General features: G+C 38.8%; 111 protein-coding genes (1 of these 111 running past the window's edge). 53 read left to right on the forward strand and 58 right to left on the reverse strand.

What is annotated here, in order from left to right; all coding sequences use genetic code 11:
* Positions 1 to 287 precede the first annotated feature (287 nt).
* Together KIM67_RS01630 and KIM67_RS01635 are read right to left on the reverse strand one after the other, a co-directional pair.
* Positions 288 to 2,768, reverse strand: a complete 2,481-nt coding sequence (locus tag KIM67_RS01630) for a ribonucleoside-diphosphate reductase subunit alpha (protein ID WP_213829633.1) — start codon at positions 2,766 to 2,768, stop codon at positions 288 to 290.
* Between the two features lie 138 nt (positions 2,769 to 2,906).
* A complete protein-coding gene (locus tag KIM67_RS01635) occupies positions 2,907 to 3,893 on the reverse strand; it encodes a ribonucleotide-diphosphate reductase subunit beta (RefSeq protein WP_213829634.1) in 987 nt (328 codons plus the stop codon).
* A gap of 921 nt (positions 3,894 to 4,814) precedes the next feature.
* On the opposite strand from KIM67_RS01635, the gene KIM67_RS01640 reads away from it, so the two are divergent.
* Together KIM67_RS01640 and KIM67_RS01645 are read left to right on the forward strand one after the other, a co-directional pair.
* Positions 4,815 to 5,549, forward strand: coding sequence for a LytTR family DNA-binding domain-containing protein (locus KIM67_RS01640; RefSeq protein ID WP_213829635.1), 735 nt, complete (start codon positions 4,815 to 4,817; stop codon positions 5,547 to 5,549).
* Positions 5,550 to 5,564: 15 nt separating this feature from the next.
* Entirely contained in the window at positions 5,565 to 7,523 is a 1,959-nt protein-coding gene (locus KIM67_RS01645; RefSeq protein ID WP_298866761.1) for a tetratricopeptide repeat protein, read from the forward strand.
* On the opposite strand, the gene KIM67_RS01650 is transcribed toward KIM67_RS01645, so the two are convergent.
* Complete coding sequence (locus tag KIM67_RS01650) at positions 7,513 to 8,085, reverse strand: DUF3109 family protein (protein WP_213829636.1); 573 nt, start codon at positions 8,083 to 8,085, stop codon at positions 7,513 to 7,515. The two genes, KIM67_RS01645 and KIM67_RS01650, sit on opposite strands and share 11 nt — an antisense overlap.
* Before the next feature lie 120 nt (positions 8,086 to 8,205).
* Between KIM67_RS01650 and KIM67_RS01655 the strand changes: the two genes are divergently transcribed.
* Both KIM67_RS01655 and KIM67_RS01660 read left to right on the forward strand, forming a co-directional pair.
* A complete protein-coding gene (locus KIM67_RS01655; protein WP_213829637.1) occupies positions 8,206 to 8,784 on the forward strand; it encodes a MarC family protein in 579 nt (192 codons plus the stop codon).
* 16 nt (positions 8,785 to 8,800) lie between these two features.
* Positions 8,801 to 9,010, forward strand: coding sequence for a hypothetical protein (locus KIM67_RS01660; RefSeq protein WP_213829638.1), 210 nt, complete (start codon positions 8,801 to 8,803; stop codon positions 9,008 to 9,010).
* Here the strand turns inward: KIM67_RS01660 and KIM67_RS01665 are convergent.
* The 4 genes from KIM67_RS01665 to KIM67_RS01680 form a co-directional block, all read right to left on the reverse strand.
* Complete coding sequence (locus KIM67_RS01665) at positions 9,001 to 10,629, reverse strand: S41 family peptidase (RefSeq protein ID WP_213829639.1); 1,629 nt, start codon at positions 10,627 to 10,629, stop codon at positions 9,001 to 9,003. The two genes, KIM67_RS01660 and KIM67_RS01665, sit on opposite strands and share 10 nt — an antisense overlap.
* A 14-nt stretch (positions 10,630 to 10,643) precedes the next feature.
* Entirely contained in the window at positions 10,644 to 11,081 is a 438-nt protein-coding gene (locus KIM67_RS01670) for a dCMP deaminase family protein (protein ID WP_213829640.1), read from the reverse strand.
* An 84-nt stretch (positions 11,082 to 11,165) separates the two neighbouring features.
* Positions 11,166 to 11,750, reverse strand: coding sequence for a HupE/UreJ family protein (locus KIM67_RS01675; RefSeq protein ID WP_213829641.1), 585 nt, complete (start codon positions 11,748 to 11,750; stop codon positions 11,166 to 11,168).
* Positions 11,751 to 12,050: 300 nt separating this feature from the next.
* Positions 12,051 to 12,788: a TerB family tellurite resistance protein gene (locus KIM67_RS01680; protein WP_213829642.1), complete on the reverse strand. Its 738-nt coding sequence runs from the start codon at positions 12,786 to 12,788 to the stop codon at positions 12,051 to 12,053.
* Between the two features lie 124 nt (positions 12,789 to 12,912).
* Between KIM67_RS01680 and KIM67_RS01685 the strand changes: the two genes are divergently transcribed.
* The 3 genes from KIM67_RS01685 to KIM67_RS01695 all read left to right on the forward strand — a co-directional run bounded on the left by KIM67_RS01685 (position 12,913) and on the right by KIM67_RS01695 (position 14,878).
* Complete coding sequence (locus KIM67_RS01685) at positions 12,913 to 13,323, forward strand: BrxA/BrxB family bacilliredoxin (protein WP_213829643.1); 411 nt, start codon at positions 12,913 to 12,915, stop codon at positions 13,321 to 13,323.
* Positions 13,324 to 13,463: 140 nt separating this feature from the next.
* Positions 13,464 to 14,201, forward strand: a complete 738-nt coding sequence (locus KIM67_RS01690) for a 1-acyl-sn-glycerol-3-phosphate acyltransferase (protein ID WP_213829644.1) — start codon at positions 13,464 to 13,466, stop codon at positions 14,199 to 14,201.
* On the forward strand, positions 14,198 to 14,878 hold the full coding sequence (locus KIM67_RS01695) for an HD domain-containing protein (RefSeq protein WP_213829645.1): 681 nt from the start codon (positions 14,198 to 14,200) through the stop codon (positions 14,876 to 14,878). Before KIM67_RS01690 ends, KIM67_RS01695 begins: the two co-directional genes overlap by 4 nt.
* Before the next feature lie 40 nt (positions 14,879 to 14,918).
* Here KIM67_RS01695 and KIM67_RS01700 read toward each other — a convergent pair whose 3' ends face one another.
* Positions 14,919 to 16,334: a glycosyltransferase family 2 protein gene (locus KIM67_RS01700; RefSeq protein ID WP_213829646.1), complete on the reverse strand. Its 1,416-nt coding sequence runs from the start codon at positions 16,332 to 16,334 to the stop codon at positions 14,919 to 14,921.
* Positions 16,335 to 16,569: 235 nt separating this feature from the next.
* Between KIM67_RS01700 and KIM67_RS01705 the strand changes: the two genes are divergently transcribed.
* Both KIM67_RS01705 and KIM67_RS01710 read left to right on the forward strand, forming a co-directional pair.
* The gene (locus KIM67_RS01705) at positions 16,570 to 17,994 is read left to right on the forward strand and encodes a Gfo/Idh/MocA family protein (RefSeq protein WP_213829647.1); all 1,425 of its coding nucleotides are present in this window, start codon (positions 16,570 to 16,572) and stop codon (positions 17,992 to 17,994) included.
* A gap of 81 nt (positions 17,995 to 18,075) precedes the next feature.
* Positions 18,076 to 18,534, forward strand: a complete 459-nt coding sequence (locus tag KIM67_RS01710; RefSeq protein ID WP_213829648.1) for a GNAT family N-acetyltransferase — start codon at positions 18,076 to 18,078, stop codon at positions 18,532 to 18,534.
* Positions 18,535 to 18,536: 2 nt separating this feature from the next.
* Here the strand turns inward: KIM67_RS01710 and KIM67_RS01715 are convergent, their stop codons facing one another.
* The 10 genes from KIM67_RS01715 to KIM67_RS01760 all read right to left on the reverse strand — a co-directional run bounded on the left by KIM67_RS01715 (position 18,537) and on the right by KIM67_RS01760 (position 33,437).
* Entirely contained in the window at positions 18,537 to 19,781 is a 1,245-nt protein-coding gene (locus KIM67_RS01715) for an RNA polymerase sigma factor (protein WP_213829649.1), read from the reverse strand.
* 40 nt (positions 19,782 to 19,821) lie between these two features.
* Positions 19,822 to 20,175 carry a YciI family protein gene (locus tag KIM67_RS01720; RefSeq protein ID WP_213829650.1) on the reverse strand — a complete coding sequence of 118 codons (354 nt, stop codon included), beginning with the start codon at positions 20,173 to 20,175 and terminating at the stop codon, positions 19,822 to 19,824.
* A gap of 102 nt (positions 20,176 to 20,277) precedes the next feature.
* Positions 20,278 to 21,351 carry a PA0069 family radical SAM protein gene (locus KIM67_RS01725; protein ID WP_213829651.1) on the reverse strand — a complete coding sequence of 358 codons (1,074 nt, stop codon included), beginning with the start codon at positions 21,349 to 21,351 and terminating at the stop codon, positions 20,278 to 20,280.
* A 129-nt stretch (positions 21,352 to 21,480) separates the two neighbouring features.
* Positions 21,481 to 22,110, reverse strand: a complete 630-nt coding sequence (locus KIM67_RS01730; protein ID WP_213829652.1) for a hypothetical protein — start codon at positions 22,108 to 22,110, stop codon at positions 21,481 to 21,483.
* 309 nt (positions 22,111 to 22,419) lie between these two features.
* On the reverse strand, positions 22,420 to 23,970 hold the full coding sequence (locus tag KIM67_RS01735) for a hypothetical protein (protein WP_213829653.1): 1,551 nt from the start codon (positions 23,968 to 23,970) through the stop codon (positions 22,420 to 22,422).
* 27 nt (positions 23,971 to 23,997) lie between these two features.
* On the reverse strand, positions 23,998 to 24,780 hold the full coding sequence (locus KIM67_RS01740; RefSeq protein ID WP_213829654.1) for an enoyl-CoA hydratase/isomerase family protein: 783 nt from the start codon (positions 24,778 to 24,780) through the stop codon (positions 23,998 to 24,000).
* A gap of 81 nt (positions 24,781 to 24,861) precedes the next feature.
* Positions 24,862 to 26,268: an ATP-binding protein gene (locus KIM67_RS01745; protein WP_213829933.1), complete on the reverse strand. Its 1,407-nt coding sequence runs from the start codon at positions 26,266 to 26,268 to the stop codon at positions 24,862 to 24,864.
* A gap of 273 nt (positions 26,269 to 26,541) precedes the next feature.
* Complete coding sequence (locus KIM67_RS01750; protein WP_213829655.1) at positions 26,542 to 27,090, reverse strand: CopD family protein; 549 nt, start codon at positions 27,088 to 27,090, stop codon at positions 26,542 to 26,544.
* Between the two features lie 84 nt (positions 27,091 to 27,174).
* The gene (locus KIM67_RS01755) at positions 27,175 to 30,291 is read right to left on the reverse strand and encodes a glycosyl hydrolase (RefSeq protein ID WP_213829656.1); all 3,117 of its coding nucleotides are present in this window, start codon (positions 30,289 to 30,291) and stop codon (positions 27,175 to 27,177) included.
* An 8-nt stretch (positions 30,292 to 30,299) separates the two neighbouring features.
* Entirely contained in the window at positions 30,300 to 33,437 is a 3,138-nt protein-coding gene (locus KIM67_RS01760; protein ID WP_213829657.1) for a glycosyl hydrolase, read from the reverse strand.
* A gap of 213 nt (positions 33,438 to 33,650) precedes the next feature.
* Here KIM67_RS01760 and KIM67_RS01765 point away from each other — a divergent pair, with 213 nt between their 5' ends.
* The gene (locus KIM67_RS01765; protein ID WP_213829658.1) at positions 33,651 to 34,883 is read left to right on the forward strand and encodes an FAD-dependent oxidoreductase; all 1,233 of its coding nucleotides are present in this window, start codon (positions 33,651 to 33,653) and stop codon (positions 34,881 to 34,883) included.
* On the opposite strand, the gene KIM67_RS01770 is transcribed toward KIM67_RS01765, so the two are convergent.
* Positions 34,876 to 35,241, reverse strand: a complete 366-nt coding sequence (locus tag KIM67_RS01770; RefSeq protein WP_213829659.1) for a DUF2237 family protein — start codon at positions 35,239 to 35,241, stop codon at positions 34,876 to 34,878. The two genes, KIM67_RS01765 and KIM67_RS01770, sit on opposite strands and share 8 nt — an antisense overlap.
* 178 nt (positions 35,242 to 35,419) lie before the next feature.
* Here KIM67_RS01770 and KIM67_RS01775 point away from each other — a divergent pair, with 178 nt between their 5' ends.
* Genes KIM67_RS01775 through KIM67_RS01785 form a run of 3 tightly spaced genes read left to right on the forward strand, consistent with a single transcriptional unit; the run spans position 35,420 to position 38,214 of the window.
* Positions 35,420 to 36,559, forward strand: coding sequence for an SPFH domain-containing protein (locus KIM67_RS01775; protein ID WP_213829934.1), 1,140 nt, complete (start codon positions 35,420 to 35,422; stop codon positions 36,557 to 36,559).
* 36 nt (positions 36,560 to 36,595) lie between these two features.
* Positions 36,596 to 37,687, forward strand: coding sequence for a DNA helicase PriA (locus KIM67_RS01780; RefSeq protein ID WP_213829660.1), 1,092 nt, complete (start codon positions 36,596 to 36,598; stop codon positions 37,685 to 37,687).
* Between the two features lie 20 nt (positions 37,688 to 37,707).
* A complete protein-coding gene (locus KIM67_RS01785) occupies positions 37,708 to 38,214 on the forward strand; it encodes a hypothetical protein (RefSeq protein ID WP_213829661.1) in 507 nt (168 codons plus the stop codon).
* Between the two features lie 14 nt (positions 38,215 to 38,228).
* Here KIM67_RS01785 and KIM67_RS01790 read toward each other — a convergent pair whose 3' ends face one another.
* Positions 38,229 to 39,326 (reverse strand): lactonase family protein, encoded by a 1,098-nt coding sequence (locus KIM67_RS01790; RefSeq protein ID WP_213829662.1) that lies wholly within the window; start codon positions 39,324 to 39,326, stop codon positions 38,229 to 38,231.
* A 90-nt stretch (positions 39,327 to 39,416) separates the two neighbouring features.
* Between KIM67_RS01790 and KIM67_RS18745 the strand changes: the two genes are divergently transcribed.
* The 4 genes from KIM67_RS18745 to KIM67_RS01810 all read left to right on the forward strand — a co-directional run bounded on the left by KIM67_RS18745 (position 39,417) and on the right by KIM67_RS01810 (position 42,820).
* On the forward strand, positions 39,417 to 40,427 hold the full coding sequence (locus KIM67_RS18745; protein WP_213829663.1) for a helix-turn-helix domain-containing protein: 1,011 nt from the start codon (positions 39,417 to 39,419) through the stop codon (positions 40,425 to 40,427).
* Positions 40,428 to 40,664: 237 nt separating this feature from the next.
* The gene (locus KIM67_RS01800; RefSeq protein WP_213829664.1) at positions 40,665 to 41,843 is read left to right on the forward strand and encodes a PQQ-dependent sugar dehydrogenase; all 1,179 of its coding nucleotides are present in this window, start codon (positions 40,665 to 40,667) and stop codon (positions 41,841 to 41,843) included.
* The gene (locus tag KIM67_RS01805; RefSeq protein WP_213829665.1) at positions 41,844 to 42,386 is read left to right on the forward strand and encodes an NUDIX hydrolase; all 543 of its coding nucleotides are present in this window, start codon (positions 41,844 to 41,846) and stop codon (positions 42,384 to 42,386) included.
* A gap of 11 nt (positions 42,387 to 42,397) precedes the next feature.
* Positions 42,398 to 42,820 carry a nuclear transport factor 2 family protein gene (locus KIM67_RS01810; protein WP_213829666.1) on the forward strand — a complete coding sequence of 141 codons (423 nt, stop codon included), beginning with the start codon at positions 42,398 to 42,400 and terminating at the stop codon, positions 42,818 to 42,820.
* Between the two features lie 17 nt (positions 42,821 to 42,837).
* Here the strand turns inward: KIM67_RS01810 and KIM67_RS01815 are convergent, their stop codons facing one another.
* Entirely contained in the window at positions 42,838 to 44,217 is a 1,380-nt protein-coding gene (locus KIM67_RS01815; RefSeq protein ID WP_213829667.1) for an MATE family efflux transporter, read from the reverse strand.
* A gap of 84 nt (positions 44,218 to 44,301) precedes the next feature.
* Positions 44,302 to 45,333 carry a ferrochelatase gene (gene hemH, locus KIM67_RS01820; protein ID WP_213829668.1) on the reverse strand — a complete coding sequence of 344 codons (1,032 nt, stop codon included), beginning with the start codon at positions 45,331 to 45,333 and terminating at the stop codon, positions 44,302 to 44,304.
* Between the two features lie 122 nt (positions 45,334 to 45,455).
* On the opposite strand from hemH, the gene KIM67_RS01825 reads away from it, so the two are divergent.
* Positions 45,456 to 46,304: an N-acetylmuramoyl-L-alanine amidase-like domain-containing protein gene (locus tag KIM67_RS01825; protein ID WP_213829669.1), complete on the forward strand. Its 849-nt coding sequence runs from the start codon at positions 45,456 to 45,458 to the stop codon at positions 46,302 to 46,304.
* Here the strand turns inward: KIM67_RS01825 and KIM67_RS01830 are convergent.
* Positions 46,290 to 47,045, reverse strand: coding sequence for a ThuA domain-containing protein (locus KIM67_RS01830; RefSeq protein WP_213829670.1), 756 nt, complete (start codon positions 47,043 to 47,045; stop codon positions 46,290 to 46,292). The genes KIM67_RS01825 and KIM67_RS01830 overlap by 15 nt on opposite strands.
* Before the next feature lie 10 nt (positions 47,046 to 47,055).
* Complete coding sequence (locus tag KIM67_RS01835) at positions 47,056 to 47,934, reverse strand: AraC family transcriptional regulator (RefSeq protein ID WP_213829671.1); 879 nt, start codon at positions 47,932 to 47,934, stop codon at positions 47,056 to 47,058.
* 208 nt (positions 47,935 to 48,142) lie between these two features.
* Between KIM67_RS01835 and hemA the strand changes: the two genes are divergently transcribed.
* The 12 genes from hemA to KIM67_RS01895 all read left to right on the forward strand — a co-directional run bounded on the left by hemA (position 48,143) and on the right by KIM67_RS01895 (position 58,366).
* Positions 48,143 to 49,399, forward strand: a complete 1,257-nt coding sequence (hemA, locus tag KIM67_RS01840) for a glutamyl-tRNA reductase (protein WP_213829672.1) — start codon at positions 48,143 to 48,145, stop codon at positions 49,397 to 49,399.
* Positions 49,396 to 50,322, forward strand: a complete 927-nt coding sequence (gene hemC, locus KIM67_RS01845) for a hydroxymethylbilane synthase (protein WP_213829673.1) — start codon at positions 49,396 to 49,398, stop codon at positions 50,320 to 50,322. Before hemA ends, hemC begins: the two co-directional genes overlap by 4 nt.
* Positions 50,300 to 50,965, forward strand: coding sequence for a uroporphyrinogen-III synthase (locus KIM67_RS01850; protein WP_213829674.1), 666 nt, complete (start codon positions 50,300 to 50,302; stop codon positions 50,963 to 50,965). Before hemC ends, KIM67_RS01850 begins: the two co-directional genes overlap by 23 nt.
* Positions 50,958 to 51,983, forward strand: a complete 1,026-nt coding sequence (gene hemE, locus KIM67_RS01855) for a uroporphyrinogen decarboxylase (RefSeq protein ID WP_213829675.1) — start codon at positions 50,958 to 50,960, stop codon at positions 51,981 to 51,983. Before KIM67_RS01850 ends, hemE begins: the two co-directional genes overlap by 8 nt.
* Positions 51,984 to 51,992: 9 nt before the next feature.
* Positions 51,993 to 52,541 (forward strand): GNAT family N-acetyltransferase, encoded by a 549-nt coding sequence (locus KIM67_RS01860; RefSeq protein WP_213829676.1) that lies wholly within the window; start codon positions 51,993 to 51,995, stop codon positions 52,539 to 52,541.
* A gap of 3 nt (positions 52,542 to 52,544) precedes the next feature.
* Complete coding sequence (locus tag KIM67_RS01865; protein WP_213829677.1) at positions 52,545 to 53,039, forward strand: hypothetical protein; 495 nt, start codon at positions 52,545 to 52,547, stop codon at positions 53,037 to 53,039.
* On the forward strand, positions 53,036 to 53,938 hold the full coding sequence (gene hemF, locus KIM67_RS01870) for an oxygen-dependent coproporphyrinogen oxidase (RefSeq protein ID WP_213829678.1): 903 nt from the start codon (positions 53,036 to 53,038) through the stop codon (positions 53,936 to 53,938). Before KIM67_RS01865 ends, hemF begins: the two co-directional genes overlap by 4 nt.
* 36 nt (positions 53,939 to 53,974) lie before the next feature.
* The gene (locus tag KIM67_RS01875; RefSeq protein ID WP_213829679.1) at positions 53,975 to 54,334 is read left to right on the forward strand and encodes a four helix bundle protein; all 360 of its coding nucleotides are present in this window, start codon (positions 53,975 to 53,977) and stop codon (positions 54,332 to 54,334) included.
* Between the two features lie 81 nt (positions 54,335 to 54,415).
* A complete protein-coding gene (hemB, locus tag KIM67_RS01880; RefSeq protein WP_213829680.1) occupies positions 54,416 to 55,405 on the forward strand; it encodes a porphobilinogen synthase in 990 nt (329 codons plus the stop codon).
* A gap of 24 nt (positions 55,406 to 55,429) precedes the next feature.
* On the forward strand, positions 55,430 to 56,737 hold the full coding sequence (locus tag KIM67_RS01885; RefSeq protein WP_213829681.1) for a serine hydrolase: 1,308 nt from the start codon (positions 55,430 to 55,432) through the stop codon (positions 56,735 to 56,737).
* Between the two features lie 37 nt (positions 56,738 to 56,774).
* Positions 56,775 to 57,896: a CNNM domain-containing protein gene (locus KIM67_RS01890; RefSeq protein ID WP_213829682.1), complete on the forward strand. Its 1,122-nt coding sequence runs from the start codon at positions 56,775 to 56,777 to the stop codon at positions 57,894 to 57,896.
* On the forward strand, positions 57,896 to 58,366 hold the full coding sequence (locus KIM67_RS01895; protein WP_213829683.1) for a methylated-DNA--[protein]-cysteine S-methyltransferase: 471 nt from the start codon (positions 57,896 to 57,898) through the stop codon (positions 58,364 to 58,366). Before KIM67_RS01890 ends, KIM67_RS01895 begins: the two co-directional genes overlap by 1 nt.
* 10 nt (positions 58,367 to 58,376) lie before the next feature.
* On the opposite strand, the gene KIM67_RS01900 is transcribed toward KIM67_RS01895, so the two are convergent.
* Positions 58,377 to 59,186: a hypothetical protein gene (locus KIM67_RS01900; RefSeq protein WP_213829684.1), complete on the reverse strand. Its 810-nt coding sequence runs from the start codon at positions 59,184 to 59,186 to the stop codon at positions 58,377 to 58,379.
* A gap of 134 nt (positions 59,187 to 59,320) precedes the next feature.
* Here KIM67_RS01900 and KIM67_RS01905 point away from each other — a divergent pair, with 134 nt between their 5' ends.
* On the forward strand, positions 59,321 to 60,034 hold the full coding sequence (locus KIM67_RS01905; protein WP_213829685.1) for a 3'-5' exonuclease: 714 nt from the start codon (positions 59,321 to 59,323) through the stop codon (positions 60,032 to 60,034).
* 96 nt (positions 60,035 to 60,130) lie between these two features.
* Here KIM67_RS01905 and KIM67_RS01910 read toward each other — a convergent pair whose 3' ends face one another.
* The 3 genes from KIM67_RS01910 to KIM67_RS01920 all read right to left on the reverse strand — a co-directional run bounded on the left by KIM67_RS01910 (position 60,131) and on the right by KIM67_RS01920 (position 64,273).
* The gene (locus KIM67_RS01910) at positions 60,131 to 62,329 is read right to left on the reverse strand and encodes a S8 family serine peptidase (protein WP_213829686.1); all 2,199 of its coding nucleotides are present in this window, start codon (positions 62,327 to 62,329) and stop codon (positions 60,131 to 60,133) included.
* 158 nt (positions 62,330 to 62,487) lie between these two features.
* Positions 62,488 to 63,444, reverse strand: coding sequence for an endonuclease (locus KIM67_RS01915; RefSeq protein WP_213829687.1), 957 nt, complete (start codon positions 63,442 to 63,444; stop codon positions 62,488 to 62,490).
* A gap of 64 nt (positions 63,445 to 63,508) precedes the next feature.
* Positions 63,509 to 64,273: a TMEM175 family protein gene (locus KIM67_RS01920; RefSeq protein ID WP_213829688.1), complete on the reverse strand. Its 765-nt coding sequence runs from the start codon at positions 64,271 to 64,273 to the stop codon at positions 63,509 to 63,511.
* Positions 64,274 to 64,363: 90 nt separating this feature from the next.
* Here KIM67_RS01920 and hflX point away from each other — a divergent pair, with 90 nt between their 5' ends.
* The gene (gene hflX / locus KIM67_RS01925) at positions 64,364 to 65,578 is read left to right on the forward strand and encodes a GTPase HflX (protein WP_213829689.1); all 1,215 of its coding nucleotides are present in this window, start codon (positions 64,364 to 64,366) and stop codon (positions 65,576 to 65,578) included.
* A 350-nt stretch (positions 65,579 to 65,928) separates the two neighbouring features.
* Here hflX and KIM67_RS01930 read toward each other — a convergent pair whose 3' ends face one another.
* On the reverse strand, positions 65,929 to 66,861 hold the full coding sequence (locus KIM67_RS01930; RefSeq protein ID WP_213829690.1) for a DUF3078 domain-containing protein: 933 nt from the start codon (positions 66,859 to 66,861) through the stop codon (positions 65,929 to 65,931).
* A 370-nt stretch (positions 66,862 to 67,231) separates the two neighbouring features.
* On the opposite strand from KIM67_RS01930, the gene KIM67_RS01935 reads away from it, so the two are divergent.
* Positions 67,232 to 68,686 (forward strand): BspA family leucine-rich repeat surface protein, encoded by a 1,455-nt coding sequence (locus KIM67_RS01935; protein ID WP_213829691.1) that lies wholly within the window; start codon positions 67,232 to 67,234, stop codon positions 68,684 to 68,686.
* 172 nt (positions 68,687 to 68,858) lie between these two features.
* On the opposite strand, the gene KIM67_RS01940 is transcribed toward KIM67_RS01935, so the two are convergent.
* The 10 genes from KIM67_RS01940 to KIM67_RS01985 form a co-directional block, all read right to left on the reverse strand.
* Complete coding sequence (locus KIM67_RS01940; protein ID WP_213829692.1) at positions 68,859 to 69,365, reverse strand: DUF2480 family protein; 507 nt, start codon at positions 69,363 to 69,365, stop codon at positions 68,859 to 68,861.
* A gap of 58 nt (positions 69,366 to 69,423) precedes the next feature.
* The gene (locus KIM67_RS01945) at positions 69,424 to 69,756 is read right to left on the reverse strand and encodes an iron-sulfur cluster assembly protein (RefSeq protein WP_163417023.1); all 333 of its coding nucleotides are present in this window, start codon (positions 69,754 to 69,756) and stop codon (positions 69,424 to 69,426) included.
* Positions 69,757 to 69,763: 7 nt separating this feature from the next.
* Positions 69,764 to 70,186 (reverse strand): SufE family protein, encoded by a 423-nt coding sequence (locus KIM67_RS01950; RefSeq protein WP_163417024.1) that lies wholly within the window; start codon positions 70,184 to 70,186, stop codon positions 69,764 to 69,766.
* A gap of 72 nt (positions 70,187 to 70,258) precedes the next feature.
* Positions 70,259 to 71,473 carry an aminotransferase class V-fold PLP-dependent enzyme gene (locus KIM67_RS01955; RefSeq protein ID WP_213829693.1) on the reverse strand — a complete coding sequence of 405 codons (1,215 nt, stop codon included), beginning with the start codon at positions 71,471 to 71,473 and terminating at the stop codon, positions 70,259 to 70,261.
* A 90-nt stretch (positions 71,474 to 71,563) separates the two neighbouring features.
* Complete coding sequence (locus KIM67_RS01960; protein WP_213829694.1) at positions 71,564 to 72,154, reverse strand: outer membrane beta-barrel protein; 591 nt, start codon at positions 72,152 to 72,154, stop codon at positions 71,564 to 71,566.
* Positions 72,155 to 72,280: 126 nt separating this feature from the next.
* The gene (gene sufD, locus KIM67_RS01965) at positions 72,281 to 73,597 is read right to left on the reverse strand and encodes a Fe-S cluster assembly protein SufD (RefSeq protein WP_213829695.1); all 1,317 of its coding nucleotides are present in this window, start codon (positions 73,595 to 73,597) and stop codon (positions 72,281 to 72,283) included.
* A gap of 41 nt (positions 73,598 to 73,638) precedes the next feature.
* A complete protein-coding gene (locus tag KIM67_RS01970) occupies positions 73,639 to 74,046 on the reverse strand; it encodes a four helix bundle protein (protein ID WP_213829696.1) in 408 nt (135 codons plus the stop codon).
* Positions 74,047 to 74,083: 37 nt separating this feature from the next.
* Entirely contained in the window at positions 74,084 to 74,836 is a 753-nt protein-coding gene (sufC, locus tag KIM67_RS01975) for a Fe-S cluster assembly ATPase SufC (RefSeq protein ID WP_213829697.1), read from the reverse strand.
* Positions 74,837 to 74,923: 87 nt separating this feature from the next.
* Complete coding sequence (gene sufB / locus KIM67_RS01980; RefSeq protein WP_213829698.1) at positions 74,924 to 76,369, reverse strand: Fe-S cluster assembly protein SufB; 1,446 nt, start codon at positions 76,367 to 76,369, stop codon at positions 74,924 to 74,926.
* A 58-nt stretch (positions 76,370 to 76,427) separates the two neighbouring features.
* Positions 76,428 to 76,757 carry an iron-sulfur cluster assembly accessory protein gene (locus KIM67_RS01985; RefSeq protein ID WP_213829699.1) on the reverse strand — a complete coding sequence of 110 codons (330 nt, stop codon included), beginning with the start codon at positions 76,755 to 76,757 and terminating at the stop codon, positions 76,428 to 76,430.
* A 235-nt stretch (positions 76,758 to 76,992) separates the two neighbouring features.
* Here KIM67_RS01985 and thiL point away from each other — a divergent pair, with 235 nt between their 5' ends.
* Entirely contained in the window at positions 76,993 to 78,039 is a 1,047-nt protein-coding gene (gene thiL, locus KIM67_RS01990; protein ID WP_213829700.1) for a thiamine-phosphate kinase, read from the forward strand.
* A 288-nt stretch (positions 78,040 to 78,327) separates the two neighbouring features.
* Here thiL and KIM67_RS01995 read toward each other — a convergent pair whose 3' ends face one another.
* Positions 78,328 to 78,585 (reverse strand): hypothetical protein, encoded by a 258-nt coding sequence (locus KIM67_RS01995; protein WP_213829701.1) that lies wholly within the window; start codon positions 78,583 to 78,585, stop codon positions 78,328 to 78,330.
* Positions 78,586 to 78,857: 272 nt separating this feature from the next.
* Here KIM67_RS01995 and brnQ point away from each other — a divergent pair, with 272 nt between their 5' ends.
* On the forward strand, positions 78,858 to 80,138 hold the full coding sequence (brnQ, locus tag KIM67_RS02000) for a branched-chain amino acid transport system II carrier protein (protein WP_213829702.1): 1,281 nt from the start codon (positions 78,858 to 78,860) through the stop codon (positions 80,136 to 80,138).
* 24 nt (positions 80,139 to 80,162) lie between these two features.
* Here the strand turns inward: brnQ and KIM67_RS02005 are convergent, their stop codons facing one another.
* From KIM67_RS02005 to KIM67_RS02025, 5 genes are all read right to left on the reverse strand, one after another.
* Complete coding sequence (locus KIM67_RS02005; RefSeq protein WP_213829703.1) at positions 80,163 to 81,026, reverse strand: DUF5694 domain-containing protein; 864 nt, start codon at positions 81,024 to 81,026, stop codon at positions 80,163 to 80,165.
* Positions 81,027 to 81,126: 100 nt separating this feature from the next.
* Positions 81,127 to 82,086: an L-threonylcarbamoyladenylate synthase gene (locus KIM67_RS02010; RefSeq protein WP_213829704.1), complete on the reverse strand. Its 960-nt coding sequence runs from the start codon at positions 82,084 to 82,086 to the stop codon at positions 81,127 to 81,129.
* On the reverse strand, positions 82,083 to 82,289 hold the full coding sequence (locus KIM67_RS02015) for a hypothetical protein (RefSeq protein WP_213829705.1): 207 nt from the start codon (positions 82,287 to 82,289) through the stop codon (positions 82,083 to 82,085). Before KIM67_RS02015 ends, KIM67_RS02010 begins: the two co-directional genes overlap by 4 nt.
* Before the next feature lie 108 nt (positions 82,290 to 82,397).
* Positions 82,398 to 82,574, reverse strand: coding sequence for a hypothetical protein (locus tag KIM67_RS02020; RefSeq protein WP_213829706.1), 177 nt, complete (start codon positions 82,572 to 82,574; stop codon positions 82,398 to 82,400).
* A 124-nt stretch (positions 82,575 to 82,698) separates the two neighbouring features.
* On the reverse strand, positions 82,699 to 83,991 hold the full coding sequence (locus KIM67_RS02025; RefSeq protein ID WP_213829935.1) for an aminopeptidase P family protein: 1,293 nt from the start codon (positions 83,989 to 83,991) through the stop codon (positions 82,699 to 82,701).
* Between the two features lie 88 nt (positions 83,992 to 84,079).
* Between KIM67_RS02025 and KIM67_RS02030 the strand changes: the two genes are divergently transcribed.
* The 4 genes from KIM67_RS02030 (at position 84,080) to KIM67_RS02045 (ending at position 88,456) form a co-directional block, all read left to right on the forward strand.
* Positions 84,080 to 86,923, forward strand: coding sequence for a glycoside hydrolase (locus KIM67_RS02030; protein WP_213829707.1), 2,844 nt, complete (start codon positions 84,080 to 84,082; stop codon positions 86,921 to 86,923).
* A 3-nt stretch (positions 86,924 to 86,926) separates the two neighbouring features.
* Entirely contained in the window at positions 86,927 to 87,445 is a 519-nt protein-coding gene (locus KIM67_RS02035; protein ID WP_213829708.1) for an N-acetyltransferase, read from the forward strand.
* Positions 87,445 to 87,834 carry a DUF2721 domain-containing protein gene (locus KIM67_RS02040; RefSeq protein WP_213829709.1) on the forward strand — a complete coding sequence of 130 codons (390 nt, stop codon included), beginning with the start codon at positions 87,445 to 87,447 and terminating at the stop codon, positions 87,832 to 87,834. Before KIM67_RS02035 ends, KIM67_RS02040 begins: the two co-directional genes overlap by 1 nt.
* 163 nt (positions 87,835 to 87,997) lie before the next feature.
* A complete protein-coding gene (locus KIM67_RS02045) occupies positions 87,998 to 88,456 on the forward strand; it encodes a hypothetical protein (protein WP_213829710.1) in 459 nt (152 codons plus the stop codon).
* Here KIM67_RS02045 and KIM67_RS02050 read toward each other — a convergent pair.
* The 4 genes from KIM67_RS02050 to KIM67_RS02065 all read right to left on the reverse strand — a co-directional run bounded on the left by KIM67_RS02050 (position 88,424) and on the right by KIM67_RS02065 (position 92,655).
* Positions 88,424 to 89,389, reverse strand: a complete 966-nt coding sequence (locus tag KIM67_RS02050; protein WP_213829711.1) for a succinylglutamate desuccinylase/aspartoacylase family protein — start codon at positions 89,387 to 89,389, stop codon at positions 88,424 to 88,426. The two genes, KIM67_RS02045 and KIM67_RS02050, sit on opposite strands and share 33 nt — an antisense overlap.
* Entirely contained in the window at positions 89,367 to 90,257 is an 891-nt protein-coding gene (locus KIM67_RS02055) for a RimK family alpha-L-glutamate ligase (protein WP_213829712.1), read from the reverse strand. Before KIM67_RS02055 ends, KIM67_RS02050 begins: the two co-directional genes overlap by 23 nt.
* Positions 90,258 to 90,365: 108 nt before the next feature.
* Positions 90,366 to 91,907 carry a histidine kinase gene (locus KIM67_RS02060; RefSeq protein ID WP_213829713.1) on the reverse strand — a complete coding sequence of 514 codons (1,542 nt, stop codon included), beginning with the start codon at positions 91,905 to 91,907 and terminating at the stop codon, positions 90,366 to 90,368.
* A 7-nt stretch (positions 91,908 to 91,914) separates the two neighbouring features.
* Complete coding sequence (locus KIM67_RS02065; RefSeq protein ID WP_213829714.1) at positions 91,915 to 92,655, reverse strand: LytTR family DNA-binding domain-containing protein; 741 nt, start codon at positions 92,653 to 92,655, stop codon at positions 91,915 to 91,917.
* Between the two features lie 250 nt (positions 92,656 to 92,905).
* Between KIM67_RS02065 and KIM67_RS02070 the strand changes: the two genes are divergently transcribed.
* The 9 genes from KIM67_RS02070 to KIM67_RS02110 all read left to right on the forward strand — a co-directional run bounded on the left by KIM67_RS02070 (position 92,906) and on the right by KIM67_RS02110 (position 102,654).
* On the forward strand, positions 92,906 to 93,520 hold the full coding sequence (locus KIM67_RS02070; RefSeq protein ID WP_213829715.1) for a hypothetical protein: 615 nt from the start codon (positions 92,906 to 92,908) through the stop codon (positions 93,518 to 93,520).
* Between the two features lie 80 nt (positions 93,521 to 93,600).
* Entirely contained in the window at positions 93,601 to 94,215 is a 615-nt protein-coding gene (locus KIM67_RS02075) for an SIMPL domain-containing protein (protein ID WP_213829716.1), read from the forward strand.
* Positions 94,216 to 94,468: 253 nt separating this feature from the next.
* The gene (locus KIM67_RS02080) at positions 94,469 to 95,137 is read left to right on the forward strand and encodes a succinate dehydrogenase cytochrome b subunit (protein WP_213829717.1); all 669 of its coding nucleotides are present in this window, start codon (positions 94,469 to 94,471) and stop codon (positions 95,135 to 95,137) included.
* Positions 95,138 to 95,139: 2 nt separating this feature from the next.
* A complete protein-coding gene (locus tag KIM67_RS02085; protein ID WP_213829718.1) occupies positions 95,140 to 97,143 on the forward strand; it encodes a fumarate reductase/succinate dehydrogenase flavoprotein subunit in 2,004 nt (667 codons plus the stop codon).
* 8 nt (positions 97,144 to 97,151) lie between these two features.
* Complete coding sequence (locus KIM67_RS02090) at positions 97,152 to 97,898, forward strand: succinate dehydrogenase/fumarate reductase iron-sulfur subunit (protein WP_213829719.1); 747 nt, start codon at positions 97,152 to 97,154, stop codon at positions 97,896 to 97,898.
* A gap of 201 nt (positions 97,899 to 98,099) precedes the next feature.
* Complete coding sequence (locus KIM67_RS02095; protein WP_213829720.1) at positions 98,100 to 99,218, forward strand: FIST signal transduction protein; 1,119 nt, start codon at positions 98,100 to 98,102, stop codon at positions 99,216 to 99,218.
* Positions 99,215 to 100,975 (forward strand): ATP-binding protein, encoded by a 1,761-nt coding sequence (locus KIM67_RS02100; protein WP_213829721.1) that lies wholly within the window; start codon positions 99,215 to 99,217, stop codon positions 100,973 to 100,975. The genes KIM67_RS02095 and KIM67_RS02100 overlap by 4 nt, the downstream gene beginning before the upstream one ends.
* 37 nt (positions 100,976 to 101,012) lie before the next feature.
* The gene (locus tag KIM67_RS02105) at positions 101,013 to 101,519 is read left to right on the forward strand and encodes a very short patch repair endonuclease (protein WP_250149117.1); all 507 of its coding nucleotides are present in this window, start codon (positions 101,013 to 101,015) and stop codon (positions 101,517 to 101,519) included.
* Positions 101,509 to 102,654 (forward strand): methionine aminotransferase, encoded by a 1,146-nt coding sequence (locus tag KIM67_RS02110; protein ID WP_371815652.1) that lies wholly within the window; start codon positions 101,509 to 101,511, stop codon positions 102,652 to 102,654. Before KIM67_RS02105 ends, KIM67_RS02110 begins: the two co-directional genes overlap by 11 nt.
* Before the next feature lie 18 nt (positions 102,655 to 102,672).
* On the opposite strand, the gene KIM67_RS02115 is transcribed toward KIM67_RS02110, so the two are convergent.
* The gene (locus KIM67_RS02115; protein ID WP_313788419.1) at positions 102,673 to 103,413 is read right to left on the reverse strand and encodes a helix-turn-helix transcriptional regulator; all 741 of its coding nucleotides are present in this window, start codon (positions 103,411 to 103,413) and stop codon (positions 102,673 to 102,675) included.
* Positions 103,414 to 103,534: 121 nt separating this feature from the next.
* On the opposite strand from KIM67_RS02115, the gene KIM67_RS02120 reads away from it, so the two are divergent.
* Complete coding sequence (locus KIM67_RS02120; RefSeq protein WP_213829724.1) at positions 103,535 to 103,846, forward strand: hypothetical protein; 312 nt, start codon at positions 103,535 to 103,537, stop codon at positions 103,844 to 103,846.
* Here KIM67_RS02120 and KIM67_RS02125 read toward each other — a convergent pair.
* The 8 genes from KIM67_RS02125 to KIM67_RS02160 all read right to left on the reverse strand — a co-directional run bounded on the left by KIM67_RS02125 (position 103,835) and on the right by KIM67_RS02160 (position 111,637).
* A complete protein-coding gene (locus KIM67_RS02125; protein ID WP_213829725.1) occupies positions 103,835 to 104,350 on the reverse strand; it encodes a GNAT family N-acetyltransferase in 516 nt (171 codons plus the stop codon). The two genes, KIM67_RS02120 and KIM67_RS02125, sit on opposite strands and share 12 nt — an antisense overlap.
* A 315-nt stretch (positions 104,351 to 104,665) precedes the next feature.
* A complete protein-coding gene (locus KIM67_RS02130; RefSeq protein WP_213829726.1) occupies positions 104,666 to 105,319 on the reverse strand; it encodes a 3-oxoacid CoA-transferase subunit B in 654 nt (217 codons plus the stop codon).
* A 36-nt stretch (positions 105,320 to 105,355) separates the two neighbouring features.
* Positions 105,356 to 105,688 carry a four helix bundle protein gene (locus KIM67_RS02135; RefSeq protein WP_298867256.1) on the reverse strand — a complete coding sequence of 111 codons (333 nt, stop codon included), beginning with the start codon at positions 105,686 to 105,688 and terminating at the stop codon, positions 105,356 to 105,358.
* 52 nt (positions 105,689 to 105,740) lie between these two features.
* Positions 105,741 to 106,442, reverse strand: a complete 702-nt coding sequence (locus tag KIM67_RS02140; protein ID WP_213829728.1) for a CoA transferase subunit A — start codon at positions 106,440 to 106,442, stop codon at positions 105,741 to 105,743.
* A 99-nt stretch (positions 106,443 to 106,541) separates the two neighbouring features.
* A complete protein-coding gene (locus tag KIM67_RS02145) occupies positions 106,542 to 108,866 on the reverse strand; it encodes a transglycosylase domain-containing protein (RefSeq protein ID WP_213829729.1) in 2,325 nt (774 codons plus the stop codon).
* Between the two features lie 3 nt (positions 108,867 to 108,869).
* On the reverse strand, positions 108,870 to 109,358 hold the full coding sequence (locus tag KIM67_RS02150) for a gliding motility lipoprotein GldH (protein WP_213829730.1): 489 nt from the start codon (positions 109,356 to 109,358) through the stop codon (positions 108,870 to 108,872).
* The gene (locus KIM67_RS02155) at positions 109,348 to 110,505 is read right to left on the reverse strand and encodes a regulatory iron-sulfur-containing complex subunit RicT (protein ID WP_213829731.1); all 1,158 of its coding nucleotides are present in this window, start codon (positions 110,503 to 110,505) and stop codon (positions 109,348 to 109,350) included. Before KIM67_RS02155 ends, KIM67_RS02150 begins: the two co-directional genes overlap by 11 nt.
* Before the next feature lie 100 nt (positions 110,506 to 110,605).
* Positions 110,606 to 111,637, reverse strand: coding sequence for a rhodanese-related sulfurtransferase (locus tag KIM67_RS02160; protein ID WP_213829732.1), 1,032 nt, complete (start codon positions 111,635 to 111,637; stop codon positions 110,606 to 110,608).
* A 291-nt stretch (positions 111,638 to 111,928) separates the two neighbouring features.
* Between KIM67_RS02160 and recA the strand changes: the two genes are divergently transcribed.
* From recA to KIM67_RS02180, 4 genes are all read left to right on the forward strand, one after another.
* On the forward strand, positions 111,929 to 112,936 hold the full coding sequence (gene recA, locus KIM67_RS02165) for a recombinase RecA (protein ID WP_163417061.1): 1,008 nt from the start codon (positions 111,929 to 111,931) through the stop codon (positions 112,934 to 112,936).
* A 96-nt stretch (positions 112,937 to 113,032) separates the two neighbouring features.
* Entirely contained in the window at positions 113,033 to 113,470 is a 438-nt protein-coding gene (locus KIM67_RS02170) for a hypothetical protein (protein ID WP_233759253.1), read from the forward strand.
* A gap of 28 nt (positions 113,471 to 113,498) precedes the next feature.
* A complete protein-coding gene (locus KIM67_RS02175) occupies positions 113,499 to 114,029 on the forward strand; it encodes an RNA polymerase sigma factor (RefSeq protein ID WP_163417062.1) in 531 nt (176 codons plus the stop codon).
* 11 nt (positions 114,030 to 114,040) lie between these two features.
* Positions 114,041 to 115,343: the 5' portion of an outer membrane beta-barrel protein gene (locus KIM67_RS02180; RefSeq protein ID WP_213829733.1), read on the forward strand. The gene runs 263 nt beyond the window's last position; the window shows 1,303 of its 1,566 coding nt (coding positions 1–1,303); it begins with the start codon at positions 114,041 to 114,043; the stop codon falls past the right edge of the window.

Consider the following 115,343-nt stretch of genomic DNA (forward strand, 5'->3'; position numbering starts at 1 on the left):
TTAGGTGTTAGGTGTTAGGTGTTAGGTGTTAGGTGTTAGGTGTTAGGTGTTAGGTGTTAGGTGTTAGGTGTTAGGTGAAAAGTACGAAATGTGATTTTATGGATGTACAGTTCTGAATTAAAATAATATACGTTTTTGAACAACTAATAAACTATTAGCCTTCTTTCTTTAATCTATTTTCTGAGTTCTGGAAACAAAAACACCCCAAGAAAGGTTCATTTTATAATAAACTTTCCCGAGGCGTTTATTTAATAAACACTATCACATACTGATAAGTTCAGTATAAACTATGATCCACACATTAAGCAATCATCGTCCGCTTGGCCTTCTTTGGCCCGTGCAATCATTTCTTTCATCTCTTCTGCCGTCATTGGCTGTATGTCCACTTCTTGTTGACTTACCGGAGTAGTCTCAATTTTAAGCTCTTCAGTGGTAGCATTGGGGGTAGTGGCGACTACTTCAGCTTCAGCTGCAACGCTAACTGGAATTTCTTTCTTTTTGGTGTTGTCCAATGTAAACTTGATAGCGTCCACAGCTGCTTTGGTTCTTAGATAGTACATGCCCGTTTTGAGGCCGCTCTTCCATGCATAAAAATGCATAGAGGTCAATTTTGGGTAATTCGCATTTTCCATGAAAAGGTTCAGGGATTGGCTCTGATCAATAAAATAGCCTCGCTGCCTGCTCATATCTATAATATCCTTCATGCTAAGCTCCCATACCGTTTGGTATAGTTCTTTTATATCTTCTGGAATACCATCAATATGCTGTATGGAACCATTGGCACGCATTAATTCTTGTTTTAGGTTCTCGTTCCAAAGTCCCAGTTTCACTAAGTCCTCTAAAAGATGTTTATTGACCACGATAAACTCTCCGGAAAGTACTCTTCTTGTATAAATGTTGGAAGTATAAGGTTCAAAACATTCATTATTACCTAAAATTTGTGAAGTTGAGGCCGTGGGCATGGGAGCGACCAATAGCGAGTTGCGTATACCATGTTTCTTGACTTCTTTTCTCAATTTGTTCCAATCCCATCTACCAGATAGTTCTTCGTCCTCAATTCCCCAAAGGTTATGTTGAAACTCTCCTTTCGACATTGGGGATTCTTTATAACTTGAGTAAGCTCCATCTTCTTTTGCTTCCTCCATCGAAGCTGTAACCGCTGCGAAATAAAGTGTTTCAAAAATTTCTTGGTTCAACTTTTTAGCTTCGTCACTTGTAAAGGGCAATCGTAACATGATAAAAGCATCTGCAAGTCCTTGCACTCCCAATCCGATTGGCCTATGCCTCATGTTGGAGTTTTCAGCTTCTTTTACAGGATAGTAATTGCGGTCTATTACTCGGTTTAAATTTTTAGTGACTCTCTTTGTAACCTTAAAAAGTTCTTTATGGTCAAATGCTCCATTCTTAATAAACATGGGTAATGCAATCGATGCAAGATTACATACAGCGACCTCATCTGGTGAGGTATATTCCAAAATTTCAGTACAAAGGTTAGAAGAACGGATAGTTCCCAGATTTTTCTGGTTGCTCTTTCGGTTTGCTGCATCTTTGTAAAGCATATACGGGGTTCCCGTTTCTATTTGGGACTCCAAAATTTTCTCCCAAAGTTCTCTGGCTCTTATGGTTTTACGCCCTTTTCCCTCTGCTTCATATTTGGTGTACAGTGCTTCAAACTCTTCACTGTGGGTACTGAAAAGGTTTGGACATTCGTTTGGACACATCAATGTCCATTCCCCATCGGCTTCTACTCGTTTCATGAACAAATCGGGAATCCACATCGCGTAAAAAAGGTCACGGGCACGCATTTCTTCTTTTCCATGGTTCTTTTTCAAATCCAAAAAGTCAAAAATATCCGCATGCCATGGTTCTACATAAATAGCAAAGCTTCCTTTTCGCTTGCCTCCACCTTGATCCACGTAACGGGCCGTGTCATTAAAAACACGAAGCATTGGAACAATTCCGTTGGATGTTCCATTGGTGCCCGCAATGTAGGATCCGGTTGCTCTAACATTATGTATAGAAAGTCCTATTCCACCTGCTGACTGGGAAATCTTGGCAGTTTGTTTTAGGGTGTCGTAAATGCCATCTATACTATCATCCTTCATTGCTAGAAGGAAACAAGAGGACATTTGTGGTTTTGGTGTTCCAGAGTTAAAAAGGGTAGGTGTAGCGTGCGTAAAATATTTTTTCGACATGAGCTCATAGGTCTCTACTACCGAGTCCAAATCGTTCAAATGAATCCCAACTGCAACCCTCATGAGCATATGTTGTGGACGTTCTGCTATCTTACCATTGATCTTGAGCAAATACGAACGTTCCAATGTCTTAAAACCGAAATAGTCGTAGCCAAAATCTCGATTATAAATAATCGTTGAATCTAATTTATCGGCATTTTCAGAAATTACCTTATATACTTCGTCCGATAACAGCGGCGCTTTTTTACCAGTTCTTGGATTCACGTATTCGTACAGATCCTTCATGGTTTCAGAGAAGGACTTTTTACTGTTCTTGTGCAGATTTGAAACGGAAATACGAGCAGCCAGTTTTGCGTAATCTGGATGGGTAGTCGTCATCGTCGCCGCAATTTCCGCAGCAAGATTATCAAGTTCTGAAGTAGTTACTCCATCATACAAACCTTCAATGACCCGCATAGCCACTTTCACAGGGTCGACCAAACCATTGAGGCCATAACAAAGCTTTCTTACTCTGGCCGTGATTTTATCGAACATCATCGGCTCTTTTCTTCCATCTCTTTTTACTACAAACATATGCTACAAATATTTTTAATATGGCATGACAAGTCAAACCATTGTTACATTTTGGTATGTATTACGGATATCGTAATACAGATTTGGTCAAGAATGATAAAGAACAGTTGGGGTAGATTTTTTTAGGCTGTGGTCTATTTAAAAATCAGCGTCAAAACTGATTTTTTGGGCATCAGCATCTTTTTCTTTGTTCAAAACACCTGCTTTTTGATATTCTGACACTCTTTTTTCAAAGAAATTGGTCTTTCCCTGTAATGAAATCATATCCATGAAATCAAAAGGATTGGTGGAGTTGTATACTTTTTCACATTCCAGTTCCACCAAAAGCCTATCGGTTACAAACTCTAGGTACTGTGTCATTAATTTAGAGTTCATTCCAATAAGACTCACAGGGAGTGACTCGGTGATAAACTCTCTTTCTATATTAAGAGCATCCACTATTATCGAAGTAATACGTTCTTTGGGCACTTTATTTATCAAGTGCTTATTGTGCAAATGCACCGCATAGTCACAATGCATTCCTTCGTCTCTAGATATTAGTTCATTGGAAAAGGTCAATCCCGGCATAAGTCCTCTTTTCTTCAGCCAAAAAATAGAACAGAACGCTCCCGAGAAGAAAATACCCTCTACTGCTGCAAAAGCAATTAATCGTTCCGCAAAACTTGGAGAATCTATCCATTTCAACGCCCAGTCCGCCTTCTTTTTAATTGCGGGAAAGTTTTCTATGGCCTTAAAAAGGACATTCTTTTCCTTTTCGTCTTTTACGTATGTATCTATTAACAAAGAATATGTTTCAGAATGGATATTTTCCATCATAATCTGAAACCCGTAAAAGAACTTGGCTTCGGAATACTGTACTTCGTTTACAAAGTTTTCGGCCAAATTTTCATTGACAATGCCATCGGAAGCAGCAAAAAAGGCCAAAATATGCTTCACAAAATAGCGTTCATCTTCACTTAATTTGTTGTTCCAATCTGTTAAGTCTTGGTGCAAATCGATTTCTTCCGCAGTCCAAAAACAAGCTTCACATTTTTTGTACCATTCCCATAAATCATGATGTTGAATAGGGAAAATCACAAATCTGTCTTCATTCTCTTCTAAAATCGGTTCTACTGCTTCGGACATCTTTATTTGTTAAAAGGTTATACTCTGGAAGAAATATTTTAGCTACAAGCTAAACAAAGATTTAAAAATGCATCCAGATTATAAACTTTGTTTTATCAAATTGAAAACAAAGTTTTTAACACAACATGTTGAAATCTAGGCTCGCAAGTGATGTTCGCTAGACTTTTTAAAATATGGTGTTTGAGTATATTTTTTGGTAAGATTCAACAATAATAAAAAAGACCAAAAAGTATATTTATAAATACTTTTTGGTCTAAATCTACTATACTATAACAAGGTTCATGGAGCGATATGACATCACCAAAATTGTACGGCCAACTTAGTTTGTATTTTAGAATTATTTTGGCTTTAGGTAGTTCCCCCGAAACCCAAAGTCAACTTTCTTTCTAAAACGCAACCAAGGGTTATACGTTGCAAGCAGTTTCTATAATCAAGAGTTTGGTTGCCCTGGCCGTACGTTTATTGGTAATGTTAATGTTTAAGAACTTTTATGATTGGAAGCCATTAATCTTTTACAACTATCTCTTCCCAATCTGGCTGCATTTTCAATTCTTTGTTCTCTAAAATAGCAGCGAAAATTAGAGCAAATATCAAAATTGCGAATAATACAACACATTTTCTCATTTGAGTTTGGTTTTGGTTGTCTACTAATTTTTGACATTGTGAATGTATAAAACAAACAGGTCGCAAATGACACGGTATGTATAAACGGTTATTTTTTGTGTATAGTTGGTTTTTAGTCTTTTAGCATGAATGTAATGCGATAGAAAAAAGAAATCGGCTTTTAAGAAAAATTTTACAATATGTACATCGCCTCGGTTTTTTTACCAGTTATAAGCCCAAAATGTCCATTAGCACATATTTTTGAATACCCTGAGTAGAATAATCTTAAATTTGATAGTATAGCATATAAACTAAGGAATGTTAGAAGCAGTTATAGTTGATGATGAGGTAAAAGCTTTGCAAAGCTTGAGTTGGGAATTAACCAATTTGAGTGATGAGGTGGATATAATAGCTTCTTTTACAGATGCGCAAGAAGCATTGGACTATCTTGAAAAAAATACTCCAGACTGCCTTTTTTTGGATATAGAAATGCCGACCATGGATGGTTTTCAATTTATAAAGAACCTAAAAAACAAAGATTTTCCTGTCGTTATTACAACGGCTTATAACCAGTATGCTCTGCAGGCTTTAAAAAACGAAGCTATTGATTATTTGTTGAAGCCCATAGATACAGATGATCTTCGCGAGACAATTACTAAAATCAAAAAATATAATGCAAAAAATCTGACGATTGAAAAGTTGGAAAAAATTCTGCTTAACTTCAATGCAGAATCCCAAAGTAAAAAAATAACCATAAATACGGATGGTAAATTGTTGTTCCTGAATAGTGATGACATATTATATGCAGAGTCGGATGGAAACTATAGTACCATCTTTCTTAGTGATGGGCAAAAAATATTACTCACCAAAAAACTTAAGGAGGTGAACAACCTATTGCCGGACAATAGCTTCTTTAGAATACACAATTCATACATCATCAATCTCAATAAGATAAAAGAGTTTTTAAAAACGGACGGTTATGTAGTTTTAGAATCAAATCATAAAATTCCCGTCTCCCGGCAAAAGAAATCCGATTTTTTGGATATGCTGTAACTTCCCAAACCGCCTGTGCTTAAAAAACTATTGATAACGACCGAAAACCTGCGATCACAAAAAAAAACTACACTTCTTTTTTTTCTGGCTTTTTATACCGTAACAGCTCAAGAAATTCCAGATTCATTTAAAGAAAAAGCAGAAAAGCTAGTATCCATGAGGCCTAAAACCTACCTTACGCTGGATACCGAATTACAAATTGAAAAAAGGGATACTACACTATTACGCTATTTTGCCAATTTGTGCAAAGAAGAAAAGTATTTGGAAGGAGAATCGTATGCTCTAGACCAAATTGGTGCCAAGTATAGGAACATATCACAATTTAAAAAGGCCGCAGACCTTCATCAAGAAGCATTACGTATTGCAGAGGAAGCCAATAATACAGAACTAAAGGTAAGAGCTCTCAATATGCTGGGGGTGGTCTATAGAAGAACAGATGCCATTAAGACCGCCTTGGACTATAACCAAAAGGCACTAGAACTGGCAGAGGATGTTGTAAACCCGTCCCATCATATAAAAAGAAGTATCAATGTCTCCTTAAACTGTATTGGAAATCTTTATAAAGCACTGGAACAATATGATTTAGCTATCATACAGTTTAAAAGAGCGCTTAAGTTTGAAGAAGAACTAGACAATAAATTAGGTTTAGCCATCAACCATCAAAACATAGGGGGATGTCTTGAACAAAAGGGCGATTTAGAAGGAGCACTAGAAAACTATAGAAAATCATTGGCGTACAATGAAGAAATTGATTCTGATTTTGGCCGAATCTATTGCAAGAATAGTATAGCGCAAATCTATTTGAAGCAAAATATGCCATATGCTGCCCTAGTCCTTTTAGAACCGCTCTATGAACAGACCAGAAATGTTGGTGATTTTTATGTTACCTCCTCAGTTTTCATCAATACCGGATGGGCACATACGGAATTAGGAAATTTTGATAAAGCGGAGAAATTTATAAACGATGGTCTGGATATGGCAAGAACTCATAATATGCCGGGCAACGTGCTCTATGGGTATCAAAAGCTTTCAGATTTTGAGTTAAGAAGTGGTAATTATCAGAAAGCATATGAATATTACAAAAGGGCAGATGAATATGACGAAGAAATTTCCAGTGCAACCAATTTTAGGTATATGAACGATGTTATCGTTCGTTATGAAGCTGATAAAAAAAACAACCAAATCTCTGTTCTTGCCAAGGAAAATGAGATTGTTCGGTTAAGGCTTAGAAAAAACCAGACTACATTGCTCGTTAGTACGCTCATAGTAGGCCTAATCGCTTCCATTCTCTATATTCTTTACAGACAATACCAAAGCAAAAATGAAAAAAGAGTATTAAGCTTGGAACAAAATCTATTGCGCAGCCAGATGAACCCTCATTTTCTGTTCAACTCATTAAATTCCATAAAACTTTATATCATTAACAATGAGCAAAAAAATGCTGTCCATTATCTGAACAAATTTTCCAAATTGGTGCGCAAGATATTGGAAGCGTCTTCATTAAAGGAGATTACCCTTGCAGAGGAATTAGAAACCGTAGAACTCTACATGAATATTGAAAACATACGATTCTCAAATGAAATAGATTTTAGGATTACCGTAGATGATACCGTTAATACCGAAAACATAAAGGTCCCCTCTTTGGCATTACAGCCATTTTTAGAGAACTCCCTATGGCATGGTCTATCTCCTAAAGAAGGGGAAAAGAAAATCCATGTAAACATCAAAAAGAAAAACGAAAGCCATATCTCTATAGAAATTACGGACAATGGTGTAGGAAGAGGCGCAGCACAGACCAACAAAGAAAATAGGGTATTAAAAAGGAAGTCTGTGGGCATTCGTATTACCAAAGAACGGTTGGCAAACTTTTCCAAAGACTACCAAAACAAATTTGAAGTTGATATTATAGATCTGTTCAATGAAAACGGAAATCCCAAAGGGACAAAAGTTATCTTGGATATTCCTACGATTTAGAATTTTCCGCTGCCACAGTTTCCAGTTCTGAGTACCATGCCTTCCCAAATTTTTTGATCAGTGCATCTTTTACAAACTTGTAGACAGGGACTTTTAGTTCTTCGCCCAAACTACAGGCAGGATCACAAATTTCCCATTTATGATAGTTTACTGCTGTAAACTCGCTGTATTCTCTGGTCCGTATGGGGTATAAATGACAAGAGACGGGTTTTTTCCAAGTCGTGGCTCCATCGTTATAAGCCGCTTCCAAACCGCACTTTGCAACTCCTTTTTCAGAAAAAATAACATAGGCACACTCACTCTTGTTCACCAAAGGTGTTTCCCATTCACCATCCTCTCCCTTAACAAAGGCACCTTGTTCCATAATGGCATCTACTCCCTCTGGTCTTAAATATGGTTTTACAGCTTCAAAAACATTCACCAGTATTTCTGTTTCATAATCTTCCAAGGGAGCGCCATATTCGCCATCCACACAGCAAGCACCTTTACATGCACTTAAATTACATACAAAATCATTTTCAATAATCTCCTCAGAAACAATAGTTTTTCCTATTTGGAACATGGTTGTATCAACTTTTGCGGTAAAGGTAGTCCAAAACGTAAAATTTGATGTTTTCTATATCTTTTTATATCATCTTAAAGGAATTTTTAAGCGTAAATTTGCACCCTTAAAAATTTGACGATGCATTTTAATTTTAAGCAAATTGTTACGGCCAGCATGATTCTTTTTGCGGTAATCGATATTTTGGGCAGTATCCCTATCATCATCTCTTTACGGAATAAAGTGGGCCATATTCAATCTGAAAAAGCATCTATAGTAGCTGCCTTTATTATGACCGCTTTTCTTTTTGTAGGTGATAGTATTCTTGGATTGATCGGAATCGATGTTAATTCCTTCGCGGTTGCCGGTGCTTTCGTAATTTTTTTCCTTGCTATTGAAATGGTATTGGGGGTTACGCTCTTTAGGGATGACATGCCAGAAACCGCTTCCATAGTTCCTATTGCCTTTCCTCTTATAGCGGGTGCAGGGACATTGACCTCCATTTTAACATTGAGAGCCGAATATCATGTTGAAAACATTATCGTAGCGATTGTTGTAAATATTATCTTTGTATATCTGGTGTTAAAGTCCAGTTCTAAAATAGAACGGGTTTTGGGCAAAAACGGACTTAGCGTTATTCGCAAGGTTTTTGGGGTTATTCTATTGGCAATTGCGGTCAAGCTCTTTGCCACTAATGTTAACCAGATGTTTTCAACATAACATCAAATTAACAGCTATGAAAAAAACACTTTTTATTGTCTTGATTATTTTGGCTTTGGCATTGATTGCCTATAACGTTACCTTACTGGATTTCAATAATCCTTTACAAGGTGACAGTAGTATCGCCTTAATAGGTATTTTAGCTTCATTATGTGCTGTGATGTTGCTTCTTATTTTTATGGTATCTAAAAAAATAGATAAAAAAATAAAAGGGCATCAATCCTGAAGTTTTAACGCTCCAACTTCTGGTTGTTCAAAGATTGAAGAATCCAATTTCTTGACTCTTTCCAGCATAGCGTCGTAGTTCCCTTTTATCTGGGCAGATAGATTTGGGGAAAACAGTTGTTCTGCAATATTCGCTTTGAGATATGCCTTTATTCGCTCCTCCTGCGCATAAAAATCTAGTTTTATTTTTCTGTTGAGCGTAAAATCTATGAATTCGTCAAAAAGGATATCATCCACCTTATATTCTTCCAAAAACTGATTTTTTGAGAGACTGGAGTATTGTAGCCTGTCTTTTTCCAAGTGTTCAAAAATAAAGCGTGAAAAGAATTCGTACGTATCGTCCATACTATCTATGGCTTCTTCTTCATTGCTTCCTATGGGTACAAACACATCAGGAATAATGCCACCACCACCGTATACAACTTTCCCCTTTGGTGTCTTAAAGGTTAACGAGTCGGCCACTTTTATACTATCCACGGAAATGAGCTCTCCACTACGATAACGGTCCAAGAATGTTTGGTAATAGTCCTTATGGCCTTTTTTGTATGATTTTTGAATAGATCTTCCTGTTGGGGTATAATATCTTGAAACTGTTAGACGTACTGCTGAGCCATCTCCTAAATCCATTTCGCGCTGTACAAGACCTTTACCAAAAGACCTTCTTCCAACGATAGTACCAATATCATTATCCTGAAGAGCACCGGCAATAATCTCGCTCGCTGATGCCGAGCGCTCATTAATCAGAACATACACAGGTTTATTTTCAAAATCACCTTTTCTTGTAGCAAAAGCTTTTTTAATTCTCCCCTTTTTATTCTTGGTAAAAAGAATGAGTTTGTCGTCGGTCAAAAATTCATCGGCCAACTTCTCTGCAATGCCCAAATAACCCCCTGGATTGTCTCTTAAATCCAATACTAATTTTTCGGCGCCACGAAGCTTTAGTTTTCGTAATGCATCTTTAAATTCACCATAGGTAGATTCCGCAAAACGATTGATTTTTATATAGCCCATGTCCCTTGTAAGCATATAGTACGCATCTACACTCTTAATGGGCACTCTATCCCGCACCACAGTAATATCCAGAATTTTGTTTTTAGACTTTCGGTATACCTTTAAATCTACTTTTGTTCCTATTTTTCCTTTTAGAGTAGAAACAACAGTTTTATTTGGTATTCGCTTTCCAAAAAGTGTATCGTTATCTGCAACCAATATTCTATCACCAGGCTTAATACCGCTCATATAGCTTGGGCCGTTTTTTATAGTTCGTATCACTGTGATGGTATCTTTGTACATATAAAAACTGACTCCTATACCCACAAAATCTCCTTTCATACTTTCAGAGACCTGCTCCATTTCACTATTGGGTATGTAAACCGAATGTGGATCTAACTTACCCAATATATTGTTCACGGTAACGTCCACGATACTGTCCGTATCTATTTCATCAACGTATTCATGGTCAATGTAATCTATTAGCCTGTTCAGCTTATCTTTTTTGGAATTGGTAGAGAATAATTTTTCTGGGGTATCACCAAAATGAAGCTTTCCTCCTATAAAAATTCCAATAGCCACCGCAAAAGCGAGCAGTGTAGGCCATAAATAATTGTTCTTCTTCTCCATAACATCAATGGCAATTATACCATTTCTTCTAAAATAGGCAGATGATGGGTCGTTACCCCCGCACGTTCCAAAAACTGTAATCCAGAATCATCTTTATATGCAGTTTGGTACACTACACGTTTTATGCCAGATTGATGAATGAGCTTACTACATTCCCTACAAGGTGATAATGTTATGTAGAGAGTTGCTCCTTCGCATGATTGTGTAGAAGAGGCTACTTTTGAGATAGCATTTGCTTCTGCATGTAGGACATACCACTTTGTATATCCTTCCTCATCTTCGCATATATTCTCGAAACCGGTAGGTGTTCCATTATATCCATCGGATATGATCATTCTATCTTTTACGATGATGGCACCCACCTGTTTTCGTTCACAATAGGAAAGTTTTCCCCATTCTTTGGCCATACGCAGATAGGCTTTGTCGTACTTCTCTTGTTTACCCTCCTTCATACATTGGAAATAGCCAATTTTTAAATAAATATACCTGCTTTAACAGACCCTTACAACCTTATTCGATTAAATTTAACGAAGGCTCTACTTGGGAAACGTGGCAATCAGTAAGGGTATTGTAATGCATATGACTAAAATAGATGCACCAGCAATAAAATGGATTTTTTTTATCCTCACTAAGTCTTGAACCATGAATGCAACACCAAGTATCGATAAAATGATAGCTACTTGCGAAAATTCGATACCCGTAGCAAAACCTAATAAGGGCGTGACCTTGTTTTCTTCTTCGGCCATTAGCATTTTAAAATAATTGGAAAATCCAAATCCATGTATAAGTCCAAAGAAAGCGGTTACCAATGTGTGTAAAAACATTCCAACATCTTTGGTGCCCCTAGTCATATAAATTAAATTGAAGAGTGCTGTCAGCAGAATGGTTATCGGAATAAAAAATTCTACCAATCCTACATCTACAGTAAATATATCGAAAGCAGACAGTGCCAATGAGATACAATGTGCTACGGTAAAAACAGTTGCCAAAACAACCACCCTTCTCCAGCTTTTAAAAGTAAAAGGAATAGCCAATGCCGATAAAAACAAAATATGGTCATAGGCACCAAAATCCAGTACGTGGTTCAGTCCCAATTTTACATAAAACCAAAATTCTTGCATTTATTTCGTTGTTCGTTGTTCGTTGTTCGTTGTTCGTTGTTCGTTGTTCGTTGTTCGTTGTTCGTTGTTCGTTGTTCAAAAGTGTGCTTTTCTGAATAGGAAGCCAACTTTCTACGAACACCTTTTACCTCTCACCCCATTAATCTCTTACCCAATACCTTCATTCAACAAAGAAAGCTTCAATCATTCACAAACTATCAACATCATGGACTATAGTTCAAACTGTATATCTCGTACTTTGCGACTTAAGCATCGCTAAACTAACCACTAACCACTAACCACTAACCACTAACCACTAAATTAAACAAATCCCCGCTCCTTTTGAATGGTATCGTATGCCTTTTGTACTTCCTTGAACTTTTCTTCAGCACCTTTTTTAATAGCCTCGTTTTCAGTAACCACTTTATCAGGATGATATTTCTTTGCCATTGTTCTATACGCTTTTTTCACTTCGTCATCAGAGGCTGACTTTTCTATTTCAAGAATCTTATATGCATTGTCAGCAGATTTTATGAACATGGCCATTATGCTCTCAAAATCATGGTGACCCACTTTTAGATAGCCTGCCAGTTCTTTCAACTTGTCCAGCTCGGCCTTACTTAGCTGACCATCGGCTTGCGCTATTCCAAATAAAAAATGTATTAATTGTAACCGTATTTCGTACCGGGTTCGCTGAACTAAATATGTACAGATGCGCTGAGCAGAAATCTCTCTCTTTTTGACCACATCGTTAAATGTTCGGAAAATGGCATTTGCCTTCTCCTTACCGTAAGTACTCAAAAAATATTGTCGCACATAGTCCAACTCCCTTTGACTCACTTGCCCATCTGCTTTGATTACTATAGAGCATAGAGACAACAAATTCAATTCAAAATCTGCAGGAGATACATTTTGCTGGGTAAAATCTCTAAAAACAGTTCTTCCGCCCGCACCGGAACCTCCCAGATTATCCAAAAGACTACCAACAATAAATCCCAACACAGCTCCTGGAAACCGAAATATAAAATAGCCTAAAAAGGCGGCTACCCACTTAATCATGATTATGTCTATTAAACCTCAAAGATAGGACTTTGCAAGGGAAAGAAACCGCTATGCAATGGTAAGACCTCTGAAAAAAATTCGACAAAAACCGTATCTTTGACAGTGAATTAAAAATAAGACTATGTATCCTGAAGAATTGGTAAAACCTATGAGAGCGGACCTAGCTTCTGCCGGGTTTGAAGAATTATATACAAGTGAAGCAGTTGAAAATGCACTAAAACAAGAAGGGACCACATTGGTAGTGGTCAATTCTGTTTGTGGATGTGCAGCTGCAAATGCAAGACCTGCCGCTAAGCTGAGTCTTCAAAATGACAAAAAACCTGCTAATTTGGTGACTGTTTTTGCAGGTGTGGACACAGATGCTGTTGACACGGCAAGAAATCGTATGGTACCATTCCCTCCGTCATCTCCGAGTATGGCCTTGTTCAAAGATGGTGAATTGGTGCACATGATAGAAAGGCATCATATTGAAGGCAGACCTGCAGAATTAATTGCAGAAAACTTAATGGAGGCCTATAATGAATTCTGTTAGGTAAAGATTCAAACACAATGAAAAAACCATCTCATTTTGAGGTGGTTTTTTATTTTTACTTGTTTTTTGTAACAAAGATACTATTTCATCTGTATAATTGTTGAGATTTTGCCAAATTGGCTTTTAAAAAGAACGTAGTAATGCAAAAATTGCTTTCTTATCCTTTGACTATACTCTTTTTCATTTTTTTTGGATTGGCATTGGTCATATTTCATCCCATACAATGGTTTTGCCTAAAGGTTTTTGGGTATAACGCACATAGGGAAAGTGTAGCAGTATTAAATTGGTTTTTAATGCGGTGCACAAATGTTTTGGGCACACGCTATAGATTTGAAAACGCACACAAGATTCCGACAGACAGACCACTCATAATTGTATCGAACCATCAAAGTATGTACGACATTCCCCCCATCATATGGCATATGCGAAAACACCATCCAAAATTCGTAAGCAAGATTGAGTTGGGTAGGGGCATACCTAGTGTATCGTTCAATTTGAGGCATGGTGGATCCGCACTTATCGATAGAAAAGATTCCAAGCAATCCATTCAAGAATTGAGAAAGCTAGGCGCTTACATAGAAAAACATAATAGGAGTGCCGTTATATTTCCTGAAGGTACTCGTAGCCGAACGGGAGTTCCTAAAAGGTTTCATGCTACGGGCTTAAAGATACTTATGAAGAATGCACCATCTGCCTTAATTGTACCAATAAGCATTAATAATTCTTGGAAGTTACTTCGTTTTGGTAAGTTTCCAATGGGACTAGGTTCTTATCTATGGTTTAAAGTCCATGAACCCTTTGAAAACAATGGGGATTTTGATGAACTCATAGCAAAAGCCGAGCATCAGATTACAGCAGGTGTACTAGTAAAGAAATGAAGAATTCCAAACTTATAGAAGCAACCATCGATTTTGTGAAACAAACACTAAATGGTGCTGAAGGAGGTCATGATTGGTTTCACACTGAACGTGTTTTCAAGACAGCTAAATTGATTTCAAACTCAGAAAAAGTAGATACATTGGTAGTGCGATTGGCAGCATTATTACATGATATTGCGGACCCAAAATTTCATAATGGCGATGAATCAGTTGGGCCTAAAATAGCTAAGGAATTTTTAGAATCAAGAGAAGTAGGTACCTACATAATCGAACATGTTGTCAATATCATAAAACACATGTCGTTCAAAAATAGTTTGGAAAAAAAGCAGAGTATATTTACTTCAAAAGAATTGCATGTAGTACAGGATGCTGACCGTTTAGATGCTATTGGAGCTATTGGTATCGCTAGAGCTTTTAATTACGGGGGGTTCAAGAACAGGGAACTTTACAACCCAAATGTTTCTCCCAACTTGAATATGACCAAAGAGGAGTATAAAAAATCCAATACGCCGACAATCAATCACTTTTATGAAAAGCTACTATTGCTAAAGGATAAGATGAATACCGAAACAGGTAAAAAACTTGCGGAAAAGCGACATCAATATATGTTGGGGTTTTTAGAGCAGTTTTATAGCGAATGGAGTCCTTCAAAAATTAGCCAGCTACGAAAAACATAATTTTTTACAACTGGCTAACTAATATAGTTTTAACTCCAATCTATTTTTTTTCGGGTAAACCTCTGGTCAACCAACCTCTTCTATTGGCCGTGGCAATGGCATAAGGAGTAATCCAAAACAATCCGAAGGTATATAAAATACTATACGAATACGCCCAGAATGATTCTGATAGTTCATATCGCTTTGCATAGAATATGACCGGAAATGTGGATAAAACCAAAATGCTAAAAAGTGTTGAGCTCACAAAAAGTAATGGGTGTGTAACAATGAAAAATAACATAAATAGCAAAAATGGATAGCTCATGATTATCTTTAGCGACTGGCTAATGAACAATAATCGCGCCCCAACTTTAGAATCTTTTCTAAAATTTTTAAATACATATTTTGACATCTCTATATTCTCCCGCACATTACTTCTGCCCCATCTGATGAACATTTTGTACAATCCACGATACTGCTCGGGCACATTGGTATAGGCATAGGCATTTCTTTGGAACAAAACGTGGTATCCCTGCTTTAATATCATGTTGGTCATTGCACGATCTTCACCAATGTCCGAAGGTTGTCCCATAAAAGTTTGATTAATCCAATCGGGAAGACAAGCAAAAACTGCTTTGCTTCGGTAAGCCGCTAAAGCTCCCGGTGTACAGAGCACTGAATTAAGGCTGCTTTCCGCAGAACGAACGAACTCAAAGCTTAAAACAAAGCTCACATCCAACATTTTAGGAAGCAATGCTCTTTCATTATTTAAAACGCGAATATTTCCAGCTACAGCGCCACACTGTTCGTTTGTAATGAACGGACTTACGAGATTCCGTAAAGTATCTTCATCTACAACAGAATCGCTATCCACAGTAACAAAAATTTCCCCTGTTCCTTCATTAAATCCGCGGTACAATGCATGACGTTTCCCTTTATTTTTGGGCTGCTTGTAAATGGCCAAACAATCGCCCAACTCTTTTTTCGCTTCTTGAATCCAATGCCATGTGTCATCCTGACTTCCATCATCGATTGCGAGTAACTGTAACTTTTCTTTTGGGAAATCACTCTTCGCTAAACTCATTAAAGTATCCCAAACTTGCTTTCCTTCATTATAGGCAGGCACAATTACAGTACAAGTAGGCAATTCTTCATCTGTCACTGATGTAATTGGTTTGTATCTAAAATAGCGGTATAGCGTATAAAGGAAGAAGCTGGCCTTGAACAAGAAGAGTCCTCCAGCTGTAATCATAAAAGTAGCTCCTAGCGTACTGGTCATTCGTTCTAGGTTAAACTGGGTAAAGTCATTCTGTAAAATATAGACAAGGTAGGCCGCACCAAGCATCAATACAAATGTGCTTCCCATAACAAAAACACCCCATGCATTGGCTGTTTCGAAAAAAGTTTTGATTTTATATATAAACCCAGGAGCCTTTTTCTCTTGAGGGATAGTATACGTAGTATTTTTAATTTTCATATAGTTCCAATTGAGGTGTCATAGTGTTATACGGAGTTACCTCCTTTTTAGACGCCCTTTCAAAAATTTTTAACGTTAAAAGCAACTGCTACTAACATTTTTTGACTCGCTTTCCCATTTTAATGGTTAAAACTTGGTGTTCGGCAGGTTTCAAATCCGTTGATTTAAAACATTTTAAACCGTAAAGCGATTATCACTTTTTTGTATCTTCAAGGCAACAACTAAATCATCAAAAATGCAAAGAAGAAAGTTCCTTAAAAATGCAGCGGCAGCTTCGGCTGCTTTTTCCATTGTTCCAAGCCATGTTCTGGGTAAGACCCATGTTCCACCCAGTGATACCCTTTACTTAAGTGCTTTTGGTGTAGGTGGCAGGGGCAATGGCGTAATACAAGGTTTGGCCAATACGGGAAAAGTAAAGTTTGTTTCTTTTTGCGATGTGGACGAAAAACGCGCGCAAAAGACTTATGAACTCTTTCCTGATGTAAAACGCTTTAAGGACTTTAGAAAAGTTTACGATGCACATTTAAAGGATATAGATGCAGTAATGGTCGCCACCCCTGATCATACGCATGCTTCCATTGCACTTCCTTTTATGCGCGAAAAAAAACATGCCTATGTTGAAAAACCGTTGACCCATAATATACATGAAGCAAGATTGATGACCAAAGTTGCAGCTGAAAACGGAATTGTTACCCAAATGGGAAATCAAGGAGCTTCTACCGATGGCAGTAGGATTGCCCGTGAATGGGTGGACCTTGGGTTATTGGGCAAGATCCATACTATTGATTGTTGGACAAACCGTCCTGTGTGGCCGCAAGGTGTTCCATTGCCTTCAAAAAAGCAACGAGTGCCTAAGGAATTGGACTGGGACTTATGGTTAGGGCCCGCTGCCATGCGAGACTACAATGCTGCTTATTTGCCCTTTAAATGGCGTGGCTGGTGGGATTTTGGAACGGGAGCCTTGGGAGACATGGGCTGCCACATTATGGAAACCCCTTTTAGTGTTTTGGGCCTAGGTTATCCTACCGAGGCCGAGGCTAGTTGTACAACGGTTTGGGTTGGAGATTTTGTTGAGGCCGATTATAGCCCCTCTTGCCCTCCCTCATCTAAAATACACTTAAAGTTTGAACATGAACATCATGGCGATATAGCGTTGAACTGGTACGATGGTGGTATTAAACCGGACCTTCCGGATGAACTTAAAGATGATGAAACTATTGGTGATGGCGGTGGCGGCACTATAATGTATGGCGAAAAAGGAATTTTGATATGTGATACTTATTCTAAAAACCCACGTTTACTGCCATCAGAGATGACAGGTCTTATAAATTCCCCAGAACCAAAATATCCCAGAATTGCGGGTGGAGCTGATGGCCATATTGCCAATTTTGTCGATGGATGCATGAATGGAAAAGCTACTTCTTCAAACTTTGCCAAAGCAGGTCCACTTACGGAAACAGTCCTTATGGGAAACCTTGCCGTAAAAGCATATCAATATAAAGTATTGCAAGAAGGTAAAAAAGTAGGTGATTGGGCACCTTATGACTACCCTGGCAGGAAAAAATTACTTTGGGATGGTGAGAATATGAAAATCACCAATTACGACAAGGCCAATGAATGGGTTACCCGTCAATATCGCAAGGGTTGGGAATTGAGCTAGTATTTTTTGGTTAATGAGAAGTACCGGAAAAATGCAGTTCACAACAAAAGACACAACACCTGGTTATTTTAAGGCTATGGCATGAAAGAAAAGATACAAACCATTAGGTTATCGAAAATAGACCTATTTCTTTTTAAAAAGCTAGTTACGCTACTGAATGAAGTTTTTGAGGAAAACAGTACAGTCGCATCAGATGCCCATTTGCAAAAACTAATTGCCAAGCCCGAATTTTATGCTGTTGTTGCCATCTCCAATGATTTGATTATAGGAGGACTCACCGCCTATGAACTACAAAACTATTATACTGATAAAAGCGAACTATATATCTACGACATTGCCGTAAAGAGTGAATTTCAAAATAAAGGGATCGGTAAACAACTAATTAAACACCTAAAAGAACTGGGTTCTAAAAATAACATATCGACCATTTTCGTTGATGCACATTCCGGAGATAAACAAGCAGTTACATTTTATGAATCGGTATTTGGAGCGCGTGAAAAAGTAGATCATTTTAATTTTGAGATTAAATCAAGTTCATAAAATCACTTTTTCAATTTTTTTCTAAGATGTTCTTTCATCAATTCATTTTCTGATAGGTCAATGGCTTTTTCAAGGGTAGGCGTATAATTCTCAAGATCGTTGGTTTCAAACATTAATTCAGCCTTAATTGCAAAATATAGGGCAGTACTGCTAAAGTCATTTTTATCAGCAGTTCTTCTCAATTCTGTAACCCCTTTATCCGCACCATGGACTTTGGCGAATGGAACTATGCGATTTAATGCTAACATGGGTGTGTATTGCATTCGTAACTGTACATCGTATAAATACAAAATACTTTTCCAGTCTGTTTTTTGAAAAGTCTCTGCACTACAATGATAATACGACCGGGCGGCCTCTAAATGATACGTTGAAGGGTTTTTGTCAGATGTTCCAGCGTTTTCCAAATGATGAATCCCTATTTCTATAAGTTCCCCATTGTATTTGGACCTGTCTTGATGTTCCAAAGTAACCAAATCACCTTTTTCATCCAACCGGGCATCAAACCGGGAAGCATGAAAACACATTAAAGCAATCAATGCTTCCAAGTTAGGGTGTCTACAATACTTATTTTCCTTGAGCAATAATGCCAAGCGCAACGCTTCGTAACAAATGTCCCTTTTTAAAACTTGTGAGCCCGTGGTAGCGGAATATCCTTCTGAAAACAATAAATAGACTACTTGTAGAACTCTGAAAAGTCTAGATTGCAAACCCATTTGCACGGGAATTTGCAAAAACTGTACCTCTTCCCTGAACTTTTTCTTGGCTCTCGTGAACGATTTCGCTACAGTATCCTCTTTTTTCAATAAAGCTTCGGCCAACTCCTTATTGCTAAAGCCCCCAATCAATTTTAAACTTAAAATGATTTGATATTCTTGTGAGAGCGAAGGATGGCAACATGCAAAAATCATCTTTAACTGGCTGTCGGAAATCGTGTCGCCCAAAGAAAGTTTACTTTCCGAAGTAGTTGTTTCCACAACTAGTCTATCTTCTAGGAAATCTATTTTCTTATCTCTCCGCAGAACATCGATAAGGGAATTACTGGCAACCCTGTACAACCAGGCCGTAGGATTATCTGGAATTGATTTATAGGCCCAAACCTGCATGGCCTTTAGAAAAGTATCTTGGGCCGCATCTTCAATTTGTTCCAAATGGGAAATTCCAAACTTGTTGGTCAACACGGCGACCACCTTTCCATATTCATTTCGGAAAAGGTGGTCAAGCGTATTGGTCAGGTTATTACCGTGCATAAAAGGCCGTTAAATTCTGGCTTCAGTATTTTATAGCTCCTTAGTGTCCGTCCATTGTAATTATCTCACGTACTTCCACAAAACTACCTTCGTAGTCAAAAATGGGGCATCCCTTGGATATTTCTACGGCCTCATCCATAGTGTTGGCAGAGACGATCAGGTAACCTCCCACCATTTCAGCTCCTTCAGCAAATGGGCCATTGGTGACCAACTCACCTTTTTGATGTACTACCTTTCCATCCTCTGCCAATGGGAGACCATCTAAAAGTTGGCCCTTTTCTTTTAGACCTCCCATCCACTCCCCCCACACTTCCATATGGGCTTGTTTTTCTTCTTGTGATAACTTTTGAAAGGCTTTTTCCCCTCCTCTAAATAAATACAAAAAATTACTCATTGGTTCTTGTTTTGTGTCCATTGTTGAATGGACTGATTTATACTTTGTTTATATTACTAAGACGAAAACAAAGTATTGGATTGGACAATCTCTTTAAAATTATTAAAACAATTTCATTTGACCGTCTTTGTATTGCTCATGTACGTCTTTGTTCAACTTGGGAAAGCTCCTGTCCTTAAAATAAAGATGTCTCGCCAATTTTGCCATGTCATGTATTTGGGTCGCTATTTTGCCCTCGCCCCTGTTGCGGAGACCAAAACGAATGTCATTGATTGAACCTCCATGGCAATCTTGAATAAGGTGTAGCACTTTTTCGGCCCTATCTGGCATAGCCTTTCGAATCCAATCGGTAAAAATCTGACCGATAGCCCCGTTTAAACGCACTATGGTAAAAGCAAAAGATACCGCTCCGTGATCCGCGGTTGCTTTAGCAAGTTTCAATAGTTCATGACTGTTGATTCCCGGAATCATTGGAGCGAGCATGGCATTGACCGGAATTTTATTTTCTGACAATACTTTGATGGTGTTCAAACGTTTTTGAATGGAAGCTGTTCTCGGTTCCAGTTTCCTTCTTGTTTTTTCTGAAAGTGAGGTGACCGAAATGTTCACCCCCACCAACTGATGGGCATTCAACTCCTTTAAGACATCCAAATCCCGAAGGATCAGAGCGTTTTTTGTGATGATACCCACCGGATGGCGATACTTTAAAAAAACCTTTAGACAAGCTCTGGTAATCTCAAATTGTTTCTCCGCAGGTTGATAGCAATCCGTGTTCCCGGACATAACGATGGTCTGTGCCTTCCAATTCTTATGTTTTATTTTAGTTGCCAACAACTCTGGGGCGAACTTCTTCACCAAAATTTTTCGCTCAAAATCCAGTCCTGCACTATACCCCCAATATTCGTGGGCGTTGCGGGCGTAGCAATAAATGCACCCGTGCTCGCAACCCTGGTAAGGATTCATGGAATAGGACATGCCCACATCTGGGCTGTCCACTTTGTTTACAATGGTCTTGGGAAATATAGGGATGTACTCGGTCTTGGTCTTTTCAGGTTCTTCATTTTCCAAACGACAGAATTCCAAGAAGTCCTCCCGCATTTCATACACATGTTGAAGAAATCTATTGGGTGTGTTTTTCTGGGCACCGCGACCTTTTAGGAATTCTTTGGATTTCATTTATTGGATTTATTCCAAATTTATGGAATTTATCCAATATCTTATATCGTCCATACATAAAAAAGCTGGGCGACCTGCCCAGCTTTTCAATTGATCAATTTAAAAATGATATAAAATAGGTTGGATATATTACAATCCAAAGTAATTGGCCACTGCGTTATAATCACTAGTGTCCACTCTGGCCGTTTTGAGTTCTGCCATTACGCTTTCGCTGTTCTTTGATGCATTGTTAAGCTCTACTGCTACAACGATTACTTTGGTATATTGTCCACCTGGAATAACAGTAGAAGAATTATCGCTGGTCTTATGAAATCTTACTTCGAAATTATTATTATTTTCAAAATCGAAAAATATTCTTGTATAAACACTATTATTGGATAAATAACCTGGCATAATATATCTTAAACCATCTTTATGTTCTATATAAAAAAGATAGCCATAGTTTTCAGGTTCTGCCAGGAAAATGTTTAAATCGAGAACCAGGCTGCTATAGTCATCATTTACATCAAGATTATAAGTAAAAGCCTGTACATTGGCATTGCCTGCAACTCCTTGTTCGCCTTGGCAATCGAGAGCATCAAAGTTGCCATCATCATTGACATCCTCTTCTGCATCTCCAGTTCCGTTACCATTAAGGTCCCAACAGCTTACACCATCGGCACCGGGCAGTCCGTCCGTTCCATCCTCGCCATTGGAGCATGCGCCCAAGGTCAATGCCGTACAAAGTAGGGCCATGTTCATTAATTTAATTGTTTTCATCGGTTTACTTTTTTATGGGTTATACCGTCAAAAGTAGTTTGGCCTTAAAGTTCATTTATAGTACAATTGACCTTTGCCCTATATAGATTGATGGATGCCTAGATTGAGTTGATATGAGGCGATTTTTGAGCGGCTTTTCTTGTTTCCAACCCATAGATAACCATGGATATAGTTCAACTATAACCTGTAACCGCTAGGAAAACCCCATTTGGGTATTACGAACATTTTAGTACAACAACAAAAACCTTCTTAAAGAAGGTCTCTTAGATTTTCATTCTAAAAATATATGGTAAGAATTAAGTGCTCAATCTATTTGAAGTTCACTTTTACCAGCTGTTTTTTATTTCCCCGTTTTGCATAGAAAAGCATTTTGTCTTCTTCCTCATCTTTGAGGGGTTTTGAGACCATTAACGGTAGGCGTGCTTCTTGATTATCTATTATCTTTTCATAATCCATAACCCCATTTTCATCCAAAGAGATCATGAAAACATTTCTGTTTCTGCTCAATCCCTGTTTGAATATAAGACGTTCATTGTTGATAAGTTGCGGATTTTCTGAAGCCGTACAGATAAAGAAATACGTCTTTCCATCTTTGGAATACGAACTGTAGGAAGCATAGGCACCATCTCCTTGGGTCACCTCTGCTTTGTTAATGTTTCGTGCCCATGCCAGATCGCCATTGGTTTTTAACTTGGCACTTACAATATCGTTATGATGGTATCGCTCAACTTTTACCCGTTGTCCTGCACCCGTAGCTTGTATGCTGTTGGTGACAAAGTATTCTTCGGCATTAAAAAAGATTTCGCTTTGCGGTGTCACCTCCACTCCCTTAAAAACGAGGTTCTTGATGACCTTGTCCTCATCCCTTCCAAACTTGTCTTCCATAAACTGTTGGGAGAACGGATTGTATTTTTTTGTGTTGATGGTAAGGGTAGTCGGATTTACATCAAAATAGGCAATTCCATTGTATCGATTATCCTTTCTATCTGCATAAAAACCTGTACAGACCAGTCTGTCATTCAAAATTATTGGAAACAAACTCTCCGAATATTTTCCTGGGTCGTCAAAGGATTGGGTTTGGCTTCCACCTTTAGAAACTTTTACCAATTCATATTGAAACTTTCGTTCTTCGACCCGAAAACGCTTCTTTTTAAAGTATGCCTTCCCAACGATATAGGCCGTTTCCAAATCTTTTGAAAAGGCTACGTTTTCAAAGGCATAGTTTTTCTCCTCGATCTCATACGAAAAGTCATGTTCAAACTTCTTGTTCAACGCTGTATCGTACATATGGATAATATGCTTGTTACTTTTCCCTTTCTTGTGGTGGGTACTGATAATAAAACCTGTCTTCTCTTGATTAAAGAGTATCGCCGTTGAAAACCCATTGGAGAAATTACGGTTGTAATAATTCTTGCCCACAGGGTTTCTAACCTCCTCAGAAGAAATTGAAAGTAGCTTTTGTGGCTTAAAATTGATATCGATTATCGGGGTCCTATGAATCCAATACTCATATTGACCCGTTCCATAATTGTAGTTCAGAAACAAAAGATTTAGCTGTCCGTTGGTCAAAAAACCATCTACAAAATCCAAGCCTTTGAGTTTGTAATTGTATTCAGAAACCAACTCCAAGTCGCTATTGTAACGTTCTATCAAATAACCCTTTGGTTTTAGGATCATTCCCTGAAAATAGCCTCGCACCAAAATGTAGCCACCTTCTCCATCTTCTTCAATGGTGAGTAGGTTTGAGTAACGGTGCCTGTCATTGAACTTTTCTCCAAAATCATAGGAAACGGGCATCTTCTGGGCATACCCGAGTACTCCCGCTAAAAGGAGGCATAGTACTACTAGCTGTTTCGTCATAATCGTCTGGTTGGGTTAAACCAAAGGTTATGATCCAGGGAAATCGGCTTTTCGTTTTTCAAGAAAGGCAGTAGTACCTTCTTTAAAGTCGTTGGTGCCGAAACACGCTCCAAAAGCATCGATTTCTATGGCATAACCATTTTCATCATACTTAAAACCTGCATTTATGGCATTTATTGCATATTTTATCGCCACAGTGGAGTTATTCGATATCTTGCTCGCAATTTTAAGAGAAAGTGGCAATAATTCTTCTTGAGGCACTACATGATTGACCAATCCGTAGCCAAGAGCTTTTTCGGCATCGATCATTCCTGCCGTCATGATAATCTCCATCGCTCTTCCTTTTCCTATGAGTTGGGGCAAGCGCTGGGTTCCTCCATAACCGGGAATTACCCCCAAAGAAACCTCTGGCAATCCCATTTTGGCATTGGTGCTTGCTATTCTAAAATGACAGGACATGGCCAGTTCCAATCCACCTCCCAAAGCAAATCCGTTCACGGCGGCTATAACGGGTGTAGAAAGGTTTTCCACAAAATCAAAAAGTATTCGTTGCCCTTCCGCAGCCAGTTTGCCTGCTTCGGCCACCGAGAAATCCGCAAACTCAGATATATCTGCCCCAGCTACAAATGCTTTTTCGCCCGTGCCGGTTATCACAATTACCTTTATTTCTTTATCATCGTCCAGTTCTTTAAAGGCTGTATGGAGCTCTTCGATAGTCCTTTTATTAAGTGCATTCAGTTTTTTAGGCCGATTTATAGTGATTGTTGCAATGTTGTTTTCTTCTTCGATATAGATGTTTTCGTAATTCATTTTGATGTTATTTTAAGTATAAAATATATTGTAGTTAACGTAGTAAATTTCAGCAAAATTAAAGCCTTTTAGCCCTAAATTTTACTCTTTTGGGAATTTTACCGTAAAAACGGTTCCTTTATTGACTTGTGAAGTAAATTGAATTGTTCCGTTGTAATTTTCGACAATATTTTTAACCATTCCCAGACCAAGACCCATACCACTTGTTTTAGAGGTAAACTTTGGCTCAAATATCTTTTCCTTGAACTCATCTGCGATTCCGATACCGTTATCGGCGACTGAGATCTTTACATGGCCCCTTTCAGATGCAACTGTTACCAGAATACGTGGAGATCCTACCTCTGGAACTGCTTGGATAGCATTCTTGACCAAATTAGTGACGACCCGAATCAATTGTGTACGATCCAGTTTTGCAATGATTTCCTTTTCGTCGGTTAGAAAATGAATGTAATCTTCATTAAAGATGTCCAAAGCCAACTTCACGATTTTCACCACATTCAGTGTTTCGTTCTGTTGAGCCGGCATCTTGGCAAAATTTGAGAAAGCAGATGCTATATTGCTCATGGTATCTATCTGCTGAATCAGAGTTTTGGAGAACTCTTTTACTTTCGATTCAGCCTTAGGATCATTGGGGTCAAACTTGCGTTCAAAGCTCTGTACGGTAAGCCTTAGCGGTGTCAATGGGTTTTTGATTTCGTGGGCTACTTGTTTGGCCATTTCACGCCATGCCTGTTCCCGTTCGCTACGTGCCAACTTTACGGCACTTTCTTCCAATTCATCAATCATTCCATTGTAGGAGTCTACTAACTTCCCAATTTCTTCAGTGGTATCCTTTATAAAGATTTTTTCATTCCGCTTTGTCAAATCTGTCAACGCCATCATTTCTGAAACTGTCTGCAGCGAACGGGTGATATATTTTGAAATAAAATAAGCCAAGATAATTGCCGAAAGCAGCATTAACAGATACACTCCGCCCAAACGAAATAAAAATTCCCTAAGTTCCATATTGTTAAAGGAGTTGTCCTCAAAATAGGGAAGATTCATTATGCCGATGGGCTTAAACTTGGTATCGTTGATATAGGTATAAGAAGCTTTATAGTTATCCCCAGCAGCAGATTTTTCTTCTACATATCGTTTATCCGCGCTCATACTTAGACTATTCAGAACTTCGGCATCCAAACAATTTGACACGGAGTCTATTTCAAAACTGGGACGAGAACTTCGTATCAACGTTCCATCAAGGTCATAGATATTAAAAGATACATTTTGTACATCTGCTATCTTATAAATCTCGTGCTTAAAAATATGTTGAAGGTTTTCGGTAATCTCAGGGTACGTGGTTTCCTTAAGCACATAAGCGATGCTTTGAAGAATCTGTTCTTCCTTCCGTTCCAGTCTATTTTCGTGATAATCTCTGCTCTGTTCTTGATATTGATAAAGCGTTACCCCAGCTATGAGTACAGATGCTATGAGCACCAATAATATCATTGTGAAGAAAATACGGGACCGTAACGATAATTTTTTGAACAATTCGCTTTGAATTTGGACTTAAAGTTAGCAATAATCGAACCAGACTCAAAAGCAAATACAAACTCAAGTTTAAAGTGCAGGTGCAAATTCAAAGTACAAGCGCAAGTTCAGATTTAGGGTTAATATAGCCACTTCGTTTCTAATTATTGTTTAAGGCTTTACGCTTACAGCTTTTATCCTTGACCCTTGGCTGAGTAATTGAATTTGTACTTGAACTTGAGTTTATCGTTGTCAAGCATTCGGATTCTTATCCCTTACACGCTTGTACAATCGAATTCCCAACATGAGAAGTATGGCCAACACGAAAATTCCAATCACCCCATAAATCCAATTGAAAGCATTCTTTAAGACCACTAAAAAAACCACTGCAAAAAGAATAAGTGTAGATCCCTCGTTCCAAATACGCATAAAGCGAGATGTGTACTTTACCTCGTCTCGCTGTAAATGTTTGAAAATTTGATGACATTTTAAATGATACCCAAAAAGGAGCGCCACAAACAAGAGCTTTACATGCATCCACCCTTGCTGAAGCCAGCCTGGTATTAAAAGCAACAGCCAGATGGCAAAAATAGTGCACAAGATAGCTGATGGCCATGTGATAATGTACCAAAGTCTTTTGGTCATCAACTTTAATTGGTCGGTAAGGATTTCCTTTTCAGGTGATGGTTTTTGCCATGCTTCAATATGATAGATAAACAGTCTGGGAATATAAAAAAGTCCGGCAAACCAGGTGACCACAAAAATGAGATGTAATGCTTTTATATAGTTGTAATATTCCACTTTTAGGTAAAAAGAGTTAAGGGGCAAAGGTAAAAAGAAGACAAGCAAGACCCTTTACCTTTAGCCCAAAACCTTATTTGCTTTTTAAAGTTGTATCGCTCCAATTCCCGCTTCCCATAATTTTTTGTTGAAAGCTGGAATCTTCACATTTTCAAATGCTTTTCCTCTTTGTTTAAATCCTTTCCATTGCTCATCCAATTCTTTTCTACGATCAATTGAAGATTGGTTGACTCTAGGCAAGGTGCTATTGGTGGCGTTTATCAAAAACAGATATTCCGCAGTAAACTTGTTCGGAAAATTCTCCACATCATCATATGCTTTTGACTTGCGCTGCACCATCTCTTTGTCCCAAATATCCAACTCATCCATCAATGCTTTGCCCTCTTTCTTCAGTGATTCGTCCTTTACTTTTTTGAGTACCTCTTTCAGTTGATTCTTGGCATTGAAAAGCGTGTTCACCATGGTATGCATCTCGGTCAGATTAGCTTCTGTCTCTGTCATGAAAACATCGAACGTTTCATATTGCTCATGTTTGATATTGTATTTCGGTAGCTCTTTGATTATCCCTTTGGTTTCCAAAACGGTGTTGTCAACTTTGAGCTTAATCGTATACGTACCTGGAATGGCACGATGCCCTCTATAATTTGCTTCAATATAGGTATCCTTTACCCCAGGCATTATTTTGTGTCCCATATTCCATACAAAACGATTGAGTCCTTCTTTTTTGTCAAGCTTTGGAGCTGGAGGCGGCCCGCCATCATATTTCTTGTAGCTTGTATCTTTTTTTGATGAAAATGAATTGACCAACTTCCCTTTGGCATCAAAAATCTCCATATTAATTTCGGTAGAGTCCAATTTGGGCAACTCATAGTACAACACCAATCCATTGGCTGGATTTACGCCAGTAAAGGCTTGACTTCCTTTAAATTTAACAGAATTACCGTTCAATGCACTGCCCCAAGATCCTTTGTAGGCAGGTTCAGACGCATACAGCTTTGCCACTTTTTGAGGTTTATCATAACCTTTAAGCAATCCCAAATCATCCAAGATCCAGAAAGAGCGACCAGAGGTTGCCACTATCAAATCTCCTTGATGTACCATTAAATCCAAGATTGGTGTTTTAGGCAAATTCAATTGAAAGGATTCCCAATTCTGACCTCCGTTCCAAGAAATATACATTCCTTTCTCAGTGCCGGCATACAACAGATTCTTTCTATCCTTATCTTCACGGACCACTCGGGTAAATGAACCCTTTGGAATTCCTGAACTAACGTTGGTCCAACTTTTTCCATAGTCAGTGGATTTATAAATGGCTGGCGTATAGTCATTGAACTTGTAGCGTGTAGTTGCAATGTAGACCGTAGCTGGATCGTGAGGCGATACTTCGATGGCATTGATCAGACATTCTTGCAATCCTTTTGGAGTGACATTTTCCCAGGTTTCACCTCCGTTTTTTGTGATATGTACCAATCCATCATCACTCCCCGTATAGAAAACTCCTTTTTCATGGGGTGATTCTATCATGTACGCAATGGTACCATAGTTTTCGGCACCTACTGCCTCATTCGTATAAGGCCCTCCACCGTTGCCTTGCTTGTCATCTTGGTTTCGGGTCAAATCTGGGGAAATCTCTTCCCAAGTCACTCCATTATCCCTGGTTCGAAGTACTAATTGGGCACAATGATAAAAGGTACCGGGTTCATGCTTGGACCAAATAATGGGAGCATTCCAATTGTAGAGATACTTCATGTCGCGTGCGGCTCGTCCCAAATATTGGATAGGCGATGCCATTACTTTGGTAGAAGCTTTGGTATGAGTATCCAATAAATTAATGGTTCCCAAATAACTCCCTCCCATCACATATCTTGGGTTATCTGGATCAAACGCTAAAAAAGCACTTTCCCCACCTGCAGAATAGGTCCAATCCTCTCGACTAATATTTCGTCTACCTACTGAAAGGCTAGCAATCTTTACTGAAGTATTATCCTGTTGACCTCCATAGATATTATAAGGAAATAAATTGTCTGCATTAATACGATAAAATTGCGCCGTAGACATTATGGCCTGCGTGGACCAGCTTTTACCATAATTGAAGCTGATTGCAGCACCTCCATCATTGGCTATTACCATATTATTCGAGTTATTCGGATTGATCCATAGGTCGTGATAATCCCCATGAGTACCAGAAAGTATACTCCATGTCTTTCCACCATCAATGGACCTTAAGGCGGGAGCACTCAACACATATACCACATTTTCGTTGTTGGGATCGGTAAACACTTCTGTATAGTACCATGCTCTTTGCGTTAAACGATTGTCACCACTTACCATACTCCAGCTTTCACCAGTATTATTGGAAACAAAAAGTCCTCCTTTGTCCGCGTTGGAATCACTTTCCACAAGTGCAAAAACTTTATTTGAATTCGCAGGACTCACGGAAATGGCCATTTTCCCTTTTTCCTTGGGAAGTCCTTTTTCAATCTTCTTCCAAGTTTCCCCACCATCCACTGATTTATAGACGCCACTGCCTCCACCTCCACTGATCACAACTTCTGGCTTGCGTTGATGTTCCCACATGGTAGCATAAAGTATGTCGGGAAAATTGGCATCCATGGAAAGCTCGGAACAGCCGGTAAGATTGTTTACAAACAATACATTCTTCCAAGTCTTTCCACCATCAATGGTTTTAAAAATTCCCCGTTCTTTATTTGGGCCGTACAGTGCTCCTTGAGCAGCTACGAATACAATGTCGGGATTGGTTGGGTGGATCAGGATCCTTGCGATATGCTGGGTTTCTTTCAAACCAATATGTTGCCATGTTTTCCCGGCATCAATGGATTTATAGACACCATCTCCGTAGGAAGTCATGACCCCTCTAGGAGCATGTTCTCCCATTCCCACATACACTATGTTGGTGCTGGATCGGGAAACAGCAACCGCCCCAACAGAACCCATTTCAAAAAAACCATCGGAAATATTGTTCCAGTGTTGACCTGCATCGGTAGTTTTCCAAAGGCCACCTCCAGTTGTTCCCATATAATAGGTCATGGGATTACCCACAACCCCAGTGGCACAAACAGAACGGCCGCCCCTAAAAGGGCCGATGTTTCTGTATTTTAAGGGTTTAAAATATTCTTCGGCGGTTTGCGCAAAAGAAGTAGCCCCAAGAATTAGGGCTACTGCATACATAATATTTTTCATATTGTTGGTTATTCTTCTATACTTAAATACTCCAAACCTAGCTGGTTAAACGCTGCATTAAAAGCCTTCATCTCTTCTTCAACTAGTTTATCGAAAGTGGTTAATTGCGTATTGATTTTTGTGGTCATCTCATTCTTCACGTTAACATCTTGATCGGTAGGTGGAAAGTCATCAATTGAAACCAAACTATTTAAATGCCCAAGCTTATTGGTCAATTGTATCGGGAAATTCAACGGATCTTGGTTACTTCTATTTTTGGTTTGGTACAAGGCCTTTTCAATCTTACCAAAATCCTCTTTCATTTTTTCCGCCTTCTCCACCAAGTCTTTGGTCTGTTCGTTGCCCTTATATTGCTTGGTAAAGGCATCTAACTTTGTATTGATTTTTCTGATTTTCTTAATCGATTTATGTGCACGGTCAATAGTTGTATTGATATCCGATATAAAATCATACTGTTTTTGCATATCGGCTACAGAAACTTCAGCTCTAGGATCCGGAATAATCTTGAACTCTTCTGATTGCTCGGAACCATTTACATTTAATGAGACCTTATAATTTCCAGGTACAGCTTTCGCTCCACTAAAATTGGCCCACCAGAAAATCATGCCTTTTAATTTTTCGGCTCCTTTGCCCCGTGTATCCCATACATGGGTATTTCCGCCTTTCTCAACCTTTAACTTTTTATCCTTGTCTTTTGAAAAATTACTGAATGTGGACAGTGTGTCTCCAGATTTAGAGAAATACGTTAGACTAATGCTGTCTTTTTCACTCATATTTTTAAGGTAAAAATGAGTAATAACGCCATTAGGGTGATTTTGCCCTTCGGTCTTAGACGGCTCTTTGGCAGCTCTTCCTTTAGTGCGATAGCTGTCCTTAGGTTGGTATAACTTCATGTTGGCACTTTTGTCCGAAGCTTCCAATTGATGAAGTACCGTTAAGTCATCTATGATCCATAAACTTCTTCCCTGGGTCGCTACAATAAGGTTATTGTCTTTTAACGCCAAATCGGTTATTGGAACGATGGGCAGATTTAGCTGGAACGGACTCCAATTACTTCCATCATCAAAAGAAACATACATTCCTGTTTCGGTTCCGGCATAAAGCAATCCTTTTCTTTTTGGATCTTCTCTGACCACTCTGGTAAAGTGTTCATCGGGAATGCCATTAGTAATTTTAGACCATGTTTTTCCATAATCAGTGGTTTTGTAGAGATAAGGTTTAAAATCACCTAATTTGTATCGAGTTGCCGCTACATAGCAAGTGCCTTCATCAAAAACCGAAGGTTCTATGCTATTGATCATATTCCATTCTGGCATTCCCGTAGGTGTTACATTCTCCCAACTTTGCCCCCCATCTTTGGATACATGGATCAATCCATCATCACTTCCAACCCAAAGTAACCCTTCTTTTAAAGGGCTTTCATTTGCTGCAAAAATGGTACAGTAATATTCTACTCCGGTATTGTCCTGCGTAATTGGCCCTCCACTGGACACCAATTTTGTTGGATCATTGCGCGTTAAGTCATCGCTCAATAGCTCCCAGCTTTGCCCTTCGTTTGTGCTCATATGCACATGGTTCGAAAACGTATACAGTTTTTTGGGGTCATGTTTGCTGAACATAATGGGGAAGTTCCATTGAAAACGGTATTTCATGCCTTCGGCGCCATACCCCATTGGATTATCTGGCCATACGTTAATACCTCTAACTGTACCTGTTTTATGGTTAACCCGAGTCAAGAAGCCACCATAACTTCCTCCATATACAATATCATTATTGTTTGGGTCTACGGCAATATGGGCAGATTCGCCCCCTGCTGTAGGCTCCCAATCATCTTCACCAATACTGCCGTCATCGCTACGATGATTTACACGCAACGTAGAATTGTCTTGCTGAGCTACATAAATACGATAGGGATGTGAATTATCCGTGGTCACTCGATAATACTGTGCCGTTGGTTGGTTGTAGTATGTGCTCCAGGTCTCCCCACCATCGTAGGAAACTTGTGCACCTCCATCATCCCCAATAATCATTCGTTTGGAATTTTCTGGGGCAATCCAAAGATCATGATGATCGCCATGCGGCGCATTGAAGGTATTAAAGCTTTTACCTCCATCTGTTGATTTATGGTAGCGCACATTCAATACATAAACAATATCTTCATCTTCGGTATCGGCATAAACCCGAGTATAGTACCAGGCACGTTGTCTCAATTTGCGTTCGCTATTGACCAGAGCCCATTTTTTGCCTCCATCTTCAGAGCGATACAAACCTCCCTTTTCCTTGTTTTCAACAATGGCCCAGACCCGCTCGCTGTTTTTTGGAGAAACCGTGACTCCAATGATTCCAAGGGTATCTTTAGGAAAGCCTTCGTTCTTAGAGATTTCCGTCCAAGTTTCACCACTATCTGTACTTTTCCATAATCCTGAACCATCACCACCACTGCTCAAACTATATGGAGTACGTTTTGCACGCCATGAGGAAGCATATAAAATACGGGGATTGTTCGGGTCTAAGGTCAAATCAACAAAACCTGATTGTTCGTTGACAAATAATTTTTTGCTCCATGTTTTTCCACCATCCGTACTCTTATAAATGCCACGATCTTGTGTGGGCTTATAAATATTGCCCAATACCGCAGCATAGATTACATTATGGTCTTTTGGATGAATACGAATACGTGGCACATGACGACTATTCTTAAGTCCGGCTGATTTCCATGTTTTTCCACCATCTTCAGTTTTCCAGATACCATAACCCGAAGATACATTTCCACGAAGTGTTTTTTCACCACCTCCAACATACAAAACATTAGGGTCGCTTTGGGCCACTTCCACAGCTCCAATACTACCTCCAAAATAACCATCGGAAATATTCTCCCACGTACGCCCACCATCAAGTGTTTTCCATACGCCCCCGCCAGCAGCACCAAAATAGAATAGATTGGGTTCGCCAGGTACTCCGGTCACAGCTGCCGACCGTCCACCACGGTGCGGTCCAATAGACCTATACTCCAAACTGGAATAGAGTTCTTGTGGATAAACAGTTTTAACGGTTGATGATTTCTTTTTTCTTTGGGATTGTGCAGATGTGCAGAATAGCGTAAATACCAGCAATAGGGTGCCAGCTCTGGAAAGCAGTTGTTTCATTTTTGTGTTGTATTAGTCAGTACTAAAAGTAAGGAAAAACCCAGAAATGTAAACAGTAAGTTGTTACTAAAAAGGAGATTAACTATTTTGAAATTTTTGAGAACATAAAAAGACCTTAAAACAGTTCAAAAATTGATGATCAAACATTGTAATAGAATCATCAAATTCTCCGAAATTGAAATCGCTATTTTTACATAAAGACCAGATTTTCCCATGGAAAAGAAATCAGCGAAAATATATATTATAGGTGCAGGAATAAGCGGCTTGATCGCTGCCAAAACCTTAGAAGAAAACGGCTATGCCCCAACACTTCTCGAAGCAACGGATTCTGTTGGAGGCCGAGTTAAGACCGACGTAATCGAAGGAACTTTTTTTGACCACGGCTTTCAGGTTTTACTTTCGGCATATCCGCAAGCAAAAAAGCATCTAAACTATGCTGATTTAAAGTTACATCAATTTAAGCCCGGTGCTTTGATCTTTAAAAATGGTAAAGCGCAGCGTATTGGTGACCCTTTACGGGATATTTCAGCGCTATTTCCCACAATTTTTTCCTCCATTGGTTCTATTGCGGATAAAATCAAGATTTTCACTTTGACACAGCGGTTAAAAAAGAAATCGATTCAGGATATTTTCTCTTCAACGGAAGCTACCACATTGGAATACTTAAAAGACTACGGATTTTCTACTCGCATCATTCAGAATTTCTTCAGACCATTTTTTACAGGAATTTTTTTAGAGGAAGCACTACAGACTTCTTCCCGTATGTTCGAGTTTGTCTTTAAAATGTTCGGGGAAGGGTATGCCACACTTCCAGATAAGGGAATTGGCGCTATTCCGGAGCAACTATCCAACCAATTACATCATAGTCAATTCAAGTATGGTCAAAAAGTAAAAGCCGTAGATTCCAAAGGTATCCATATGGAAAGTGGTGAAATTTTAGAAAGTGATGCCACTTTGGCAACCATACCTATAGATGCTAAGACAGGGGCAGTGAATTTCTCCGCGGTTGATTGGAAAAGTTGCGATAATCTCTACTTTGCTGTGGAAAAGAGAACTTTTGAAGAAGGTATTATTGGATTGATCGCCGATAACGATGCGCTAACAAACAATCTCTACTATCCATTTGGGCAAACTGCTTCAGGGAATGTTGTGCTTTCCGTTACCGTAGTGAAAAGTCATACTTTGAGTGAATCAAAACTAGTTGTTACCGTTAGTTCTGAACTACAAAAACATTGCGGAATCATCACCAAAAGTTTTTTGAGGAAGTATACCATTAAGCAAGCGCTTCCTGATATCAAAAATTTAAAAATGATACTTTCGCCCGATAAAATCCAAGTTTTTAAAAAGGTTTTTTTGGCAGGCGATTATACATTGAATGGTTCTTTGAACGCTGCAATGGCTTCGGGTGAGGCTGCCGCCGAGCAATTAATGAGTGTCCTTAAATAGTCACATGTTTATGTTCTAAAAGGGCTTCAAAATCAATAATTTGTAATGCCTTTTCGTGTGTTGCCTCCAAAATCACAGCTGGTGCCTTGCCAACTTTCCATGCTTGTTTCCAACGAGATGCACACAGACACCATGTATCACCGGGTTTAAGACCCGGAAAATTGTACATCGGTATGGGAGTGCTCAAATCATTGCCCTGGTTTTTTGTATAGATTAAAAATTCTTCGGTCATGATAGCACAGACCACATGGGTTCCTATATCTTCAGGTCCAGTTCTGCAAAAGCCATCACGATAAAATCCGGTTTTAGGGGCATAACAACAGGGTTGAAGTTCTGTTCCCAGTACATTTTTTTCCATTGGAGCTTTTCTTGATAGTAAAAATACTATTAAAAGCAGTTATTTTTCTTTTTCACCACTCTTCCTCCATAAATTGAAACTTCCATGTAACGTTGTGAATAATTTTATACTAATGTATTGAAGGATTCACTCATGCATTTTTCTTAGCTTTAGAACATTAACATAAAAACACATGACCATGGATATTTTTGGGAAAATAAAAGAGAAGCTCACCAATGAGTTTATCGATATTATCGAATGGCTCGATTATACGGATGACACTATAGCTCATCGCTTTGAGCGCTACCAAAACGAAATAAAGAACGGTGCTAAACTTATTGTGCGCGAAGGGCAAACCGCTGTATTCGTAAATGAAGGACAATTGGCGGATGTCTTTACACCCGGAACCTATGACCTTACCACACAAAACTTACCAATTCTCACCACACTAAAAGGCTGGAAGTATGGTTTCAACTCTCCGTTCAAAGCGGAGGTTTACTTTGTAAATACCCACCTTTTTACCGATGAAAAATGGGGGACCAAGAGCCCCATTACACTAAGTGATGACCGTTTTGGATTGGTAGAAATTCGTGCTTTTGGCACATATGCCTTTAAAATATCAGACCCAGGAAAATTTATCGTTGACATTGTGGGTACGGACAGTAACTTCACCAATTTTGAAATTAACGAGCATTTAAAAAGTCTTATCGCTACTCGTTTTACGGATACAGTTGGGGAAGCCAATCTTCCTATAGAACTTTACGCAGCAAATACCTCAGAACTTTCAGAGACCTGCCAAGAAGTGATGAATGCTGAGTTTCTTTCCGTGGGTATTTCCCTTGAAAAATTCTATATTGAAAATGTCTCCATGCCCGAAGACCTCAAAAAGGAAATCTTCGAGTATAGCCGTATAGATAAATTGGATTTGGATAAATTGACCAAATTCAAAACTGCCAAAGCGATTGAAGCTGCTGCCAAAAACGAAGGCGGTACCGCAGGTGCTGGAATGGGCATGGGAATGGGCTTTGTACTCGCTCAACAAATGGGTGGCATGATGGCGGGGAGCTCGCAGGCAAATACTCAAATGGGCAACCAACAACAAACAGGTGCTTTTCCACCTCCAATGCCTACGGCAGTACAATATTTTTATGCAGTCAATGGAACACAGCAAGGTCCTGTTTCTTTTGAACAATTACAAGCACTTTTTGCCGGCCGCACCATCAACAGGGATAGTTTGGTTTGGAAACAAGGCATGGCAGCATGGACGGCGCTCAAAGAGGTCGATGAATTAAAATCATTTTTGGGAGGAAGTACACCTCCACCATTACCTACAGCATAAGTTTTCTAGTTGGCAATCCATAAATAAGAGAAGTCTTTGGAGAAAACTATCCAAAAAACAGAGCTTAAAAAATCCTGTGCCAACTGTGGGGCTGAGCTCAAGTATAAACCTGGCACAACCAATATCACCTGTGAGTATTGTGGCCACGAGGAGTCCATAGCCATTGATGAAAATGGTTTTGAAGAGCTAGAGTTATATCCCTATCTGAAAGAGATGGGTGCTCAAAAGCACAGTGAAGAGATCTCCATGCTCCATTGCAAAAACTGTGGCGCCAATCTGCATGTGGAGGAAAACTATAAGTCTTTGCATTGTGTGTATTGTAGTATGCCTTTGGTGATTGCCGATGCCTACAAGGAAGAATGGATTTTGCCGGGAGCTGTTCTCCCATTTCAAATTGAAAAAGAAAAGTCATTCACCATTTTTAAAAAATGGGTGGATCGATTGTGGTGGGCACCCAACAAATTGAAAAAAGCAGCACTTGACCCACAATTTACCAAGGGATTGTATCTGCCCTACTGGACTTTTGATGCACAACTCTACGCTTCGTATACCGGAAAACGGGGGGAATATTATTATGAAACCCAAAGCTACCGGGATAGCAACGGTAAAAAACAGACGCGAAGGGTTCGTAAGACCAGATGGTATTCTGCCTCTGGAAACGTATCTGGTTTTGTAGACGATACATTGATAAAGGCATCCAAACAAAAAACAGGTAGAATCCCTAACAAAATTGCCCGTTGGAACTTAAAAAAACTACAGCCTTTTAACAGTGGTTTTTTATCTGGTTTCGTCACTGAAAAATATACGATTCCCCTAAAAGAAGGTCACTTACACTCCAAAGAGGTGGCGCGCGACATTGCTACCCGTTGGTGCAAGCAGGACATAGGTGGAGATACACAAAGAGTGAGCAGCCTCGATATGAATTTATCCGAAGAGACCTTTAAACATATTTTGTTGCCTGTTTATGTAAGTGCTTATCGTTTTAAAGGGAAAGAATATAACTTCTTTATCAATGGCGAAAACGGACAGATTTCGGGAACACGGCCCTATAGCTTTTGGAAAATATTTTTTGCAGTCCTCTTTGTAGTTATATTGATTCTAGTATTTATCTACTTTGCACAGGGCTAATACCAAACAAACGCTTCATTATGAAAAATGCTTTCCTTTTGTTCTTTTTAATCATGCTTTCTTCATGTACAGAACAACAGTCCCGTTCAAATGATTGGCACGTAGTTTTAAAAACAGATAGGGACGGAAGTATTCTGAAAGGATCCAAACAAGAGTTGATAAATGCCGTAAGAAATGGTCAAGACCTAAAAATTGGATGGGGCGGTAAACGAGAAACGCTATCCATTGAACATCTTTCTGTTCCTATTTGGCTGGCAATTCTTAATGAAAAAGAAGTAATGGCACATTTAGACCCTCAGGTATTGTCACACATTGACTGGGACAGCTTAAATGTCAGCTACAAGGATGCTACTAAATTACAACAAGAGTGGCGTGTGGTGTTATCTACCAAAAGTAACTTTGATGCGGTCTGGTATGATAAAAAAGCGGACACCCTTATCAGAAGATGGCCTCAAAAGCATATTATGACATGGTTCACCAAAGGTGATTCAAACAAAACTTCGGTTCCTTTGTTTAGCAAGGATTAAAAGACCAAGAGTTATTATAAAAACTCCAAGCAAACAGGTGAAGGAATAGAAGTATCGTTAAGGTATGTGAGTATTCCCTTTTCGTTATCTCTCTGGAAAACAGCAATGTTATTACTTCTTTGATTGGCCACCAACAGAAAGCTCCCAGAAGGGTCAATTGCAAAATTCCGGGGCCAGTCCCCATGAACCGATTCACGGCCTACCAAACCGAGTTTTCCAGTTTTTGAATCCACTTCAAAAATTACAATGGTATTTTCACCCCTATTTGACCCATATAGAAATCTTCCATCTGGAGACAAATGAATATCGGCACACGAATTTTTTCCTTCATAAGCTAAATCCAAAGTACTTTCGATCTGGATTTTATTGAAACTGCCTTCGTTATCTCTTTTGAAAACGGAAACACTAGAATTCAATTCATTGATGACATACAAATAATTTCTGGTGGTATCAAAAACGAAGTGCCTTGGCCCTGCCCCATCAGGCAGATCCAATGAAGATTGATGCGCTGGTTTCCAATTTCCATCTTGCTTACTGTACCTTTTCAAAGCGTCCAATCCTAAATCAGATGCAAATAGCCCGTCTTTACTAAAATGGGCTTTATGCACATGTGCTGCCTTTACGGTATCCAAAACCTTATGGTCAATAAGATGCGGGTTTGATTTTAATGCTCCATCATCTTCCAATTCAAAAATTGATAGGTTACCCCCGGTATAATTCGACACTGCCAATTGGCCATCTCCAGATAATGTAACATGACAAGGGTGCGCTCCTCCAGTACCCATACTATTTTGAAGCTCCAAAAGCCCCTCTTTTAATCTAAAAGCAGTAATCCCACCACCCAAACTATCAAAATCCGCAGTTTCCTGAACGGCATACAGATTATTTTTATCATTCGATATTGTCAAAAATGAAGGATTCGGCAATACTGCAGTCAAAGTTTTTTGTTCAAGTTCCCCAGAGTTGGAATTAAAGGTGAAACGATAAATACCTTTACTCTCTCCACCGGTATAGGTGCCAACAAACAGATTGTATGCTTTCATGGGTGCTTCTTTTTCTTTACAGCTTAAGGCAACTATTGCCAATAGGAATAAGACTAACTGTTTTTTCAAAATAGTGATGGTTTAAGACGAAAATAAGAAATCGTTCTTTTTGTGACATCATTATCGACAATTAAACCAATCAATCAGTAATTTTAGTGCGTGAATAAGGATACCATTATTTTAGTTTTAAGTTGTTTAGGGCTTGTCCAAGCACTCTTCCTGTTCATTTATCTTATTACGCTAAAAAAAGGCAGACGAAAAGCGAACGTATTTTTGGCCTTTATAATTCTTGGGGTCACCATTCGGATAGGGAAATCAGTTCTCAACACTTATTTTCACCTTGAGCCATGGCAACGGAATTTAGGCCTGTCCGGAATACTTTTAACTGGTCCCTCTTTATGGTTCTACGGTAAGGTGCTTTTTGATAAATCAAAGATGTTTTCACAAAGAAATTACCTTCATCTTATACCCTTCGGTACTTTTATGTTGCTATGTGCTTTAATCCCTAATCGAGGCGACGCATTGTCCTATGGAATTTACATCGCCATATTTTTACATCTTTTAGTATACATTGGTTTGTCCGTGTACATAATGTATAAAAATGGAAAGGAAATACGTAGTCAACTTAGCAAATGGTATAGAAACTTAATACTGGGTATAAGTATCATTTGGGGTTTTTATATGGGGCATCTTTCCGGACTATTCTCTTGGTATATCGGTGGAGCTATTTTTTTTTCATTTTTGATTTATATTTTTTCCTTTCTCTTTTTACAGAAGCATGCCTTTCAATTGGGAAAATATACCAAATCAACTTTAGATAGCGAAACATCTAGAAAATTGGTTTCTTCCTTAAAAAACCTCTTTGCACAAGAAGAGATGTATTTACACAGAACCATTTCCTTGGAAATCATTGCAGAAAAATTGAACACCCCCCCAAGAAAATTATCTCAGGCTATCAATGAGAATGAGCAAAAGAACTTTTCTGAATTCGTTAACCAGTATCGAATAGAAAAAGCTAAGCAATTGTTGTCAGAACCAAATTCCATCCAACAAAAAATAGCAACAATAGCGTATGACTGTGGATTTGGCAACGTCACCTCTTTTAATTTGGCGTTCAAGGCCATAACCCAACTGACCCCCTCTGAATATAGAAGTCGATTTAGTACGTGATACATTTTTTCCCTCAGCCTCTTGTTCTCATAATTTTAGTCCTATCGTCATGCTGAACTCGTTTCAGCATCACAAAAGTTTGAAAACTCATGTTTTGATGGGACCCTGAAATAAATTCAGGGTGACGCTTCTTTTAGAAAAGATTAGAGACAATCTGATTTTCGTTTTAAGAATCATGATTTTTAAAGCATTTTAATCAGTGCTTGGACATCTTTGCTTCAACATTACAACGACGCAGTGAAAGCATATATCTTAATTGCAGTATTGACTTTAGGGATAATCGGTTGCAAGGAAAAAATCATTACGGATAAAAACCACCATCCCACTGTTCCAATGAAACAAGTGGTCTTGGACAATCTCAACCATCCTTGGAGCATTGCCTTTATTTCTGAAGATGAAGCCCTTATTTCTGAGAAAGATGGGAACCTGCTACGGGTTAATCTTGAGTCCAAGGAGAAGAAAATCATCAAAGGGTTTCCGACCGATTTAACCGATAGTATTCGCACTATTCATTTTGGTGATAATTCAGGGATTTTTGAAGTTTTGGTCGACCCGGATTTTAAAAATGACCCATGGGTCTATGTTTCGTACGCTGCCAAAAAAGGATTAGGAACGACTACGAAGGTCATTCGGGCTCAGATAAACAATGATTCTTTAATCAATCATCAAATCCTAATCGAAGCCGCTCCGTATACCAGGGAGTATTTTCATTATGGTGGTGGAATGACCTTTGGAGCCGACGGAAAACTCTACGTGACCATAGGCGAACGACTTTTTTGGGAACGTGATGAACCTGAAATTCCCATAGCACAAGATATTACGGATAAAAGAGGAAAAATATACAGAATAAACCCTGATGGAAGCATTCCTGAAGACAATCCGGATTTTGGCGAAACGGCACTTCCCGGATTGTATGCCATTGGAATCCGAGCTGCACAGGGAATAACCGTTCAACCAGAGACAGGCAAGATATGGTTCAGTGAGCACGGTACAATTCAGGGCGATGAAATCAACATCCTAAAGGCCGGTGCCAATTATGGTTGGCCCAATGTGACCTCTGGAAAACTCAGGAGTAAGGATTATACACCTCCAAAAATTGAAGGTGCGACCTTCACAACTCCGGTTTGGTTTTGGCCACATACCGTGGCTCCAACAGGACTTACTTTTTATACTGGGGATGAGTTTCTAGAATGGAAAGATAATCTGATTGTTCCCGGACTTTCACGCGGAAGTTTATGGCGATTCCGAATTGAAAACGATACCATAAAAAGTGCTGAAGAGCTCTTTATCGACGACCGTGTTCGTTCAAGAAAGGTAATGCAAAGTCCAGAGGGCAAGCTCTATATGCTCACTGATGAGGATAATGGAAAACTATTACGAATACTACCTAAACCCAATAATTTAACTGTTGAATAAATGAGAAATAGAATACTTGTTTTTGTTTTATGCCTATCTATTGTAAGCGTATCGGCACAAGAAATCGAAAAACCAGTGGACAACTACACCATAAAAAGGCTTTTGGTCTGCAATGATAAAGGTGAAATTGCCATGGTAAAATACAATGGAACATGGAATGTACCACCACTTCGGTTTAACAAGTCAGAAACGTATAATGAATCCCTATTGCTTTTAGCCAAAGATATTGGCTTAGAAATATCCAAACCCAAATTGGCAGGTGTTTTTTCATTTAAGTACGGCTTTAAATCTACGGCTGCTCTTAGAATGTTCTATATGGCAAAATACAAATCGGGAGAGCTTAAGGTCAAAGAAGAATGGGAAGCTATAAAGTGGATGCCAAAGGAAGCGTTTTTAAAATTAAAAAGTCAAGATGTGTATAGCCTAATGGCAACCAAAATCATTGAAGATGTGTCAACACTATGGGGCGGTGCATTCTTTCTCTATAAAGAAAATGAAGAAATAAAATTTAAAATCACCGAAGATTTTTATTCCTTAAGATAACAAAACAACTCATGAAAAAAATTCTGTTCTTAGTACCGTTCGTATTCTTTGCTGCCTCTTTAATGGCTCAAACCGAAGAGGACAGCATTAAAGCAACCCTACAAAAATATCTTGATGGCTCGTCTTACAATAATCAAGAATTGATTGAAGCTGCCTTTTATGAAGAAGCGGATCTCTTTTTATCCAAAAAAGACCAAGAATTATGGGTATTGTCCCCCAAAGAATACAGCGACCTCTTCAAAAACAGGGAAAAAGGAAAATTCAATGGAAGGGTCGGAAAAATTTTGATGGTAGACTATGCCAACAACATTGCTTGTGCCAAAGCGGAAATCCTAATTCCGAAAAGAAACCTAAAGTTCATCGATATATTCTTATTGAAAAAACTTGAAGGGGAATGGAAAATCATCAGCAAAGCAGCTACTCAAATTGAATAGAAAAAACTATTTCAATTTCATGTCTTCAGCTTAGTTTTCACTTCCCTAACCAAGTAAATGCCGGTAACGATAGTTGCAAGTACGTCGGCTATTGGGAAGGAAAGCCAAACGCCAAGTTCCCCCAAATAACTGGGTAAAATCAGAATAAGCGGAATAAAAAAGAAGCCTTGTCGGGTCAAGGTCAGAAGCAACGCTGGGGTGGCTTTTCCCACTGCTTGAAAATACGCTGCCCCTATCAACTGCAATGCAATGATAGGTGTCGCTGCAAAGACCCATCGCATGGCGTTAGGTGCATGTTCCAAAACGAAAGCATTCGTTAGTAATTCTTCGGACGGTAGATTCTCCTTATTGCTCAAAAAAAGTGATGTGATGGCTTCTGGGAAAAGCATCAGTCCAACAAACACTAACGTAGCTACCAAGGCAGCATACTTGATTGCGGTATAGATGGATTCCTTTACACGGTAGTACTTCAATGCGCCATAGTTGAATCCTGCAATAGGCAAAAATCCTTGGGTAACGCCAAAAACCGGAAATAATGCGAACATCAACATTCTACCGATAATGGCATATACAGCAACCATGGCCTCCCCTCCCAAATTGAATAGAATGTTGTTCATTAAAAGATAGGTGATACTAGTTACCGCTTGTCGTGCCAAGGTTACAAAACCAAGCGACCCAATTTCCTTCAAAATGGGTATGTCCAATCCAAAATGGTCGAGACTTATCTTCAATTCTGAATTTTTAGACGTAAAAAAATAGAAGATATAAGCAAAACACATCAAATACCCTGCAGTCGTTGCCCAGGCCGCTCCGTGCATGCCCCAATCAAAAATATAAATGAAGACATAATCCATGAGTAAGTTGCCAACGGAAGGAATGATCATGGCTACCATAGCGAACTTTGGTTTGCCCTCCGCTCGAATTACCGTATTGCCCATCATACACAGTGCAAGAAACGGCACTCCATATAAAATGATGGTATAATAAATCTTCGCAGGGTCAAAGATGGTTCCTTTACCACCAAAGGCGGGGATAAGGTCATCTACAAAATAGAGCCCCAAGGCAACCATGCTTATGGTCACCAAAAGGGTAAGGGTGATTTGATTACCAAACGTTTTTAATGCCTTTTCCTTGTTTTCCGCACCAAGTGCTCTAGAAATGATACTCGACCCACCGATACCGATGGCCATTCCCAAAGCCGCAATAAAAAAAGAAACGGGGAGCACCACGTTGATGGCGGCTATGGCAATGGAACCAATCCAATTTCCTACAAAAATGGAGTCCACCAGAATGTTCAGAGACATGACCAGTATGCCTATGGAAGCAGGTACGGCTTGTTTGATCAGCAACTTGCCAATAGGTTCTTCGCCCAGTTGATCTGATGAAACCTTTGCCATACTAATGGGCTGTCATATCGAACGCAGTTTGGATATGGACAACAATTGTGATTTAGGTCTTGACTACGCTCGACCTGAAATTAATCAAACGGGCAGAATTTCCTTGGATTTCCATTCATTGACCCATTTGGCCATTAAAGCAACCCAAGCATCACTATCGTTCAAACACGGAATATGCTTGTAGTGTTCACCACCTGCCTCTTCAAACTGTTCTTTGCCTTCCATGGCAATTTCTTCCAAAGTTTCCAAGCAATCGCTTACAAAGGCAGGTGTAATCACAGCAAGTCGCTTTTTTCCTTCTTTCGCCAAACGCTCAAATTCGTTATCGGTATATGGTTTCAACCATGGGTCACCAGCCAATCGCGACTGAAATGAAGAACTCACTTTATCTTCGGGAAGGTCAAGATATGCTTTTACCAATTCTGTAGTATCGTAACACTGATGCCTATAACAGGTGTGGTGTGCTACCGAATTGATTTTACAGCAGTTACCATCAATCTTACAATGGAATTTGGTCGGGTCCGATTTTCTAATATGTCGTTCTGGAATACCATGGTACGAGAAGAGAATATGGTCATATTCAAAATCCTTCAGACCATCTGCAATACTTTCCGATAGTACTTTAATATACTCTGGACTACTATAAAATGCAGGCAAGGTGGTCAAATGGACTTCTGGAAAATATTCTTGTTGTACTTCCATCACTTTTACCACAACGGTCTCATAGGAAGACATGGCATAATGTGGATATAATGGCACTAATAAAACCTCATCCACTCCCTTGTCTTTTAATTCTTGAAGTGCATTTTTAATGGTCATGCTACCGTAACGCATCCCTAGAGCAACGGGCATATCTGTTTGCTCCTGAACTTTTTCCATAAATCGTTCCGAAATAACAATTAGCGGAGAACCTTCCTCCCACCAGATTTTGGCATATGCCTCCGCGGATTTTTTGGGACGGGTCTGAAGAATAATTCCTCGTACCAAAAGATTCCGCAACAATTTTGGAACATCAATTACCCGTTCGTCCATCAGAAATTCATCCAGATATGGTTTTACATCTTTTGCGGTAGGGCTATCCGGTGAGCCCAAATTAACCAACAATACTCCTTTCATAGCAATTCGTTAAGAGCAGTAAAAATACTATTTGAGGTTGATTTAATATTTGATTCTGTCAATTTGTTTCTCTATTATTCCATAGATAATCCTAATTTAGTTTGATGAACCCAAAATAGGCTATGTTTCGTACGGTTTTATTTTATCTCCTTTTGATTTTCGGATTTGTTGCGCAGGCACAGATTACCTGCACTTCTAAAGATTCTACGTTATTTTACTCCAAGTTGAAAGACATTCAAAAAATTGAAGAAGAGGCTACAGGAAATACAATTGTTTCCATAGGAAAAACATTTTTGGGAATACCTTATGTTGAGAAAACACTGGAAGTTGGCGAAACCGAGACCCTTGTAGTGAATCTAAGGGGTTTGGATTGTACGACTTTTGTCGAAAATGTTGTGGCTTTTGGTTTGCTACACAAAAACCAACAATATGAGTTTACGGATTTTACCAAAAATCTTCAAACTATTCGGTACAGGAATGGAGAGTTAAATGGCTATCCTTCTCGTTTACATTATTTTACAGAATGGATTAGAAACAATGAACAAAAAGGTTTGGTCATGGACATTACTTCCAAATTGGGAGGTGTCGAGACTAAAAAGGCAATTAACTTTATGGGTACGCACAGAAAGTTGTATCCATTTTTAAAGCAAGATGACAACTACAATGCAATTTTAGAAGTTGAGAAAATGATAGCCGAGGAGAATCTATGTATTCTTCCACAACATCAAATTAAACAAAACGAAAGCCTTATTCAATCTGGTGATATCATTGCACTGGCAACTTCTATAAAAGGGTTGGATGTAACCCATACTGGAATCGCTATTCGCCAACCAAACGGTAGAATTCACTTACTGCATGCTTCGAGTTCTGGGTCGGTAATGATTACTGAAGAACCCTTGGTCGACTATCTCAAAAAAATAAAAAACAATATTGGAATTATAGTGGCAAGACCTGTTTTAATCCCTTCCTAAACACCATATAATTGCCCCGAGCAAGTGCTTTTTAAAATCAGGTTCATCAAAAGAAGCTTCGGTATGACCACCGCCAGTATAAAACGAGCGGCCACCATCAAATTCATGGTACCAAGCTATAGGGTGGTTTTCACCATTGGTTCCACCTTCATAACTGGTTTCATCCAAGTTGAGCAAAACGGAAATATTAGGGTTTAAATTTTTGTAATTGTACCATTCATCACTTCGTTGCCATGTATCTTTTAAGTGTGCCGTAGATGGATGTTCCTTATTTACAACGTCTATTTTAGCATCACGAATATTTGGATCGTTCGGGTGACCATTAAAATAGCCTCCTACTAGTTTTCCATACCAAGGCCAGTTATATTCGGTATCGGTGGCAGCGTGTATCCCTAAAAAACTTCCTCCGTTCTTTATATAGTTTTCAAATGCCGTTTGTTCGTTGTCCGCTAAAACTTCAGAAGTCGTACTAAGGAAAACGACCAGTTTATAATTTTTTAAATTTTGAGGATTAAAATCAGCGCTTGTTTCGGTCTGTAATACAATGAACCCGTTTTGTCTTCCCAACTCTTTTAAGGTTTTTACACCTTTTTCTATAGATTTATGGCGATATCCTGTTGTTTTGCTAAAGACCAGTACCAATTCGGGAGCTTTGGGCACATCTTCGGCCTCAGGTTTATCTTGGGCATTTGTGCATCCTAGAAAAAAAACAACCAAAAAAAGGAAACTATAAAACTTCATCTTATATTCTTTAAACATTTGAAGTTAAATATTTTTTTGGCGTGGTACCGTACTTCTTTTTGAAAGATGCTATAAAGTGGCTTGCTGTACTGTAACCCACACGCAACCCAACTTCGTTAACGTTATGGCTTCCGGTCTCCAGCATTTTTCTGGCATACTCCATTTTGTAATCAAACAGAAAACCATAGACGGAGTCACCATAGATTTGTTTAAACCCTTCTTTCAATTTCTTTAGACTAAGCCCAATTTCCTTGGAAAGCTCAGCTAATGTGGGAGGCTCGGACATTCTCGAAATTATGATTTCTTTTGCCATTTTTAAACGCCTTACATTTTCTTCATCGGCCAAGAAAGGGCATTGTTCCAAGTCCGCATTCTGGGTCTTGTTGAAATACAAGGAAATTAGTTCGTATGCTTTTCCCTTTACATACAGTTCTTTTATGGATGGATGCAGGTTGTAGCTCATCAATTGGCTCAACACTACGGCAATTGCCGGGGAGACCGCTTCTTGTGAATAATATTTCTTCTCCTTATTGTCCTCACTTAAAAAAGGAATGTAGTTTGCTTCGCTCGAAAAAAGTGAATGAAACCTTCTTATGGTCATAACTACCGACAACAACCATGTGTTTGGAGAAACATTTAAATATAGGGGTAGGTCTTTTTGTGTATTATATAATAGTAATGAGTTTTCCTCAGATACTTCCAAATGATATTGTCCTTTGTTAAAATAAAACCGAGACCGTCCTTTTAGGCAAAAATGAAATTGAATGAACGAACTGTTTATCTCCCTTTCAATTACCCTATTCTCATCCGTATCGTTCTGAATTTTAAGAATATAAAATCCATTTTCTATTAAAATTTCCTCATAAGAACCTTTAGCGACATTTTCCATTCCTAAATATTAATTTTTGAAGTGACTAATTCTATTTAGAATGACTCTAAATTGTTTTTGATAATTCAAATTCATCAATAAATATAGTGTTTTAGAAGAATCTAAGATAAAAGTACATATAATTGAACAAAGCCTGATATTTATAGTTCCGCTAGCGTTATTTTTTAAAATATAGCACCCCTATTTTTGTATCGCGATTTAATCCTTTATGAGGAATTACCATATTTCCAAACATAACTCATTTTATGCCATCGGTCTCAGCTACAAAAAAGCTGATGCTGAAATAAGGGGGAAATTCAGCCTAGACGTTCCTGCCATTGACAAAATCATGGTTCAGGCAAAAGAAGAAGGGATAGATGGGCTTCTGGTAATTTCTACCTGCAATCGAACAGAATTTTATGGTTTTGCGCAACATCCCTACCAGCTTATTAAAATGTTATGTGACCAGACTCAAGGTAATGTAGAAGAGTTTCAGAAAGTTGCTTATGTTTATAAGAACCATGATGCCATTTCGCACATGTTCAAGGTGGGTACTGGTCTAGATAGTCAAATTCTTGGTGATTTTGAAATCATAAGCCAGATAAAGCAAGGGTTTTATCGCTCCAAAAAACACGAAATGGCCAATCCGTTTCTGGAACGCTTGTGCAACGCTGTAATACAGGCAAGCAAGCGCATCAAAAACGAAACGGAGTTATCATCAGGCGCTACCTCCGTAGCTTTTGCCTCCGTCAGATACATTCTTGATACTGTTCCCAACATTTCAGAAAAGAATATTTTACTTTTTGGTACCGGAAAAATTGGAAGAAATACTTGTAAAAATTTAGTAAAGCACTCCAAGAATTCTCAAATCACCCTTATCAATAGAACCAGGGAAAAAGCTGAGGTCGTTGCGGGGAAATTTGATTTAACCGTTAAGGACTACGGAGACCTACAAAGCGAAATACGAAGAGCGGATATTTTGGTAGTTGCCACCGGAGCACAACTGCCAACAATTTCCAAAGCGCTTATTTACGCAAAAAAACCATTGCTTATTCTAGATCTTTCTGTTCCTAAAAACGTGTCCGATGATGTCTTGGAACTTGAAAATGTATCCTTGGTACATCTAGACCAGCTTTCCCAGATTACAGACGATACGTTGAATAAAAGAAAAGAATTTGTTCCCAAGGCAGAAGGTATAATAGAACAAGTAAGGGAAGAGTTTTTAAAATGGTTGGAGACGAGAAAATTTGCTCCTGTTATCAATGCGCTAAAAGAGAAACTAAAAATAATGAAAGAAGAAGAAATTGACTTTCATTCAAAAAAACTATCTGATTTTAACGAAGACCAGGCAGAAATAATTTCTGATCGTATCATTCAAAAAATAACCAAGCAATTTGCCAACCATTTAAAAAGTTCTGAAGTTGATACCGAAGATAGTTTGGAACTCATCCAAAAAGTTTTTCAGCTAGAAATAGGTTCAAAATGAGCAAAATCATACGAATTGGAACCCGCGATAGCGAATTGGCATTGTGGCAGGCAACAACAGTTCAGCAAAAGCTTGAAGCATTAGGATATGACACTACTTTGGTTCCAATAAAATCCACAGGTGACAAAGTCCTAGATAAACCCCTTTATGAACTAGGAATTACCGGCATCTTTACAAAAACATTGGATGTTGCATTATTAAAAGATCAAATTGATATTGCCGTACATTCTATGAAGGATGTCCCTACGCAATTGCCAAAAAGCATTGTTCAAACTGCGGTTCTGCAACGAGCGGTGACTAGTGACGTATTAGTACATAAGGGAACAGATTTTTTAACTTCGGAAAACGTGAGCATCATTGCCACGGGGAGCTTGCGAAGAAAAGCACAATGGCTCAATAGATACCCTCATCATAATGTAGTTGACCTACGAGGTAACGTCAATTCCAGACTTTTAAAGTTAATTGAAAACGATTGGAATGGTGCCATTTTTGCCCAAGCAGGATTGGAACGCATCAAATTATTGCCCAAAGATGCTGTGGAACTAGATTGGATGATTCCTGCACCGGCTCAAGGCGCAATGCTTGTCGTGGCACTAGAAAACGATGAATTTTCTAAGGACGCATCAAAAAAGCTTAATCATAAAGATTCTGAGATTACGACCACAATTGAACGTGAGTTTTTAAGAACGCTAGAAGGTGGTTGTACTGCACCGATAGGGGCGTTGGCACAAATAAAGGACAAATCGGTTCATTTTGAGGGAGTCATTTTTTCTTTGGATGGCAAACAAAAAATTGAAATCCAAAAAGAGACTGAAGTAAAAAATTCATTAGGGTTTGGGCAAGCTTGCGCCAAAGAGGTCTTGAATATGGGTGGAGATAAACTTATGGACGCAATACGAAATGAAAACAGTGCTCTCCACTAAAATACTCTCCCCTTCGCAAAAGGAATTATTTCTTAACTCAGGAATAGGTTTGGTGGCATATGATGCACTTCATATTGATTTTTTAGACATCACTATTCCTGATGATTATCAAAATTATATTTTCACCAGCAAGAATGCCGTAAAAGCATTTTTAAATCATTCAAAACACCTAAATATAGACAAGTGCAATGCTTTTTGTGTCGGTGAAAAAACAAGGATGCTTTTGGAAGAGAATGGCATGAAAGTTATTAAAACTGAAGAAAATGCCACAGATTTAGGTGATTTTATTATCAAAAATCATGAAAATGAGAAGTTTTTGTTTTTATGTGGAAACTTGAGAAGAGAGGAATTACCAAAACTTTTATCAAGAAATAAGATACGGTGTACTGAAATTATAGCTTATAATACTCATTTGATTCCTAGAAAATTCAATCGCATTTTTGATGGCATTCTTTTTTTTAGTCCGAGCGGTATAAAAAGTTATATGCAAGAAAATCCAATTTCAAAAAGTTTGGCTTTCTGCATTGGCAATACTACAGCCAATGAAGTAAAAAAACACACAGATCAAATTATAATCGCTAATAGACCAACCGTGGAGAATGTGTTGGTCCAAGCTATAAAACACTTTAAAAAAAATGATTAAAAACGACCTGTTCCTAAGAGCATTAAAAGGTGAAACGGTAGACAGACCTCCGGTATGGATGATGCGACAAGCTGGGCGTTACCTTCCAGAATTTATGGAGCTAAAGGAGAAATACGATTTCTTTACACGATGCCAAACTCCAGAACTGGCTTCTGAAATAACGGTGCAACCCATTAGACGTTATGGAATGGATGCCGCCATATTGTTCAGTGACATCTTGGTCATACCACAAGCTATGGATATTGAGGTGGAGATGAAACCTAACTTTGGTCCTTATCTACCAAAACCCATTAGGTCTCAAAGTGATTTGGATAGGGTCATCATTCCAAACATTAAAGAATCCCTGGGCTATGTACTTGATGCAATCACAATGACCAAAGAAAAATTGGAAGATGAAATTCCTTTAATTGGTTTTGCAGGGTCACCGTGGACTATTCTTTGCTACTGTGTCGAAGGACAGGGAAGTAAAAGCTTTGATAAAGCGCGCGGATTTTGTTTCACCCAACCGGAAGCTGCTCATCAACTACTTCAAAAAATTACAGATACCACCATTGCCTATTTAAAGGCGAAGGTAAGAGCAGGTGTAAATGCCGTTCAAGTTTTTGATTCTTGGGGAGGAATGTTGTCTCCCGTGGATTATCAAGAATTTTCATTTCAATACATTCAGCAAATTGTAGATGCCTTGAAGGATGATGCGCCTGTTATCGTTTTTGGAAAAGGATGTTGGTTCGCTCTAAAAGAAATGGCACAATCTGGAGCTTCGGCACTGGGAGTGGATTGGACCTGTTCTGCACAAAATGCCAGATATCTAACAGGAGGAAATATTACATTACAAGGGAATTTTGATCCTGCACGGTTACTTTCTCCGCCAGAGACCATCAAAAAAATGGTCACTCAAATGATTCATGAATTCGGTAAAGACAAATATGTGGTCAACTTGGGGCACGGTATCCTTCCTCATATTCCAGTAGAAAATGCAAGAGCTTTTATTGATGCCGTAAAAGAGTATACCGAATAGTTTTTTATCATGCAAATCGATTTTGAAAACTATAGTATTAGCCCAATTCAAGAAAAAGACGCTTGGAGACTTTGCGATTTTGTAGTTTCAAATTCAGAACGATTAAAAGCTGATTTCCCAAAAACGGTACAACAGAATCTAACGCCAACTTTAGCCGAATTATTTGTTGCAAAAAAGGTTAAGGAATTTATGCGCAATGAAGAATTTCTATTTACCATAAAAGAAAACACCAATAGGTCTATTATTGGCCTACTGTATGTAAAAGAGCTTCAAAAAGTGGCAGGCCAAGGAGAATTGGCCTATTGTATTAGTTATCGCTATGAAGGAAGGGGCATTATGAAAACCTGTGTTGAAAAAATCATTCCTTGGTGTTTTAGCGAAGCAAAACTACATACACTTCAAATCATTGTTCATGACAGCAACTTGGCCAGTAAGCGAATTGCAGAAAAAAATGGATTTGTTTGGAAAAGAACTTTACCAAAAGAACATACTACGGGCAGCGGAGAGGTTCTGGATATGGAATTGTTCGAACTTCATAATCCAAAGAGCATAACATAAAAAATGAATCCGATTAGGGCATTAAAACGGTTGGATTCGAAAAGCATTTGGGTTTTGATAAAACTATGTATCAAATCGCCACTGTTTGTTTTACCAACCGTAAAGGCTACCAAGCAATGTATGGCGGTTTCAACACAACATTATGGCAGGCTTCATTATAAAAATGGTCCTGCCAATGCTTTTCGACATGCGCTTTGGAATTATTTGATTTCAAAAAGATGTTATGATTTGATTAAAAACAAAGCGAAAGTACTACGCTGGTCACAAAACATAACGGATTGGCATGAAGATGCATTTCCCAATAGGGAGTTAGCAAGAAAAATGGATCTTCATAATAATGCGGTAGGTCGATATGTTTTTGAGAAGCATAAAAACAACACAGTTGAAGAGGCAATTAAGGTTTTGACTGAAATGACCAAAGTATCTTCAAAAGTAGACTCCAATTGCAACTTTGCTAATTTTAGAAATAAATTGGTTCATATAATTAATGAAGAATGAAAGATAAATTCTACGCATACATACAAACATTACAAGATGCTATCACAAGAAAGCTTGAAGAAGTTGACGGAAAAGCCAAGTTTCAAGAAGATGTTTGGCAACATCCAGAAGGCGGAGGTGGTAGAACCCGAGTCATCGAAAATGGAGACGTTTTCGAAAAGGGTGGGGTAAACATTTCGGCGGTGCATGGACCATTGCCAAAAAGTATGCAACAGTATTTTGGTGTGGATGATGTTGATTTTTTTGCTTGTGGACTTAGTCTAGTGATTCATCCAAAGAATCCCATGGTTCCTACTGTTCATGCCAATTGGCGCTATTTTGAAATGTATGACAAAACAGGTCAAATTGTAGACCAATGGTTTGGAGGTGGACAGGACCTTACCCCCTATTATCTGTTTGAGGAAGATGGAAAACACTTTCATGCTATTTGCAAAAAAACATGCGACAACCATAATCCTGACTTCTATTCCAATTACAAAAAACACTGTGATGATTATTTCTGGAATTCCCATCGCAATGAAGCAAGAGGGCTTGGCGGGCTTTTTTTCGATTATTGTAAAGCAACAGAAACTATGACCATGGAGGATTGGTACAACTTTGTCACTGAAGTAGGCGATGGCTTCTTGCAGGCATATATACCGATTGTTTTAAAAAGAAAAGGGCTTCCATACACTAAAAAACAAAGAGATTGGCAAGAAGTTAGACGTGGAAGGTATGTGGAGTTTAATCTTGTGCACGACAAAGGAACCTTGTTCGGATTAAAAACGAATGGACGTATTGAAAGTATTTTAATGAGTCTTCCCCCACACGTACAATGGAAGTATGACCATCATCCAGAAAAAGGAAGTGAAGAGGAGAAATTGATCCAGGTATTGCAGCACCCTAAAGATTGGGTTTAAATTGTTATCAGTTAAAAGTTTTAAGCATTAAGTTATATGGTAAATTATAAAAACTATAAGGTGTGGCAACGTTCCCATAGTTTAGTACTTAAAGTTTATAAAACAACTGAACAATATCCTAAATCCGAACAATTCGGATTGGTATCACAAATAAATAGGGCTTCGGTTTCAATTCCAACCAATATCGCTGAGGGTTGTGGTAGGGAAACACAAAAAGAACTGATTCGATTTTTATATATTTCATCTGGCTCTGCGCATGAATTGGATTACCTTATTTTAGTTTCAAAAGAACTCGGTCTCATCGGCTCTAAGAATGCTGAAGACTTATTAATAGAAATCGATGAAATCAAAAAAATGCTGGCAGCACTCATAAAAACCATCAAAAAAACACTTTAGATATAGTAACTTTCAAATCAAAGCTTAAAACCAAAAACTTATAGCTTCCAGCTTAGAACTTAAAACTTAGAACTCAAAAATATGTACCCACTCATAAGAAACAGAAGATTACGCGCATCAGAATCCATAAGAAGATTGGTTCGCGAAACCATTGTGACCCCAGATGACTTTTTAGTTCCTCTATTTGTAGTTGAAGGAAAAGGGATTAAAGAAGAAATTCCTTCCATGCCCAACTATTATCGCATGAGTCTGGACCACCTTGAGAAAGAGGTAAAAGAAATATGGCAAATGGGCCTTTGTTCGGTCCTATTGTTCGTAAAAGTCTCCGATAGCTTAAAGGATAATAAAGGAACAGAAGCTCTAAATCCTGAAGGATTGATGCAACGCGCCATCAAAACCGTAAAAAATGCCTGTCCAGAAATGCTGGTAATGACCGATGTTGCCTTGGACCCTTTTTCATCTTATGGTCATGACGGTATCGTTGCGGAAGGGAAAATCTTAAATGATGAAACCTCTGAAGTTTTGGCAGAAATGAGTATTTCGCACGCAAGGGCAGGAGCCGATTTTGTTGCGCCAAGCGACATGATGGATGGTCGCATTCTAACCATTCGAGAAGCGTTGGAGGAAGAGGGTTTTCAAAATACTGGAATCATGAGCTACTCCGCCAAATATGCCAGCGCATTTTATGGCCCATTTAGAGATGCTCTCGATTCTGCCCCAGTTGATATCGCCAATGTGCCAAAAGATAAAAAAACCTATCAGATGGATTATGCCAATCGGTTTGAAGCCATCCGAGAAACCCAAATGGATATTGACGAAGGCGCTGACATTGTCATGGTAAAACCAGGACTGGCCTATTTGGATATTGTTCGCGAAATCAAAAACGAAGTGGAAGTGCCCGTAGCCGTATATCAAGTCTCCGGGGAATATGTTATGCTAAAAGCAGCTGCCGAAAAGGGCTGGTTAGACCATGATAGTGTAATGTTAGAACAATTGACCGCCATTAAAAGAGCTGGTGCTAACATTATCGCAAGCTATTTTGCGAAGGATTTTATAGGCATGATAGGCTAAATTCTATTCTAAAAAAGACTTTTTATGAAGAACCCAATTTTGGTGATTCTTTCTATTTTTTTGTTGATACAGCACAACAAAGCCCAGCAACTATCCGGGGATAGCATCATGTCCGAAAAAAGCTTTGATTCGGTATCCGTTACAATCAAAGTAGATTCAATAATGACCAACGGTATACAAAACCATGCTTTTCCCGGAGCTCAGGTGTTGGTTGCCAAAAACAATGAGGTGATTTTTCATAAAGCTTACGGTTACCATACGTATGATAGTATTCAAAAAGTAAGCCTGACCGATGTATACGATTTGGCCTCCGTGACCAAAATTACAGCACCTTTGCCAGCTATCATGAAATTGGTAGATGAGAAAAAACTGGATCTAGATCTCCCCTTTAGTACCTATTGGAAACCTTGGCGCAATAGAAAAACTAAGAAGAATATTACCTTAAGGGAGATACTAAGTCACCAAGCAGGTTTAACACCTTATATTGTTTTTCTAAGCAAAGTGATCAAAAATGGGAAGCTGAAAAAGAAGTTTGTAAAAAACTCAACAAGCAAAAAATTCCAAAAACAAGCCTATACCAATATTTTCGTCAAAGATCGCTTTCAACGAAAAATATATCGTATTATTAATCGTTCAAAAGTTTCTGATGATAAAATCTATAAATACTCAGGACTTACATTTCTTATTTTTCCTGAGCTTATTGCGAAATTGACCCAAACCGATTACGAAACCTATCTCCAAGAGCAATTCTATAAACCACTTGGTGCTCATACGTTAGGTTTTAATCCATCTAAAAAGGGTTTTCCAAATACTATTGTCCCTACAGAAAATGACACACTATTCCGAAAGGATTTGGTAAAAGGATGGGTACATGATGAAAATGCTTCACTTTTGGGAGGGGTCTCGGGCAATGCAGGATTGTTTGGTACTGCGGATGACTTGGTCAAAATGATGTTATTTTATCAAAATTATGGGCTTCATAATGGAAAACAGATGATATCAAAAGAAACCATGAAGGAATTTGCCAGAATCCAATTTCCGCAAAATCAAAATAGACGTGGATTGGGTTTTGACAAACCCCTAATAGGGAATGATACGTTGTCTTTGAAAGATGCCTATCCCTCACCATTGGCAAGTCAATCAAGTTTTGGACACTCAGGATTTACGGGAACCTTTGTCTGGACGGATCCTGAAAACCAATTGGTATTTATTTTTCTATCCAACAGGGTTTATCCAACTAGATCACATCGGAACCTATACGAATTAAACATTAGAACTGAACTGCAACATATTTTTTACAAAGCCTTCTTGGCAAATACCAATCATAATTAACAGGTATTCATTATCTTGTTCTTTCTAGCAATAACCAATGGGACTTCTCTTATTCTACGCATTTATTTCAATTTTCTTTTCATTTCTCTGCTCTATTCTGGAAGCGGTACTGCTCAGCATTAGCCCTACGTTCATCAATTTAAAAAAACAAGAAGGGAAAGAATATGCGGTGGAACTTGAGCAGCTAAAAAAAGACGTTGACAAACCTTTAATAGCCATTTTGACCTTAAATACGATTGCTCACACTGTAGGTGCAATTCTTGTGGGTGTACAGGCCAAAGTAGCTTACGTTGAGCTTTATGGCACCTCAACACATAGCATTTTTGGTATTGAATTTACCGAAGACCTTATGGTAGGTGTGGTATCTACACTAATGACCATTCTAATTTTAGTGGCTTCTGAGATAATTCCAAAAACCATCGGTGCCACATACTGGAAACAACTTTCAAATTTTACAGCGAAGGCCTTGAACATTATGGTTTTCATCTTAAAATGGACCGGCTTGCTATGGCTATTGCAACTATTTACCAGATTAATCGGAAAAGCAGGGCACCACGGCAGTGTGCTGAGCAGGGAAGATTTTACGGCAATGACTGACATTGCCCACGAAGAAGGAGTTTTTCAAGAGTCAGAATCCAAAGTGATTAAAAATCTCTTAAAGTTTGATGAAATCTTGGCAAGAGATGTCATGACACCAAGGGCGGTAATGAAAATTGCTTCGGAAGAAACCACGATCCAAACTTTCTTTGAGGCAAACCGACCACTTCGTTTTTCAAGGATTCCGCTTTACAAGGACCGAATGGATAATATAACGGGGTATTTTTTGAAAGATGAACTTATGGAAGCAATTATTGCTAAAAAAGGAGATGAAAACCTTGACATTTTAAAGCGAGAAATTCTGGTTACGAACAGGTCCAAACCAATTCCAGAACTGTTTGAAAAGTTCGTAGAAAAAAGAGAGCATGTTTCCTTAGTGGTGGATGAATATGGTTCGGTAAGTGGAATTGTTACCATGGAAGACGTAATTGAAACGCTCTTAGGATTGGAGATAATGGATGAAAGCGATAATGTGGAAGACCTTCAAGTACTGGCAAGAAAGAACTGGGAGAGCAGAGCTAAGCGTTTAGGCATTATTGAAGATAAAAATGAGATAGAGTAATGGAAGTAGCTTATTTGCAAACACCTGTAGGTATGGCAGAGTTTCATGGCGATGAAAATGGGCTTGCATCCGTATCTGTTTTGAACGAACAAAAACCTATTGGTATAATCCCAGAGGTTTTGGAAGACGTAGTATATCAATTTAAAGAATACTTTGAGGGAACCCGCAAACAGTTTGACCTTAAATTGAATCCTGACGGAACTGATTTTCAAAAGAAAGTTTGGAAAGCATTACAACAAATTCCTTATGGGAAAACCGTTTCTTATTTAGATCTTTCCAAAACACTGGGCGATGTAAAAGCAATTCGCGCAGTGGCTGCGGCCAATGGTAAAAACCCATTATGGATCGTAGTTCCCTGTCATCGCATCATTGGGAGCAATGGAGATTTAGTTGGCTATGCCGGTGGATTGCATAGAAAAAAGTGGCTTTTGGAACACGAGAGTCCCGTAAAGCAAACTTCGCTATTTTAAGAGTTCTTTTCTAATCTCCACACGTAATCTCGCTCAAAGCATTTGCACTATCAGTCGCATCATTTTTTGAAAATGAATCATTGAAAAGCACAAATTTATCAATAGCATGGCCAGAAGATCGTGCCGAAATTTCCATGGTATACGTACCGGGAGTATCAAACTTCACAAAAATATCATGTGCATCATTGTCCGATGTACGTGCTTGCCACTTAAAGCCTATATCATTACCACTTCTATAAATTTTAAACCATCCGTCTTTACTTGAACCTTCGGGAGTGGGCGACTTATCTCTACCCGCCGGGTATACGATGCTGCCATCTCCTTTTTCACCAAAAAAATCATCGGCATCATCAAAACGCAACCAGGTATCATTATGTTCTGTGCCGTTATCGCCTGTTTTGACGGAAGACCTCCAAATAAACTGATACGTTCCCGTATTAGTGATATTGATCTTAAAAGTGGTAAGCCCGTTCCCAGGATTTCCCAAGGATTGGTTGCCTGTCCAAACCATATAGCCTTCACCGGTATGATCTGCATCCGTGCTTTGTAGTTCCCAATCTCCAGAAAACTCGGCATTTTCAAATTCAACATTTACCAAACCGTCCTTTTCATTGAAGATAAAGCTGCTCGGGTCTGAGCATTCGCTAGCTGTATCTGGCGGGGTTTTGGGTTCTTCAGAACCTTCTTCGGGTATTTCGCTTTCCGTCTCAACACCATCTTCATCGGATGAATCTGAACACGAAACGCTCCATGCCAATATGAAAGCCATGGATACATATTTTAAAGTTCTAATGGAAAAATCAATGTTTGGGGTTTTCATCGCAAGTAATTTGGGTTATGCTGCAATAAGTAGTTTATCACTTTAATAACGGTGTAATCCATATATTCTTTTACCTGTTATCGATTAATCCTAAAATATTTATCTTTCCTATAGATTTTACTTACTTAGAAACCATGCTTTACAAACTTAACCTAGAACATATCCTCTTTTTGGATATAGAAACTGTACCCCAAAAACCAAGCTTCTCAGATTTAGATGAAGATTTTCAAATACTTTGGGAGCAGAAGTCCCAATATCAAAGAAAGGACGAAATAAGCGCCGAGGACTTTTATGAACGTGCAGGAATATGGGCAGAATTTGGAAAGATAGTCTGTATTTCCGTGGGGTATTTTGTGTTGAAAGGAGAAACACGAAATTTTAGGGTGACTTCTTTTTATGGAGAAGAGGTTGAATTACTAAAACAATTTAAGCAATTGCTCCAAGACCATTTTAATCAGGCCAGACATTTGCTTTGTGCCCATAATGGTAAGGAATTCGATTTTCCGTACATCGCCCGCCGTATGGTAATCAATGGTATGAATCTTCCCTATAAGCTTGATTTATTCGGAAAAAAGCCTTGGGACGTACCGCATTTGGATACAATGGAACTCTGGAAGTTTGGAGATTACAAGCATTATACTTCCTTAAAGCTCTTAGCTCATGTATTGGGTATTCCATCGCCAAAAGAAGACATGGACGGGAGTATGGTAAAAGATGTTTTTTATAAAGAAAACGATTTGGACCGAATTGTTTCGTATTGCGAATTGGATGTAATCACCACGGCACAGGTCTTCCTTAAACTGCGTAACGAAACATTATTGGAACAAGAAGAAATTAAAAAAATATAACTGTCAACTGGAGCACTGTTTTTTCTACAAGTTTCAACGTTCCAAACTCGGTTGAAGCTATTGAGTTGGTTTTGAAAAAGTACATACGGGAACTATTTAGTTTTTATAAAATTTAGAACTTTTCATTCCTGAGTGATCCTCCACTACCAAAACGTATAGTCCAGATGCCAAATCTGAAACATTGATACGCTCGTCAATGGTACTGCCCTTTTTTACAATATTGCCAGAAGTGGTAACAATGGAATACATGGCATCTTCCGATAGTTTGGCATCTAAAGCTATCCATTCCGTTGCAGGGTTTGGAAAGACCTTTACCGTTAATTCTTCATTAAACCCTAAAGGTTCATAAATCAAAAGTTCTGTTTCCGTACCATTGAATTCAAACTTGACTTCATCAGAAAAATCGGAAACCATATTTTCGGTACAAATAGATCGAATTCTTGCTGTGTATATAGTTCCAACTTGTAAATTGGTAAGTTCATAATTGTTCTTCCATAGCAACTCATTTTTCCAATTCTCCTCGGTAGAGGCTTTGTACTGAACTTCAAAAAGTGTTTCCTCTGCGTCTGACCAAGCGATGTTTAAAGCATTATCTGATGACGAAAGCAAGGTTACTTCAGATGGCACATCAATAGTACATTTAGAAACTTGGACGCCAGAAACGATAAGCGAAAAATCCTGTAATCCATTTTTTAATCCACCTTTATGGGTAATCGTAATCGTATAGTCGCCTTTTGCATTCGCAACCTCTACCCGTTCAAAGGGATCCACCAAATTATCACCTTTTATGGCAGAATCATTTGCTTTTGCAGGATTCAATTTCCAGGGAAAATAAGTTGAGCCATTTTTTGTAATCCTAATGTCTAGGTCGTTCGTTAACGCAGCTGTCCTGTTATTCAAGTCCCCTCTATTGATGTATTCACCTTCCGGATCGGTCCAAGAAATAGAAGCCATTAATGTTTCTGTTCCATTGGCAGAGACCGTTAAAGAAAATGTGTCGGCTTCAGTAAGGCTTTCCTCTTCTATAAGGGTATTGAAACCTTTGTTCTGCAAAGTTACAGCAGCGGATTTTACATTTATTACACCCCATCCCATTTTATAATCTGGACCTTTTGCATCTACATCATCTGCTGTGTGCAATGCCAATCCTTTGAGCGTAGCCGCTTTCATATAAGTACCGAACAACTCTTCGTGATACTGCTGTAATAACAAAAGGGAGCCAGTTACACCAGGTGCCGCCATAGAAGTTCCAATAGAAGTATCGTAACTTGAATTAGTCGTTGAACTTGTGGAAAATATAGAAGATCCATCACCCGCCAAATCTGGTTTTATTCTACCATCATCAACTGGACCAAGGCTACTGTAGGCGGCAACACTAGCTTCTTTTAACGTTCCATTATTTCCAATTTTTGTATTGGCTCCTGCAATGGTAAGTCCATTTTTAGAGGTCCCAAACCCAAGTAACAAATCGAACCCATCTGCGGTTTTTCCAAAACTTGGCGATTCGTTATCATATGATCTTTGTGCGTTACCAGCAGCATTTATCATTAAATAGTAAGGGGCATTGTACATGATCTTGTCCCAGTCCTGAGACACTTTAATGTATGAACCAAAATACCAGTCGGGCACTCTATCGGACTTTATTCCATAGGAATGGTTGCTCAACAACAATCCATTGGCCGCAGCTTCGGCTACTTCTATTTTGTCCTTTGTCCAATCGTGTGTTAAGGCTTCTGCCCCATAGGCAACTCCCTTTGCATTTGGGCGTACGCCTGCGGATATGAGGTTTCCCGTAACCAAAGTAGCATGTAAGCTTACTTCGTTGGTATTGTCCGAATTCTTTGCACGGCTATCAAATTCTTGATGTGTAGTCAAAGCAACTCCCGCGTCCCATACACCTACCTGAAGACCGCTACCATTTAGACCCAAGTTTAGGAGTCCATCCTCGTAAAGGGCATTCGCCCTGGATACTTGATGCGAAAAATCATTTAATGTGGTATAAAAAAGTGGAGTGCCATCCGTTCCAATATCTTGTAATGCTATGACTGTACCATCTTGTAACTTCTCAGATTTCTTCCAACCTTTTGTTTTCAGTATTTGATCTATTCTGAATTGTTTGGATTGGTGCTCCACTTCCATTTTAGATACAAAAGAAGAAATGTTATGGTGATCATAACTGGATTTGATGGATTCTATACTGGTTTTTGACTGTCCAGATACAGTTAAAAAACTTAATAATGAAATGATTACGTATAAGTAGTTTCCAGTTGCACAAGTAAGTTTCTTGTAGTACATGCTTAAACAGATTAGGTAAGATTTGGACTACAAATCTATTTATCAATTCATGATAAATCGATAAAAACACCTGTTATTTCGATGAAATACTACGAATTTAGAAGTGACCTGTTGTGTAAGTGCATTTTTATGTTGCGAAAAAAATTCTTTCTATTGGATTAGTTATTTTCTTTCAACAGAATATAAACAGGAAAGTGATCACTGTAACCTCCAAGATACTTTTTCCCCGCAAATGTTCGGAATGGATTTCCCTTATATTTTTCTTTTCGCTCCTTGAGAAAATCTGGAGCAAATACACTGGCCTTTTTAAAGGTATGGGTTCCCTTTTCATAGTTTAAAAAACTGTGTGAAATCAAAATTTGATCAAAAAGACTCCATTTTCCCTTATAATTTGCACTTCCTGTAGAAGGTGAGAGCAGCTTTTGCATTGGGTTTATAAACATGCCCGTCTCCATAAGTGTTTTAATACTTTTGGAATTGGGGTTGTCGTTAAAATCGCCCATTATGATATAATTGGAAACCGTTGTATTAAGACTTTCTATTTTTTGTAGAATCGTGTGGGCGGCTTTTATTCTTTTATAACTTGTTGCAGTGGCACCATCCCTGCGCGATGGCCAATGATTTACAAAAATATACACCTCTTCTTGGTGCAACATACCGCGTACATATAGAATGTCGCGGGTAAAATCACGCTCCCCGTTTGAGTTATCCACAATTAAGGGAATCGTATCGGATTCCAAAACAGTAAAGTGTTCTTTATTATAAAGTAAAGCGGTATCTATGCCCCTTTCATCCGGTGAGTCAAAATGTACAAATGCATAGTCCTTGTCCTTTAGTGCTTTTTCTTGCAGAAGTGTATTGATGACGTTTTCATTTTCTACTTCGGCCAATCCTATTAAAACTGGCGATGTCCCACTATCTTCCTCTCCTATCTTCGCTATGGTCTTCGCAAGCTTTTTTGCTTTTCTAAAAAATTTATCTTCATTCCACGTTCGCATTCCATTTGGTGTAAAATCATCATCAAGCGTATGGGGGTCATCTACTAGGTCAAAAAAGTTTTCAAGATTGTAAAATGCTATGGTTGAATTGTTATTCCTATTTTCCTGTGTACTCATTTTAATGCAATATATATTTCCTATGCTCTTATGTCTTCAAGATAAAGACTAAGGTTCCATCAGTTTAAACTATTAAAGCTTTTCGCTTATTACGGTATTTTTTATGGATTGAAAGCGCTATAGGTATCAACAAGTAAATAAACCCGGAAATAGGTGCACTCTTGCCCCCGAACAACAGAACGACCAGCATAGAAAGCAATGGTATACCAATCAGTATAGCATAGGACTGTATAAAAGTCTTCGTAATAAAGATTTCGTTCCCGTTAAGCTGTAGTTCAACCTTCTTTTTAAGGGCATTAATATGCTTTATCATAAAAATGAAATAGATAAAAAACAGCCCTAGCCCAAAACGAATCATAAGATCGCCCCATTGTACGGTTGTCAGATCAGATTTAGATAAATCGTCAATGACCAGGTTCAAAGCATCGGAATCATCCCCAAAGGCAAGTTTTATTCGAACATATATAACTGTTCCCAAATAGGAAAAAAGATACTTTAACGGATAAACGTAAAAAAGCAGCACAAACAAAAAAAGAAAGTTCAGTACTTTGGTCTTTCTATCCTGAAGACCGTAGTGCAAAAAGAATTCACTTTGCTTGTTCCAAATGCTCAACAATAACATGGTGCAAAAAATAAACCCTATAAAACTATACATGGAGGCCTGTAGTTCCAAATAGTTCGTTGGCACTTCAGATGAAATCACTAGTAGGGTAATGGCAAAACCGAATATGGCATCGGTAAGGTTCTCCAATCGCGAACTTTCCAAACCTCTATATCTAAAACCCTCTTTGGATGTTTCCCTGTCTTTTCTAAGTAGTTCCTTTAGCATACGAAAACAGATTTACAGTTAACATAACAAAAGGAAAAATACAAAAAAGGCTTTCAAACATTGTTTAGATTTGCATATTAATTGTTTCTGATGCTAGAAAAAAAGAGTATAGATTATGAGAAGGCGGTGCTTATTGGAGTGATCAATAAGGACCAAGATGAGAGCAAGGTCAAAGAATACCTGGATGAACTGGAGTTCTTGACCTATACCGCTGGCGGCGAGGTAACCAAAAGATTTACGCAGCGCATAGATGTCCCCAACCCAAAAACCTACATAGGCAGCGGTAAAATGGAAGAGGTAGAGCGCTACGTAAAACAAAACGAGATAGGTTCGGTCATTTTTGATGACGAGCTCTCCCCCGCACAACAGAACAATATCGAAAAACTATTGCGCTGCAAAATATTGGACAGGACAAGTCTTATCCTAGATATTTTTGCCCAGCGTGCGCAGACCAGCTATGCACGCACACAAGTAGAATTGGCACAGTACGAATATCTTTTGCCAAGATTAACAGGGCTTTGGACACACTTGGAACGCCAGCGTGGGGGTATTGGAATGCGCGGCCCCGGTGAAACCGAAATTGAAACGGATAGACGAATCGTTCGTGACCGAATCTCCCTCTTAAAAAAGAAGCTTGCCAAAATAGACCGACAAATGGAAACCCAAAGAGGCAACCGAGGTGCGCTAGTAAGAGTAGCTTTGGTAGGGTATACCAATGTGGGCAAATCCACTTTAATGAACGTGATAAGTAAAAGTGAGGTCTTTGCAGAGAATAAGTTGTTTGCCACACTAGATACTACCGTAAGGAAGGTCGTAATTGGCAACCTCCCCTTTTTATTGAGCGATACTGTAGGTTTTATCAGAAAGTTGCCTACGCAATTGGTGGAAAGTTTCAAAAGTACCTTGGACGAGGTACGGGAAGCGGATTTATTGTTACATGTAGTCGATATATCCCACCCTAATTTTGAAGAGCATATCGCATCCGTAAATCAAATTCTGGATGAAATCAAGAGTGCCGATAAAAAGACTATAATGGTCTTTAACAAAATAGACCTGTACAAGCCCGAAACCATTGACGAAGACGATTTGGTCACCGAACGAACCGAAGCTCATTTTACCATTGAAGATTGGAAAAAAACGTGGTACAACAAAATAGGTGATCGCGCGCTGTTCATTTCCGCACTCAACAAGGAAAACCTTGATGAGTTTAGAAAACGGGTGTACAATGAGGTTCGCGATATTCATGTAACCCGATTTCCGTATAACAACTTTCTGTATCCGGAACATCTAGATGAATATCATTGAATGAAAGGTAATTCTTGTTAAATTTTATACATTTAAAATCCTCCTTTATCAACCCTTTATAACAATTGCCTATTGTTGCCTTAGAGCAGCTGCATCTTTTGATCGATAAAACGCAATCATTAACCTGTTCTACCACAACTTTTTGCAGGTTCACAACAAAAGTTTAAGGACAAACCACAGAAATCATAGTTTTATAATGTGTTTAAGTGATAGTGTTACAAACCTAATCTTTCATAAACTTAACCTACTTAAAGCTTGGTTTTTAAAACACCCCAAATTACACATAACCCCATAAAAAAAGCCGCTCAGATTGAGTGGCTTTTTTATTATAAATAACTTTCCTTTTTTAATTAAAACGAATAACTCAAACCTAGTGTCCAGTACGTTTGTAACTCGTTATCTATATTGTCAAAAGTGGCCTCTGGATTAGGTGTGGGAGCCAAATTTCGAACAAAGTTGAGCGTTTCCTGCTTATTGTTCCGCAATCCAAAGTCGAAGCCTACCCCAATTACTTTCCAAAGTGTATACCCAAATGAGTTCGTCCAGGTCCAGTTGCTCAAATCCCCGTCTTCATAACTTTGAAACATGGACAGGTTGCTCTTAAAATTGATCGCACCAATTTTCTTGGTGTAATCCGCTACGATCTTGGCACCCGCCGAAGATTCAAAAATGGTGTCCTCACTACTAAAGACAAAGTTGTAGTTGAGCGGATGGATCACAACCACCAAATCTTGAATGGGCGTCCATGTGGCACCGACCCCTACGTCCAAATACCCAGGATCGTTAAAGTTGCTCAACAATGTAGTACGATATTCGACCAATCCAGATATGGCAAATTTCTCACTGAGCTTCCTTCCATAGAGCGAAGAAATATTGAACACATCCGTAGCTTCACGAAAACTGTCATCATCAGTAGGGTCATCCTTGTCATCCAATTTCACCCAGGCCAAGTTAACGTTGGCCGCATTGCGCCAAAAGAATTTTTCTTCCTGTAGATTGGCGTAGGCATTGACCGTAAAACCAATATTCCCGGATGAGTTGTTGGGAATTCCTTGCGCAAACCAATTGTTGAATTCAGAGATACTTCCCCCAATGGTTCCAAAAGCCCCTATTTTCCAACCGGGCAAGGCATCTAGCTTGGCTTGTAGGGCATTCACCCGAGCCTGAATAGCAGCAATTGAATCTTTTTTAGGAGCCATTTCAGACTTTAGCTCTTCTGCTGTTTGTGCGCTACCGGTCAGCATCATAAAAAAGGCTGTCGTAGCAAAAAGTAGTTGTTTCATAGTATGGAGTTTAATGTTTAGAACCCAAAAATAAGAAATGTCACTTTTAAAGGGAAAGTTTTGCTCCACTGACTACTGACTCCTAACTTCTGATGTCTGATGTTCGATTTCTGATGTCCGATTTCCAAAAAATAACCTTTCACCCTTTACCCAAAACCCTACACACAACAACTTTTACCCAAAACCCTTCACCTCAATAGCGCTCCTCCTGAACTTTGAAGCTCCGAAACTTTTACCCTTCACCCAAAACCTTCCACCCAAAATCCAAAAACCCCCAACCGTCAACCCAAACCCTGCATCCGTCAATTGACATGGGCAACTTGTCCATAATACACCTTTCTTGCGCCCATTAACGCAAAACAATAAACCCATGAAAAAAATACGTTTTTTGATCCTGATGACACTATCCGCTGGAATGTTCGCTGTCTCCTGTTCCAGTGATGACAATGGAACTACGACCACACCTGACGACAAGACCAATTCCGCTCCCGTGATCACCAACCAGACCACAACGGCAGAAGTGGACGAGGATGCCAACACTACCCTTACTATCTTTACCGTGATCGCAACCGATGCAGATGCGGAAGATACCCTTACCTTTGAAATCACGGGCGGAAACGGCCAAGGGCTATTCAACATAAATGAGAACGGCCTAATCACCTTGGCAGATGGCAAATACCTTGACTTTGAGACCGCCACTGGGCATAGCATCACCGTGACCGTCTCCGATGGCAATGGCGGTACGGACCAGATCAGCATACAGATAACCGTGCAGAACGTTATCGAACTGCATGAGGATTCAGAATCTTTTATCTTTACTTTAGAGACCACTGTCGCCGATGAGGTCTTCAGCATAACAACATTTGGAGAGGATGTCGATTTCCAAATTGATTGGGGTAACGGACAGGGACAGAAACATATAACCGACAAGGGAGAAGTTATCCATCAATACCAAGATCCGGGTACTTACACCGTGGCCCTAAAGGGACAAATGGACCTATTGATCTTTGGAGGACAGAAAGCTGCTTTGCAGACTGTGGAACAATGGGGCACCACGGCCTGGAAGTATATGAGGAATATGTTTAGCTTGGATAACTTTGATATTATTGTAGCTATAAATGCAGAGGATAAACCCAATCTTGCCCAATGTACATCTCTGGAAGGTGCTTTTGTCAATGCAGATTTCAAACAGGATATCAACGATTGGGATGTAAGCAAGGTAACCAACATGTATGGCACCTTTGCTTACAATACCACGTTCAATCAGGATATCAGCGGTTGGGATGTAGGACAGGTCACCAATATGGAGAGTATGTTTAACAGGGCGGAAAGTTTCAATCAGGATATCAGCGGTTGGGATATAGGCAGTGTCGAACATATGGAGAATATGTTTAATAGGGCAGAAAGTTTCAATCAGTCCATTGGCAACTGGGACGTTGGCAATGTTCAAAGTATGGAAGGAATGTTCTTCAGTGCGTCGGCATTCAACCAAGACATTAGCGGTTGGGATATAAGCAAGGTTGAAAATATAGGTTTCATGTTCTCATATGCCACGGCATTCGACCAAGACCTAGGGGCTTGGAACATAGGTAATGTTACATATATGGTAAACATGTTAGTCGGTTCCGGGATGTCCGCCCCTAACTTTTCCAACACGCTCATAGGATGGGCCGATCAAGATGTTAAGCCCGATATTATCTTGGAAGCACAAGGAGTAAATCTATGTGAAGGTGAGGCGGTAGAGGACGCTTATAATTACCTTACAAATGAAAATTTCAACAACAACTGGACCATTAATTATGATGGGAACATTCCTTGTAATTGATAATTGATTAAACTTAACTTTTAATACAATAAGCCACTGGGGAACTTTACGTTTTTTGGTGGTTTTTTGGTTTGGAGTCAGTGATCAGAGGTCCGATGTCCGATGTCCGATGTCCGATGTCCGAAAAATAAAATTCGAAGTGAAGGACCTTGACCAAAAAGGACAAGAGCGGTTATTTTTTTTTCTTGTACAACGGCACCGAAGAACAGGCCTCCCCGTACATGACACTCTTCGCCACTTGCTGTATTTTGGTGATGGCCATTAGATAAGCGTTTTGGGGAACAGGTTTGTTGGAACACCCTTTAATGATAACGGGCTTATCTGCAAAAGAACTCACATCCAGTTTTTCCAATTTTTCCTGGTAAAGCGATGTCTCTAAAGTTTCCAGATCACCGACCATTACTTTTTTGGCGAAGGGGTTTAATTTTGCGGTCACCAACATAAAGGCCCAACCGGGCACTATGGCATCCGAAGAACAGGTCAACGCCACATAATTGTCCTGGTACACGGCCCAGTCGACTGCTTCCAAATAGCTTCTAAACTCTTTTTCCCTAAGAATAAAACCTTCGTACAGCCAATCCTTAATATCAAGAACGGTACGCTTCCCTTCAGGATAGAGTTCTTCAAGGTCGAAGGTGATCAGTTTGCTCTGTGCTACTCTGTTTACTATTTCAGACATAAGATTTGAGATTTGAGTATTGAGACTAAGTACTCAATACTAAGTTCTAACATCTATTTTACAACATCCCCAACTCCAATTTAGCCTCTTCGCTCATCAGTTCTTGGGTCCATGGAGGATCAAAGGTGATCTCTACCTCAACATCTTTCAAAGCATCCAATGACTTTACTTTTTCTTCTACTTCGACCGGTAATGTTTCGGCCACGGGGCAGTTTGGTGAGGTAAGCGTCATCAATATTTTTGCATCGTACTCTTCGTTGATAAACACATCGTATATCAGCCCCAACTCATAAATATCAACGGGTATCTCAGGGTCATAGATGGTTTTTAGGACCCTAACTATCTTTTCGCCCAATTCGGCGGTATCTATTGTTGTAATTTCTTCACTCATTTTTGTCTTAATTCAATTGTGTTTGATACGCCACTGCGTATAGTTTCAACTGTTTTATCATACTTACCAATCCATTTGCCCTAGTAGGGGACAAATGCTCCTTAAGCCCTATTTCATCTATAAACTGTGTGCTGGCATCAATAATTTCCTGAGGTTTTTGATTGCTAAAGGCACGTATTAAAATCGCAATTATCCCTTTGGTGATGATTGCATCGCTATCGGCGGTAAAGACCAATTTATCTTCTTCCAGTTCGGCATGCACCCATACTTTGCTCTGGCATCCTTTTATGATGTTATCATCGGTTTTATATTGTTCGTCTATCAACGGCAATGATTTCCCCAATTCGATCATATATTCATAGCGTTGCATCCAATCATCGAACATGCTGAACTCGTCTATGATATCTTCTTGTATTTTTTCTATGGTCATGTATCGGTTTTGTTCAAAAGTACAATTAGGAGTGTTGCTAATCAAGCCTTTAAGATAAAGATAACTATTGGATTACAGCAACATGTTTCTAGCTCGCTTTACGCCTTCCACCAGAACATCAACTTCTTCTTTGGTATTGTAAAAACTAAAACTTGCCCTCACCGTTCCCGGAATCTGATAAAAATCCATAATGGGCTGTGCGCAGTGGTGCCCCGTACGAACGGCAATCCCCAATTTATCTAAAATAGTGCCTATGTCATACGGATGTATTCCTTCGATATTAAAGGAAATGACAGATGTCTTATTTTCTGATGTTCCATAGATTTTTAGGCCTTCAATAGCCAATAATTGCTCTGTTGCATACTGAAGCAATTCTTCCTCATAGGCAGCAATGGCATTGAATCCAATACCATTCATGTAGTCCAAAGCAGCACCAAAGGCTATTCCTCCGCATATATTGGGAGTTCCTGCTTCAAATTTATGAGGTAAATCGGCATACGTAGTTTTTTCAAAAGTTACCTCGGCAATCATCTCGCCTCCACCTTGATAGGGTGGTAACTTTTTAAGCCATTCTTCTTTTCCATAAAGCATTCCAACGCCTGTAGGGCCACAAACTTTGTGCGCGGACACCGTATAAAAATCCACATCCAAAGCTTGTACGTCCGCTTTTATGTGAGGAGCGGCCTGAGCTCCATCTATCAAAACCGCTGCTCCAACATTGTGGGCCGCACTAATAATTTCCGTTATTGGGTTGATCGTTCCCAATGCATTGGAAATATGGTTACAGAAAACAAGTTTGGTCTTATTTGAAAGTAACGCATGAAATTCTTCCATGACCAATTCACCGTTTTGGTTCATCGGAATCACTTTTAAAACTCCTCCCGAACGTTCACAGAGCATTTGCCACGGAACTATATTGGAATGGTGCTCCATTGCGGAGACCAAGACCTCATCACCTGCTGTTATAAATGAAGTAAATCCGTTCGCAACGAGATTAATACTATGGGTCGTTCCCGAGGTCAATATTACCTCGTGCGATTTGGCAATATTAAAATGCTCTTGGATTTTGAGTCGTGCCGCTTCATAGGCATCAGTGGCTTCTTGGGAAAGCGAGTGTACACCCCTATGAATATTGGCATTGTACTTTTGGTAATATTCCACAATAACATCGATCACCTGTTGTGGTGTTTGCGATGTTGCTGCATTGTCCAAATATACTAAGGGTTTCCCGTTGACTTCTCTTTTTAGGATAGGGAAATCTTCTCTTATTTTATTTATGTCGAGCATAGCAATCAAAATAGATTACAAAGATACCTACAATGGCGATAATAGGACTATGGCCCAGTAGTAATTCACTGGGCCAATCATTAGATTATATTAAAAACGGAAACCCGCGCCGAACTTTAAGAACATCGAATCTTCATTTATGTCGGGTAAATCTGACCTTGTAATATTATTCCGCACATAATCATATTGAGCCTGTATAAAAATACGTTTGGTAATATCGTACGAAATACCAACATTTATGTTTATTCCTCCGTCGGTATCTGTTCTAGATTCAGGTCTTATCTCAATAGGAAAGTGCTCATTATCAAATTTGGACCGAACTACAGTATATCCCAAACCTATGGCTGGCCTAAATTTTTCCAAGGCCGGAATCTTGAACTCCATAAAAACCCTGGGTTGAATCAACCAGTTTGTTCTTTTAGTGGTAAAAGCTCCTGGCAATTCATTTAAATCTAAATCTTCATGAAAAACCCCTGCACTGATGCCAGCTCCCAGTCTAGCAAAACCGATTTCTAAAAACCGATATTTTATTCCTAAATCAACTATTCCTGGTAAGTCTGTCCTAACCTCGTTATCACTTATTGAGATTGGGTAATTTGCTTCGACACTCCACTTTTTCTCTTGTGCAGTCAACGAAATTGTGGCAAGGAGTACTACTGAAAATAAAATTTTTCTTGTCATTTTTTGATTGTTTAAATTGATGTTATTCAAGCTAAACTACTTCAAAAAATTCCCTTAAATTCTAACTGTTTTGTTAATCCTTTCCTGTATTTTGTTAAAGATTATAACTACAGGGCATGTAAATGATTACAATTCAAAACCTACACGAACTCCTAGTTTATTGGCAATAAGTTTATTGATTCTAGTTTTCAGCTCGGGAATACGAACACTTTCCAAAACGTTATTGGCAAAAGCATACATAAGCAATGCCGTAGCCTCTTTTTTGGGAATTCCACGAGATTGCAGATAAAACAAAGCATCTTCATCCAACTGACCAATGGTACAACCGTGAGAACACTTTACATCATCCGCAAATATCTCTAATTGTGGTTTTGTATTGATCGTGGCCCTATCACTGATCAAGATATTGTTGTTCTGTTGAAAAGCATTTGTTTTTTGGGCAATCTTATCCACAATGATCTTCCCGTTAAAAACACCCGTAGAATTTTCTCCAAAAATACCCTTGTAATCTTGATGACTTTCACAATTGGGCTGTGCATGGTGCACCAAGGTATGGTGATCCACATGTTGCTTTTCTCCCAATATGGTTACGCCCTTTAAGACAGAGTCCATACGCTCTCCATTTTGATAAAAATTGAGATTGTTACGTGTTAGTTTTCCGCCAAAGGAAAACGTATGTACACGAACCACGCTATTATCTTTTTGAGAGATGTACGTATTGTCTATTAACGAAGCTGTGTTTTCGTCATTTTGTACTTTGTAGTAATCCACAATTGCATCTTTGGCCGCGAATATTTCCGTAACAGAATTGGTGAAAACTTCGTTACCGGTCAGGCTTTGGTGGCGTTCTATAATTTGAACTTCGGCATTCTCCTCTACAATCACCAAATTCCTTGGTTGAAGCATTAAAGCTGCTTCGTTACCTGTTGCCAGATGAACAATCTGAATGGGCTTTTTTGGTGCTTTGCTCTTAGGAATATAGATATAAGCTCCTTCTTTGCTAAATGCAGTGTTCAAGGTCGTTAAAGACTCATTTTTTGAAGCAACTTTATTAAAATAAACATCGATGACCGCCTTATATTGTGGTTTGGTCAATGCCGCACTCATTAAACATACATCTACACCATCATGCGTGGTTTCGGACAAATAGGAACTGTACACACCGTCTATGAAAACTATCTTATAGGTGTCTATCTCATGAAGGAAATATTGTTTGATGTCCTTGTACTCCAATGTATTTTCCTGCCTTGGAAAAATACTGAAATCCACTTTTTGAATTGCATTTAAGGAAGTATATTTCCAAGCTTCCTCTTTTTTCGTGGGAAAGCCTTTCGCTTCAAAATTTTTGATTGCTTCGGAACGAACTTCATGTACCGGATGATCCAGGTCAATGTTGTTTTCAAAGGCTATAAATGAAGAAAGTAATTTATCTTTTAAATCCATAATTATGTGCGTTTCTTGTTTGTCAAATTAAATTTGACGTTTCAAGTTTCTTGTTTGTTTTCCCTAAACTTGGTTCCTTTGAACTCTTTTTTGTTCAAATAGTTAATGAAATTGGCTATTCTTCTGCTTAAGGTTTCGTAATCAGAAACCAATTTTGACATTTCTTCTTCTGTTATGTATTCATTGTCAAAAATGCGATAAATCTGAGCTCTTGTCTCTCCTGCCGAAGCTTTTGCAGTTGATAAAAATTGTCTGAATTCTAGGTTTCCATCTCTTTCAAAACCCTCTGCGATATTGTCCATTACAGAACCAGAAGATGCTTTTATTTGATTTCTTAGCCTAAAATCACCTTTTAAATCAGTTGATTTTGACAACCGTATTATTTCTTTTGAAAGTCTTCTGGCTTCTTGCCATATTTCTAAATCTTCGAATTTTTTTATTGTAGCCATAACTTGAAACTATAAACAAAAGAAACCCGAAACTAAATTAAACAGTTGCTTCTTGTTTGATCCAGTCGTAACCTTTCTCTTCCAACTCCAAAGCCAAATCCTTGTTACCGGATTTTACAATTTTACCATCGTGAAGCACATGCACATAATCGGGCACTATATATTCCAACAATCTTTGGTAATGGGTAATTACGATGATGGCATTTTCTTTTCCCCTAAGCTTGTTCACCCCATCGGCAACAATCCGGAGCGCATCAATATCCAACCCTGAATCGGTCTCATCCAAAATCGCCAATTTTGGTTCTAACATAGCTAATTGAAATATTTCATTTCGCTTTTTCTCACCACCTGAAAATCCTTCGTTCAACGAACGTGACAAAAATTTTCTGTCGATTTCCAACATTTCAGATTTCTCACGAATCAGTTTTAACATTTGGTTAGCGGGCATATCCTCCAGACCTCTTGCTTTTCTTGATTCATTTATAGCTGTCTTCATAAAGTTGGTTACAGAAACTCCAGGAATTTCCACTGGGTACTGAAACGAAAGGAATATCCCTTTATGGGCTCTTTCTTCTGGAGCCAAATCTTCCAGATCTTCACCTTCCAAGGCTATGCTGCCTTTTTTAATCTCAAATTCTTCCTTCCCCGCAATAACGGATGCCAAAGTACTTTTACCTGAACCGTTCGGTCCCATTATGGCGTGAACTTCTCCCGCATTTACCTCTAGGTTAATTCCCTTCAAGATTTTCTTATCTTCTATGCTTGCGTGTAAATCTTTAATTTCTAACATTTTCAAAAAGTTGTATTCTTAGTTTGAATTTTATGATTTCGGCTACGCTCAATCACCTGTAAATTTGGTGGCAGAGCAAAGTCGAAGCTACCCTACCGAACCTTCAAGACTTATCTCCAATAGTTTTTGAGCCTCCACGGCAAACTCCATAGGTAATTTGTTCAGCACCTCTTTGCTGAATCCGTTGACGATTAGGGCGATAGCCTTTTCGGTGTCGATTCCCCTTTGGTTGCAATAGAAAATTTGGTCTTCCCCAATTTTACTGGTTGTGGCCTCGTGCTCTATCTGTGCGGATTTGTTCTTTGCCTCAATGTAGGGAAATGTATGTGCTCCACAGCGGTTGCCCATCAGCAACGAATCGCATTGTGAAAAATTCCTTGCATTTTCTGCCCTGCTATTTACCTGTACCAATCCCCTGTAGCTGTTCTGGGATTGGCCTGCCGAGATTCCTTTGGAAATAATGGTACTCTTGGTGTTCTTTCCCAAGTGAACCATTTTGGTGCCTGTATCGGCTTGCTGAAAATTATTGGTTACTGCAATGGAATAGAACTCTCCCACGGAATTATTTCCTTTTAAGATACAAGAAGGATATTTCCAAGTTACTGCTGAACCTGTTTCCACTTGTGTCCAAGAAATCTTCGCATTCTTTTCGCATATCCCTCTCTTGGTTACAAAATTATAAACTCCACCTTCACCTTCTTTGTTTCCGGGAAACCAGTTTTGAACGGTAGAATATTTGATCTCGGCATCGTCCAACGCTATGAGCTCAACAACCGCTGCGTGCAATTGATTCTCATCTCGTGATGGTGCTGTACATCCTTCAAGGTAACTTACGTAACTACTTTCGTCCGCTATCACCAAGGTACGTTCAAACTGACCGGTACCTCCCTCATTTATCCTGAAGTATGTTGAAAGTTCCATAGGGCATTTTACACCTTTTGGAATATAACAGAAAGATCCATCGGTAAATACTGCGGAATTCAATGCTGCATAAAAGTTATCTGTTTTTGGGACAACCGTACCCATGTATTTTTTAACCAATTCCGGGTGTTCTTGTATTGCCTCGGAAATAGGCATAAAAATGATTCCTTTTTCTGCAAGCGTCTTTTTGAACGTTGTTGCTACGGAAACGGAATCTACGACGATATCCACGGCTACATTCTGTAATCTTTTTTGTTCATCTACGGAAATTCCCAATTTCTTGTACATTTCCAATAACTCGGGATCTACATCGTCCAGCGATTTGTTGGGGTCCGCTTTTTTGGGTGCCGAATAGTAAGAGATTGCCTGAAAATCGGGTTTTTCATAACGGACATTGGCCCATTCCGGTTCTTCCATTTCTTCCCAAATCCGAAACGCTTCCAAACGCCATTCGGTCATCCATTCCGGTTCATTTTTTTTCTTGGAAATTGCGCGAACGATATCTGCGTTCAATCCTTTTGGAAAAGTATCCGATTCAATATCTGTATAGAAACCATATTCATATTCTTTGGTTTCCAGTTCTTTTTTTAATTCTTCTTCTGTGTATGCCATAAGTGTTCTATTTACCAATATGAAAATGACTCAATTGGTCAATTACTTAAAAATCTTACTATAAGGAGAAACTTTCTCCACAACCACATGTGCGCTGGGCATTTGGATTATTAAAAACAAAGCCTTTGCCATTCAGTCCGCCCGAGTATTCCAAAGTGGTACCGACCAGGTATAAAAAGCTTTTTTTATCAACGAGAATACGTACTGCGTTATCTTCAAAAACCTTATCGGCATCTGTAGAAGATTTATCAAATTTCAATTCGTATGACAATCCACTGCACCCTCCACTTTTTACGCCTACACGAACAAAGTCTGTAGAAGCGTTAAAGCCTTCCTCGTTCATCATCGTCATCACTTTTTGTCTAGCGGTCTCAGAAACTTTAATCATTATTATCTGGATTTAATAGAAAAGTTAACAAATATACTTTATAAGTAGGTTTTTTCCACGCATCCTAACATTATTATAACGTATGATTCAATAGGAGTTCTCTATGGAAAAACCATGCTTAAGATACTATTTTCACTTTCAAGTCTCCCAAGCCGCTAACTACTGTTCTACAAAAGGTTTAGCATCTTGTTCGAACAAGCGCTAAATTTTTAATTATCATGTTTACTTTTGCAAAATGTTAGAAGATAAAAATCAGCAGAGAACGGCTTTGGAAAATTTGGGAGAATTTGGTTTGATAAAACACCTCACCAAAGATTTTAATTTGAAACATAACTCCTCATTGGTAGGCATTGGTGATGATGCAGCCGTTTTGGACCTCAACGGAAAAAAAACAGTGATTACCACGGACATGCTTGTAGAAGGGGTGCATTTTGATTTAAGTTACATGCCCTTGAAGCATTTAGGCTACAAGTCTGTTATCGTTAACCTATCGGATGTATATGCCATGAACGCTCTGGCTACCCAAATAACAGTCTCCATAGCAGTTTCCAACCGATTTCCCTTGGAAGCGCTCGAAGAATTTTATGCTGGAGTGGCCATGGCCTGTCGGCTTTACAATGTTGATCTGGTAGGGGGAGATACGACTTCATCGACCAGAGGGATGCTAATAAGTGTTACTGCCGTGGGGGTGGCTGAAGAAGCGGAACTTGTATACCGAAGCGGGGCAAAACCAAATGATCTTTTAGTGGTGAGTGGTGACCTTGGCGGGGCATACCTTGGGCTTCAAGTACTGGAACGCGAGAAAGAGGTCTTTAAGGTCAATCCCAACAACCAACCCGATTTGGAGCCTTACTCTTACATCGTAGAGCGACAGTTGAAACCTGAAGCTAGAAAAGATATTATTGATTTGTTGGAAAAGCTTGAGGTAAAACCAACGGCCATGATCGATATTAGTGATGGATTGTCCTCAGAAATTTTGCATTTATGTGAACAAAGCAATGTGGGCTGTAATCTTTTTGAAGATAAAATTCCTTTGGATCCAACAGTGATGTCCGCTTCCGAGGAATTTAAAATGGATTCCACAACTATTGCTCTAAGTGGTGGAGAAGATTATGAGCTGTTGTTCACTATTGACCAAAATGATTTCGAAAAAATAAAGGGCAATCCTAATTTAACGGTTATCGGACACATGACTTCCAGTAACGAGGGGGCACATTTAATAACAAGAGGAGATACAAAAGTTCCCATATCGGCGCAGGGTTGGAATTCATTTTCGGAATGAACTTATTTAAACCTTTTGGATTGAGGCGAAAATTAGGATTTTTTTGCTCTTTTGAAGGTGTTTTTTAATTGCATAGCTGGGCTACGGAAAGAAAAAATAGCAATGAAAGTGTGAAAAAGGCCAATTTTTTAGCCGATTAAAAAAATTTAAATGAGTTCAATAAAAAATCCCGAAAACCAAGGGCATTTCTCGCTAAACGGTCTTGGGGCACGCGACTGAATAGGCAAAGCGCTTTCTTGATTTCCGGGAACAGCCCTTGAAATCTTTCTAAAAGAGAAATGTTTTGTTTTAAGCCACTTGAGAGACTTGCTGCCTGTTGTGTCTTTTACGGTACATATCTTCTAAAGTACTATTGATCTCCTGCATTTGAGGGGTCAATGCAGAAAGCTTGCCGCTCACGTCGGTAGTAACCTGTTTTTGACAGTGTAGGCACTTATACTCTTTAATGTGTCCTGTTACTTTTCTAGAAACTACATAATGATGTCCGAAGAGACTGCAAAAGAAAGCGGATAATTTGTTGCCATGGTGGATAGTAGAAGTATTCATAAGCTGGTTTTGTTTGGGAAAGCATTGGTTCGATTTGGGAATCGATACATGCAATAATGTTTTACTGTAATTTTATATTATATATGTCAATTTTTAATTGGACGATACTTAAGGAACGACTGTTAATAACTTTTTATTTTATGAATTTATTTGTAAGTACTTTTTTTCGATGAAATACACACTTATCGACAAAACGTTATATTCGGGCGTTCAAACACGTTGCTTAAAGATAGTTTTTTCATTTACTTTAACAAAGAAATTATTAACAACATATGGTTAAGAAATCAATTGCAATCACCGCATTTGCACTTTTCTCTTTATTCTTTGGCGCAGGCAATCTCATTCTTCCTCCACAACTCGGATTTAAATCTGGTGACTTATGGTGGTTAGTGGCTTTGGGGTTCTGTCTTTCTGCGGTACTGATTCCGATATTGGGGATCTTGGCCCATGCCAGACTTCAGGGTACCATGTTCGACTTTGCCAAAAAGGTATCCCCAACATTCAGCCTTGTCTATTGTTATGTTGTATATGCTATTTCCATATCGCTACCCTCACCAAGAACAGCATCTGTAACTCATGAAATGGCCATTCAACCTATTTGGGACTCTTCATCCCTCATAACAAGTATTGTTTATTTTGCTTTGGTCTATGTATTTGTGGTAAACCGTTCCAAAATTTTAGACATAGTGGGCAAGTTTCTTACTCCGGCAATACTTACCATCCTATTATTGATAATCGGTGCTTCAATTTTTACCTTGGATTTTGATTTTGGGGCCGTAACATTTGCCAGTCCATTTGCACATGGAGTGTTAGAGGGTTACCAAACGTTTGATGCCATTGGTGCAGTGGTCGTAGGTGGGGTTATCATCATCTCTATCAATTTAAAAGATCGTTCTGCCACGTACGAAGCCAAGAAAAACATCATAAGAAAAGCAGGGTGGTTAGCCGGACTTGGTCTTTTTTTAATCTACACAGGACTTATCATTACAGGAGCACTATTCCATGATTCCTTTGATGCTGAGATTTCTAGAACTGCGCTTTTAAGCGGTATTAGTTTAAACATGTTGGGAAATACCGCTAACCTGCTACTGAGCATTTTAGTGAGTTTGGCGTGTTTTACAACAGCTGTTGGCATTGTAACGGGAACGGCAGACTTTATAAGAGGACGTTTTAATAATTCTGGACGAGCATATGGCATTACAGCGATTATTGGTTGTATTCTTGGCGTTTTAATGGGTCAGTTCAATGTGGGGTATATTATTGCAGTAGCCTTACCGGCGCTTATGTTTATTTACCCTATCACTATTGTTCTAATCGTGTTAAATGTAGTGCCAGAACAATATGCTTCCCCACGGGTTTTTAAAGGAGTGGTCTTGACCACAATACTATTCAGCATTCCCGATTTTCTAGGAAGTGTTGGCCTAGGAGAATCTATTTCTGGCATTGCCAAATGGGTGCCACTCAGCCAATTTCATATGGGTTGGGTACTTCCTGCTTTGGTTGCCTTCTTTCTAACAAACCTTAAATCCTTAGCTACCCAGAAGAAAGATTGACGAACACATTCAAAGTAATCAGATTTATTCCAAAAACCGATTGGGAGAAACAACGTTAAACTTTGGATTTTCTTCCAACATTTGTTGAATGACCCCTACATGCACTTGACCTAAAATAACGATGACTCGCTTTGCATTGGTCTTTCTTTGAACCTTCAGGATATTTGAATACATCTTAAGGTTCCGCTTATAGAACAAAGAAATGTACTCTGCCCCTATAAAATTAGTATCAATTCCTTCAAACTCTTCTTCATTTTTAAAATTACCGTTAGTCACATATGCCGGTGTATTAAAGAAGAGGCGGTAAGACATCTTTATATTTTCTGGGGTATTCAATTCCGAAAGAAACTGACCAATGGTTGTTTTTCCTTGAAGAAATTTTTTTGTAATCGCTCGGCCTATATTTTGAAACGCCTTTAAAGAATCTGCAAAAACCTCAAGATTTTCACCATTTTCAAATAGGTTTTGCGATACACTTTCGTAGTGGTCTATCCCATAAACGGTCGGCAACTTATTCTTTTTTGCCAACTTAAATCCAATTTGATATACTTCACTAAGTCCATCCGAAAGAATGCTATGATTCAATGCATCCAACTTGAAAAGACTATCGATTTTGGATTGCTGCTTGGGTTCACGTTCTATAAAAATGGCATCTGGACCAAATCTGGATAAACTATCCACGACATCCTTAAATTCTTGCTGCCTAAGTGCTCCCGAAAAATCTGTTGATGGGGAAGTTGGGTTTTGAAATTGATTAAAGTGTAGCGTTCCCAACAAAATGATCTCTGTACTTCCGTTCACCATATCGGCGGCTTGTCCTAATAGAAAACTTTGGGAAAAGAGGAAAGATAACATTGTAAATAAAAACCTTGGTCGTACTTTTTTCATCCTAAATTTGTAATGGTTTGATTGATTATGTTCGATTGGGGCCAGAAGTTCGATAATTTCCATTTAAGAATCAAAATCCGTTCTATTTTATGGAATGCTTCTACTTTTTTGTCGCCCTTTCCAACCGATCATTAATGGATTTTCCCAATCCCTTATCGGGAAACCGTTCAGCAACAATCATATCCAAATCCAATTTATCCATTTTGTGTAAGGTTGCATATAATTTGGAAGTGGCTTCCTTAAGACTTCCTGAACTTGATAAAACTTCCTGATGCGCAAGATTTGGGTTATCCATCTTCTTACTAAAAAGTAAGACCCCAATTTTTTTGTCAAGCTTATCGCTTATGAAGGCTTCAACATCATCCACTAAAAATGTTGTTGTATTGGGAGCGTAGTGCCTTGATAACATCCCGGGCGCATTGGGCGCATTTTCTTTTTTGTTTTTTACTTCGATTTCTCCAATAACATTTATGATATCCTCCATGGCTATGGAACCCAATCTGTACAAAACTGGTTTTCCGTTTTCGAATCCTATAATCGTGGACTCTATCCCATTCTCACAATCTCCCCCATCCAAAACCATGGAAAGTTTGTCTCCAAAATAGTACTCTACATGAAGTGGACTGGTAGGGCTAATGGAACCAAACGGATTTGCACTGGGCGCTGCCAGAGGAAAATCTAGACGTTGCAATAATTCCAGCGTAACCAGATGCTTGGGAATTCTCACCGCAACAGTATCTTTTCCTGCAGTGACCAAATCGGGAACCGTATCTTTTTTTGGTAAAATCAAGGTCAGGGAACCGGGCCAAAAAGCTTTGGCCAGCCGTTTTGCTTTATCAGGAACATGGCTCACAATTTCTTCCATACGCTCTATGGAATCTACATGAACAATCAAGGGATTGAACAAAGGCCGCCGTTTTAACTCAAAAATCTTTTTTATGGCTTTTTCACTGTAAATATTTCCAGCCAGTCCATAGACGGTCTCCGTTGGGATGGCAACCACGTCTTCTGCATTCAAAACTTCAATAGCTTTCGATATGTCTTTGGCTATTCTGGTCATCCTTTGTATTTACTTTTTTGGACGGGCAAAGGTGGGCTATTTTCGATGATTTTGCAAGGGAGCGCGTTGTTTGCTTCAGCTCCGCTCAGCACGGGCGTTGTTCGTTGTTCGTTGTTCGTTGTTCGTTGTTCGTTGTTCGTTGTTCGTTGTTCGTTGTTCGTTGTTCGTTGTTCAAAAGTGTGTTTTTCTAAAGAAAAAATCAATTTTGCACCAACACTCTTTACCCTTCAACCCAATACCTTTTATCCTTCATCTATCGACCAAAACTTTCTACTGACATCTGGCTTCTGATAACTGAAAACTGACAATCATCAAGACCCCCTATTCTTCTTGTTGTAATAATATATGGCATATGCAATCCCAATCAAAACCACAAAGGGCAAATAACTGCCGATGGTCACACCTATCTCATAAGCGCTGTCTGGAGCTTCTTTTATTTTTTCTTCAATGTTGGGCTGCTGCGCGATAAAGGAAAGGATTGGTTTCATATCTTAATACATTTTATATTCCGACTTCCGACTTCCGACTTCCGACTTCCGACTTCCGACCTCAGACCTCAGACCTCAGACCTCAGACCTCAGACCTCAGAATACCAAAAATAACGAACAACTGTCAAGCGTTCATCAACTCTTCAATTTCTTCGATCTCAATAGGAATATTTTTCATCAAATTAATCGGTTCTCCCGTTTCTTGAATCACTACGTCATCTTCAATTCTAATCCCCATTTGCTCTTTAGGAATATAAATCCCCGGTTCTACAGTGAATACCATATTGGGTTTCATTGGTGTTTTCAATTCTCCATAATCATGGGTGTTCAAACCAATATGATGACTGGTACCGTGCATAAAGTACTTTTTATAGGCTGGCCAGTTTTTGTCTTCGTTCTGCACGTCGGCTTTATCCAATAATTCCAATCCCAAAAGTTCAGAAGTCATTATTTTACCGACCTCTTTATGGTACTCTGCCCATAAGGTTCCCGGCACTAAAAGTTTGGTCGCTTCATTTTTTACCCGAAGTACTGCATTGTATACCTCTTTCTGTCGGTCTGTGAATTTTCCGTTTGCGGGAATGGTTCTTGTCATGTCGCTAGAATAGTTGGCATATTCCGCACCAACATCCATCAAAATTAAATCTCCGTCCTTTACCTGCTGGTTGTTCTCTATATAGTGGAGCACATTGGCATTATTGCCAGAAGCGATAATTGGAGTATAGGCAAATCCTTTGGAGCGGTTACGGATAAACTCGTGCAGGTATTCTGCTTCCATTTCATATTCCCAAACACCTGGTTTGGTAAATTGCAAAATCCTACGAAATCCTTTTTCGGTAATATCACAGGCTTGCTGCAAAAGCGAAATCTCTTCGGGTTCTTTTACACCACGTATTTCTTGCAGAATAGGATTGCTCTTCGCCCACTGGTGCGCTGAAAAGTCCTTTTTACATTTCGCTATAAAGCGATCTTCCCGTGTTTGGGTCTCCACCGCTTGCCTGTAATGTTCGTTGGTGTTGAAGTATATGATTTCCGCTTCGGTCATCAAATCAAAGAAGATTTTATCAAAATCCGATAACCAATAAATTGTTTCGATTCCAGATACTTCCGTAGCTTTTTCCTTCGTCAATTTTTCACCTTCCCAAACAGCAATATGTGCATTGGTCTCACGAACAAATAGTACTTCTCTATGTTTTTTATCCATAGCATCCGGGAAAAGCAACAGAATGGTCTCTTCTTGGTCAGCTCCGCTTAAATAAAAAATATCCCTGTGCTGCTCAAAAGGCATGGTACTGTCCGCGCTAATGGGATAAACATCGTTGGAGTTGAATACCGCAATACTTTTTGGCTTCATTTGTGCCATGAATTTTTTACGGTTCTGTATAAAGAGTTTACTATCTATTTGGTGGTATTTCATAAGGCTAAAATCGATTTCTTCAAAAGTAGTTAATTGCGATACCGAAGACAAATTCATACCTTCCGTATCAAAATTAATCCCTGACTAAATGAAACGGTTTTTACTTCCTTTTTTTATTCTATTTTTTCAACTTATAACTGGTCAAGAAGCAACTACTTCTGCTGATAAAGTTCTACAGGCTTTGGAGCAAAAAACCAAAATGGCCGAAACCTCTTTGGTTAAAAACATTCCACTTAAAAATATTGGGCCTTCGGTAATGAGCGGCCGTGTAGTCGATTTGGAAGTCAACCCAGACAACCCAACGGAATTTTATGTGGCCTATGCCTCTGGCGGACTTTGGCACACCAATACCAATGGTATCTCCTTCACTCCCGTAATGGATGAATCCAACACCCAAAATATTGGAGATATTGCGGTGGATTGGGCAAGTGGAACACTTTGGGTAGGTACGGGCGAAAACAATGCTTCACGTTCTTCTTACGCCGGTATCGGCATTCTCAAATCAACCGATAAGGGAAAGACATGGCAAAATATGGGGCTGCCCGACTCCCACCATATTGGTCGGATTTTAATCAATCCCACAAACCCAGATGAAGTCATCACTGGGGTTACAGGACATTTGTACACGCCAAACGAAGAAAGGGGAATTTATAAAACCACGGATGGGGGTGCATCATGGCAAAAAACACTTTTTGTAAACGATAAAACCGGAATTATCGATGTAGCACATGCACCCAATAATTTCAATATACAGTATGCCGCAGCTTGGGAAAAGGATAGAAAAGCCTGGAACTTTATAGGAAACGGTTCTTCTTCGGGAATTTATAAAAGTATCGATGGCGGAAGTACCTGGAATTTGATTACCACTCCAGAAAGTGGCTTTCCAACAGGCGATGGTGTTGGTAGGATTGGCTTGGCAGTTTTTGATGAAAACACGGTCTACGCCATTCATGACAGCCAGTTTAGACGTGAGAAAAAAACTGTTGAGAAAAAGGACGAGCTTACCAAGGATGATTTTAAAACGATGGGGAAAGAAGCATTCCTCGCCTTGGACAACAAAAAACTGAACGACTACTTAAAAACCAATGGATTTCAAGAAAAATATCGGGCAGAAAACGTGAAGCAAATGGTACGAAGCGGAACGGTACAGCCGGTCGATCTTTCCAACTACTTGGAGAACGCAAACTCGCTATTATTCGATACACCCGTTGTTGGTGCCGAAGTATATCGAAGTGATGATTCTGGGGCGACCTGGAAGAAAATGAACGAAAACTACATCGACGACCTTTTCTATAGTTATGGTTATTATTTTGCCCAGATACGGGTAAATCCAAGTAATAAAGACCATATTTATTTAGCAGGTGTTCCCCTGATCAAGTCTGAAGATGGTGGGAACACCTACACATCGATTGGAAAAGAAAACGTACATGCCGACCATCATGCACTATGGATAAATCCAAAAATGCCCGAACACCTCATCAATGGAAATGATGGTGGCGTAAACATTACGTATGATGATGGTGAAACATGGATGAAAAACAATTCACCAAAAGTTGGCCAGTTTTATGCCATTAATGTAGATCATGAGAAACCGTACAATGTCTATGGCGGACTGCAGGACAATGGGGTCTGGAAAGGCGCGCACAACAATGAGGACAATAGGCTTTGGCATCAGACAGGAAAGAATCCTTGGGAAATGATCATGGGTGGTGATGGCATGCAAGTTCAGATAGACGATAGGGATTCCGATGTGGTCTATACTGGTTTTCAATTTGGAAATTACTATCGCTTGAATTTGGAAACTGGTGCCAGAAAATACATTCAACCCAAACACGAGTTAGGCGAATCTCCCTATCGGTTTAATTGGCAGACACCCATTTTATTGTCAAAGCACAATCAGGATATTGTGTATCTGGGCGGAAATAAATTACACCGCTCCTTAAACCAAGGTGATGATTGGGAAGCCATTTCCAATGATTTGACCCAAGGTGGAAAAAAGGGAAATGTAGCTTATGGGACTTTGACCACCATTTCTGAATCTCCATTCAAGTTTGGTCTGCTGTATACGGGCAGTGATGATGGATTGGTGCATATATCCAAAAATGGAGGCGGAAGTTGGGAAAATATCTCCTCTAGCTTCCCAAAAAACTTATGGGTGACCGAAGTGGCTGCATCCAAGCATAAAAAGGAACGGGTTTATGTTACTTTGAATGGCTATCGCTCCGATGATTTTACAACGTATGTTTTTATGAGCGATGATTATGGTAAAAGTTGGAAGAGCATTTCAAATAACATCCCAACTTCTCCGGTAAATGCTTTGGTGGAAGATTCAGAGAATGAAGATTTATTGTTTGTCGGTACCGATAATGGGCTGTACACTAGTTTTAATAGAGGAGAATCTTGGGAATTGTTCCAAAATGGAATCCCCAACGTAGCAGTGCACGATTTGGTCATACAACCAGAAGCTAAACACTTACTGGTTGGCACACATGGTCGTAGCATCTATAAGGTGGATATAAAAGCCCTTCAACAAGTTACCTCAAAAATACTTTCCAAAGAATTGATGGTTTTTGATGTCGATGCTATAAAACATTCCAAAAACTGGGGAAATTCTTGGAGCTCATGGAGAAAACCCAATACTCCTGGATTGGATGTTACCTTTTATAGTTCGAAGGAAGGAAGCTATATTGCAAAGGTGAGCACTGCCAAAGGTACCGAAGTAAGCTATACTGAAATGGAAGCCAGTAAAGGACTGAACATGCTTTCATACGATTTGGCCTTTACCAAAAAAGGAAAAAGCAATTTTCTGAAGAAAAACAAAATGAAGCTGACGGAAGCCAAAAACGGAAAGACCTATTTACCCAAAGGAAGTTATGTCGTTGAGATTTCGGGAAATGGACAAACAGAAAAAGTTGAATTCAAGGTTGAGTGATACATGGAAGTTAGTATTTGCGAGGCGGAAATAGGCCACGAAAAGGAACTATTGAACTTGTTTAAAAAAGTAGTGACGATTCCTGATGGAATCATCAGAAAAAGACATGAAATCACAGCAAATTATATTAATGGTTTTTATGAAAAATCCCTCGAGAACGGACTCGTGCTTTTTACAAAAAGTAAAAATAGCATTGTTGGAGAAATCCATGCATATACCCCCTCAATTTATGCATTCCAACATATCTTAACAGATTTGACGATTGCTATATATCCAGAATTTCAAGGAAAAAGCATTGGAAAAAAGCTTTTCCAAACATTTCTGGAAATTGTAAAGACCGAATTCCATCATATCTTAAGAGTAGAACTTTATACGAGGGAACACAACAAACGTAATGTTGCTTTTTATAAAAGTTTAGGTTTTATAAACGAAGGGAGACAGCAACATAAAATATTTAATTCTAAATCCAAGTTGGAAACCCCTCTTCACATGACTTGGTTCAATCCTAATTATTTAAAATAATGCACCTTACCCTTAGTATTCCAGCACTGCTATTTCCAGCGATTTCACTAACGATGTTGGCTTACAATGCCCGCTATTTGGCAATAGCTGCTTTGATTAGGCAGTTGCACAAACAATATTCCGAAGACGCCACATCACCGCTAAAAAAACAGATTTCCCAATTACGCAAAAGATTGGGGATTATTAAGAATATGCAGGCCATGGCCATCATTAGTTTTTTGCTGGCGGTAATCACAATGTCCCTAATCTATGTAGAACTGACCCTGTGGGCCAATATTGTTTTTGGGGCTAGTTTAATTGCTCTGATCGTTTCGTTGCTTTTGTCACTGATCGAAGTACAGTTATCCACAAAGGCTTTGGGTATTCAATTGAACACTATGGAGAAATAATATCTACAGATTACCTTTATTTAATGCATTTCGACCACGGGGTTATTTAAGTTTTCTTTAACAAAAGTCAGAAACTTTACCCAATACCGCCATCTAATCCTTTCACGTAAAATTTCACGATATTAATATCTTTACTATCACTTTTTTAAATACAGTTTTTGCTATGAAACGTGTAAGGGATATAACGTTTTTTAAAAAAATACGGGAGATACGGGAGTATGAATTCGGCATGTTCTACTTTTTCGATGGCCTTGTCATATCAGAAATCAATAATGGGGTAACCTTTAATTGGAACATGGCCAAAAAGGTAGTGGATGCCGCTCATGAATTTTATGGAAAAGACATTCCCGTCGCTTACATTTCCAACAGGGTCAATGATTATTTTGTAGTTCCGGGAGATTGGGCAAAATTTTATAAAAATAGGCACCAACTCAATTTTTATTCTGTTGTAGGAAACACCAAAGGTAGTTTTACAAGCCTTCTTCTTGAGCGTATGTTCTTTCAAAATTCTATACGGCAATTCTCCGATCTGGAGGAGGCCATTGCTTGGAGCCTCGACAAAATTTCTAAACAAAAGGAAACGGCTTCACTAATTACCAATATTTCTTCCCAAATGGAATAATGCGTCCCCTTGATTTACCACGGCTTGGTGATTAATACAGAAAACATGTCCATCAAAGGGTGCTTTTATTTTTTTTGGTTTTTTAGCATAGGTATCTGTAATCATTCCCAAGACCTGCCCTTTTAAAACGCTGCTTTCATTTTCAACTTCTGGAATGAACATACCTGCTTTTGAAGCACGAACCCATCGCGTTGCATCAAAATGAACCGATTTATTTTCTGGAGTTTTTCCAGAAATCATTTCCATTCCAATCAAAATATTTTTTATTCCCTGAACACTTACTTCTATTGATTTTTCATCAAAACGCATACTTTCCCCACCTTCATAAACCAGTATTGGTTTGTTCATTTTGAATGCAGTTTTTCTAAAAGAACCGGCAATCAATCTTGATGGGAAATAAAAGGGTGCATTGAACATTTCTGCCAAATCCTTACTTTTTTCGTCTTCTTGGGTATACCTCACTTGAGGGAAATTGTGCTTAAATCCTCCACCAGTGTGCAAATCGATACCAAAATCGATTTGAGGCAAAATTTCATTGGTGTAATGGTAGGCAATCCTACTGGCCAGAGAGCCGTTACGACTTCCCGGAAAACTACGGTTAACATCTTTGCCGTCCGGCACATCTCTTGAAAAGTGTATAAATCCGAATACATTTAAAATGGGAACAACGATCACTGCTCCTTTTTTAATCTTGAATTGCCCATCCTGCAACATCCTGCGAAGCGTTTCAACACCATTGATTTCATCGCCATGCAACCCTGCTTGTACCAATACGGTCGGGCCTTCTTTTTTGCTGTTAAAAACATGTACCGGAATATCTATCAGTGTGCCTGTGGGCAAACGGGCAATAGTAATATGGACAAGTTTGTTCTGCCCTGCCGAAATGGTGGTTCCGTTTATATGAATGTCCTTACTTTCTTCTTCTATACCCATTTTTCTCTACAAATTGAATAATCTGCTTTGCGACATTTACTCCTGTAGCGGCCTCTATTCCCTTTAGGCCTGGCGAAGCGTTCACTTCTATAAGAACGGGGCCTTTTTTAGACCTCATTAAATCTACCCCTGCTACGCCTAAACCTAAATGCTTGGTCGCGTTTAAGGCAATAAACTGTTCTTTAGCTGTTGGTTTTATAGCAACTGCATGCGCTCCTCTATGCACATTGGACCTAAAATCGTCAAAATCACTGGTTCGTTTCATACTGGCAACAACTTTGTTGCCCACAACAATGATGCGAATATCCTCACCGTTGGCTTCTTCAATATATTGTTGCAAGAGAATACTTGTATCCATTTTGTAAAAAGTGTCTATAATCGACTTAGCCGACTTTTTGCTTTCGGCTAAAATAACTCCCAGTCCTTGGGTACCTTCTTGCAATTTTATAATTACGGGTGGTCCTCCCAACAGTTTTATCTGTTCATCAATATTATCTGGATTGATGGAGAATACGGTTTCTGGAATGGGAATACCCTTTCTTGCCATAATCTGAAGGGTCCGTACTTTGTTCCTGGCACGTGTTATACCCAAGGAGCGGGCAGTACTGAAAACATTGTTCATCTCGAACTGTTTTACAATCGCTGCACCATGACGGGTCACCTTGGCCCCAATTCGGGGAATGATAGCATCAAACTCGCCTGTTACATCTTCATCGTCCAAATAGATTCTGGGCTTGTCATCCCCTAACTTTACCGAGCATTTGGTGTGGTCTATCAGTTCTACATAATGACCGGCTTTTTGTCCTTCCTCAACTATTCTTCTAGTGGAGTGTACATTAAGGCTAACGGATAAAATGGCAATGTCCACAGGCTTTGCTTAAGTAGTTCTAAACTTGCCTTCAATATCGGTAAAATTTATAATATGGCTGATTTACATTATTGATAAAATAGAATAATGGACTTGCTGGTCTAGGCTTTAGGCTAATCCAATTTCGGGAAGCGTAATCTCGATTAGGGTCCCCAAGGGTTGGTTCGAAGATTTATCCACTAAATCTTGAATGGTATATTGATAAGGCTTGCCTACTTTTTTTGAAAACAATTCCAACCTGTCCCTAACCAAAGTAAGCCCCAAAGATTGTTTTTTAAAAGAGTTTTCAGCGTTCCGTGCTTGGGTGACCTTTCTACCTACTCCATTGTCTTTTATTTTTATCGCTAAGGTTCCTATAGTTTTGCCTCTTTCAATATGTAGGCTCAATAATTTCTTTCCTTTTTTAGTGGAAAGCCCATGCCATATGGCATTTTCTACAAAAGGCTGTAAAATAAGCGCAGGTATCTGCACCTCATCCAAAGCAATCTCGTCCTCCACATCAATAGAAAAATCAATATCATTTTTAAATCGATCACTTTCTATTTCAACATACATCTTCAGAATATCCAGCTCTTCTTTTAGTGAAATCTGTTCTTTTCTAGAACTCTCTAAAATACTTCGTATCAGTTTGGAAAACTTGGTCAAGTAAAAAATGGCCTTTTCCCTATTATTTTCTATAAAGTAGGATTTAATAGAATTGAGCGCATTGAATATAAAATGAGGGCTCATTTGGCTTCGTATTGCATTGAGCCGAAGTTGTGAAAATTTGTTCTCAAACTTCATGGTCAATTTTTCCGTACGCTCCCGTTGTGCCTCGGCGGTAATATCTTCAATTTCAAATCGGGTTTGGCTCAATTCTTCAGAAAGGGTTCTATTTATGCTTTCCTTTATCGTTTGATTTTCTTCCAGCTGTTTTATGTACTTCTCCTGTACTACTGCCTTTTCATCATAAACAATTTTCTGTTCCAACCCAATAGCAAGGGCAAACAAAAGGCTTTCTATTAAAATACCTATGTAAAAAATATACAGTGTCTGGCTATTCGCCGCTAAGTTTTGAAATGAATAGAGAAAAATTATAAAGTACGTAGTCGCCAAAACAAGCATACCGCTCAGTATATACCATTTAATGGCCATTTTTTGTTTATACACCAAATAGAGTACCCAGAAAAAGACCAAATACCCTACAGGAATGAAAACAAATGCATGAAAATAATCTATCAGAAATGAGGTTTTGTCAACTATATACAAACTCCATAGAATTAAGTATACAACACCCAATACCAAATAATAATAATCAATGATTTTAATGGCTTTTGGGTAGCTGTTTTTTAGCTGCATAATCTCCAAAATAAAATAGGTGAACAAAATGGTTCCAAATAGTTGAGATGGATAGTGTGACCATTGAACAAAGCTTTTACCAGCTACGGTATCAAAAAAGTCCGAAAAGAATACGCCATCAATATATTTAAGAAGCGTGATACCATTGATAAATGTGTACAAACTATATAGCAGGTAAAACCTTTTTTTATGTTGAAAATATTGAATGAGAAAAAAGACGCACAAGTAAAACAGGACGGTAACAACTAAAAAGCCAAAACCGTTTTCATTGCTGTTCTCTAGAAAACCTATGATACCCTCTTGCTCTGCCATACTATTTTTAAAGGGCCATTTTGTTTAAAAATGCTTCTTTTTTAAGTCGGGATACTGGGATTTTTTTCTTGTTGGATAGCACCACATAGTTTTCTGCCCGCAGATATTCTGTCACTTTTAAGGTATGTATAATATAAGAATTGTGTACCCTAAAAAAAGTGGAATCGGTCAACATATCTTCCAGTTCTTTTAGCTTTTTGGAAACATAAAGACTTTCTGAAGATTCCAGATAAATTTTAGAATAATTACCATCAGATTCACAATAGACTATCTCGTTGGTACGAATAAACAGTATTTTCCCATTTACGGGAATCTGGAGCATTTGTGGTGCACTGGCTTTAGAAAGTGCATCTATGGTTTCCTTAAAGTGAAGGTGAAAGCTATCTGCATCGTTCGTTTTTTTCAATTTTTCAATAACCTCTTTTATCTCATCACCATCAATTGGCTTTAACAAATAATCAAGAGCACTTTCCTTTATGGCCTGAATGGCATATTGGTTATACGCTGTAGTAATTATAACCGCAAAATTTCGATAATCCAATTTTTGCAACAAGGTAAACCCGTTCATTTCCGGCATTTCTATATCCAAAAAGACACAATCCGGTTTTAGGTAATTGATTCCCGAAAGGGCCTCTTTGGCAGAGGTAAATGTTTCTATCACGGTAATTACATCCGAGAATTTTTGCAGCTCCCACGTAAGGCTGTTAATGGCAGCGATTTCATCATCCACTACGATTGCTCTCATCATATCGTCAAGTTTTGATTCAAAATACATGCTGTAACCAACAATCGATCCTGTATTATTATCAGTGACCCATATTGATGTACAAATGGTGATTTTGCTGTATCAGCTGCAAAATGAGGTTTTAACTCGTTAAATATTCCAGTTATACACTAAAAGTACGCACAAATAAATTGGTTGGCACATAGTATCATCATCGTCAAAGGCTTTGTAAGCGTGCATTCTACTTTCGAAACCTCAACTATAAATATTCATTATGAAAACAAGAAGAATCAAAAGTTTAATTCATTTAGTCATAGTGGGGCTATTGATAGCATCATGTTCTGCCGAAGATGGTGAAACTGGACCTGCAGGTCCTGCTGGCCCACAAGGTGAACAAGGACCAGCTGGCGCAGACGGAGCTCAGGGCGAACAGGGAGAGACAGGTACGGCCAATGTAATTTATTCAGATTGGATTCCCAATGGTTTTACGCCGGGTGGTGGAATACTACAAAAGTTAAGTACGCTTGCAAGTGCAGAAGAGATAACTAGTTTGGGTGTCGACTTAGAGACGAGCACCGTTTTGGTATATGGTAGAGGCGATGTTTTAATTTTTAACGGCGTCGAAGTATTCCCACTCCCATATGTCACTGCATCTGGAATCCGATATACCTATACTATTAATGGAGGTGAAATCAGATTGGCCGGTATAGCTCCCGGTGGGGAAAACAATGATTTTGATATATTCGATGATTACAGATACATCATAATTCCTGGAGAGATTCCCGTGGACACTTCTGGTCCGGGAGGCATAACCACCAAAAATGGTTCTTTGGATTATTCAAAGATGTCTTATGAGGAAGTTACCGAGCTTTTCGGTATAGAAGAATAAATGAACTAGGCTCCCAGGTATCTCTGGGAGCCTTTCTTTAGTTGAAATAGCTCCCAAAAAAAGTTCAAAAAATGAAAATCATGAAAAAAATAGTATTTCTTTTAGTGCTGGTATCATACTTCGGTTTTAGTCAAAACCCACCGTCCATTCAAGTAATAGGTAGAGCTGTTCATATTGATAAAACACCTCTTTTTAAAGGTTCGGTTACTTTGAGCGCAGCATACTCAAGCCTTCCTTCCGAAGCGATTACATTGACTCAAATGAGAGAAAAATATGATGCCGTACTCAAAAACAACGGACTTTCTTTAGCACAGTTGAAAGAAGACAAATTTGCTTACGAAGCATTAGGCTATGATAAAGAAGGTACCATCTACGAATTTGAAACAACTTCGTTGGAAGCGTTTCGAAAATTCATGAAATCCAAATCCTTTGGAATACAACGACTACAATTTGATCAGAACATTACCCTTGATGCGGAAGAAATTGCATTGCTTTCCAAAACAGCTTTTGCCAATGCGAAAGAAAAAGCGAATGCCATAGTTCAAGGCATGGGAATGAATCTTGGAAAAATAATAAGTGTTGAAGACAATAGAAATTATTTGGATGAAGAAATTCCAAGAGGTCTATATTATGACAAACCTATTGGTCATTATCAATATGAAATAATGGTGACATTTGCTTTGAAGGACGATTGAAACAGTATACAATGTAACCTTTTAAATTTTCTCTTCAGCATAAGCTTGTAAAGTTGTTTAACCCATAATACCGGCCCTTTTAAAAAGGGCTCTTTTTTTGTTGAAGGTTATACTTCTTTTTATATCTAAAACCCAACACAAATTCAACAAATACAATCCCACCTTATAATCAATCTAAATAAGACCCCTTGTCTTGTTGAAAGCTTGTTAAAAACTTACCTGTGCCGTAAATTTGTAGGTAAAACCAGTATTAATGAGCGGATTGATAAAATCTTCGATTGCCCGTAAAGTCGTGATGGCGCTCTCGGGTCTTTTTCTAGTAATTTTTCTTGTTTTACACGTTACCATCAATTTTGCCTCTGTAATAGCTCCAGAGTTTTTTAACGAAGCTTCCCATTTTATGGGGTACAACCCTTTGGTGCAATATCTTATGCAACCAATTCTTATTATTGGTGTAATAGTGCACTTTGTAATGGGATTTGTACTTGAGATTCAAAATAGAAATGCCAGAGGTGTTGGTTATGTCAAGTATAAAGGGAGTGCAAATGCCCCTTGGGTATCCAGAAATATGATTTATTCCGGTTTGGTCATCCTTGCATTTTTAGGATTGCATTTTTATGATTTTTGGATCCATGAAATGACCTACAAATACATCCAAGCCAACCCAGAAGACCCAACACGCTACTATGCCGAGACCGTAGAGAAATTTGCCCCTTTTTGGCGAACTATCATTTATATAGTTTCTTTTGTATTGCTAAGTCTTCATTTATGGCACGGGTTTTCATCATCGTTTCAAAGTATGGGTGTCAACAATAAGTACACTCCAGCCATCAAAACTTTTACAAAACTATTTGCAGTGGTCGTACCCTTAGCTTTTGCTTTTATAGCATTGTACCACCACCTTAACCCAATAACACATTAATTATGGGAGTATTGGATTCTAGAGAGCCACAAGGGCCATTGGCCAATAAATGGACAAATCATAAAAACGAAATAGACCTGGTTAACCCCGCCAACAAACGTAATATTGACATTATCATAGTTGGTACTGGTTTAGCAGGAGGTTCGGCTGCAGCAACACTCGCCGAATTAGGATATAATGTAAAAACATTTTGTTATCAAGATTCTCCAAGAAGAGCGCATTCCATTGCTGCCCAAGGTGGTGTAAATGCAGCTAAAAATTATCAAGGCGATGGCGATAGTGTTTATCGTCTGTTTTATGATACCGTAAAAGGAGGGGATTACCGTTCCCGTGAATCCAATGTGTATCGTTTGGCAGAGGTTTCAACCAATATCATTGACCAATGCGTTGCACAAGGTGTTCCTTTTGCCCGTGAATATGGTGGCCTTTTGGACAACCGTTCTTTTGGGGGAGTTTTGGTGTCAAGAACATTCTATGCCAAAGGACAAACAGGACAACAATTGTTGTTGGGTGCTTACGCTGCAATGAACCGACAAATTCAAAGGGGAAAAATAAAATCCTACACCAGACATGAGATGTTGGATTTGGTTTTGGTCGATGGAAAAGCTAGAGGAATCATTGCAAGAGATTTGGTCAGTGGAGAAATTGAAAGACATTCAGCGCACGCCGTAGTTCTTGCAACAGGAGGGTACGGAAATCTATTTTTCCTTTCAACCTATTGTATGGGAGCCAACGTAATGGCTGCATGGAAGGCCCACAAAAAAGGTGCTTTTTTCGCAAATCCTTGTTTCACACAAATTCATCCAACATGTATTCCAGTCTCTGGAGACCATCAATCCAAACTGACCTTAATGTCAGAGTCTTTGCGTAACGATGGCCGTATTTGGGTGCCAAAACGTTTAGAGGATGCCCAAGCCATTCGTGAAGGGAAATTAAAACCAACACAATTGGGCGAAGAAGAACGTGATTACTACTTGGAAAGACGTTATCCTGCATTCGGAAATCTAGTGCCGAGGGATGTTGCCTCAAGGGCCGCAAAAGAACGTTGTGATGCAGGTTTTGGAGTCAATAAAACCGGTGAAGCTGTATACTTGGATTTCTCTGCAGCAATAATGCGCTACGGAAGAGAAAAAGCATTGACATCGGGCATGAAAGATGTCGATGACAACACCATTCGTGAATTAGGTGAAAAAATTGTGGAAGCCAAATATGGTAACCTCTTCCAGATGTATGAAAAAATTGTGGACGAAAATCCGTACAAAACCCCAATGATGATTTATCCTGCGGTACATTATACCATGGGCGGTCTTTGGGTAGATTACAACCTACAAACAACAATACCCGGTTGTTATGCAGCTGGGGAGGCCAATTTTAGTGATCATGGTGCCAACCGCCTTGGGGCTTCTGCCTTAATGCAAGGTCTGGCAGATGGCTATTTTGTATTGCCTTACACCATTGGGGATTATTTATCCGATGATATTAGAACAGGGCCTATTCCCACAGATTCTCCCGAGTTTGATGCCGCCGAAAAGAATGTTACGGACAGGCTTCAAAAATTAATGTCCGGTACAGGAATACATTCCGTTGATTATTACCACAAGAAGTTGGGTAAAATCATGTGGAACAAATGTGGAATGTCCCGTAATGCAAAAGAATTAAAAGAAGCCATCAAAGAGATTGCCGAATTACGGAAGGATTTTTGGGAGAACGTAAAAATTCCAGGTAGGCCCGATAGCAAGAACCAAGAACTTGAAAAAGCAGGAAGGGTTGCCGATTTCTTGGAACTCGGAGAACTCTTTGCAAAAGATGCATTAGAACGAAACGAATCCTGTGGAGGACATTTTAGGGAAGAATATCAGACCCCCGAAGGAGAAGCGTTGCGTGATGATGAAAACTTTAAGTTTGTATCTGCTTGGGAATATATGGGAGAACCAAACGATGCAAAACTGCACAAAGAAGATTTGGTCTACGAAAACATCAAAGTAAAAACACGTTCTTACAAATAAAAATAGCTATGAAATTATATTTGAAGATTTGGAGACAAAAGAACGCTTCCACCAAAGGTCAAATGGTAGATTATACCCTGAATGGTGTGGAAAGCGATATGTCTTTTTTAGAAATGTTGGATATCCTCAATGAGGAGCTGATTTCAAAAGGAGAAGAACCTGTTGAATTTGACCACGACTGTCGCGAAGGTATCTGCGGTACTTGTTCATTGATGATCAATGGTCGTCCCCATGGACCCGATTCCATGATTACCGTCTGCCAGTTGCATATGCGCAGTTTTAATGATGGTGACGAAATCGTAATCGAGCCTTGGAGGGCAAAAGCGTTTCCTGTAATTAAAGACCTTATTGTAGATAGAACCGCTTTTGATAGAATTCAACAAGCAGGAGGCTATATTTCCGTAAATACATCTGGGCGACCTGTTGATGCCAATGCAATTCCTATCGAAAAGGATATGGCGGACAAGTCATTTAACGCAGCAACTTGTATTGGTTGTGGCGCCTGTGTTGCCGCTTGTAAAAATGCAAGTGCCATGTTGTTTACTTCTGCTAAAGTTTCACAATTTGCACTACTGCCACAAGGGCAAGTAGAAGCTGCCGAGCGTGTCGAAAATATGGTTCGCCAAATGGACTTGGAGGGTTTTGGAAACTGTACCAACACGGGAGCTTGCGAAATTGAATGTCCAAAAGGAATTTCTTTGGAAAATATTGCACGGATGAACCGTGAGTATCTTTTTGCAAGTGTAAAAGGATAAACTATAAAACTCAAGAATTTAAGCCTGGACTTACCACAGTCCGGGCTTTTTTTATTTATTATACTGATAAACAGCGGTTAGCAATAACACTTTCACATTTTAAAAAAGTAAGTTTTTTTTTACAATTAAAGGAAAAATATATAATAAACTACTGTATTTAGTAGTTATTAAAACAATTCCTTATCCCGTAAGATGAAAATTATGCAAAAAAACTTGGCTACAATAGCCGAGTTGGAATCCTTTACACTTGATTTTAATCCAAGTGCCATTTTTTTATTTATGTCGCCCTCTTTCAAGAATAAGAAGAGTTTTATTGAAATCTTGAATGAGAAATTTCCAAATGCCATAAAATTTGGATGCTCTACCTCAGGTGAAATCCTAGGGAACCATGTTTTTGATGGCACGGTTTCACTTACGGCCGTACATTTTGAAAAAACTTCACTGAATATAGCAGAAATCCACTTAAATGATTTTAACCAAGATAGCTATCAAGTAGGGCATGAGCTTTACAAACGGCTAGAGGCAGAAAACCTTAGACATATTATGGTGTTAAGCGATGGTCTGCATGTAAACGGAGCCGAATTGGTAAAGGGATTACAGGAAAACTCTCCTGAAACGGTTACTATAACCGGTGGACTGGCCGGTGATGCCGCAGATTTTAAAGAAACTTTCTTGATCTGTAGCAAATACATCAAATCAAAAAGAGTAATTGGTCTCGGCTTCTATGGCGATGACCTTAAAATTGGATTTGGGTCAAAAGGCGGATGGGACAGTTTTGGCCTAGAACGTTTGGTAACCCGTTCTAAAAATAACATTCTTTATGAATTGGACGGAGAGCCTGCCCTAGAGCTCTACAAATCTTTTCTTGGTGATAAAGCAAAAGACCTACCGGGTTCTGGTTTGTTATTTCCATTGAGCATGCGTGGAGATGATAACAAAACTCCTGTAGTGAGGACCATTTTGGGCATTGATGAAAAAGAACAAAGCCTCACGTTTGCAGGCGATATCAACCAAGGCTCTTATGTCCGCTTAATGAAAGCCAATGTAGATCGTTTGATCGATGGGGCCGAAAAATCGGCAGAAGTGACCAAAAATAGTATTGATGAAGATTGCCAACTTGCATTCTTGATAAGTTGTGTTGGTAGGAGACTTGTGTTGAAACAAATGGCAGAAGATGAAATTGAAGCGGTAAACAATGTACTTGGAGAACAAGTCTATACCACTGGTTTCTACTCTTATGGAGAAATAGCTCCTTTTAAAAAGTCAACACCATGCGCACTACATAATCAAACCATGACCATTACCACATTTTCAGAATGAAACAAAACTACCATAGACTACTTAAAAGGCAGTTAAAGAAAGCGGGGCTGGATAAAGAAAATAATCCAAAACTTGATGGTTTTTTAGCGCTTGTTGACCAAGCCTATCATGAATTCAATGCTGATTTTTCACACCTCGAGAATATTCTTGAAATGAGTTCCCAAGAACTCTATTCAACCAATAAAAAACTAAAAAAACATGTAGAGGCAATTACCGGTAAACTTGAAAATGTTGCGAATAATATACAAGAAGTCATTTTTGAGACCGACCTTATAGGCAATTGGCAATATCTTAACCCAGCATGGGAAAAACTAACGGGGTATAAAGTACACGATTGTTTGGGACACCCTTTTTCCAATTTCATTGAAAACCTTGACGAAAGAGATAGGGTCACTTTAAATAAACTTAGCCAAGGACTCATAAAAGAACTGAACGAGATTGTGACAGCCCGTACAAGGGATGGTGAAAAAAAATGGTTAGATGTTTCAATAAAGCTCGTTCATGACCAAGAAAACAATCCTACAGGATATATTGGTAGTATTGTCGACGTTACGGAGCAGAAAAACATCCAGTTGGCCTTAATAGAAGCTAAGGACAAAGAAATGAAGGCCAATAAGGCAAAGGATGAATTTTTGTCTACCATTTCCCATGAAATAAGAACGCCGTTGAACGCCGTTATCGGCATTAGCCATTTGCTGCTTTTGGAGAATCCCAAAGAATCCCAAATAGAGAACCTTACAGCACTCAACTATTCATCTGAGCATTTAGTTGGTCTTGTAAATGATATTCTGGATTTCAATAAAATAGAAAGTGGCAACATTGTGCTGGAAAAGTCCATATTCAGTCTTGAGAATATATTAAACGCGGCAGAAAGCACCTTTGGAAGCATGGCAAAAGAAAAAAATATCAAGTTTTATATTGAACGGGATAACACTTTGCCAAGATATCTTATAGGTGATTCTGTTCGTATTTCGCAAATCATAACCAACTTGGTCGGCAACGCAATAAAATTTACAGAAAAAGGTTCAGTGACTCTAAAGGTACAGCAGCTTCAAAAAAATCAAAAAAATATTAAAATTAAGTTTGATATTATTGATACGGGTATCGGTATAGCAGTAGAAAAACAAGATAGTATATTTGATGCCTTTGTCCAGGCCAATTCGAATACCACCAGAAAGTTTGGGGGCTCTGGCCTTGGTTTGGCCATTTGTAAAAAACTGCTCCAAATTATGGATACCAATTTGAGTCTCCAAAGTGCTACTGGGGAAGGAACTACTTTTTCATTTACGCTTGACCTCAAAATACATGACGGTTCCAGTTCCAAAAAGAATGGGGCCAAACCTGAACTCTCCAACCTTACCGCACTAGACGGTATTTCTGTTTTGGTTGCCGAAGACAACGCATTGAACATTTTGGTCATCAAAAAATTTCTTTCTAAATGGAAGGTCAATTTTGATATTGCTGAAAACGGAAGCATTGCTGTTGAAAAAGCGAAACAGAAAAATTATGACTTTATTTTAATGGATTTGCAAATGCCGATTATGAACGGCTATGAAGCTGCAAAAAGAATACGCCAATCCACAAACCCACATAATCTGGATATTCCTATTATAGCACTCTCCGCATCACCTCCTGCCGACGTGCAAAATGATATTCGCAAATACGGAATGGATGGGCATATAAGCAAGCCTTTTGATCCTATCGAGCTTCATCAAACCTTAAAACGTATAAAATCACTGTCATCTAAAATATTGTAATACCTTACTTCTCCTATATAGGATAAGCATTTCATTTATGTTTTTGCTATCTTGGACTATGCCCAAAAACTATCCCGAAGAACGTATAAAAGTCCCCCGTTTTAACGAGGAAGCCGGATTTTATACTACTCCCCAGCGTTCCAAGATCATGAGCAAGATCAGGGGCAAGAACACCAAACCCGAACTTGCCTTTAGAAAAGCGCTTTGGGCCGCTGGTTATCGATATCGAATTGATTATAAAAAGCTAATAGGGAAACCTGATATTGTTTTAAATAAATACAAAACTGTCATTTTTATCGATGGGGAATATTGGCATGGCCATAATTGGGAAGAACGAAAAACCAAGATAAAGACCAACCGCGAATTCTGGATTCCAAAAATTGAACGGAATATTCAAAGGGACAAGGAAGTTAACGAAGCATTGAAACATTTAGGATATACCGTATTCCGGTTTTGGGAAAGTGAGGTCAAAAAGAACCTGAAAGCTTGCCTACAAAAAGTAATCTTCTACATAGAAAATCATCAAGAGCATGATAGAAACTAGTTCAAAATTGCCCAATATAGGCACTAATATATTTACCTACATCGGTAAGTTGGCCAATGAGTACAAGGCGGTCAATCTATCGCAAGGTTTTCCAGATTTTAGCCCAGACCCAAAACTTTTACAGCTAGCTGAAGATGCACTAAAAAACGGACACAATCAATATGCGCCAATGCAGGGCACTTTTACCCTTCGCAAAACCATATCGGAGAAGATTGAGGAATTACATGGAAAGTCGTATCATCCAGAATATGAAATAACCATCACGGCTGGTGCTACGCAAGCAATTTTTACTTCGATTTCCACTTTTGTTCAACAAGATGATGAAGTAATTGTCCTAAAACCTGCTTACGATTGCTACGAACCCGTTATCGAACTTTTTGGTGGCAAGATAGTTCCTATACAGTTAGAAGGTCCTGACTTCAAAATGAACTGGGATACGTTTAAATCTGTTATTGGGCCAAAAACAAAAATGGTGGTTATCAATACACCGCATAATCCTACAGGAACCATTTGGTCTAAAAGTGATATGCTTCAGCTTCAAGAAATCCTAAAAAGTACTAACATCATTTTACTAAGTGATGAGGTTTATGAACACATTGTTTTTGATGGTGAAGAACATCAGAGCGCAGCTAGATTTCCAGATTTGGCATCGCGTAGTATTATTTGCTCTTCCTTTGGAAAAACATTCCATGTTACTGGCTGGAAAGTTGGCTATTGTGTAGCCCCAAAAGCTTTGATGCAAGAGTTTCAAAAAGTGCACCAGTTCAATGTATTCTGTATAAATCATCCCATGCAAAAAGCATTGACCGAATACTTAAAAACCCCTAAACATTATCTTGGTCTGAACTCTTTTTACCAGACAAAGCGAGATTATTTCTTAAAGGCTATCAAAGATTCTAAATTTAAGGTAATCCCGTCATCTGGAACTTACTTTCAATTATTGGATTATTCTGAAATAACGGATGAAAAGGATATCATATTTGCAGAAAAGCTGATTAGGGACCATAAACTTGCTAGTATTCCTGTTTCCGTTTTTAATTTGGATGCAAGGGATGATAGACAACTGCGTTTTTGCTTTGCAAAGACTGAAATTGTTCTAGACCAAGCCGCTCAAATACTGAACACTATTAGATAGCATATGTCGTACAGCGAGTTAAATCTGCTTTTTAACAACCTTATATACCTGTAAGACATCTTCTAAGGATAGTTCAAAATCTTGGTATTCCGGAGATTTATTTAGATTCTGACAGTACATGGTTTTCTTTCCACTATCAATACCTGTAACCCATTTACAGATAATTCTATCTTTACAAACGAGCATGTAGGCAGTATTCCATAAAGTGCCATCGGTTTTTACGAGTTGGTTATTCTTTAGTTTTAGACCTAGGACAACTGCTTTATTTGGAATGGCATCAATACTACCATCATTCATGGAATCCCCTGTAATTTCAAATGCCCTAAGGTTTTCTTCTGGCAAAAAATCAACAATGAAACCTGTTTGAAAGGTGTCGTTATCTTGAGCATTTTCTGCCAAATCATCTAAAAACGCTTTTTGATACTCCGTCAACACTAACGGAACCATTACTAGATGCTTACCATGGTCCAAAGGATAAAAAACACTCCCTTTTTTGGTAAAAGGTTGTCTTTTGGTGTAGGTTACCTCACTTTCGTTAACTTCTTGCAAGTACAACTCTGCAATACTTAAATCAAAAAAAGCAGCGATTTTTGTAAGATTTTTTATGGGAATATTTGCATTCTTTTTTTCATAAAGCTGTATTGTTCTTAGGCTTACGCCAATCTCTTTGGCCAAATCTGATTGGCTCATATTTTTTTTACTCCTTAAATGCTTTATAGCGTACATATTATTACTATATTGTGTAGTATTATTACGCATACAAAAATATGCGCAGCGATGAACTATATTTCTGTAATTGAATTACAAACCAAATATAGAAAATAGGACTTGACCCCAGTAAAATAATTATAAAACGTATAAATTATTGAATATGGGTGCTATGAAAAACTTTGGTCTTGTGATAAATAGTGACAACATTTTTTTAGAAGAAGACTACGGAAAACCAATTGATGAGAGACTTGCCATAATCCTTCGTAGAAATGCATCTAAAGATGATTTTGCCAACATAGCCATAAGGAGCAATGTTAGTTTTTCTACTATACGTGATGTGGTGTACAGAACCAATAGTTTAACAAAATCTAATGCAAAAGCTATATCGTTGTTAATTCATGCTGCTTATGAAAACTCAATTGCTTACAAGCTTCAGGCTGAGGGGGATATTCTTTTTTTGGATAACCTTTTAAAGGTCTAGTCGTAGCAGCCAATCGGTTTGCTTATCTGTTCCAATGATAAAGGAGTGGGTTCCAAATTTTACAAACCCATGTTTTTCATAGAATTCAATGGCTTTTGTATTGTGCTCCCAGACGCCCAACCAAATATAGTTTTTACGCTCATTCTTTGCCAGTTCAATAATGCTATGCATCATCCATGTTCCAATGCTTTTGCCCTGGTGCGTATTGACCACATAAATTCGTTCTACCTCTATGGATGCTGCATCATTGATATCTGTTTGAGCTTCTTTTTGGTTTAGTTTGAAGTAGCCCGCCAAAACCTCATCCTTATAGACAAAATAAAAAGTCGAGTTCTCATTTTCTAATTCAGAAAGGATTTTAGATTTATCGAATGCATTGGTTATATAGCCCTTTAAATCTTCCGATTTATTGCCCTCTCTGAACGTATTGGCAAAAGTTTCTTTGGAAATTGTTATCAATGTATCCAAATCTGCTTTTGTGCACTTACGCAAATTCAAGTTCATTACAAGTCATTTTCTGCCCTAAAATATTCAAAAAAAAAAGAGCCGAACAAATTGTCGGCTCTCAAATTCTTTCGTGTTATCGCTATTAAAGCATAAAAAGCTTTTTTATCAACAGCATAAATCCGGTGAAGAAGTCGTTTCTGTAAACTTGGATATTTTCATCCAATTTAGTTTGGTTTGCCATGGTAAAATGTTTTAAGGTATTAATTTGGGTAAAAAAAATTACAATACCAAATATACTGGAATGAAACTTTCATCGAAAAAATTTGTTGTGTAACGATACTTTTTTGTTGTGAACAAACTTATCGGTTTAAACTAGATGTTCATTTCGGGAATATTGCCCCCAACAATCAGTGTTCCTGCTGTTGCCTTGGCTATTTCTTCTACCGAAACACCGGGTGCTCTTTCCAAAAGTTTAAACCCTTCCGGAGTAACTTCCAGCACAGCAAGATTGGTAACTATTTTTTTTACACAGCCTACTCCTGTTAACGGAAGCGTACATTCTTTGAGCAATTTTGATACTCCTGCTTTGTTTGTATGCATCATGGCCACAATAATGTTTTCGGCAGAAGCTACCAAATCCATTGCACCACCCATTCCCTTGACCATTTTTCCAGGTATCTTCCAGTTAGCGATATCTCCATTTTCCGCCACTTCCATAGCTCCCAAAATAGTAAGGTCTACATGTTTCCCCCTAATCATCCCAAAGCTGGTGGCGGAATCAAAGAAAGAAGCTCCGGGCAATGTAGTAATCGTCTGTTTTCCTGCATTGATGACATCTGCATCCTCTTCACCTTCAAACGGAAAGGGACCCATGCCCAAAACGCCGTTCTCACTCTGAAATTCCACACTTATATCTTCCCGCACAAAATTAGCGACCAAGGTAGGAATCCCTATCCCCAGGTTTACATAGTACCCATCTTTCACCTCTTGTGCAATTCGTTTTGCTATTCCGTTTTTATCAAGCATAATTTTAATGTAGTAATTTTTTAATTTGAAAATATACTAATTCCTCTTCTGTAAATTTTTCTTGCTGGTGCTTACAATTTTGTATAAGATTAAGCTTAATTCATCTGCTTGTTCCTTCAATCTCTTTTCAAAAGGATAGTTGTTCGACTTTTCGCATAAAATCAACCAATATTTGGTCTCTTCAAGTTCCTTTAAGGCAATTTTAATTTTGTGTATAAAATCGATTCTACTTTCAGCATTTTGTACTTCATGAATATTTGCACCTATGCTGGTTCCTGATTTTAGCAATTGGTTGGCAACCAAAAACTTTCTTTTCTCTTCTAAGAGTTCACAAAACTCAATAACCATTAATGAAAAGCTAATTGATATTTCAACTGCTGCATTGCCTTTTTATTCATTTGCACATTAATCCATTTTTACATTAAGAACGAATGCGAACAGTTCTTTGCTCAATCCTTTTCTCGTAGCCTGTCCCTTGAAAAATTCGTTGTACGAATATGCCAGGAACATGGATTTCATTGGGGTCAAGACTTCCCGCAGGAAGCAATTCCTCAACTTCAGCTACAGTAATCGTTGCCGCCCCGCACATACACGGATTAAAATTACGGGCCGTACCCTTAAAAATAAGATTCCCCGCTTCGTCACCTTTCCAGGCCTTTACGAACGAAAAATCTGCTTTATAGGCAGGTTCCAGTACATGCATCTTTCCATCAAACTCCCTTGTTTCTTTTCCCTCTGCTACTTCGGTTCCGTATCCTGCAGGCGTATAAAATGCCGGAAATCCAGCCTGTGCGGCCCTACACTTTTCGGCCAAGGTGCCTTGGGGAGTAAGTTCCACTTCGAGTTCCCCACTTAACATCTGTCGCTCAAATTCATCATTTTCGCCCACGTATGAGGAAATCATTTTCTTTATTTGATGTTTTTGCAAAAGAAGACCCAGTCCAAAATCATCTACCCCAGCATTATTGGAAATGCAGGTAATATCTTTAATTCCCAGCCGTACCAATTCTGAAATTGCATTTTCTGGAATTCCACAGAGCCCGAAGCCCCCTAACATAAATATCATTCCATCCGCAACACCTGCTACTGCCGCTCTTACATCTGGAACCGTTTTTTTAATCATCTATACGATTTTTTCTTATCGTCTGAAATTACGATATAAATAAAAAAGCCCCAAGATATTGGCACATCTTAGGGCAAAGTTTTTTGTAAAAAGCTCTAACTAAAATCCAACATCCTCTAAATCGTCCTCGGTATCCAAATCATCTTTTAGGTCTTGGAGTACTTTTGTGCAGTCCACATTGATGGATAAGTTATCCGGTTTTTCAAAAGCTCCTTTGGAAACACCTAGTTCTTCGTTCTCATAATTCTTCTTCATGTACAAGGCCCAAATTGGCAATGCCATTGAAGCTCCCTGCCCGTACAATGTTCTTTTAAAATGTATTGACCTGTTATCTCCCCCAACCCAAACTCCGGTAACTAAATTGGGTACCATACCCATAAACCACCCATCACTTTGGTTTTGTGAAGTTCCCGTTTTACCTGCAATAGGGTTCGTTAATTCGTATGGATAACCGGTAATGATTTCTTTATAGACCGTTTGGTTTTTGGCGAATGAATGTCTAAGCCGTCCACCAGAACCATATTGGGTTACACCTTCCATTAAATTGACCATGGCATAGGCTACATCTTTGCTCAATACATCTTTTGTTTTTGGCGTGTATTCAAACAGCACGGTACCGTTCTTATCTTCTATTCGTGTGACCATCACAGGTTTTACATAAACTCCCTGATTGGCGAAAGTCCCATAGGCACCTACCATTTCATATACGCTTAGATCCGGTGTTCCCAGTGCAATGGAAGGCACTTCAGGAATCTCTTTGGTAAGCCCCATGTTTTTAGCTATGGAAGCAACAGACGCCGGTCCTACTTTATCTATTAACTGGGCGGTAACCGTATTAACCGAATTGGCCAATGCACTTTTTAGGGTAATATCTTCGCCAGAATATTTTCCATCGGAGTTTTTGGGGCACCAAGCATCTGGGTTTCCATGTTTTTCCGGTTCAATGCAGTATTGATTGTCCGGCAACTTATCACAAGGGGAATACCGCAACTGATCAATGGCCGCTGCATACACAAAAGGTTTAAACGTTGAGCCGGCCTGTCTTGCGCCTTGGTACACATTATCATACTGAAAATGCTTGTAATCCACGCCTCCGACCCACGCTTTTACATGACCTGTTTGCGGCTCCATGGACATCATGGCCGTTCTAAGAAATGTTTTATAGTATCGGATAGAATCCATTGGAGTCATAATGGTATCCTTCTCGTAGGAATTGCTGTTCCAGTCAAAAACGGTCATTTCCGTTTTTTTCGTGAACGACTCCCTGATTTCTTTTTCTGAACTTCCTTCTCGCTTCATGGACTTCCACCTTGGGGAATTCTTCATGGCTTGCTCCATGATATTATCAATTTCCAAAGAGGTTAAATCCAAAAACGGAGCTGTTTTATTTCTATCTGGTGTATTTTGATTAAAGAACTCTGCTTGCAAATTTTTCATATGAGCTTCTACGGCGTCTTCCGCATTCTTCTGCATTTTGGAATCTACTGTTGTATACACCTTTAATCCATCCAAATAGATATTGTATTTTTCACCATCTGGTTTTGGGTTTTTATCTACCCAAACTTTTAAATATTGCTGCAAGTACATTCTAAAATAGGTAGCCAACCCTTCTTTATGCGATTCTGGATTAAAATTGATGTCCATCTTTAGCTGCTGAAGCGAATCTTTTTCTTTTTCCGTGATGTAATCGTACTTGGCCATTTGACCCAAGACCGTATTTCTTCGGTTGAGCACCAGTTCTTCTCTCCTGATTGGATTATAGAGGGATGAATTCTTCAGCATTCCCACCAAAACAGCTGATTCTTCTATCTTTAGTTCTGAAGGTTCCTTTCCAAAATAAATCCTTGCGGCTGACCGTATTCCATCCGCTGCATATCCAAAATCATAGATATTGAAATACATAGCTATGATTTCTTCTTTGGTATAATTTCGTTCTAACCGAGCAGCAATGACCCACTCCTTTATCTTTTGGGTATAGCGTTGCCATCCCCTTGCAGCTTGTCCGGTAAACAACTGTTTTGCCAATTGTTGGGAGATGGTACTAGCTCCTCCTCTTGAGCCTAAAAAGGCTAAAGCCCTCACCGTTCCCCTTGCATCAATACCAGAATGGTCATAGTATCTGGCATCTTCGGTAGCTACTAATGCATTCACCAAGTTTTCTGGTAAATTTTGGTATGCTATCGGAGTTCTATTATCATTTAAATAGAGTTTCCCCAACGTTTCGCCATCAGATGAAATAAATTCTGTAGCCAAATTTGTTTCGGGATTTTCCAAACGTTCAAAAGTGGGCATCGTTCCAAAGGCTCCCCAAGAGGCCAATAGGAAAATCAATAGAACCAATAAGACTCCTGATCCAAAAAGAATCCAAAACCATTTAATGTAGGGAAAAAAGCTCTTTTGCTTTTTTTGCTTCGCTTTTGCCATTTTTTATTGCGTACTTTTTTCAATTTCCAAACCAACATCGATTATGCCATCCAGTGCATAAAGACCATCCACGTCTCCATTTTTTCGCATGGCATGTAAAATACGTACCCTATATACGCCCGAATCTGGAAAAACGATTTTTTCCTGATACCAAAGCTTGTTTTCCTTAACGCTTCCAATACCCTTGCCCAACCACTCGCCGGTAGGGTTGGCCATTTTATATTCTAGTGTATCTTTAACAACATTACCACTAGGATGTTCCATTTCTGTAATCAAGAAAAGGTTGTTGAACTGAAATGTATTATCGTTCCTAATGTTTATGAACATGTTATGCGATTGTAAGGAATCCAATTTTGAAAATTCGAAGCTTATGGGGTTATCTATGTTCCATGTCCCGTTTTCTAAGGCTTTATAGTCAGAGAAGACGAGCGCATTGTTACAAGATGCCAAGCTTAAGACTAAAACCAAGGCAACGTATAATTTATTGTGCATTGGAAGACGCTTTTGGTTTATTTTTTCTTCTCTTTTTATTATTTCGTTTCTTTTTCTTCGGTCTATCAAATCGAGTAAGGCTATCTTGGCCCACCACATTTTCAAAAGCTAGCTTTTCTTCGCTCACATTATCTTGGGCATATTCTTCCAGACTGGCTATCTTTTCATTCTTTTTGTTCATTTCCAAAATCTCAAGTACGTGATCCTTATCTAGTGCATGCCACGTAGCGGGGTCATCTTTATATGAAAACCAAAGTGTTTGTTTGAAAATATCCGTTTTTTGACAAAAAGCTATGCCCTTTTGTGTTAAGAGCTTACTGTCCTGTGATGGAAAATCTTTCAATGCCTCTAAATACATATCCAGCTCGTAATTGAGACAACATTTTAGCTTTCCACACTGCCCTGCCAATTTTTGAGGGTTTAACGCCAATTGCTGATACCTTGCCGAGGCTGTACTGACCGACCTAAAATCGGTAAGCCATGTGGAACAGCAAAGCTCGCGACCACAAGAACCTATTCCCCCCAAGCGTTGTGCCTCTTGGCGATAGCCTATCTGTCGCATTTCTATGCGAATGCTAAAAGCCTTGGCCATATCTTTAATCAACTGTCTAAAATCTACACGGTCTTCTGCAGTGTAATAAAACGTTGCCTTTGAGCCATCTCCTTGAAATTCAACGTCGCTAAGCTTCATTTGCAGCTTCAAGGAAATAGCTATTTCCCTTGAACGTTTTTGAATTTCAGGTTCTTTGTTACGGCACTTTTGCCAAATATCTATATCGCGTTGTGAGGCTTTCCTGTAGATTTTGGGAATGGCTTCATCGTGTGCAACCTTCTTTTTTTTCATTTGCACTTTCACCAATTCCCCTGTAAGCGTAACTATTCCTATATCGTGACCAGACTTGGCTTGGGTCGCCACTACATCACCGATAGCAAGATGAAGGTTATCGGTATTCTTAAAAAACTCTTTTCTACTGTTCTTGAACCGAACCTCAACACAATCAAAAGGTTTTTGACCGTTGGGTAGCGACATATTGGAAAGCCAATCAAAAACGGTCAGCTTATTACAACCATCAGTGCCACAAGTACCATTGTTCTTGCAACCACGCGGTTGTCCATCCTTGCCGGTTGAACAACTGCTACATCCCATATTTTATATCTTGATTTAAAGAAATGACTACTATTTCTCTAAAAAGGGTTTATAAATAACTAAACGTAAAGATAGTATAATTTGTTTCAGAAGCGAAATACTACTTTTTGTAGCGCAAGACCTCTGAGCGTCCTTTCTTAAAAATTTTGTTACTTGCTTTTTTGCCCTTGCGCAGTCGTTTTTGTTCTTCAAAAGGTAGTTGGTGTACTTCTTTACATTCCGAGGAGCAGCAATCACCCATGGCTTCTGCACATTTTTCACATTGTATAAACAGTAGGTGGCAAGCTTCATTTGCACAGTTTACATGTTCATCACAGGGTTCCCCACATTGATGGCAATTAGAAATAACATCGCTCGAAATACGTTCCCCTCTTCTATGGTCGAAAACAAAATTTTTGCCCAAAAACTTATTCTCTAAACTTTGAGCCTTGACTTGTCTAGTGTATTCAATAATCCCTCCTTCCAATTGGTATACATTTTTGAAGCCTTTGTGCTTGTAGTAGGCACTGGCTTTTTCGCACCGTATACCCCCTGTACAGTACATCACCAATTTTTTATCATCCTTATGTTCTGCAAGGTCTTTTTCAATGATGTCCAGCGAATCCCTAAAGGTATCCACATCTGGTGTTACGGCATTTTTAAAATGTCCTATTTCGCTTTCATAGTGATTGCGCATGTCCACCAGAATGGTATCCGGGTCTTCAATAAGTTCGTTGAACTGTTCCGCTCCCACATGTATTCCCTTGTTTGTAACATCAAAAGAAGCATCGTTCAATCCATCCGCAACTATTTTTTCACGAATCTTTACCTTGAGTTTCAAGAACGATTTGTTATCCTGCTCAATAGCAATATTTAATCGGACTTTTTCTAGAAAAACAATACTGTCCAGATGTTTTTTAAACAATTCAAAGTTTTCCGCAGGAACCGAAAGTTGTGCGTTTATACCTTCGTGGGCCACATAAATTCTACCTAGAACTTCCAGTTTATCCCAATGAATGAATAAATGGTTCCTAAAGATTTCTAGATTTTTTATCTGTGCATATTTATAGAAAGAGATGGTCAACCGGTCTTTACCGGCATCTTCGATAAGTTTTTCCCTCTCTTTTGCACTTAGTGTATTGTACAGTTGCATGCTATACCAATAGTTTTAAGTTAAAAGATGGTGGCAAAGGTAAAAATTCCAATTCAGTAAAAAAGAATAGGGCTCCTAGTTTTAAGGAACCCTTTTACACTACCCAAGCTCTTTTCATAGCGCAAATTTCCCTTTTGCATGTGGTACGGGTTTATTGAAATGGAAAAAAACAAACCTGTTCTTTGCTCGCATGAGTTAGTGTAAATAAGATACTGTCCATTCAAAAAGGTTGCTTGCCTTTTTGTAGCATGAAGAAAGAAATGGTAATTTAGCCATCCTAATAAAAGAACGATGAGCAACGAAAAAGAAGCAAAACTAAAAGCACTAAAACTTACATTGGATAAACTGGACAAAACCTACGGTAAAGGTGCTGTCATGAAAATGGGAGATAGTGTCGTTGAAGATATTGAAGTAATCCCTTCTGGATCGTTAGGACTTGATATTGCTTTGGGCGTAAGTGGTTATCCCAGAGGTAGGGTCATAGAAATTTATGGACCTGAATCTTCTGGTAAAACTACATTGACGCTACATGCTATTGCCGAAGCACAAAAAAATGGCGGTATTGCAGCGTTTATTGATGCTGAACATGCTTTTGATCGTTTCTATGCCAAAAAATTAGGTGTAGATATCGACAATCTTATTATCTCCCAACCTGATCATGGTGAACAAGCTTTGGAGATTGCAGATAACCTAATCCGTTCTGGTGCCATTGATATTGTTATTGTCGATTCTGTGGCAGCCCTTACCCCAAAAAGTGAAATTGAGGGGGAAATGGGAGATTCCAAAATGGGGTTGCATGCACGTTTAATGTCACAAGCGTTACGAAAACTTACCTCCACCATAAGCAAAACAAATTGTACCGTGGTTTTTATTAACCAATTACGAGAAAAAATTGGGGTCATGTTTGGGAATCCCGAGACTACTACAGGTGGTAATGCACTTAAGTTTTACGCTTCCGTACGATTGGATATTAGGCGGTCAACACAAATAAAAAACACAGAAGGAAATGTGTTAGGGAACAAAACAAGGGTCAAAGTAGTAAAAAACAAAGTTGCTCCTCCTTTTAAAACTGCTGAGTTTGATATTATGTATGGGGAAGGAATTTCCAAAATAGGAGAGATTCTTGATTTAGGGGTAGCCTACGAAATTGTAAAGAAAAGTGGTTCTTGGTTTAGCTATGGGGATACCAAGCTTGGACAAGGTAGGGATGCCGTTAAGTCGCTGTTGGCAGATAATCCAGAACTTGCAGAAGAACTTGAGGGTAAAATTAAAGAAGCCATTGCCGCGGTAAACGCTTAAACTGTAATATACTTTTACCCTTTTAACCATAGGTTGTGAAAATCCTACGCAACCCTTGGCGCCACTATTCATCTAAAGATTAAAAAAGAATTTTTAATGATGAAAAAGGGAATTGTATTATTTCTTCTGCTAGGGGTTTTTACTTTCTTCATTTCGTGCGATTTGGATGATGACACGCCAAACTTTCATTTTACGACTCTGACAGTGTTGGAAGCCAATGTTCCGGAGTCTTTTGAACTAAACCGAACATACGATATTGAAGTTACGTATTTAAGGCCGGATTCCTGTACATTTTTTGAAGGTTATGATGTTGTAAAAACGGCTCAGACCGAACGTAACATTGCTATGATCGGCACAGTTTTGACCGATGAAACAGCTTGTGCGCAAGCTGTTGAGGAAGTGGAAGCCATTTTTAGATTTAATGTAATCTTTACAGGAGAGTACACGTTTAGGTTTTACGCAGGCACCAATGATAATGACGAGGCAGTCTATCTGGAGTATATTATTCCAGTGGATGCAGAATCAACGAACTGATTGTCAATAATCCAAAATTAACCAACATTTGGATCTTGAAGAACTGATACATAATTGTAAGAAAGGGAAAAGAAAGGCACAGGCTGAACTATATAGGAAATATTCCGGGGTTCTTTTTGGGATGTGCTTAAAATATTCCAAGAATAAGACTGAAGCAGAAGATAATCTGCACGACAGTTTTATGACCATTTTCAACAAAATAGATCAGTTCAACCACAATGGTTCCTTTGAAGGGTGGATAAAACGGATTACCGTGAACACGGTGCTTCAGAAGTACAGAAAAGAACAACACTTAAATGTTGTTTCTGAAAATATTAGTGAAGAAATAGAGGTTGATACCGAACAAGCAGATATTAGTCTTTCTGCTTTGCTGGGACATATTCAACAGCTGCCAAATAAATACAGGTTAACTTTTAACCTCTATGTTTTGGATGGTTACAGCCATAAAGAAATAAGTGAGATGCTAGGGACATCCACTGGGACTTCAAAATCAAATTTAGCTAGGGCTAAAATGATTTTGAGGGAAAAAATTGAAAAAGAAAATATAAACATTGCTTAAATGATCTCATAATGGGGAAAAAGAATTTAGAGCAACTGTTCAAAGAGACATTTACAGGGTTTCATGAAGTTCCAGACGAAAGGGTTTGGGAATCCATTGAAGCTTCTTTGGACAAAAAGGACAAAAAAAGGATAGTACCATTTTGGTGGCGAATGGGCGGTGTTGCCGCATTGTTGGCGATACTGTTTTATGTGATAAATCCATTCGATAATACAGGAAACGATTCCCAAATACTAATTACCGATATTGAAAACAAAGAAGAAGTACATCAAAATGATAGTGTTTCAAAGCATTCCAATGTACAGGAATTGACCAACTCTTCAAATGAGGATGCCACAAACAACCCAAAAGATACCTCAACAGAAAATTACGAAGACACGGACGGTTCTCTAAACAAAAACCAAAGCATAAAAAACGCTCAGGAGTATGCTGCAACAGATGTATTTGAAGATGAAGGCCTCCCTGAAAACAAAAACAATCCAAAAAACAACTTATCGCATGGGATAGATGTTGAAAAAACCAAACAGGATGCACAAGGTGTTGCTTCAGATGATAGTATTGAAAAGAAGAAACCTGTAAACGAAAATAATGCAGCGGATGTTTTAGGTTTTCCAACTAAAAATCAAACGGATGCGATAGCTGTTGTTAAAGATCAGGATAAGAACACCGTCTCCCCGCTTAATACAACTAAAGAAGTCTTGAAAAAAGAGGGGATACTTCAAAACGAGAAGGAAAATGAAGGCATTGCAGAAAATAAAAAACAATCTATTTTTGATGCTATTGCACAACAGGAAGAAGAGACAGTTGTAGAAAATAGCAATAATGGTAGATGGTCCGTAGGCCCTTCTGTCGCCCCTGTGTATTTTGGTTCTACGGGAGAGGGCTCTCCCATACATTCGAACTTTGCTTCAAATTCAAAATCTGGGAGTGTTAATCTGAGCTATGGCGTAACTGTAGCCTACGATGTTGGAAAACGATTAAAAGTGCGTTCTGGCGTCCACAAAGTTAATTTTGGGTATGACACCAACGGTATTTCTGCATCTTCTTCTTTGGATGGCTCCACGAACGATCTAATCGACAATATATCGTATAACCAGACTTCCAGAAATCTGGTCTTGCAAAGTAAAACTACCATCCCAGATGTTTCTGATGCCGATACTTTTGGAGATGTCCCTTTTTTAGAAATCTCTGCAAATGAAACTCCGGGAGTGGATGGTAACCTAGTGCAACAATTAGGTTATATAGAGGTTCCACTAGAACTAAGTTATGCCTTGGTCGATAAAAAGTTTGGACTTAACCTTATTGGTGGAATCA

Source organism: Flagellimonas sp. 389, assembly GCF_018449435.1.
GTDB lineage: Bacteria > Bacteroidota > Bacteroidia > Flavobacteriales > Flavobacteriaceae > Flagellimonas.

Bases quoted from the DNA above. Each gene is read 5' to 3' on its own strand.
- KIM67_RS02100 (WP_213829721.1), top strand. From the start codon at position 99,215: ATGAAACAAAACTACCATAGACTACTTAAAAGGCAGTTAAAGAAAGCG.
- KIM67_RS01660 (WP_213829638.1), top strand. From the start codon at position 8,801: ATGAAAAAAACACTTTTTATTGTCTTGATTATTTTGGCTTTGGCATTG.
- KIM67_RS01760 (WP_213829657.1), bottom strand. From the start codon at position 33,437: ATGAAACAACTGCTTTCCAGAGCTGGCACCCTATTGCTGGTATTTACG.
- KIM67_RS01700 (WP_213829646.1), bottom strand. From the start codon at position 16,334: ATGAAAATTAAAAATACTACGTATACTATCCCTCAAGAGAAAAAGGCT.
- KIM67_RS02145 (WP_213829729.1), bottom strand. From the start codon at position 108,866: ATGGCAAAAGCGAAGCAAAAAAAGCAAAAGAGCTTTTTTCCCTACATT.
- KIM67_RS02070 (WP_213829715.1), top strand. From the start codon at position 92,906: ATGAAAACAAGAAGAATCAAAAGTTTAATTCATTTAGTCATAGTGGGG.
- KIM67_RS01970 (WP_213829696.1), bottom strand. From the start codon at position 74,046: ATGGCTACAATAAAAAAATTCGAAGATTTAGAAATATGGCAAGAAGCC.
- KIM67_RS01985 (WP_213829699.1), bottom strand. From the start codon at position 76,757: ATGATTAAAGTTTCTGAGACCGCTAGACAAAAAGTGATGACGATGATG.
- KIM67_RS01735 (WP_213829653.1), bottom strand. From the start codon at position 23,970: ATGACGAAACAGCTAGTAGTACTATGCCTCCTTTTAGCGGGAGTACTC.
- KIM67_RS01785 (WP_213829661.1), top strand. From the start codon at position 37,708: ATGAAAAATGCTTTCCTTTTGTTCTTTTTAATCATGCTTTCTTCATGT.
- KIM67_RS02090 (WP_213829719.1), top strand. From the start codon at position 97,152: ATGAAATTATATTTGAAGATTTGGAGACAAAAGAACGCTTCCACCAAA.
- KIM67_RS01775 (WP_213829934.1), top strand. From the start codon at position 35,420: ATGGATATTTTTGGGAAAATAAAAGAGAAGCTCACCAATGAGTTTATC.
- KIM67_RS01910 (WP_213829686.1), bottom strand. From the start codon at position 62,329: ATGTACTACAAGAAACTTACTTGTGCAACTGGAAACTACTTATACGTA.
- KIM67_RS01900 (WP_213829684.1), bottom strand. From the start codon at position 59,186: ATGAAAACCCCAAACATTGATTTTTCCATTAGAACTTTAAAATATGTA.
- hemA (WP_213829672.1), top strand. From the start codon at position 48,143: ATGAGGAATTACCATATTTCCAAACATAACTCATTTTATGCCATCGGT.
- KIM67_RS02045 (WP_213829710.1), top strand. From the start codon at position 87,998: ATGAAACGTGTAAGGGATATAACGTTTTTTAAAAAAATACGGGAGATA.
- KIM67_RS01695 (WP_213829645.1), top strand. From the start codon at position 14,198: ATGAAGAATTCCAAACTTATAGAAGCAACCATCGATTTTGTGAAACAA.
- KIM67_RS01690 (WP_213829644.1), top strand. From the start codon at position 13,464: ATGCAAAAATTGCTTTCTTATCCTTTGACTATACTCTTTTTCATTTTT.
- brnQ (WP_213829702.1), top strand. From the start codon at position 78,858: ATGGTTAAGAAATCAATTGCAATCACCGCATTTGCACTTTTCTCTTTA.
- KIM67_RS02095 (WP_213829720.1), top strand. From the start codon at position 98,100: ATGCAAAAAAACTTGGCTACAATAGCCGAGTTGGAATCCTTTACACTT.
- KIM67_RS02005 (WP_213829703.1), bottom strand. From the start codon at position 81,026: ATGAAAAAAGTACGACCAAGGTTTTTATTTACAATGTTATCTTTCCTC.
- KIM67_RS02125 (WP_213829725.1), bottom strand. From the start codon at position 104,350: ATGAACTTGAATTTGCGTAAGTGCACAAAAGCAGATTTGGATACATTG.
- hflX (WP_213829689.1), top strand. From the start codon at position 64,364: ATGCTAGAAAAAAAGAGTATAGATTATGAGAAGGCGGTGCTTATTGGA.
- KIM67_RS01830 (WP_213829670.1), bottom strand. From the start codon at position 47,045: ATGAAGTTTTATAGTTTCCTTTTTTTGGTTGTTTTTTTTCTAGGATGC.
- KIM67_RS01930 (WP_213829690.1), bottom strand. From the start codon at position 66,861: ATGAAACAACTACTTTTTGCTACGACAGCCTTTTTTATGATGCTGACC.
- hemE (WP_213829675.1), top strand. From the start codon at position 50,958: ATGATTAAAAACGACCTGTTCCTAAGAGCATTAAAAGGTGAAACGGTA.
- KIM67_RS02010 (WP_213829704.1), bottom strand. From the start codon at position 82,086: ATGACCAGAATAGCCAAAGACATATCGAAAGCTATTGAAGTTTTGAAT.
- KIM67_RS01875 (WP_213829679.1), top strand. From the start codon at position 53,975: ATGGTAAATTATAAAAACTATAAGGTGTGGCAACGTTCCCATAGTTTA.
- KIM67_RS02085 (WP_213829718.1), top strand. From the start codon at position 95,140: ATGGGAGTATTGGATTCTAGAGAGCCACAAGGGCCATTGGCCAATAAA.
- KIM67_RS01890 (WP_213829682.1), top strand. From the start codon at position 56,775: ATGGGACTTCTCTTATTCTACGCATTTATTTCAATTTTCTTTTCATTT.
- KIM67_RS01680 (WP_213829642.1), bottom strand. From the start codon at position 12,788: ATGATTAAGTGGGTAGCCGCCTTTTTAGGCTATTTTATATTTCGGTTT.
- KIM67_RS02150 (WP_213829730.1), bottom strand. From the start codon at position 109,358: ATGCACAATAAATTATACGTTGCCTTGGTTTTAGTCTTAAGCTTGGCA.
- KIM67_RS02170 (WP_233759253.1), top strand. From the start codon at position 113,033: ATGATGAAAAAGGGAATTGTATTATTTCTTCTGCTAGGGGTTTTTACT.
- KIM67_RS01895 (WP_213829683.1), top strand. From the start codon at position 57,896: ATGGAAGTAGCTTATTTGCAAACACCTGTAGGTATGGCAGAGTTTCAT.
- KIM67_RS02160 (WP_213829732.1), bottom strand. From the start codon at position 111,637: ATGCAACTGTACAATACACTAAGTGCAAAAGAGAGGGAAAAACTTATC.
- KIM67_RS01640 (WP_213829635.1), top strand. From the start codon at position 4,815: ATGTTAGAAGCAGTTATAGTTGATGATGAGGTAAAAGCTTTGCAAAGC.
- KIM67_RS01850 (WP_213829674.1), top strand. From the start codon at position 50,300: ATGAAAACAGTGCTCTCCACTAAAATACTCTCCCCTTCGCAAAAGGAA.
- KIM67_RS01705 (WP_213829647.1), top strand. From the start codon at position 16,570: ATGCAAAGAAGAAAGTTCCTTAAAAATGCAGCGGCAGCTTCGGCTGCT.
- hemB (WP_213829680.1), top strand. From the start codon at position 54,416: ATGTACCCACTCATAAGAAACAGAAGATTACGCGCATCAGAATCCATA.
- KIM67_RS01915 (WP_213829687.1), bottom strand. From the start codon at position 63,444: ATGAGTACACAGGAAAATAGGAATAACAATTCAACCATAGCATTTTAC.
- KIM67_RS01715 (WP_213829649.1), bottom strand. From the start codon at position 19,781: ATGCACGGTAATAACCTGACCAATACGCTTGACCACCTTTTCCGAAAT.
- KIM67_RS01815 (WP_213829667.1), bottom strand. From the start codon at position 44,217: ATGGCAAAGGTTTCATCAGATCAACTGGGCGAAGAACCTATTGGCAAG.
- sufC (WP_213829697.1), bottom strand. From the start codon at position 74,836: ATGTTAGAAATTAAAGATTTACACGCAAGCATAGAAGATAAGAAAATC.
- KIM67_RS01805 (WP_213829665.1), top strand. From the start codon at position 41,844: ATGAGAAATAGAATACTTGTTTTTGTTTTATGCCTATCTATTGTAAGC.
- KIM67_RS01945 (WP_163417023.1), bottom strand. From the start codon at position 69,756: ATGAGTGAAGAAATTACAACAATAGATACCGCCGAATTGGGCGAAAAG.
- KIM67_RS01935 (WP_213829691.1), top strand. From the start codon at position 67,232: ATGAAAAAAATACGTTTTTTGATCCTGATGACACTATCCGCTGGAATG.
- recA (WP_163417061.1), top strand. From the start codon at position 111,929: ATGAGCAACGAAAAAGAAGCAAAACTAAAAGCACTAAAACTTACATTG.
- KIM67_RS01720 (WP_213829650.1), bottom strand. From the start codon at position 20,175: ATGAGTAATTTTTTGTATTTATTTAGAGGAGGGGAAAAAGCCTTTCAA.
- KIM67_RS01675 (WP_213829641.1), bottom strand. From the start codon at position 11,750: ATGCAAGAATTTTGGTTTTATGTAAAATTGGGACTGAACCACGTACTG.
- thiL (WP_213829700.1), top strand. From the start codon at position 76,993: ATGTTAGAAGATAAAAATCAGCAGAGAACGGCTTTGGAAAATTTGGGA.
- KIM67_RS01725 (WP_213829651.1), bottom strand. From the start codon at position 21,351: ATGAAATCCAAAGAATTCCTAAAAGGTCGCGGTGCCCAGAAAAACACA.
- KIM67_RS02140 (WP_213829728.1), bottom strand. From the start codon at position 106,442: ATGATTAAAAAAACGGTTCCAGATGTAAGAGCGGCAGTAGCAGGTGTT.
- KIM67_RS02080 (WP_213829717.1), top strand. From the start codon at position 94,469: ATGAGCGGATTGATAAAATCTTCGATTGCCCGTAAAGTCGTGATGGCG.
- KIM67_RS01905 (WP_213829685.1), top strand. From the start codon at position 59,321: ATGCTTTACAAACTTAACCTAGAACATATCCTCTTTTTGGATATAGAA.
- KIM67_RS01635 (WP_213829634.1), bottom strand. From the start codon at position 3,893: ATGTCCGAAGCAGTAGAACCGATTTTAGAAGAGAATGAAGACAGATTT.
- KIM67_RS01670 (WP_213829640.1), bottom strand. From the start codon at position 11,081: ATGAAGGAGGGTAAACAAGAGAAGTACGACAAAGCCTATCTGCGTATG.
- KIM67_RS02050 (WP_213829711.1), bottom strand. From the start codon at position 89,389: ATGGGTATAGAAGAAGAAAGTAAGGACATTCATATAAACGGAACCACC.
- KIM67_RS01940 (WP_213829692.1), bottom strand. From the start codon at position 69,365: ATGTCTGAAATAGTAAACAGAGTAGCACAGAGCAAACTGATCACCTTC.
- KIM67_RS01765 (WP_213829658.1), top strand. From the start codon at position 33,651: ATGGAAAAGAAATCAGCGAAAATATATATTATAGGTGCAGGAATAAGC.
- KIM67_RS01755 (WP_213829656.1), bottom strand. From the start codon at position 30,291: ATGAAAAATATTATGTATGCAGTAGCCCTAATTCTTGGGGCTACTTCT.
- KIM67_RS01950 (WP_163417024.1), bottom strand. From the start codon at position 70,186: ATGACCATAGAAAAAATACAAGAAGATATCATAGACGAGTTCAGCATG.
- KIM67_RS02020 (WP_213829706.1), bottom strand. From the start codon at position 82,574: ATGAAACCAATCCTTTCCTTTATCGCGCAGCAGCCCAACATTGAAGAA.
- KIM67_RS01745 (WP_213829933.1), bottom strand. From the start codon at position 26,268: ATGATATTATTGGTGCTCATAGCATCTGTACTCATAGCTGGGGTAACG.
- KIM67_RS01920 (WP_213829688.1), bottom strand. From the start codon at position 64,273: ATGCTAAAGGAACTACTTAGAAAAGACAGGGAAACATCCAAAGAGGGT.
- KIM67_RS02155 (WP_213829731.1), bottom strand. From the start codon at position 110,505: ATGGGATGTAGCAGTTGTTCAACCGGCAAGGATGGACAACCGCGTGGT.
- KIM67_RS01710 (WP_213829648.1), top strand. From the start codon at position 18,076: ATGAAAGAAAAGATACAAACCATTAGGTTATCGAAAATAGACCTATTT.
- KIM67_RS02075 (WP_213829716.1), top strand. From the start codon at position 93,601: ATGAAAAAAATAGTATTTCTTTTAGTGCTGGTATCATACTTCGGTTTT.
- KIM67_RS01955 (WP_213829693.1), bottom strand. From the start codon at position 71,473: ATGCTCGACATAAATAAAATAAGAGAAGATTTCCCTATCCTAAAAAGA.
- hemF (WP_213829678.1), top strand. From the start codon at position 53,036: ATGAAAGATAAATTCTACGCATACATACAAACATTACAAGATGCTATC.
- KIM67_RS01665 (WP_213829639.1), bottom strand. From the start codon at position 10,629: ATGGAGAAGAAGAACAATTATTTATGGCCTACACTGCTCGCTTTTGCG.
- KIM67_RS01835 (WP_213829671.1), bottom strand. From the start codon at position 47,934: ATGGAAAATGTCGCTAAAGGTTCTTATGAGGAAATTTTAATAGAAAAT.
- KIM67_RS01650 (WP_213829636.1), bottom strand. From the start codon at position 8,085: ATGTTCCAAATAGGAAAAACTATTGTTTCTGAGGAGATTATTGAAAAT.
- KIM67_RS01885 (WP_213829681.1), top strand. From the start codon at position 55,430: ATGAAGAACCCAATTTTGGTGATTCTTTCTATTTTTTTGTTGATACAG.
- sufB (WP_213829698.1), bottom strand. From the start codon at position 76,369: ATGGCATACACAGAAGAAGAATTAAAAAAAGAACTGGAAACCAAAGAA.
- KIM67_RS01630 (WP_213829633.1), bottom strand. From the start codon at position 2,768: ATGTTTGTAGTAAAAAGAGATGGAAGAAAAGAGCCGATGATGTTCGAT.
- KIM67_RS02040 (WP_213829709.1), top strand. From the start codon at position 87,445: ATGCACCTTACCCTTAGTATTCCAGCACTGCTATTTCCAGCGATTTCA.
- KIM67_RS02030 (WP_213829707.1), top strand. From the start codon at position 84,080: ATGAAACGGTTTTTACTTCCTTTTTTTATTCTATTTTTTCAACTTATA.
- KIM67_RS01655 (WP_213829637.1), top strand. From the start codon at position 8,206: ATGCATTTTAATTTTAAGCAAATTGTTACGGCCAGCATGATTCTTTTT.
- KIM67_RS01685 (WP_213829643.1), top strand. From the start codon at position 12,913: ATGTATCCTGAAGAATTGGTAAAACCTATGAGAGCGGACCTAGCTTCT.
- KIM67_RS01865 (WP_213829677.1), top strand. From the start codon at position 52,545: ATGAATCCGATTAGGGCATTAAAACGGTTGGATTCGAAAAGCATTTGG.
- KIM67_RS02065 (WP_213829714.1), bottom strand. From the start codon at position 92,655: ATGATGAGAGCAATCGTAGTGGATGATGAAATCGCTGCCATTAACAGC.
- KIM67_RS02035 (WP_213829708.1), top strand. From the start codon at position 86,927: ATGGAAGTTAGTATTTGCGAGGCGGAAATAGGCCACGAAAAGGAACTA.
- KIM67_RS01995 (WP_213829701.1), bottom strand. From the start codon at position 78,585: ATGAATACTTCTACTATCCACCATGGCAACAAATTATCCGCTTTCTTT.
- KIM67_RS02120 (WP_213829724.1), top strand. From the start codon at position 103,535: ATGAAAAACTTTGGTCTTGTGATAAATAGTGACAACATTTTTTTAGAA.
- sufD (WP_213829695.1), bottom strand. From the start codon at position 73,597: ATGGATTTAAAAGATAAATTACTTTCTTCATTTATAGCCTTTGAAAAC.
- KIM67_RS01810 (WP_213829666.1), top strand. From the start codon at position 42,398: ATGAAAAAAATTCTGTTCTTAGTACCGTTCGTATTCTTTGCTGCCTCT.
- KIM67_RS01770 (WP_213829659.1), bottom strand. From the start codon at position 35,241: ATGGAAAAAAATGTACTGGGAACAGAACTTCAACCCTGTTGTTATGCC.
- KIM67_RS01860 (WP_213829676.1), top strand. From the start codon at position 51,993: ATGCAAATCGATTTTGAAAACTATAGTATTAGCCCAATTCAAGAAAAA.
- KIM67_RS02115 (WP_313788419.1), bottom strand. From the start codon at position 103,413: ATGCGTAATAATACTACACAATATAGTAATAATATGTACGCTATAAAG.
- KIM67_RS01740 (WP_213829654.1), bottom strand. From the start codon at position 24,780: ATGAATTACGAAAACATCTATATCGAAGAAGAAAACAACATTGCAACA.
- KIM67_RS02060 (WP_213829713.1), bottom strand. From the start codon at position 91,907: ATGGCAGAGCAAGAGGGTATCATAGGTTTTCTAGAGAACAGCAATGAA.
- hemH (WP_213829668.1), bottom strand. From the start codon at position 45,333: ATGAAAGGAGTATTGTTGGTTAATTTGGGCTCACCGGATAGCCCTACC.
- KIM67_RS02130 (WP_213829726.1), bottom strand. From the start codon at position 105,319: ATGCTTGATAAAAACGGAATAGCAAAACGAATTGCACAAGAGGTGAAA.
- KIM67_RS01960 (WP_213829694.1), bottom strand. From the start codon at position 72,154: ATGACAAGAAAAATTTTATTTTCAGTAGTACTCCTTGCCACAATTTCG.
- hemC (WP_213829673.1), top strand. From the start codon at position 49,396: ATGAGCAAAATCATACGAATTGGAACCCGCGATAGCGAATTGGCATTG.
- KIM67_RS01825 (WP_213829669.1), top strand. From the start codon at position 45,456: ATGTTTCGTACGGTTTTATTTTATCTCCTTTTGATTTTCGGATTTGTT.
- KIM67_RS02025 (WP_213829935.1), bottom strand. From the start codon at position 83,991: ATGAAATACCACCAAATAGATAGTAAACTCTTTATACAGAACCGTAAA.
- KIM67_RS01730 (WP_213829652.1), bottom strand. From the start codon at position 22,110: ATGAAAACAATTAAATTAATGAACATGGCCCTACTTTGTACGGCATTG.
- KIM67_RS02105 (WP_250149117.1), top strand. From the start codon at position 101,013: ATGTTTTTGCTATCTTGGACTATGCCCAAAAACTATCCCGAAGAACGT.